The following is a 90,131-nucleotide window of genomic DNA, read 5'->3' as shown; positions in this document are numbered from 1 at the left end:
GGTGGGCAGCGCGCTACAACCTAACCTGCCGATCCTGGTTGCCAATGACGGTCGTGTGCTGCCTCAAACCTTTCAAGGCGGCATGCTGACTTCGAAAGAATTTAACAACGTGACGGTCAACGTCGGCAAGATCACTCAGGCAGCCGGTCGTGCATCCAGCAACTGGGCAGGGCTCTCAATAGCCGGTGCTACGCAAGACTCCAACAATTTTCAGTACGGTGGCGCGGACTGGAAAATCACCAAGGATTTGACCGTACAGGCATACCATTCGCAGCTTGAAGACTTTTACAAACAAACGTTCCTCGGCCTCGTTCACGTCTTCCCGATTGGCGACTCTCAAAGCTTCAAAACTGACCTTCGCTACTTCGATAGCAGCTCCAATGGCAAGAACGGGGACGCAGGCTACCGTTTCAACAACAACAGCGGTTACGCGAAAAATGCAGGCGAAGTCGACAACAAGACCTGGAGCGCCATGTTCACCTATACCCTTGGTGGTCACTCGCTGATGCTCGGCCATCAGCGCGTGAACGACGACGGTGGTTTTGTGTGGGTAAACAACGGGAACATCGTTGACAGCCGTGGGCGCAATGAGGGCGAGGGCGGCTCCAGCTTCTACCTGTTCACCGACAGCATGATCAACCCGTTCGTCCGTGCCGGAGAAAATACCACCTTCGGCCAGTACACCTATGACTTCGCTCCCGTTGGCGTGCCCGGCTTGAAAGCCAGCGTCGCGTACCTGCATGGCGATGATATTAAGGATGTCGGCAACGGTAGCGATCACTCGGAGTGGGAACGCGACATGCGCGTCGACTACGTTGTACAGAATGGCCCTCTGAAAAACTTCGGAGCGACCCTGCGTCACGGTGTCTATCGTGGTGACGATTCAGGCTCGGTACGTAATACCGACCAAACCCGTCTGATCTTCAACTACACCTACACCTTCATGTAAAACCACCTGTAATAAAAGGCTCCGTCATTCCACGTAATGCTGTTCACTTAAGCTCGGGGTTTCAGGCACACACATGCGTAGTGAGGGGGCGATGCATCAAGAGTAAAAGCGAGGCGGTATTTTGTTGATCGTGTACATATCCGTTGCTGCGGTCACGGCCACTGGCGGTTTCGCTTTTACAGCGAGTCACTTGGAAAAGCCCTTGGTTACTTGGGGCTTTTCCAAGTGACCCGCCGTAAGGGCGGAACCCTAAGTCGCCGTGACCGCAGAAACGAATATGTACACCATCAAAAACCCGGTCGGCCATCCAGCCGCCATCCATTTTCTTAAGTGAACAGCATTACGCCATTCCACGGGGCTTTTTTATGGTTCTTCACGGATTACCGGGAAAGACGCTATTGATCTTCATATAAAAGCAGGCGAGGGCAGTCGGCAACACGGTATTCCGGTCAGGAATACGCCCATAAAAATCGCGAATTTTATTTATCGCTTTGGATCTCGTAGCGTGTCTCCTCCTGCATATGGAGATGACCCCGTGAACAATTCGCGCCTGTGCCTGTACGTTGACTCTCAATTCACCAGCCCCTATGCCATGTCGGCCTTCGTGGTACTTCGCGAAAAGGCAATCGGGTTTGAAATAAGTCCGCTAGACCTCGAAGCGTCCGAACACCAGGCAGAGGATTATGCCAGCCTCTCGCTGACCCAACGGGTGCCCACACTCGTGCATGGCGACTTCGCCCTGTCTGAATCGTCGGCGATCACGGAGTACCTGGAAGACGTTTTCCCCCAGTCGCCGGTTTACCCACACGACCCGATGCAGCGTGCGAAGGCACGACAAGTACAGGCATGGCTGCGCAGTGACCTGCTGCCAATTCGCCAGGAGCGATCCACATTGGTTGTGTTTTATGGCCTCAAATCAGATCCCTTGTCGCCCGCTGCCGAGTCGGCAGCGCGCAAGCTGGTCGGTGCCGCACAAACGCTGCTTGCCGGCAGCCCCGAGTACCTGTTCGGCCAATGGTCGATTGCCGATGTGGATCTGGCCTTGATGCTCAACCGACTGATACTCAATGGTGACTCCGTGCCACCCGCGCTGGTGGAGTACGCGCAGCGCCAATGGCAGCGACCTACCGTACAGGAGTGGGTCAAACTGCAACGTCCTGCGATGTAGTCGGCACACGCATCATTGCATGGGGCATTTTGATCGTCGCCATTCGTCTGCCTGCGCAGGAGCTGTCGAGGACTGAAGTTCGACTGGGTCAACAAAGAGGCACATCCGGTTATAGGGATGGTTCTGAAAAAATACATTTACGTGTTATTTTTTGCCTCCCGACAAGAACCCTCAAAGGACGGCCGAAATGCGCCCGAATGGACAGCGCTGCGCACCATTTCTCTTCCTTGCCTGCACGGTTTTTTCCGGCACTTTCGCCGCCGCGAGTCCGCAACAACCGGATACCGACAAGCTGGTGCAGGACGCCGCCCGCTCGCTGATGCAGCAGCACGGGATTCCCGGCCTGGCCATCGCGGTGACCGCCAATGGCCAACAGAAATTCTACAATTACGGGGTGACCTCCAGGGAAACCGGTCAGAAAGTCAGCCGCGAAACCTTGTTCGAGATCGGCTCGATCAGCAAGACGTTCACCGCCACCCTGGCCACTTATGCTCAGGCCAACGACCAACTCTCGCTTACCGACCATCCCGGCAAGTACCTGCCGCAGCTGCAGGGCAGCCAGCTGGACAAGGTCACGCTGATCAACCTGGGCACCCACACGGCGGGAGGTTTTCCGTTGCAGGTCCCTGACGCGGTGCAGAACAATCAGCAGCTGATGGACTACTTCAATGCCTGGCAGCCGCAATACGCCCCTGGCACCCACCGGACCTACGCCAACCCGAGTATCGGCTTGCTGGGGATGATTGCGGCCAGGAGCATGAACCTGCCCTTCGAGGCAGCGATGCAGACCCGGCTCTTCCCGACACTCGGCATGCGCGGCAGCTACCTGAATGTGCCGGCGAGCAAGATGGCGCTCTATGCGCAGGGCTATAACAAGCAGGACGCGCCAGTCAGGCTGAACCCCGGGGTGCTTGGCGCCGAAGCTTATGGGGTGAAAACCAGCACCGAAGACCTGATTCGCTTCGTCGAGGCCAACCTGAATCTCGTCGAGACAGACGCCACCCTCAAGCGCGCGATTGCCGATACCCATATCGGTTACTTCAAAGTCGGGCCGATGATTCAGGACCTGATCTGGGAGCAGTACAGCTACCCGGTGAAGCTTGCGTCGTTACTGGAAGGCAACTCGGACAAGATGGCCTACGAGACTCAACCCGTCACCGAGTTGGTTCCGCCGCTGCCCGCGCAACAGGCGGTCTGGATCAACAAGACCGGTTCAACCAACGGGTTTGGAGCCTACGTCGCCTTCATTCCGGCGAAGCAGCTCGGTATTGTGATACTGGCCAACAAGAATTATCCCAACGAGTCGCGGGTTCGTCTGGCGCATCAGATCCTTAGTCATCTGGATTGATGTTCGTCAGCAGGGGACTGAAGGCTTTGGATAGTCGCTCAATAGCGTTGCAGCGGTGTTTTCCCCGTTACATTCATTTTTTACTGATGCCGGTTTCCCTGTTACTCGAATAATGCCTGAACGCGAGCTAAAACATCGTCAATCACTACTTCGGGAACCGACTCAACGCGCTTCGCGCCTCGGGCCTCCAGGTCAACGGTGCGAATCTGGTTGCACAGGACAACGCCCTGCGTCTCGGTGCCTGAACCGCTCAAAGGCACTGCGAAGCCTGCATACCGGGCAAAGTCGCCACCCTGCGTGATGGGGGCAATGACGGCAAGGCCGGAGGCGTTGTAGGCGGCAGGGGTCAGGATCAGCGCTGGCCGAAAATCACCTTGCTGCTCACGTCCAGCCGTGGGGTTCAAGTTCAGGCGAACAATGTCGGCACGATTGAGTTTTGGACGCTTCACGCTTCACGCCCTACAGGTTGCATTGCATTCCAGTCGGCAAGCTCTGCCGGCTCCGGTGCATCGAAATCGCATTGCGCCATCAGGTCGGCCAGATGGTAATGCGGCTTGGCTTTAACCGGTTTGAGCGTTATCGCTTCAGTAGACACGTCGAGCATAAGCACATCGCCGCTGACCAGACTCATCTGCTTGAGTACGGTGGCTGGCAGGCGAATAGCTGCACTGTTGCCCCATTGCTGAATTTTGACTTCCATAAGCACCTCTCACAATGTAGATACATTGTAGAAACTCAATTTGGATAGTGCAACTAGAATGTAGATACTAAGTATATACATTGCTGTGAGCTTGGTGCCAAGGGGGCGGACGAGCCAAAGCAACGATACATCGTGCTCAGATAGGGAGCCCTAAGTGGATGCAACGCGAGTCAGATGGCGGAATCGATTGTGCTAGAAAGAGATTTTGCGCGACGGATGACTATAGGTGGTCTCTGTCAGTATTGAGCGCGATTCCCTGCTCAATGCCGAGAGAACAAGGCTGAAAGCTCCTGATAATTTTATCAGGCGCCTTCAGCGCGCAGTGCAGTGATAGAGGCATTTCAAGTGACGCAGGAAATGTCGGTTGCCGAACCAAGGCTGCTGGACAGCAACTCAGTAAATCAGCCCGGATATACGTAGCCACTCCTTATCTGCGTAGACCTCTAGCGCCCGGCAGGCAGCTCGGATTGAATGAGGATCGCCTTGGCCAGCTCTTCGTCGCTGGCGTTGAGGCCTGGATTTTCCTGCCGAATCCGGTTCAGCACGGACTCCAGATAGACGCCGCGAATTGTGCCTTCACTGGCGATGAAGCTGGAAGCGTCATCTCGAGCAGGAATCGCGAGTTTGTCGTCCTTGAATGTTGAGTACAGCGATGCAGAAACCCCTGCGGAGGTGGCAACGTCTTTCGCATCCACGTCGGCCATGACCGAACCAAAGGGCAGACAGAGCAATAGTGAAGAGACGAGCAGTGTGCGGCGCATGACGGTGTCCTCAGAAAGCGTGAAGCCTAAAGGATGTACCCTATATTTAGGATGCCTGAGGGGAGCCAGTAGTTCCCTGTCAGCGGTACAAAGCCGGTGGGGGGTGAGAAACAGGTCTTGGCAATAGGGTGCGGTTGAACGACAAGTGCCTGGAGGATTCATGGCAACGCGCTCGCCGCACTGACGTCAACTGGAGGTGCAGCAATGAGTTATGAGCCTCGTGGGCAGAGTGAACCGTTCAAGCGTTTGTTTTTTGCCTTGCCCTGCGCCGATGCGCAACGCCGGGCCATCGCCCAATGGCGCAACGCTCTTGGACTCAGTAGCGGACGCCCGGTGCCAGCGGAGAATTTTCATTTGACCCTGATGTTTCTGGGGCCGGTCGCCGTGACGCAGATTCCGGGCATCTGCGCTGCCGCCGCAGGCGTTCGAACCTGTGGCGAGCCGTTGACTGTAGCGCTCGACCGTCTGGATGTATGGCGCCGATCCGGCGTTTTGCTACTGGTTCCAGCGCAGGAGCCACTGGAACTGCGCCAGCTGGCCTATGCCTTGCAACAAGCGTTGCTACCGCTTGGATTTGTCGACGCCCCGAGAGAATTTCGCCCGCACTTGACCTTGATGCGCGACTATCGAGCCCCTGTCCCTGAATCCAGTACTCCACCAGACTTTCACCTGAGTGCCAGACACTTCACCTTGTTCGAGTCGCATAAAGGCCGCTATCGGTCATTGGCGCAATGGCCGCTGGTTCCGTAGACGCTGGTTTTCCGGGGCGCCTCAGGCATCGCGCAACAGGTCGTGGGCGTTGAGCAGGCTGTAGACAATGTCCGGACGTTTCTCCAGACCGCGGCGAATGGCGGCCGGGATCGACTGGCGGGTTTTGCGACACAGGCCGGTCAGTTCGCTGATGTGAATACGGATGCCGCGCATGGTTCGTACTTCGTTGAAGCTTGGGGCGATTTCCAGGCGGATACCCAACTGCTCGTACATTCGCCGTTGCAGATGTTCGAGGTCGGTCAGGCTCTGAAGATTTTCCAGTCGGTCGAGCAGGCGTTTTTCCTCCTGGCGGGTCAGGCTGAGGATGCGCAGATCGGCGGCGGGTGCTTCCAGCAGCCGTTCACGCCCGCAGATGCAGGCGCCGGGTGGACAGGGTTGTCGGATCTGCAAAGTGAGCGTCATGGGCTCCAATCATAGTCAATCAGGATCGCCTTTGCCCATTGGGTTTATGTCGGCGGAGGTTCCGAATCGCGGTCATGGCAATCTCCTTCCACTCAAGGAAGCCTGACGACGGGCTGGCCGCTCTTTCTACCTGGCGCTGACTGGAAGGACCACAGGATGTGTTCGCTGATTTATTCCTAGGTATGGTGTCGATGGTTGTGATGGTGATACGGCCAGGAGCAATGTGCGGCGTCGCCCGATGAACTCGGCGCCGGGGCGGCCAGCTCTTCCAGGTGGGTGATGATGTCGTGCGGTTTGAGCACCAGTACGTCGCTGTCCAGGGTGTCCAGAATCATCTCGGCGGTGTTGCCGATCAATGCGCCGGACAGTCCGGTACGGGCCACGCTACCGATCACCGTGAGCGCAGCTTCGAGCTTGTGGGCGATGTACGGGATCAGCACATCGGCCGAGCCTTCCTCAATATGCAGGCGATCGTCGGTGATGTGGAATTCTGCCTGGAAGGTCTTGCACAGGTCGCGATAGCAATCCTGAATGCTCTCCTTGAGTTGGAGGACGGGGTTGGCTGCCGAGAGCAGGGGGTAGGGGTGGGCGCTCATCATGTGTAGAGTGCCGCCGGCCAGTTTGGCAATGTCGTAGCCGTGGCTGACGATGCCGGAATGCAGGACGCGGTGCTCCACGTCACTGTTGCCGGCATCGACGGCGGCGAGAATGTTGCCTCCGGTCCAGGGCCTGGCGGTTTTTACTATCAGCACCGGGCTGGGGCAGTATCGCAGCAGCTTCCAGTCCTCGGGGGTGAGAAGGCCCTTCAGCAGGGGATTGTCTGGCAGGTGCTGCTTGATCACCAGGCCGCAGCCCTCCGCCTGTTGGGCGGCGATGATGGTCTTGTGTGAACTGCCATGCCAGGCCTGTTGGGCACTGACGCTATAACCCTCCTGTTCCAGGCTGCCTTGAATGTCGTTCAGGTAGGAGCCGTGGTGTTTCCCCTTGTCGCAGGCCAGTAGATGCAGGTGCGACTGGGTGGCGTTGGCAATCATCTTGGCTCTGTTCAGGATCAGATCCTTTGACTGCTGTGAATCCACCACCACCAACGTGTTGCGAATGGTGTGCATGAGTGTCTTCCTGTGCATAAGTACAGTTTTCATGCGGGCGGTATGGGCACTCTTGCCTATATCCCTTCGGACGGGTTGGACGCGTTAGGGTCAACCCTCGCCCGCCTGTTAGCCGGAAGTTCACTTGCCGACATCATGCACGCGACAGCTCAAATCGAATCCTGCCCGCCCGGTCCGATGGTTGACACTTGAATCGAGCGGGTATTGATAACCACGAAACGGCTGCTGATCGCTCCTGCAACGGCGCAAGTTGACTCCCCGGCGCTGGCGCTTTTGTTGCATTACATCTACATTGAAAGGGAGAGTTGTAACGCGGCCGATACACGGGGTATCGGAATAATTGCGTCACTTCTTACTTCTTGCTTCTTGTTTAGTTACGCGCGTTAGTGTCTACCGCTTTCAATGCCTCGGCTGCCTGCACCTATCCGCTTGGGCAAATGCCGCGCCCAAGTAGATACCCCCCATCCTGGGGTATGTAGAGTTGCTCTCCGGCGAGCGTTGTTGCTCGCTCAACTCAGCGGCTTAGTATGAAGGTTATTCGGCTGGGAGTTCAGACAGTTGGTCGGCTAAGTTAGTTGATTTATAACTAAGCAAGCCCTGAGTGAACGCCCATTTGATCTTATGAAGTTGTACCCTTTGCGCTGATAGAGACACCGGCTGCAGCCAATCACTTTTGCGGATACCAAGTACACAGGCCGGCAAGCAAATTTGTGGTGAGCGTTCCCTCTCGACAAACCTCTCGTTCCACCGCTGACAGGCCTCATCTGCAGCAGTCATCTCCAACCCGGCAAAAACACGACGCATTGATCTGCACATCGGCCCGAGCCATGGCCAGGTCGAGACGGGCTTGTGCGATCGCTGCTTCGGCGTGCTTGCCCAGACGGTGCAGACACTCCACGTAGCCGTGCAGACTCCATACATTGTCCGGATGCCGGGACGCTCGACTGAGTGTGTTGTCGAGCCCCAGATCGGCCCGATAAACCTGTTCGGCTTCTTCTACCCGGCCTTGCTCCAGGAGCAACGCCCCCAGCGCATGCCGGACCGGTTGCATCCATCCCCACGGCTCGTCGTAGGGCAGGTTGTCGTCCAGTTCCAGCGCATGGCGCAGGTGGGCAAAGGCGCTGTCGTGGTTGCCCTTGCGATACTCGATTTCGCCCCGCAGCATGGCTGCGGCAATAGCCAGGATATCCGTGCAGGTGTTGTTGAAGATGTACCGCGTCTGCGGCACTCGGGCCATTGCTTCAAGCAGGCGTTGTTGCTCGGCTTCGGCGGCGGCTATCTGCGCTTGAGCGGCGTAGGCCACGCCTTTGGCGTAGTGCAGCATTGCCGTGGTCACACAGTACAGCTGAGGGTCGTCGGGCAGGGGCTCGGCAAGAATCTCCTGCCATCTGCCAAACCGTACCAGCACGTGCATCTTCATCGGCACGAAACCTTCCACCCAGTCGGCCATCGGTGGCTGAGTCACGCGCAGCAGTTCTTGCGGAATAGTCGCGATCAGTTCATTGGCGGCTTCCAGGGCAGGGCGGTACTGGCCGAGAAACGTCGCCGAATAGAGTTTGAAGTGATAGCTGTGGCTGCGGTAGAGGGTGTAGAAATTGATCGGGCCTTCGCGTTCCAGGTACTTGCGGTCGGCGAGGATCGCCTGGCTATTGCTCACTATCCCGGCATGGTAATCGCCGCAGAGCACGTCGATATGCGATGGCATATGGCGCAAGTGCCCAGCGTCCGGCACCAGGTCGCGCAGGCTATCGCAGGCCCGCAACGCGCGTTCCGGATAGGGTGACATTTCCATGGTATGGATATACATGTGCAGCACGCCGGGGTGCGGCGCATCCCCGCGCTGGTCGATCAGTCGCAGCGCCTGCTCCAGCACGGCCACCGCCTCAAGGGTATCCGCGCCCTGCGCCGCAGTGCCACTCTTGAGGTCCCATAACAGCCAGGGCGTGCGGTTGATCAGCGCTTCGGCAAACAGCGCACTGACATCAAGATCGTCGGGGAAAGCGGCGTAGACACTGCGCATGGAAGCCGAGTAGGCATCGTTCCAGGTGCAAAGCTGGTCAATGTTCTGCGCCTGTTCTGCCTGGTAACGTTGTTCCAGCGCCCGGATCAGCGCCTGCTCCACCGGTGTTGCGCCGTCGATACGCTCCAGTGCCGCTTGCGTGGCCCGGCGTGCCTCGGCCACGGCCTCTCTCAGTTCCTGCTCTGCAAATGCGTCCCAGCGCTTGTTGTAGTTCGAACCGCACGCATGGGCGATTCCCCAATAGGCCATCGCGCAACCACTGTCATGTTCGATAGCCTTGCGAAAACAACGTACGGACTCTTCATGGTTGTAGCCGTAGCACCAGAGAAAACCACGATCGAACCAGAGCTGGGCCTGCGACGAACTTGTGGTCACTGGACGGCTGTAGGTGCCCAGATCGTAATAGTCACGCATGGAGGTATCCTCTCTCCAGGAACTAGCCTGGATAGACGAGCCTGGAAAGACGCCCCTTTCGGGGTTGGCAGGGTGCAGCGGATTAATTTTAGCGGACAGATCGACAGATGCAGATTTCATTCGTTGCAGAATTTTTCAGAAGTCGTATAGCTCAGAATGACTTCTGACACGCTTCAAGATCGCTCCACATGCGCTCCCAGTAAGCTAGAGATTTATCGAATCTGAATATCATTTCCTTCTCGAGGATTTGCTGTCTTTCCAGCGAGTCCTCCCCCAAGGATTCCAGATACCTTATCTGCGCTTCGATGGCACTCTGTTGCAAGCGACAGCTATTCATGCACGCCATGATCCAGGAGGTGCCCGTGAACTGGGCGAACCTTTCATGAATCTCGAGCAGTGCCATGTTTGCTCTCCGATAAATTATCAGAGCCTAGATGAAGGTTGAGCATTTGGAGTGAAGGCCTTCGGCGGGCTGCCCGACTCAAGGCCTGATTTTTCCGTTACCACTCAGACGAAACAAGGGTTGCCGGGTGGTCAGCGCAGCTCTGTGGAGGACGGCGGCGCGTCATACTCGGTCATGATCGATCGCAGGTGCTCGATGGCTTCATGATATTTAAGATCGGCATGCTGTCTGCGCTCCTGGTACTGCATGAACACGTGCGCATCCATGTAGGGCCGATCGAGAAGATCAAGGGCGGCGCAGCTCAAGTTATGGGCTTCGCTGAAAAGCTGTTTGTTGCGTTCCAGTGCCAGGTTTAGACATGCCGTGGTTGGATAGGAAACCCTCGTTCCATTCATTGCTGCACCCTTTTCATTGACCTGTTCTTGTTTTTGCGCCTGATCCGCGCTCGGCTGTGCTTGTCGGACAGCCAGGGGACAGCGATTGAGTTCACCACCAGCGATTTCAAGAGCGTGCTCTGCAGCAAGACTCCGTCACCGGCTTTGCCAGCTGAATACGCTTACCGGTTGATCTCGTCTTTGGTGTCGAGCCATTTGCGGCGGGCTTCGATGTACTTGTTGTCCGCACGCCTTTTGAGTTCCGAGAACTCATGAAGGGACTGAGTCGTAACAGGTTGATGATTCAAGAGCGCATAGGCGGCTTCACTGAGCTGATCAGCTTCAAAGAATAGCTGACTGCTGAGATTGACGGATTCCGGCCATGTAGAGTGGGGCACATTTGCTGTTGTTTTTGTGGTCATAGCGGTCATTCCTTTCTGGCAGGACTCGAAGGTGGAAATACTCTCCTGGCATTCTTCAAGTCATGACGCCGAACGAAGTTTTTGTCCGGTGTGTGGTTATTGATCCTGGTGTTAACGGCCGATGGCGTCGGATCAGTTTGTACCAAGTTGAACGATTTTGCCTACGCTGGCGATGAGCGGTTTTTGGTACTGGCGTTCCCACTGGGATCAACAGGAGCGTATTGGCACTATTCGGACGCGAAGTAAGTATTAAAAGCCCGCACGGTATCGAACGGGCTCTTTTATGGTTCCTCACGCAATCCCGGGAACACAGAAACAACAACGCCGATTTGATTGATGCATGCCTGTTTTTTCGACTCGGCGAAAATCAGCCTCGTTCAGATTTTCTGGTCTCCGTTCATCTGCGCGCAGGGGAGCAGGGGAGTAGCGCGATAGCCTATTCGGGAGTAGCCGGCGGCAAGAACACGAGATCGAACTGCTTGGCTATTTCCAGTATGCGAGGTAGATCTTCAGGCACTTTGAGCTGATCCACGGCCGCAAAAAACTTGCCTCCTCTGGGATCAGAGACCACTCCGAGAATTTTTGCGCTGGCGCTGATATTTTTGTAGGCATGCACGGTGCCAGCCGGGATATGCACATAACCACCGGTTGCCACGGTGGTGGACTTGCCTTCTACGGTTACCTCGACCTGCCCATCCATCACATAGAACGCCTCGTCCCAGGGGTGATAGTGCGGTGGCGGCCCGCCACCTTGCACACCTTCCTGGATATGCACTTCGAAGGGTTTAGTGAGATCCCCACCGGCGAGAATAGTGATCGCCTCTCCCACTACATTGACAGACTTGGGTGTTTTATCCGCTTCGATAATATGGACCGTTCGCATGATTGCTCTCCGGTGGATGAATCCCACCCACCAGTATATTCACTTGCCGAGCGGCTGCCGTGATCTGCTCTTGGATCCACTGAAAAACGTCGTGCTTGATGACCGCCGGTAACCCCGCGGGGGTACTTGCCCACGCTTCGCTACTCTTTATTAAACGGACCGTCGGGACTATTGAGTACCTGTCAGGCGGCAACAGAGGCAGCAAGTTGAAAGGAGTATTGAATGATGAAAATGCTACTGATGGTCGAGTTTCCTCATGAGCCCTTCAACTCCTACGTCAGAGACGGCAAGGTCGGTGAGATCATTAGGCGTATCCTGGAGAGCATCAAACCGGAGGCTGCGTATTTTACCGAGCAGGATGGAATGCGCAGCGGGATCTTCCTGATCAACGTCCAGGACTCATCCGAGATCCCTGCTTTTGCGGAACCGTTTTTTCTAAACTTCGAGGCCAGCTGCAAGTTCCGTCTGGCGATGAGCCCCGAGGATCTGCAAAAGGCCGGTCTGGAGGCACTCGGGAAAAAATGGGGCTGAGGAGCGGGGGTAGAAGCTGCCGAAGGTTCGGGCCGCGTTCGGACGATCTTTTGATCTTCTGGCCGGCAAAAAGAATCGCCCCCCACTGAGCTCAGCTCCCGGGCAAAAACTGCCACCGCGACGCGGTCTCTGTCGCCATGGCTGTAAGCATTACTCCGACACAGGCGAGATCCGGCAGCTCTTGCGGTTACGGATCTCATGGTCTGAAGGCCGCTCTTTGACGAACTCAAACCGCGGTTCTCCTTCGTTGTATGTCAGTAGCCAACCCCACTCCAGTTCAGACTCATCCTGACCCGGTTTCGGCGGCGCAGCCCACCATGGCTCTTTGTTAACGATCTGGCGCATACCACCTCCCGTTAATTCGAATCCACTCAACTATAACGTGCATGCCTGGAGGCACCAGGAAATTGTCAGGTTGGCAGGGGCATTCCGGTGGGCAATCCCGCGTAGGAGCTGCCGCAGGCTGCGATCTTTTGATCTTGACGATTGTGGCGTCCGCCGAAAAGATCGCAGGCTTCGCCAGCTCGCCGACCGTGTACACCTGCAACATCGTGGGTGCACATCTCCCCCGCAGGCTGCGATCTTTTGATCTTCTCGGCACATCGAGCAATGTCATGCATAACCCATCGCTGCTTTGCGAGTACCTGTACGCTGACCTAAGCTTCAGGGCACTACCATGCAGTCTTGAGCTTGTAGTTACGCGGGTCAAACGCTCAATCACTGCTGCAGGGATATGAAAAAGGAGATGCGCATGCTCATCCGCTCACTGATCCTCGTCAGCCTGTTCGCCGCTGCCGGCCCGTTGCTGGCTGCCGACAGCGATGGGCCGCTGGCTCGGGACCGCGGGAAGTTTCGTCCGTTGGTCATTATCGCTCCCAGTACCGTGGACCCGACATTGGTCAGCCTGAAAAAATCCCTTGATGAGCCCGCCAACCGCAAGGCCTTCACCGAACGCAATATGGTGCTCTACACCGTGATCAATACCATCGGCCAGCGCGATGGCAAGGATTTGGAACCGCAGACCACCATGGCCCTGATCCGTGAGCTCAAGCTGGGCGCCAGTAGTGCCAGAACCAAGATAATCCTGGTGGGCAAGGACGGGGAGAAGAAGATCGAACGCCCCGACCTCGTCGATGCCAAGGAGCTCTTCAGCACTATCGACCAGTTACCCGCGTCGGAACAAGAGTACGTGATACCCCCTCCACCAGAGCCCGAGGTCAAGCCGGGTGCCGCCGGCAAGCCAGCCAAAGCCAAGCCGACGAAGCCGCCAAAACCGCTGGACGATTGACAGGCAGTTGCCCAGGTGTGGCCAGCGTGTCGCCGATCTGTCCACGACCTGGAACAACTGGCCTTGAAGTCAAACCTTCCCAGCGCTGCTGGCGCGCGCTATCGCCGACGATGACGCGTAGAATCGTCCGCTGAAAGCAGGTTCTTGAGGTTGCAGTGGTGGATTTACAACAGGGTTTCGTCCTGACCCGACACTGGCGCGATACGCCGGAGGGCACGCTGGTCGAGTTCTGGCTGGCGACCGACGAGGGCCCGCGGTTAATTCGCCTGCCTTATCAGCGTTCGGTGGCCTTCATTGCCGCCGAGCAGCGCGAGCAGGCCGAGTTGCAGTTGCGCGGCGAGCGCGACGTCGAACTTCGTCCATTGGACCTGTGCGACTTTCACCATCGCCCGGTGCTGGGCCTGTACTGCCAGCAACACCGCCAGTTGATGCACCTCGACAAGCAATTGCGCAATGCCGGCGTGGATGTCTACGAAGCCGATATCCGCCCGCCGGAACGCTACATGATGGAGCGCTTCATTACCGCGCCGGTGGCCTTCAGTGGCACCCCGGACAGCAGCGGCACTCTGCTCGAGGCGCAAATGAAACCGGCGCCGGACTACCGCCCCCCACTGAAACTGGTCTCCCTCGACATCGAAACCACCGCCCAGGGCGAGCTGTACTCCATCGCGCTCGAGGGTTGTGGCGAGCGTCAGGTGTATATGCTCGGGGCTCCAAATGGCGACGATGCCGGGGTGGATTTCCAGCTGGAGTACTGTGACTCCCGCACGCTGCTGCTGAAGAAGTTGAACGAGTGGTTTGCCCGCCATGATCCCGACGCGATCATTGGCTGGAATCTGGTGCAGTTCGACCTGCGGGTGTTGCACGAGCATGCCCGACGCCTGGCGGTGCCGTTGCGTTTGGGGCGCGGTGGCGAGGAGATGCAGTGGCGCGAGCACGGTTCGCGCAACAATCACTACTTCGCCGCCGCTGCCGGGCGGCTGATCATCGACGGTATCGAAGCGCTACGCTCGGCGACCTGGAGCTTTGCCTCATTCAGCCTCGAGCATGTCTCGCAGACGCTGCTCGGCGAAGGTAAATCCATCGATAACCCGTACCAGCGGATGGACGAAATCAACCGCATGTTCGCCGAGGACAAGCCGGCGCTGGCCCGCTACAACCTCAAGGACTGCGAGCTGGTGACGCGGATCTTCGCCAAGACGCAGTTGCTGACGTTCCTGCTGGAACGTGCCACGGTGACCGGTCAGCCGGCCGACCGCAGCGGCGGCTCGGTCGCGGCTTTCACCCACCTTTACATCCCGCTGATGCATCGCCAGGGTTTTGTCGCGCCGAACCTTGGTGAACGGATGCCGGAGGCCAGTCCTGGTGGCTTTGTCATGGATTCGCGGCCGGGTTTGTACGAGTCAGTGCTGGTGCTCGATTACAAGAGTCTGTATCCGTCGATCATTCGTACTTTTCTGATCGACCCGGTGGGGTTGGTGGAGGGCTTGCGTCATCCCGATGACAGCGAGTCGGTGGCGGGTTTTCGCGGAGCGCGTTTCTCGCGGACCCGACACTGTCTGCCGGCGATCGTCGCCCGGGTTTCCGAGGGCCGGGAAGTGGCCAAGCGCGAACAGAACGGGCCGCTGTCACAGGCGCTGAAAATCATCATGAACGCTTTCTACGGGGTCCTGGGTTCCAGTGGCTGTCGTTTCTTCGACCCGCGCCTGGCGTCGTCGATCACCTTGCGTGGCCACGAAATCATGCGCAAGACCCGCGAGCTGATCGAGGCCCGGGGGCATGCGGTGATCTACGGCGACACCGACTCGACCTTCGTCTGGCTGGGACGCGCCCATTCGGAGGAGGATGCAGCGGGTATCGGCAAGGCGCTGGTGCAGCACGTCAACCAGTGGTGGAAGGACTATCTGCACCGTGAGTTCGGTCTGCAAAGCGTGCTTGAGCTGCAGTTCGAAACCCACTTCCGGCGCTTCCTGATGCCGACCATTCGCGGCGCGGAGGAGGGCAGCAAGAAGCGTTACGCCGGGCTGGTCACGCGCGCCGACGGTAGCCATGAAATGGTCTACAAGGGGCTGGAAACGGTACGCAGCGACTGGTCGCCGCTGGCCCGCCAGTTCCAGCAGGCGCTCTACCTGCGCATCTTCAACCGGCAACCGTACCAAGAGTATGTGCGCGACTATGTGCGGAGCACCCTGGCCGGCGAACTCGATGAATTGCTGATCTATCGCAAGCGCCTGCGTCGCCAGCTCGGGGACTATCAACGCAATGTGCCGCCGCATGTTCGCGCGGCGCGCATCGCCGACGAATACAACGACCAGCAGGGGCGACCACGGCAGTACCAGAATGGTGGCTGGATCAGCTATGTCATCACCCTTGCAGGGCCGGAACCGCTGGAAACTCTGCGTGCGCCCATCGACTACGACCACTACGTCACGCGCCAGTTGCAGCCGGTGGCCGACGCCATCCTGCCGTTCGTCAACGACGATTTCAGCACGCTGATCGGCGGGCAGCTCGGCTTGTTCTGACTGCATCACCGGGATGATGGCCTGGTTGGTCTGTGGCGAGGGGGCTTGCTCCCGCTTGCTCCCGCAGCGGCCCTAAAACCTGCAAACCGGTTCTGTCAGGCACTCCTCATGTGCAGACTTTACGACTGCTGCGCCCGAGCGCCGGACCGAGCCGAACGCAAGCAAGCTCCCTATAGCACTGCCGGCTGCGGGTCAGCGCACCAGGGGATCCTGCGAAAGGATCCCTGCCTTTGATGCCACGGCAAGGACGGTTGCTGCCGGGACATTCACCCAGGTGTGTTCATCGACCTCGCCCATTTCGGCAAGCCAGTGCCCGACGATCTCGTAGCCGAGGGTGTAGCCGAACCAGCGTGGGTATTGTCCTGTACCGAAGAACCACGCCGAGTGATCGTAGTGGTTCGAGGCTAGGGTAGCCGCATCAAGAGCCGTGTTGCGCAAGGTTTCAAGAGGCACCGCGCGTTCCCAGGGTTCGGCCTCCGTCCCGAGTAACAACCGCACAAACTGCCCGGCCAGACCTTCGCTGACGAGCGCCTCGCCAAGGGTATGGCCATAACCGGGACCGGCCATCCGCATGCAGTGATGAACTTCATGCATCACCTGGCGCTTGAGGCTGCCGTCGTCCAGGGCATTGGCGAAATGTACATTGTCCGGGTCGATTGTCAGGGAGAACAGGCTGCTTCGATGAGCCTGCCCGAGCAGGCCCAACTCGGGTATGACCTGGCCAGCCAGGCGCTGGATCAGGATGTCCAGGCGCGGTGGCGCCATCAGCGTGGAAATGCTCTGATGAGCCGAGTCGCACGCGTGGGTTATTGGCTGACGCAATGGTTCAAGATCACCTTCCGCCTCCAGCCAGTGCAGACGCCACTCACTCATTTTCATGAGTAGCCGTTCCATTCGGGGCCAGTCGTTTCTGGAAGAAATGACGCTGGTGCCCCGGTGGGTAGTCGTCCAGCCGACCGAATTGGGTAAAGCCGATTTTCTGGTAGAAAACCGGTGCCTGGAAGTCAAAGGTATCGAGCCAGATCCCTACGCATTTCTTCTCCCGCGCCAGGTCTTCGGCCATAGCCATCAGACGTGAGCCTATACCTTGCCCGCGGACTTGCTCGGACACACCGAGCAATTCGATGAACAACCAGTTGCAGGAGATTTTGCCGTAGAGCCCTCCGTGAACATGCTCGGTTTGGTCGTCACGGACCAGCAAAGCGAATTTTTCCTGTCGGGTCTCGCCCATCCGGGCAATGTTGTACGCCATCAACGGTTCGAGGATGGCCTCGCGCTCGTCTTCGCCGGGGTTGTCCACTCTGTCGATTTTCAGGGTCATCCGTATACCTTCCGTGTCAGTCCATTGCGTTATATTTGAAACGGCCAGCATGCGATATTCGGGGCTGTCGGTGCAATGCCTGCCAAAAGATCGCAGCCTGCGCCGAACGGGTACACCCGCAATTTATCAGGTGAATGCTATATCTGCAGATACCGTCTTAGCTCTCACCTGTCTCTTGCGGATGTACATAAATCCACTGTGGGAGCGAGCTTGCTCGCGAAGGCTACCTGGCAGCCGGCCTATCTCTCACTGGTGTACATATCCATTCCTGCGGTAACGGCTACTAATGGTTTCGCTTTTACAGCGAGTCCCTTTGGCAAACGCCCCAAAGGAACCAAAGGTCTCGCCCCGGCGTACGGCACCTCGCTAAGGCTCGGTGTTCCCTCGCTCCGGTGTCCATCATGGGGCGCCGCAATGCGGCGGAGTCAGCTTCGCTGACGGCGCTACGCGCCACCCCCCTGATGAACACCTCCACTCGGCCTGCCGAAGGGGCGGGTAGATCAAGATCAAGATCAACATCAAAAGCCAAAGCCAAAGCGAGGCGGCCTGCCTGCCTGTTTTCTGCTGCACACGATTACTTCGGAGTTGCGCAGGCTGCGATTCTGACGATCTCCCGCACGCCGGACGTGTTGGGTTGACGTTACTTTTGCTTGGCTGCTCAACCATGGCCCAAGGGAGTCACTACGTTATGCCAGCGGTACGTTGAACAGCAAGAAGGCCAACAGGACCCAGATCAGCAGCGCAAGATGGGTCAGTTGCAGGCTTTCCTGGCGGATCCAGTAGCCGAACCACAAGCCTCCCAGATGCATGGCAAACAGGAATGCTGCAAAACCACTCAGCCCCAGATTGAGCCAAGACTGCGCGGTGGCGAGATCACGGGCGATGATGAGTTGGTAGGTACCGGTCAGGCAGGTGATGGCGGCAACGATCTGCAGTGCCAGCACTAACAGCAATGCCATCCGATGCAAAACGATTGAGTCTTTGGCTCGTGCTGACAAGGGTGTTTCGATCGCTGGCGGTTGCTTCAACGCAGCCATCGACATTGTGCCCCCCACCGCAGCGATGGAACCTCGGAAGGCTTGCCAGTTGTTGAGGGCGGCGATGGTCAGCCAGAGGCTCAAGCCGATGGCATGAACGGCTTGAAATAACCAGATCGAAGTGTGCCAGGTCATGTCGACATTCCTTGTTCCAGACGTGATGAGGTTTAGCCGCGAGGGCTGGGTTTATGCTCGACTGATTCGCCGGGCCAGGAATACGGTCAATACCGGCGCCAAGGCGAAGCTGGCGAACAGCCAGGTGGCGGCCGACTGCGTGCTCGCGATACCACCTGACCCGCCGAGTCCTGCCGCGTTCGCGACCAGTCCCGCCACCGCCGCCCCGACGGCCATGCCATAGAGCTGAACCGTGGTGATGGCGGCCGAGGCTATGCCGCCTTCGCCTGGCGGCGCGAGTGTCAGTACGCGGGTCAGCAGGTGTGGCCAGCAGATGCCCACACCCGCACCGACACCGGCCAGTGCCAGACCGCAGAACAGTGTGCGCACATCGGCAGACAGATCGCCGCCTGCCGGCATCAACACGGCCAGGGCCAGCAGGCTCGCCGCACAGAGCATGGGACCGGCGCGCAGCAGGCGTGCGGCGTTGGCACCGCCATGACCTGAGGAGTACAGCGAAGCCAGACTCCAGCCGCCAGCCATCGCCGCCGTCAGGTAGCCGGCAGCCAAAGGTGTGTGTCCCTGTAGTACCTGAAGGAAATAGGGTACGAAGATTTCCGGGGTGGTACCGATCAACAGCAGGGCGACACTCGCGTAGACGGCGCCCAGCGGCGTGCCCAGTGTGGTGGAGCCAACCGGAAGCAAGCGCACTGTCGCCCGTCGATCACAAAAGATCGCGCTCATGCCCAACGCCAGACCGCCAGCGACGCCGGCACATTGCCAGACCAGTGACGCCGACAGGCTACCCGCGGCAATGGCCAACACGGACGCTGCCAGCAGCGCGATCTGCAGAAAAGGAATGCTTGGCGCTTTGTCTCTGGAGGATTCTTCCTTGCCAGTGGGGCGCAATTGCACGATGACCAGCAACCCTTGCACCAGGGCCACCGGCAGCAGCGCCCAGAACGCCCAACGCCAATGTCCCGCCTGGGCAAACAACCCGCCCAGTGCGGGTCCGCACAAGGTCGCTACTCCCCACATGCCCGAGACCAGCGCCACCGCCCGTGGCCATAGTCGCGGCTCGAACACTATTCGGATCAGCGCGTAGCTCAACGCTGCCAAGGTGCCGCCGCCCAGGCCCTGCACACTGCGGCCGGCCAGCATCCATGGCATCGAAGTGGCGAGTGCGCAACCGGCCGAGCCCAGGGCGAATACGCTTAACGCCACCAGGCAGGCACCCCGTGGCCCGACAACTGCCAGCAACCAGACCGATAGCGCCGCGCCGACGATGGAGGCGACGACGAACAGTGTGGTGTTCCACGCGTACCAATCGAGCCCGCCAATGTCTTGCACCACCGACGGCAGCACTGTGGTGACGATGTGTACATTGATCGCATGCAGCGCCACACCGCCCATCAATGCCAGCGCCAGCAAGCCATTGCGGCCGCGCAGCAGGTTCCCCCAGGCGGTGGCAGTCAATGTATCCGTATGCATTCGCGTTCCCTCGACAGGTGAATGGCCAAAGCCTAATATCCAAGTATTGGCTTGGATATTAGGTGGCTGTTTTGAGTTACACAAGAGAAAGCTTGGATAATCCAGATTCGTTGCCGACGGCCGATCGTATTCTGTTCTTCATCAAGACCAGGGGCGCCGTCTCCAGTGCCGCTATCGCCCAAGCCCTCGACATGACTGCCGAGGCGGCGCGCCAGCAAGTGCAGAAGTTGCTGGCGGCAGGTTTGATCGAGGGACGCCAGCCAGCAGTGTCCGGCGTCGGCCGCCCCCATCAGAACTGGGTACTCAGCGAAACCGGTAATAGCCGCTTCCCGAATACTCATGCGCAACTGACCGTGCAGTTGATCGGCTCGGTGCGGCAGATTTTTGGGGAGGAGGGCCTGGAGCGTTTGATCGAACAACGGGAAAAGGATGCGCGGATTATTTATCGCCAGGCTTGCACCGGCGACCTCTTGCAGGAACGACTGGAGCAGTTGGCGAAGGTTCGTAGCGACGAGGGCTACATGGCGCGCATTGAGCACGACGGCAACGATTGGTTGCTGATCGAGGATCATTGCCCGATTTGCGCGGCCGCCCGAACCTGCCAGGGTTTTTGTCGCTCCGAGCTGCAGCTGTTTCAGGAGATTGTCGGGCAGGGCGCGACGGTCTCCCGGGAAGAGCATCTGCTGAGCGACTCGCGACGTTGTGTTTATCGGATAGTCAAGGGCTGATGCGGGGCGGTTTGGTGACGCGGGTGATCTGATAATTCGCGGTGGTCGAGCCCGGTGCATCGCGAGCAAACGAACATCGCCCGGCCCTTCACATTAGATTATCTTTGCATCAAATTCCGCTGCCCGGCTTGGCAGGGCGTTTGGTCGACGTCGTGGTCTTGCGCTTGGCGGGCTTGCGCTTTTTCTTCCAGGGCGCTGCGCCGCTACCTGCAGGGCTCGCCGGGCCGCTGATGGTCAGGCGCAGGCCGACACAACGGCTCACGTGTTTGCTCATCCACGCGGCCTGTCGGGTGACGAACTCCTCCAGGCTCATCTCGCCGCTTTGCACCATATCCAGCGCCTGCTCCCAAATCGCCGTGGTGCCGGGATCGGCGATGGCTCGGGGAACGGCGTCGATCAGGCTGAAGGCGGCCGGGGTTGCGGCCAAGGCCTTGCCGTTCTTGACCAGATAGCCTCGATCGAGCAAACCCTGGATGATCCCGGCGCGAGTCGCCTCGGTGCCGATCCCGGTGGTGTCCTTGAGTTTCTGTTTGAGCAGGGGATCGACTACCAGTTTGGCGACGTTCTTCATCGCCTTGATCAGATCACCTTCGGTAAAAGGTTTCGGCGGCTGGGTCCAGAGGTCTTTCAAGATCACCTCGGCAACCGCGCAATCGCGGCCCTCGGCCAGCGCCGGCAGCGTTTGCGGAGCCGGTGCTTCGCGACCTTTGGCCGGCGCCAGGGCTTCGGGCAAGGCACGCTTCCAGCCCGGCTCGACGATCAGCTTGCCCACCGCACGCAAGGCTTGGCCGGCGCAGTCGAAGTCGGCCTGGGTCCGGTCGTACTCGTGGTTTGGCAGGAACTGCGCCAGGTAACGTGCTCGAATCAAGGTGTAGACGGCGCGTTGTTTGCCTACCAGGCGCTCGAGGTCCTTGCTGGCACCAGTCGGGATAATGCCGTGGTGGGCACTGACCTTCGCGTCGTTCCAGGCCCGGGAGCGGCGTTGGGGTTCGATGTACTTGAGCAGCTCGGTCAGGGCCGGATCGGCTCGCCCCAATGCCGCCAGAATCTTCGGCGCGTCGCTGTGCTGGCTCAGCGGCAGGTAGCCGCAATCGCTGCGCGGGTAGGTGATGACCTTATGGGTTTCATACAGCGCCTGGGCAATGTCCAGGGTTTCCTGTGCGCCCAGCCCGAGCTTCTTCGAACAGACTTCCTGCAGCGTGCCCAGATCGAAGGGCAGGGGCGCGGCTTCGCGCACTCGTTCGGTACGCAGCCTGACCACCCGGGCGCTGCTGGCGTTGCGCATGGCCGTCGCAGCTGCTTGCGCCAGTGCCTGGTTCAGGCAGCGGTCCTGCTCGTCGCAGACATCTTGCGCCGCGCGCCAATGAGCGGTGAAGGTCGTGTCATCCTGCACCAGCTGTACATCGATAGCCCAGAATGCCACCGGCACGAAATCGGCGATGCTGCGGTCGCGGTCCACCACCAGTCGCAGGGTTGGGGTTTGTACCCGGCCCACGGGCAGCACACCCTGATAACCGGATTGCCGCCCGAGCAAGGTGAACAGCCGGCTCATGTTCATCCCGATCAACCAGTCGGCGCGCGAGCGTCCCAGGGCCGAATGGTAAAGGCTGAAGGTCTCGGCTCCGGGCTTGAGCAGCGTCAGTGCCTTGCGGATCGACGCGTCGTCCAGGGCTGACAGCCATAGCCGTTGAATCGGCCCGCGATAGCGACAGTGCTCCACCAACTCGCGGGCAATCATTTCACCCTCACGGTCGGCATCGGTGGCGATGACCAGCTCGTCCGCCTCGCCAAGCAAGCGTTTGACCGCTTTGAACTGGCTGGCTGTCCTGGGTTTGACCAGCATCTTCCACTTCTCGGGAACGATCGGCAGATCGGCCAGCACCCAGCGCTTGTAGCGGGCGTCATAAGCATCCGGCGGCGCGGTTTCCAGCAGGTGGCCGATGCACCAGGTCACGGTGACATCCGACCCCACCCAACACCCGTCGCCACGGCGGTTGGCACCGAGTACCGCAGCGATATCTTTGGCCTGGGAAGGTTTTTCGCACAGGAACAGCCGCATAACCACCATCATCTCTTACGGGTCTTGAAGCTGCACAGGATGCGCAGTGCCGCGCATTTGGGCAACCTTTATCTGTATGGATATACAGATAAATGTGTAGATGATCGGGTATTAGCGAAATTTTCGAGGTGCCCGGTTTTACACAGTGGCGCGATTCTGCCGCAGACGATCGGAGCCACCCTCGGCAACTCGATTCTGCTGCAAGCGATCGGAACCACCCTCGGCAACTCGATTCTGCTGCAGGCGATCGGCTCCCCCTTCAGCAACAAGATTCTGTTGCAGGCTGAAGCCTTGGGGCAATTCAGTCGTAGTGTTTACCGAAGCTGCGCTCGAAAGACCGAGGACACCGATGAGTGCCAGGCCAAGCGCCAGGGACGAGAGTTTCGAAAGGTTGGACATGGGTGACACTCCTTACGATTCATGAATTGAATGTTTGAGCAAAGAGCGCCTGAACCGGCAGCGCCATCTGGTATCCATAGTTAACCGCCTGGGTGTATCCCCCCTGTGTGCTGAAGCGCTCCCAAATCAATGTCTGCGTATCAGGCCGGGGTTCGTACACAGTCTGATACAAAGCCTCGGCAAGGCTTGAGGGGCTTTGTCGTCAGGCAGCGACGCTACCGGCTGGCTGCGCAAGGTTGCGGGTGGCGCAATCCCGACCTATGTTCCAAGCGATGCATTGTTTGCGACTGGCGCGCTTGACTGGCCGCAGGTTGCTGTCCATTCAGTGAGGATTCCCGCAGCGAGGTGCCGACATGCCGAACGACTCCCGTCCCGCCGTGCTCGAACTGATCGGCAATACGCCGCTGGTGCGCGTCAGCCGCTTCGATACCGGCCCGTGCACATTGTTTCTCAAGCTCGAATCGCAGAACCCCGGCGGTTCGATCAAGGATCGCATCGGCCTGGCGATGATCGACGCCGCCGAGCGCGATGGCCGCCTGCGACCCGGCGGCACCATAGTCGAAGCCACCGCCGGCAATACCGGTCTGGGCCTGGCCCTGGTCGGCCGTGCCAAGGGTTACCGGGTGGTGTTGGTGGTGCCGGACAAGATGTCCACCGAGAAGGTCCTGCACCTCAAGGCAATGGGCGCCGAGGTGCACATCACCCGTTCCGACGTCGGCAAGGGCCATCCCGACTACTACCAGGACGTTGCCGCGCGGCTGGCGCAGGAGATTCCCGACGCTTTCTTCGCCGATCAGTTCAACAATCCGGCCAACCCGCTGGCCCACGAGTGCAGCACCGCTCCGGAGATCTGGGCGCAGACTCAACATGATCTGGATGCCATCGTCGTCGGCGTCGGTTCGGCCGGCACGCTGACCGGGCTGACCCGCTTCTTTCGCCGTGTGCAGCCAAACCTGGTCATGGTGCTGGCCGATCCGCTCGGCTCGGTGATGGCCGAATACAGCCGCAGCGGCACCCTAGGCACGCCCGGTTCCTGGGCGGTGGAAGGCATTGGCGAAGACTTCATCCCGTCTATTGCCGACCTTTCCAGCGTGCGACAGGCCTATTCGATCAGCGACGAGGAAAGCTTCGATCATGCCCGCCAGTTGCTGCGCGCCGAAGGCATTCTCGGCGGTTCTTCGACCGGCACCTTGCTGGCGGCGGCGCTGCGCTACTGCCGCGAGCAAACCGAGCCCAAGCGAGTGGTCAGCTTCGTCTGCGACACTGGCACCCGCTACCTGTCGAAGATCTACAACGACCAATGGATGACCGATCAGGGCCTGCTGCAGCGCAAGCGCTACGACGATCTGCGTGACTTGATCGCGCGGCGCTTCGAGGATGGCCGGGTGATCAGCGTGGGCCCGGACGACACGCTGCTCACCGCCTTCCAGCGCATGCGCCTGGCTGATGTGTCGCAACTACCGGTGCTGGTGGACGGCAAGCGGCTGGTCGGCGTGATCGACGAGTCCGATATTCTGTTTGGCGTCCACGAAGACGCTTCGCACTTCAGTATGACCGTGGCCAGCGCGATGACCGACAAGGTGGAAACCCTGCCTCCCGGTGCCAGTCTGGCTGAACTGGAGGCGGAACTCGACCGTGGGCTGGTGGCGATCATCGCCGACGCCTCGGGCTTCCATGGCCTGATTACCCGCGTCGACATGCTCAATCACTTACGGAGATCCCTTACATGAGTCAACACGATGAAACCGCCGCGCCACGGGCCTTCGGTACCCGCGTGATCCATGCCGGGCAGGTGCCGGACCCTTCCACCGGGGCGCTGATGCCGCCGATTTACGCCAACTCCACCTACCTGCAACAGAGCCCCGGTGTGCATAAGGGCTTCGACTACGGACGCTCGCACAACCCGACGCGCTTTGCGTTGGAGCGTTGCGTGGCGGACCTCGAGGGCGGTACCCAGGCCTTTGCCTTCGCCTCCGGGCTGGCGGCAATCTCCACCGTGCTCGAACTGCTCGACGCTGGCACGCACATTGTCTCCGGCAATGACCTGTACGGCGGCACTTTCCGCCTGTTCGACAAGGTGCGCCAACGCAGCGCGGGGCATCGCTTCAGTTTTGTCGACCTGACTGACCTGGCGGCCTTCGAAGCGGCGCTGCAGGGCGACACGCGGATGGTCTGGGTCGAGACGCCGAGCAATCCCTTGCTGAGCCTCACCGACCTCGCCGCTGTCGCGCGCATCTGTCGCGAGCGAGGCATCATCTGTGTGGCCGACAACACCTTTGCCAGCCCGTGGATACAGCGCCCGCTGGAGCTGGGCTTCGATATCGTGCTGCACTCCACGACCAAGTACCTGAACGGCCACTCCGACGTGATCGGCGGCATCGCGGTGGTCGGGCAGAACTCCGATCTGGCCGAGCGCCTGGGCTTCCTGCAGAACGCGGTGGGTGCGATCGCCGGGCCGTTCGACGCTTTTCTCACCCTGCGCGGCGTGAAAACCCTGGCGCTGCGCATGGAACGCCACTGCAGCAACGCGCTGGAGTTGGCGCAATGGCTGGAGCGTCAGCCGCAGGTGGCGCGCGTTTATTATCCGGGACTGGCGTCGCACCCCCAGCATGAACTGGCGCAGCGGCAGATGCGCGGATTCGGCGGGATGATTTCCCTCGACCTGAACAGCGACCTGGCCGGCGCCAAGCGCTTCCTCGAGAGTGTGCGGATCTTCGCTCTGGCCGAGAGCCTGGGCGGTGTGGAAAGCCTGATCGAGCACCCGGCGATCATGACCCACGCCAGCATCCCCGCAGACACCCGCGCGGAGCTCGGCATCGGCGATGCGCTGGTGCGGTTGTCAGTGGGTGTCGAGGATGTCGAAGACCTGCGCACCGACCTGGCCCAGGCGCTGGCGCGGATTTGAATGGATAGTTGCAGGAGTTCGGGGCTTTTTGACTGGTTTGCAATCTGGAAAAGGTCGGCTATCAATAGCGCTGGTATTTCGAGCCGGCTGGGCGATCAATTGTGGCGAGGGGGCTTGCCCCCGCTCGGCTGCGCAGCAGTCGTAAAATCTGCGCATGCGGTGTGCCTGTCAGAATCGGCCTGCAGGTTTTAGGGCCGCTTCGCGCCCCAGCGGGGGCAAGCCCCCTCGCCACAGGTCCGCATTTGAAGTTTTTATTCATCCGGTCTGTTGCTCAGAGAGCCAATACATCGGTGACCGCATCGGCGAAGGCTTGCGGGGCTTCCTGGGGCAGATTGTGGCCGGCATTCGGAACCTGGCGGTGTACTCGCTTGCCGAGGAATCTGGCCGCCGTCGCCGAGCCGTCGCCCGCCGGGTAATTGCCGTCGGTTACGCCGTCCAGGGTAATGGCTGGCAGGGTAATCGGGGGCAGGGCGGCCAGGCGTTTTTCGATGTCCGCGTAGGCCGGATAACCCGCGGCCAGTCCCAGGCGATGGCGGTAGGAGTGAATCACCACGTCGACATAGTCCGGGTTGTCGAAGGACTTCGCGGTGCGTTCCAGGGTGGCGTCGTCGAAGTTCCAGCCCGGGGAGTTGCGGGTCCAGATGACTTTGGCAATGGCCCGCCGATCGGCTGTCAGGCCGAGGCGGCCACGCTCGGTCTGGAAGTAATACTGATACCAGAGCCCGGATTCGAGCTTCGCCGGAATCGGCGCGGTGGCATGGGCGATGTCCTGCACCAGGTAGCTATTGACGCTTACCAGGCCATTGCAGCGCTCAGGCCACAAGGCGGCGGCCACGCAAGCCGCGCGGCCACCCCAATCAAAACCGGCAAACACCGCAGTCTTGATTTCAAGTGCGTCCATCAACGCGATGACGTCTGCGCCGATCGCGCCTTGCTGACCGGAACGCGGGGTGGCCGGGTCAATGAAGCGCGTGCTGCCATGACCGCGAAGGTGCGGCACGATTACCCGATAACCGCGACCGGCGAGAATCGGCGCGACCTCTGCAAAGCTCTGGATGCTGTAGGGATAGCCGTGCAGCAGCAGGACAACCGGTCCGGTTTTAGGGCCGGCCTCGTAGTAACCGATGTCGAGGACTCCAGCGCGAATTTGCTTGATCGGTGCCAGCTCGGCGGCCGATCCAGTGAGTCCGGCATTGCTCGGTTGCGTAGCTGATTGTGCCTGGGCCGGGGAAAGCTGCAGCAGTTGGCTGGCAGCGAGGCTGGCAGCGCCGAGGCCGGCGATCTGCAGGAAGTGTCGGCGTTTTTTGTTGATTGCGTCAGACATGGGGAATCCTCAATCTGCGGTGGGAACAGGCTCAAAGGGAAGGGGAGCGAGGTCCTGTCCGTCGCTCCAAACCATGCACACAGTTGATCGCAGTGAGGTATCCGGCTTGTTTCAAAATGGCCGCCGTATCAAAGCGGATGTATCAACGGCCCCTGGATACACACTGGGATACATGCCTTGGGTGGCAATAGCGTCGAAGGTGCTGCTTTGAATACTTGAAAATACAAATAACCGGGGCGCCGACACATTGCAGATACATGAGTGCGATTTCATGAGCCGGTCCCCACCCCATAAAGAGAGATCCGTCATGTACCGCAAACTGCAGCATGCCGCCAAGTTCCTCAGCCAGAGCGCGCGCCTGATGGTGGGTGTCCCGGATTACGACAACTACCTCGCGCAAATGGCGCTCAACCATCCGGACGAGCCGGTGATGAGCTATTCGGCGTTTTTCCGCGAACGTCAGGAGGCGCGCTACGGCAATCGCAGCTGTACAACGCGCTGCTGCTAAAGGCTTCTCATATGGAATACGGTTTTTGAACAGGCGTAGATCCCTGTAGGAGCTGCCGATAGGCTGCGATCTTTTGATCTTGCCTGCGCCGAAAAGATCGCAGCCTGCGCAGCTCCTACACCAATCCGGTTCCTCCAGGAAACAACGGGTGTACGCAAAACCTGAGCGAGCTTGCTCGCGATGGAATCGCCTCGGTTCTGGCGTTGCCTGTGATGGCCCTATCGTCGGAACGCCGCCCGGAGCAAGCTCGCTCCTACATAGCGGTTAACCAATCGCAGCCGAGATCAATCCGGCTGGCGCTTGAGCTCAAGCTCTGCGCACAGCCCGCCGCCTTCGCGGTTGCTCAGGGTCAACGATCCGCCGATGGCCAGCGCCAGTTGCTGGGCGATGGCAAGGCCCAGGCCGGTGCCGCCGGTATTGCGGTTGCGCGAGTTTTCCACGCGATAGAAGGGCTTCAATACCTGCCCAAGCTCGTCCTCGGCGATCCCCGGTCCGCGGTCCAGTACCCGAATCGCGAGGCTTGAATTGGACTTGCTCTGGACCTCGATGTGCGCCGCTCCGGCGAATTTCAGGGCGTTGTCCACCAGGTTGACCAGCACTCGGCGCAACGCATGGGGGCGGGTATTGATGACCGCGGCATTCTTCTCGCCGAGCTCTACGTCTTTACCCATGTCCTGGTAGTCGTAGACCAGGCTGTCGAGGAACGAATCCAGGTCAATCCGGCAGCTGGCCTCGGTGGAACCATGGACGCTGCGCGCATAGGCGACGCCTTCGCGGACCAGATGTTCGATCTCGCCCAGGTCCTGCCAGAGTTTGTCTTTTTCGCTGGAGTCGTCCATGAACTCGGCTCGCAGTTTCATGCGGGTAATGGGCGTCTGCAGGTCATGGGAAATCGCCGCCAGCAGTTGCATGCGCTCCTTGAGATAGGCCGCGATGCGGTCCTGCATCGAATTGAAGGCGGCGGCGGCGTGGGCGACTTCAGTCGGGCCGTTCTCATCCAGGTGGACGCTGTGGGCATTCGGGTCGAGGGTTTCCACGGCCTGGGCCAGGCGCGTCAGCGGCCGAATGGCGACCCTGACGGCCAGCCAGGTGCACAAGAGCAGCAATGCCAGCTGCACCAGCAAGACCAGCGGCAGCCACGAGGACAAGGGCATGACCGAAGGTCTGGCATCTATAGTGAGTGGGGTGCCATCGCTGAGCTTCAAGTGAGCCTGGAAATGCGGCATCGGCCCGGGGATGCGGGTATAGCTCAGGGGATACTGTTTGCCCACGGCTTCTTCGATCGACTGCACGGCCTCATGGGCACCTTTAAGGTCGATGGGCGTACCGGGCTGGCCTTCGCCCAGCAGGTAGCGATACGTCCGGCGCTCGAATCGCGGCACCCAGTCGGCACGCTCCGCGGCCGGTAAACGGTCGAGGACTGCGACTGCAATCGAGACATCGTTTTCCAGGTTGCCCATCAACATCGCTTCTGCGCTTTGGTAACGTTCGTAGAATTGCACGCCGAAGGACAGGCCGTGAGCAACGATCAGGCCAACCAGGAAAATCAGCGACAACTGAGAGGCCAGCGTGCGCGGCCAGCGTAGCGCGAGACTCATGGCTGGGCACCGAGGATTTCCACCGGGAAGGAAAACACGTAACCCTCGCTGCGCACCGTTTTGATGTAGCTCGAATCGCGGGAGTCATCCATCAGCCGCTGGCGCAGGCGACTCACCAGCAGGTCGATGGAGCGATCGAACAGATCGGCGTCGCGGCCCTGGGTCAGGTTGAGCAGTTGATCACGGCTGAGCACCCGCTGCGGATGATCGAGGAACACTCGCAACAGACGGTATTCGGCGCCACTCAGGGCCACCTGGGTGCCGTCTTCGTCCAGCAAGTGCCGGGCGGTGGTGTCCAGGCGCCAGCGGCCGAAGCCCAGCAACCGGCCGCTCTCGGTGATCACCAGGTTGGGCGGCAGCATCCGGGTGCGCCGCAACACGGCGTTGATCCTGGCGAGCAACTCGCGGGCGGAAAACGGTTTGGTCAGGTAGTCGTCAGCGCCCATTTCGAGGCCGATGATGCGGTCGGTTTCGTCGTTGCGCGCGGTCAGCATGAGGATTGGCGTGGTCTTGTGTTTGCCGGAACGTAACTCGCGACACAACAGCAGGCCATCATCGCCCGGCATCATGATGTCCAGAACGATCAGGTCGACCGTGTTCGATTCGAGGAAGGAACGCATCTGCCGTCCATCGGCGACCACCGTGGTGCGCAGGCCGTTCTTCTTCAGGTAGTTGCCCACTAACTCGCGGATCTCGCGGTCATCGTCGACGATCAGAATGTGATTCACGTGTTCCATCGCACAACCCTCTGATATTCGGACTTTGCGCATTCTAGTGAGTCGCAACGCCCATGCCGGTGTCCTTTGTATCGCACGGTATCTAGGTCACGCTGGATACACAGGGATACAAACTCGACGTTTTTTCGGCTGGATGTATCTAACTGTATCCAGTCGCCATTTTGATACTTGCCGACTTGATGGACGGTTGTTTACGACACATTCGAGATACCTCAAGGGCATTCAATAGGCTCCATCGAGGCCATGCGAAACGCCTCAGTCCATTGTCCATTGAAGACTCGAGAAAACCACCATGAACTGGAACCCCGTCTACGCCGCCTGCCTGTTCGCTGCGCTCAACGTAGTGGCGATTTCTGCCCAGGCCGAAGCCGATCTCAAAGCTGAAAACTACTCCTATGGCACTCATCTGGATATCCAAAAGGTGCTCTCCAGCGTGGATGAGGGTGGGGCTTCCTGCGAGGTGGTGGATGCCCACCTGACTTACCTGAATTCACAGGGCCAGAAACGCGTCCTCGACTACAGAAAATTCGCTGAAGCCTGCAACCTGGGCGGCTGACCCGCTGCACAAATAACCCTCCCTTGAGTGAGGTTGCGCAGCGGCGCTGCGAGTCTCGCGATCAAATTTAGAAGGTGATCCCATGTTACTCATTGCATTCCTGGGCGGGATATTGACTGTCCTCAGCCCCTGCATTCTGCCGGTCGTGCCGTTCCTGTTCGCCCGGGCGGACCGTTCCCGTTCCTCGGTCTTCCTCACCTTGAGTGGCATGGTGTTGACCTTCGCGCTGGTATCGAGCCTTGCGGTGGTGAGCAGCGAATGGGTGATCCAGGCCAACAACACCGGTCGCCATCTGGCGCTGATCGTCATGGTGCTGTTCGCCCTGTCGCTGATCTCCGCCAGGGTCGGTGGCTGGCTGGCTCGGCCTTTCGTCTTGCTCGGCAACCGCATCGATCCTGCCAGCCGCAAAATGTCCGGGCCATTGGCATCGGTATTGGTGGGCGTTGCCACGGGGCTGCTCTGGGCGCCGTGTGCCGGGCCGATCCTCGGGGTGATCCTCAGCGGCGCGATGCTGCAAGGCGCCAACGCAGGAACCAGCCTGTTGCTGTTGGCCTATGGCATGGGCAGTGCATTGTCCCTGGGGACGCTGATCTTCGCCGGGCGCGGGCTGGTCAGCCGCTTGAAACCTTCAATTCCGGTCACCGGTTGGCTGCGCCGCGGGGCGGGTTGCGCGGTATTGTTGGCAGCGGTGGTGATCTCCACCGGCGCCGATAACAAACTGCTTGCCGGCACCTCTTCCCAGGGCTCTACCGCCGTCGAACAAGGCCTGCTGGAAAAGGTCCCCAAGGTGGTCGATTACTTCGTCAGCAAAGTCAGCGCGGCGTCATTGATGGAACTGGGAGTAAAAGGCAGCATGCCGCCGCTGGCGGGTGCGGTCGAGTGGCTCAATTCTGCACCGCTGAGCAGTGAATCATTGCGCGGAAAAGTAGTGCTGGTGGACTTCTGGACTTACGACTGCATCAACTGCCAGCACACGTTGCCTTATGTGAAGGACTGGGCGAAGAAGTACGAGAAGGATGGGCTGGTGGTCATCGGCGTTCATACACCCGAGTACCCTTACGAGAAGATCATCGATAACGTCCGCAAGCAGGTGAAACAGCTTGGCATCGGTTACCCGGTGGCTATCGACAATAACTATGCGATCTGGCGCGCATTCGATAACCAGTACTGGCCTGCTCATTACTTTATCGATGCCAAGGGCCAGGTTCGCTACAGCCACTTTGGTGAAGGCCGTTATGCCGAGCAGGAGAAGGTCATTCAGCAACTGCTGGAGGAAGCGAAGGCGGGCTGATTCTTGCGGATGTACCCCGACCCACTGTAGGAGCAGCCGGTCGACGCTCGATTGCCCGCGATGGACGTTAACGGTAACGCGTATTGTCTGAATAAACGCGCCGCCCTTGAGTCCATCGCGAGCAAGCCCGCTCCCACAGGTTCAGCGCAATCCATGTGGGGGGGCTCCCCGGAGTCCGTCACGTGATGTCCGACGCCTGGCGAAACCGTTCCGGGATGTCCTGCGCAAACGGGTAGAGAGAAAAGTAGGGCCTGGCTTCGTCGATGACCCGCTGAACTGATGGTCGCTGGGTCAACCTGTCGAAATAGGCTCGCAAGTGGCGGAAGTCGTCGGGAAACGGCTGCAGCGTGCTGGCATAGAAAAGCGCCGGGGCAGCAGCGCAATCGGCCAGGCTGAAGTCCGGGCTGGCCACCCAGGTTCTGGACGCCATCTGGCGATCGAGCATGGCGTACGCCGTCTCCAGCATGGATCGTTCTCTGGTCAAATCGCCGTTGGTTCCGCGTAGGCGATCGCCGACAATCTGTTGCATTGGCTGATGGATGTAAATGTCGAAAAAACGGTCCCATAGACGTACCTCCAACGCGGTATCCCAATCGCCTGGAATCAGCTGATGTTCACCTGGATAAAGTCGATCCAGGTACTCGATGATGACAGTCGCTTCCGGCAGGGTGCGCTGGTGAGCAGGGTCACGGATCACCGGGAATTTGCCGATCGGCCATAGTGCTTGAAGCTCCGCTCTGTCTGCAGCGTCCGCGAGATCGATGATCCTTCTTTCGAATTCGATTTGGTTTTCGTAGAGCGCGATGAGCACTTTGTGGCAGTACGACGCCAGCGGGTGGTAATAAAGAGTCAGCGACATCTTTCAGCTCCTCAAAGGAAGTGTGGGACGCACTACTTGCAAACGGGGAAAGCACAGGCTCACTCAACCGGAAATATCGGTCACCGGGATGTTCTTCTCATCACCCGCCTGCGCACTGGCACTGCCTTTCTTTTCGCGCCGATCGATTATCCAGGTGTTCACCTGGCTGGCGAACTCCGCGGGGGCTTTTCGTCCGAACTTTCTGGCGATGTCCAGAATGGTCTGTTGGGCGAGGGCTTCTTCCATGCGTTTCTGCGCCGTCAACATGGCCCCATGAACCGCGCAATAACCGTCCAGCGCCCAGGCGGGCGGAGAGCCTTCGAACACGGCGCAACGGCCGCGGATTTCCCGGCAATCGAAGATTAGCTTGCGGCCGTCGATAGCGTTGACGATATCCAGAAGACTGATTTCGTCGCAAGGCCGTGCCAGCTTGAACCCGCCGCGAACCCCTTCGGTGGCCACCACCAGTTTTGACTTGGCCAGCTTGGTGAAAATCTTCGCCAGGTAGTCCTGGGGCACGCCCTGCAGTTCCGCGAGGTCGCGCACGCTCGCCTCACGGCTCTCGCCGCCATCCCCCACCAAAAACAGCAGGCAATGGATGCCGTACTCAACGCCTGCGCTGTAAAGAGACATAAGAATCTCCGACTAGATTAGTCGCAAATTGTAGCGGCGAAAGGAGAGGGTGGCAACGAGTCTCGGCCTTTGTGTCTTTCCTCTCTGTTTTTAGAAAGGACATATATAGCGGTAAATGACCGGTATAGAGCGCTATGTGATACCTATCAAAAAATTCGATAGTAATGATCAGCAAAATCGACTTGTGACGATTAACTACGACAAATATAGTCGTAGTTGTTCGCTCAGCAACGATATGCACTCTTCAAGAACGCTGCACGCCGACTTCATGCCCTGCTACCGATGAGCGTGAATCTTTAAACGAATTCATCACTTGGTTTTCCACCTGGAGTTAAACAATGAAACAGCAAATCCTGGTAATCGGCGCGGGTTTTGGTGGCATGTGGACGGCGTTGAGCGCCACGCGTCTGTTCGACATCCATGGTCACTCCGACGTTGAAGTGACCGTACTGGCGCCGCAAGCCGAGCTGCGTGTCCGTCCGCGCTTTTACGAGCCGAATGCTCACCAACTGGCCGCGCCGATCGGCGAGTTGTTCGATGCGGTAGGCGTCAACTTCATCAAGGGCGCGGCAGAGACCATCGATGTGCAGCAAAAGCAGGTTGGCTATGTCGATGCGTCCGGCACCCGACAAGTGTGCAGCTACGACAAGCTGGTTCTGGCCACTGGCAGTCGCCTCGCACAGTCCAGCACCCCCGGTGTGACCGAGTACGCCTTCGATGTGGACCAGATCGAACAAGCAGTACGCCTGGAAAACCACCTCAAGTCCCTGGCAAACCAGCCGCAGAGCAAAGCCCGCAACACGGTAGTGGTCGCCGGTGGCGGCTTCACCGGGATTGAAACCGCAACGGAAATGCCAGCGCGTCTGCGGGCCATCCTCGGTGAGGAGGCGGACATCGAAGTGATCATTGTTGATCGCGGTGAAAAGATCGGGGCGTCCATGGGGGCCGAAATCAGCAAGTCGATCGTCGAGGCCAGCACTGAGGTGGGCGTGACATGGCGCTTGAAGTCGACGGTGGCTGGCGTCGATGAAAAGGGTGTAACCCTGGCTGACGGCCAACGCATCGAAGCCAGCACCGTGGTCTGGACCACCGGTGTGCGAGCCAGTTCGCTGACCGAACAGATCCCCGGCGAACGCGACTCCTACGGTCGTCTGCACGTGGACTCCCACCTGAAAGTCATCGGCCAGCAAGACATTTATGCCACCGGCGATGTGGCCTATGCCGCTACCGATGACATCGGCAACTACGCGTTGATGACTTGCCAGCACGCCATCGTATTGGGCCGTCATGCCGGCAACAACGTTGCCGCGCATCTGCTGGGCGTGGATCCGACGCCCTACAGCCAGCCCAAGTACGTCACCTGCCTGGACCTGGGCAGCTGGGGCGCGGTCTACACCGAGGGTTGGGATCGTCAAGTGAAGTTGACCGGGCAAGAAGGCAAGTCGCTCAAGACCCAGATCAACACCCAGTGGATCTACCCGCCGGCGGCCAACCGTGAAGCGGCGTTGGCAGCAGCCGACCCGCTGATCCCTATCGCTTGAGACGACATTGTTCGCAGCGTTATCTGAATCACGCTGCCTGCGGTAAGAAAACCGCCCAGGTCATCCTGGGCGGTTTTTTTATGCGCGTCTTACTGATCAGTGCGCACCTGAACGCCAGCGACTGTCCGCAGCCGCCTGGCCCACGCGGTCCGGGCGGTGTTCGCAACGGTCAGGCTTGGGGCGGGTTGCTCTTGAGCCAGGTTTTGAAGCGGGTCGGTCCGATGATGGGGTTACTCCCCGGTGTCAGCGATTGATCATTGATCGGCGCGCCGAAGTAAGTGGCCGTGTTGTCCGGGACGGCTTGGCGCGGATCGTTGGTGTGTTGCAGGAACATCTTCACGAACTCCACCAGTGGTTTTCGTTCGGGCCCGGCAACTTCCACGGTTTTATTGATCGGTGCTTGCACTGCAATTTTCGTCAGTGCTTCAGCGACGTCGAAGGCGGCAATCGGTTGCAAAGTGGCGGAGGTCAAATGGATCGAATTGCCTTGCTGGATGCCAGATTGAGCAATGGCGCCCATGAACTCGAAGAACTGCGTAGCGCGCAGGATGGTGTAGGGAATGCCGGAGTCCTTGATGATTTTTTCCTGAGCCATTTTCGCCCGAAAGTAACCGCTTTCGAGCATCCGCTCGGTGCCCACCACCGATAGGGCGACATGGTGCCTGACTCCGGCGGCCGCTTCGGCTGCGAGGAGGGTGCGCCCGGACGTTTCGAAGAAGTGCAGAACTTCGGCGTCCTCGAATGATGGCGAGTTCGCCACGTCGACGACCACGTCGGCGACTTGTAACGCTTGCGGCAGTCCTTCGCCGGTGAGGGTGTTGATGCCGGTACTCGGCGCCCCGGCTACGGCGTCATGCCCCAGATCTCGCAGGTTCTTGCACAGTTGGCCGCCGATCAGGCCAGTGCCACCGATAACGACGATTTTCATGTCCTGTCTCCAGATGCGTGTCCAGTGCGTGCGATCTGGCCTGTGGCGCCCGGTACTGGGTGGCAGAGCCAGCGTTGGAGGTGCTCCGGGTCCCACTGATGGGCCTGCTGTAATACACAGGATCGCCCCGGTGGCGAAGGTATCAAGCGCTCATTCGCGCTGGCCGACAGGCGGTTGGAAGCGTTCATGATGTCAGGGCGCGGTCACCCAGGCCAAGGGGCGCTGGCGGCTGAGCAACCTTTCTTGGTCTACCCTCAGTCTGGAAACCTGAGCCTGGAAACCTGAGTCTGAAAACGCATTGTTCCGCGTGACTGCCTTGTGCAAGGGAGAATCGAGATGAGCCTGGTTCGACAGTATCAACTGGATCTGAGCGCGCAACGAGCTGCGCTGGTTGGCATAGGTGATGGTAGCGCGCAACCACTCATCCCGGCTCCGGGCCTTGCGCGCCAGGCGTCGCCTTACAGGCTGGGGGTCAGGAGGGCGTTTTTGTCCGCCGGTGGCGCCCGGCCGACCCAGGTAGAACAAGAGCGGATCCTGGGAGCCAATGATCTGGTCGATGAGTTCTATTTCGATCGGGCGCTGCTGGCCGGCATGCCGATCTGCAGAATCCTGGTTCGCTCCGACGATGGCCGAACCCAAGGCTATGGAACAGGTTTCATGGTGTCGCCGCGACTGCTGCTGACTAATGAACACGTGTTTGGCAGTGCCGAAGAAGCCGCGCCCTCGTTGGCCGAGTTCAACTATCGCCTGGGTGTTGCCGGCGATCCCGAACCCTCGCACCAATTTCGTTTGCGGCCCGACCAGTATTTCTTCTGTAACGTCGAACTGGATTATGCCTTGGTGGCAGTGGAAGCCGAGTCCGTCAAGGGCGGCGCTGTATTATCGAATTTTGGTTACCACCGCTTGATGCCGACCAGCGGCAAAGCAATCGAGGGCGAATGGCTGACCATTGTCCAGCATCCTGGCGGGGCCCCACGACAATGGGCTATTCGAGAAAACCGCTGCACCAATGACAGCCTGCCCGATGTGCTCTGGTATCGAAGCGATACGGCACCTGGCTCCAGTGGGGCGGCCGTGCTCAATGACAGTTTTCAGGTGGTAGCGCTGCATCACTCTGGAGTACCGCGAAAGGATAGCGCTGGACGCTATCTCCTGCGAGACGGTCGGGCTGTCGACAGCCTTGATGGCATCGATGATTCACTGGTGGAGTGGGAGGCCAACGAAGGTATTCGCGTCAGCAGTATCTGTGCTCACATCGATCAGGCCGCGACCGAGAACCTTGGCTACCTGGCCGAGTTCAGAGCGGCTCGTGAGGGTGGCGATGTCCTGTCCACTGCTTACCAGGCTGCGCGCACCGGCCAGGAGTCAGCGCCCAAAATCACCCCGACAGCCACCGCTGGCAGCCAAGGTTCACGCATCGAGATCGGCACCCTGGTACTCGAGCTGGGTGGCCCATTTGCCAGGCTGGCAGCCAATTTAGGTCTGGGAACATCTGCGTCCCAGACACCTCCCGCCGTTCCCCTCCAGCCCCCAACCCAACTACCCACCAAAATTTTTGCGGCGGGTCTCCAGGAGGCCATGAGGGAACCGATTGTCGACAGGGATTATTCGACGCGGACCGGTTTCGATACGCAGTTCCTCGGCCTCGAAACTCCACTCCTTACCGTCAAGGACCCCGAGCAAATCGCGCCAAGTAAAACCGGCGAAACAGTCATCCCGTATGAGCACTTCAGCCTTGTTCTCCATCGACACCGCCGGCTCGCGCTGTTCACCGCCTGTAATGTCGATGGCCAAAACAGCGCCAGGCGGCCGGAGCCGGGGCACAAGTACACCCGAGATGAACTGACCGGCCTGCGCGAGGGTGACTCGGAGAAGTGGTTTCTGGACCCCCGCGTGGAAGAGCGCTTCCAGATACCCGATCGGTTCTACAGCAAAGACAACGGCGCGTTCGACAAGGGCCACATTGTTCGTCGGGAAGACGTCTGTTGGGGAAGCTCCTTCGCCCAGATCCAACGCGCCAATGGCGATACCTTTCATGTGACCAACTGCTCGCCTCAGCTCGGAAACTTCAACCGCTCCGGCAAAAAAGGCATCTGGGGACAGCTGGAAAACTTCATTGGCGCCCAGGCGGACCTGGAGCGTTTTTGCATTTTTTCCGGCCCGGTATTGTCGGGTGACGATGAAGTTTTCCCTGGCACCGAGCGAGTACAGATTCCCTCGCGTTTCTGGAAGGTCATCTGCGCCGTCAAAGATGCAAAGCTGCAGGTTTTTGCCTTCGTTCTGGAGCAGGACCTTTCCAGCTTGCCCAAGGAATTCATCCTGACGCCGGAATGGAAAGCCCGGCAGAAATCACTGCGAGAAGTCGAAGACCTGATCGGCCTGTTGAGCTTCCCGCAGGTCTACCATGATGCGGATCAGGTATAGCCTGGCTCAATGCTGGGTGTTCCCGTACAGACGTGACCGCAATGCTCAAGTGGCATCAAGCAACGCTCCGTAGTGAGGGGCATGGAGGAGGGCAGTCATTGCTCCCGCTCTGCGCTGATAAAACACGATGTGTGAATCCTAAAAACACTTTAGCGATCTTGATGAGCTATATGAAGTGAATATGCTGGGCACGAACACGCCGCAAAGGCTGTCCCGTGATGTCTTCGGACTCTCGCAAAACAATTCAACAGCGAGCCTGCCATGAACCAACCCAGAACCCTTTACCAGAAGCACATCGACTCCCATACCGTCTGCATCGCCCGGATAGTCTGGTTTATCGATGCCAGAGTGTCGGAAAAAGCTCGTGTTCCATAGGTACATCTGATAGCAGAGCATCTTTAAGCCCAGGAAAGTCGGGTGAGGTGACCCAGGGTCTCGGCGCATGCCGCACGTCATCGCCTATGACCCTCACTGAAAACGCGCGGCGACGGTTATGCCCGCCCACGCCAGCAGAGGCATGCAAGGTCAACATGTTGAAACACACCATGTCCCCCGGCGACAACGTCCATCCGAGAATGGGAAAGTCCTCGCGATGGCTTTCAATATCCGGTAGCTCGCCCAGTGTTCCCTCGGCAAACCATTTGGCCTGGCTGTCCATGAAGGACCGAGGCATCAACCAGGGGCCCTTGTGTGAGCCGGCGATGAATTCGAGGGTCGATTCCCTGGGCACGGGGTCAACTGGAATCCAGAAACTCACGGTGTCCGAACCACTGATGTTGTAGTAAGGCTGGTCCTGGTGCCAGGGTGTGCGTTGGCGCGTATTGGGCTCTTTCACCAGCAAGTGATCATGGTACAGGCGCACCTGTTGGCTGTTCAGCAGGGCGGCCGCGATGGGGGCGATGGCGGATTTGAAGATGAAGTCGCGATAGTGTGCATTCTCTTGCCAGTTACAAAAGTCCTCGAAGAACCATCCCGGGTCGGTAGGGCTGCTCGCCACTTTTGCGCGAGGGCTGGGATGGGCAAGGTTGCGCTCGATGCCTTGCGTCAGTTCGCTGATTTGCTGCGCAGTAAACGCATTACGGATGCACACTGCACCATCAGTTTGAAAGGCACGCACAGTCTCGGCGCTGACGGGGAAGGCAAGACGAGATTCACCGCGTTGTGTCATTTCGTTCATGGGGATTGCCTCATTCGCCGTAGATATCGAAGTTGAAGTACTGCTTCGCGATCTGGTCGTATTGGCCTGATTGGCGAATGCTGGCAATGGCCGTGTTCAGCTGCTCTCTGAGATCAGGCTCGTTTTTTCGGACACCGATAGCGACGCCATCGCCAATGATGCTTTTGTCGGTAATGGGCTCACCGGCGAAGGCAAGGCCCTGGCCTTGAGGCTTTTGCAGTAATCCGATGTCGGCTTGTACCGAGGCCTGGAACGAGGCATCCAGGCGTCCGGTAATGAGGTCTGAAAACACCTGGTCCTGGGTTTGGTAGGAAAGGATATCGACGCCTTGGCGGCCCCATTGCGACTTGGCATAACTTTCATGTAGCGAGCCTTGAACCACCCCAACCGACTTGCCTTTCAATGACTCTGCCGTCGGCAGCAATCCGGAGTCTTTTCTGGCAACGAGAGAAGACGGCGCGGTGTAGATTTTGTGGCTGAAATCGACCTGCTGGCGACGTGCCTCGGTGGCGCTGAATGCAGACAGGATGGCGTCGAATTTCTTCGCCTTTAACGCCGGGATCATGCCGTCGAAGGTCTGCTCGACCCAAATACACTTGACCCGCAACTCGGCACATAGGGCATTGCCCAGATCGATATCAAACCCACTCAATGAACCATCCGGCTGCTTTTGCTCGAAAGGTGGGTAGCTAGGGTCGACGCCGAATTTGATCACCGGTTCTGCCTGCGATAGCGGGGTGATGATCAGCCCGAACAGCATGGCGGTGTATTGAAGTTTGCGTAGTTGCATGATGACCTCATTTTTTATTGGTTTTCACGGTTTTCCAGGCCTTTGCTCAAGCGTTAAACGGTAAAAAAGCCTCGGTCAACCTGACCCAGTAGCCAGCGCCCCGAATCAGGATGTCGTCATTGAAGTCGTAGCGTGGGTCGTGAGCCATGCAGCTCTTTTCACCGTCTCCATTGCCGATGATCAGGTAACAGCCAGGGCATTGCTGCAGGAAGTAGGCGAAATCCTCGCTGCCATTGAAGGGCACGATGTCGTTCATCACCTCGTCCTCACCGAGCCAGTCGATGGCCACCTGACTGGCGAACCAGGTCATTTCTTCGTCATTCACTAGCAAGGGGTAGTCGGCACTGTAGTCGATGTCGGCGGTCGCGCCGAATGCCTGCGCCTGGGCATGAATGAGGTGTTTTATCTGGCTCTCCAGACGGTCCCGGACGGCGTTGTCCAGTGAGCGGACGGAAATGAGCATGTGTGCGCTGTCCGGGATCACGTTGGACGCCGTGCCTGCGTTAATGGCCCCGACGGTGATAACGCTCATTTCCTGGGGTGAAACGTTGCGCGAGACGATGGTCTGCAAGGCCATGATGATACTTGCGCAGACCACCACAGGGTCGACGCTCAGATGCGGCATCGCGCCGTGACCGCCTTTTCCGTGAATCGTGACATTAACCTGGTCGGCGGAGGCCATGAAGGGCCCGGCTCGGAACCCGAGTTTTCCGACAGGGTAGCCAGGCATGTTGTGTGCAGCGAACACCGCATCGCAGGGGAACTGTTGCAGCACGCCTTCCTGAATCATTCGTCGGGCGCCGGCCAGACCTTCTTCGGCCGGCTGGAAAATCAGGCGGACGGTGCCATCGAACGGATGACCATGGGCGAGGGCGTAGGCGGCGGCGAGGAGCATGACCGTATGCCCGTCATGGCCACACGCGTGCATCTTGCCCGGTATCCGGCTTGCATAGGGGAGCCCGGTTTTTTCCAGAATAGGCAGTGCGTCCATGTCAGCCCGTATGCCGATCACACGCGAACTGGTGCCTTTTTTCAGCGTGGCGATGACCGCTGTTTCGGCAAAACCGCGCGTCACGTCATAACCCCATTTGATCAATCGTTCGGCTACCAGCTCGCTGGTCTCGACCTCCTGATAACCGAGTTCAGGGTTGGCATGGATCTGGTGGCGCAGTTCGCGCATTTCCTGCTCAATCTCTTTTAACAGCGTGATGGACTGTGTCATTGGCAGCGTTTTTCCTTGGTGACCAGGAGGAGAAACCAATCTGTCGCAAGGGCCACATCCCACGATGGCTTGCGGCATCATGCGTTTCATCAAAGTGCCTGGGCTTTTTCTGCTACGGTCTTTTGGTGAGGCTCGAAGCCCTGGCGGTGTTGGTCCGAGATTAGAGAGCCAAGGCAGCAGCTGACAGGCAATCGAAAGTGAACAAGGCAACCCAGGGTTAACACCGGCGGACACTATGAAGTTCTATCAACTCAATGCACTGGTGGCGGTGGCCGATGCGGGCAGTATCCGCGGCGCTGCAAAAAGGCTCGACACTTCGCCGGCAGCGGTCACCAAGGCCATCCAGAAGCTGGAGGCAGACACCGCCACACAATTGCTGATCCGTAATACCTCAGGGATTGTGCTTACCGAACTCGGCAAGAAGCTGTTGATTCAGGCACGTCTGCTGGTGGCACAGATGGTCAGTGCCCGTCAGGTGTTGGCTGATTGCAACGGGGAACTGGTGGGGCGCTTGTCGGTCGCCGTGACACCCTGGTTGGCGATGACGCTCATGCCCAAGGCCATCGTGCGTTTTCGCCAGCTGTTTCCAAAGGTGCAACTTGAGTTGTATGAGGGGCTTTCATCGGTCGCGTGTCCGCTGCTGCGGGACGCGAGCGTCGATCTGTTTATCGGACGGCTTGATACCCGGTTTTCGAGCACCGACCTGAGCTATCTGCCGCTGTTCACGGCCGATTGTGCGGTGGTGGCCCGTCAGCAACACCCGTTGTCGGACAGCAGAACCATGGAGAATCTGGCGTCGGCTGACTGGATACTGGCCTCGCAGCAAGACGGAACGATTTCGACGCAGGGGCATGTGCATTTCGCCCATTCGCTCTCGATCATCTTGAGCTTGCTGCGTGAAACCGACATGTTGAGCATCTTTCCCTGGCCGCTGGTGGAGATATGCGCTCAGCGCGAAGGCTTGTGCGCCTTGCCACTGCGCGAGCCGGTCGGCAGTGCCTCGGTGGGCGCTATCAGCCGAAGCGGGCAGCCCCTGCGGCCGGCGGCCGAGCGCTTTCTGGAGTGTCTGATCGAAACCATTCACCTGGAGATGGGGCATGCGCACTCTCCTTATCGGCGCATGTTGCAGACCGTCGATTTACTGGTCTGAGGACTGCAGCGTCACCCATCAACAATGACACGGTACCGGGGCGCTTCTTGCCCGGCAGGTCCAGGCATAGATGCTGGCGTAACTGGCTGCGCTGTATTACTCGCCATCTCTGACAGGCAAGACCTGCGGCGGGTTGGCCACCCTGCTCCGGTCGAGGAAAATGGCTCGCAGCCAATGGGTCATAGGCAATTCCACCAGGCGGTAAATGCCGATTGCCACCAGGCAGCACAGGCAAATGCTTACGGGGGTCATCACATAGGCGAGGGTGCCCGGTGCGTCGAACACATGGAATACCTTATTGAAGACCTTCAACACATACGGGTGAAACAAGTAAAGGGAGTAACTGGCATCGCCGATCAACACAAGCAACCCGGGCAAGCGGACCCCCGACAACCCATGCACCAGTGCCAGGAAGATCACCGCTGCCGGTATACCCCAGGCCAGCCCCCGTCCCAGGGACTCCACCAGGCTACCGGCAAGCGGCATGTAAACCAGGGCAGCGAGGCCGATCATTATCAGAACTGCGCGCGCACCCTTGCGGGGGCCGGCCGCGCGCCATGCAGCCGTGCGTGCGTACACGGCGTAGCAGCCCATGCCCAGGACGAACTCGGCGAGAATCTGCTGGGTGTAGTACTTGGCCCACAGCGCGTCGAACGTCACCAGGTGGCCCAACAGTACTAGAGCCAGAAGCAGGCTCGAGCAAATCAGCAGGCGATGACGGTGGCTGATGGCCATGGAGATGGCGAACAGGGCATAGAAGAACATTTCGAAGTTCAGGGTCCAGCCCAGGTACAGCAAGGGCTGGACGTATTCACCTTTCTGGTAGGGAATGAAGAACAGCGATTTGAGCATGCCAGTCACATCCGCCGTGGTGTTGTCCAGCAGGCTCGGCAGCAACAGGGCGACGCCGAAAACACCAAAGGTACCGAGCCAGTACAGCGGAACGACACGGATAACTCGTTTGGTAAAAAAGTGGCTGCCTGATTGAGCGGTGACCAAGGCCATGATGAAGCCGCTGATCACAAAAAAGATATCCACGCCCCAGTCGCCATTGCGAAACAATGGAATATGAAAAAAAACCACGGCGAGCGCTGCAATAGCGCGCAGCATTTGAACACTGTCCAGCTTGTCGGCTGGAGTCTGGGGCACGGGATTCATGGCGATATCCTTATCAGTCTGGCTCGGAAGGTGGCAACGCTAGGATGCGTTGAACGTGCAGGTAAATGTGTAAGGCAAGCGCAGCCACAGTCCGGCCAGGCCAGCATTTAGTCAGCATCAGGTCTCAACACGGGACTTCTGTGCGGGGGTTTGTTGCCAAGCGCTCGACCAAGGGCTTGCCCGGTCATTTCGACATACCGGTAGGTGAACATCGACACCAGGACTACCGATCCCACTACCAGCAAAGCGATGATGTTGTTGAACAGCGCATTACCGGTGTCCAGGTAGCGAGTCCCGTCGACCATCGGTGCGATGTCAACGCCGAGGACCTTTTCCGCCACCATGAATGCCGACACTAAGCAAAACAGAATGGCGGCGTGGGTCAGGTAGATGGAATAAGACAACTTGCCAAGAAAACCGAAGACCCGTCCCGCCAACAACCGTGACACCGCCCCGCCGTCGAAGGCGAATATCACAACGATGACACCGAACAACGGGCTGGCCACCAACGACTTGGCTGCAAAATCGCTGACCACGAATACCAGCGCCGCTGCAACCGCCACCACTTCAAGCACTGTCAGCAACCAGGTCTTGGCCCGGCTGGGATGGGGTAGCTTCAGGTACACGGCATAGGCCAGGCAGCCGGTGAAAAAGTAGGCGATGCCCCGTAGCGACTCGATGGTGAAGAAGGTATTGCCTGCATACATCAGCGCCAGGGCCACGAAGACCATCGTCGCCCACACCCATGTCCTGACGCCGAAGGCAATGCTCAGGATCACGGCGAAGATCATATAGGTGTAGTACTCGATACTGATGCTCCAGGACGGATAGTTGAACGACAGTGGATTAGTCAAGTGCGTCCAGGATTGCAACAGTAGCGCATTAGGCAGAATTCCAGCCGGGTCAAACTTTCCAGAAAATGGCGCATTGTTGAACGCCATACCTTGTTGGGCAGCCATATACCTGCCGCACTCTAATAATATAAAGACGCCCAACATGAAGAGGTGCAGCGGCAACAAGCGGAAGGTCCGTGTTATGAAGAATCTGCGAAAATCAAATTGCACAGCGCTGCCATAGGCATGCGTCAAGACAAAGCCACTCAGTACAAAAAAGAACGATACAAATACTTCGGCATGGCGAAATAACAACCATTCGGTAAAGCTGCCGCTAACGCGTAAGTGATAGAGCATCACTGAAACGGCCATCAGCCCCCTGAAACTGTCCAGCGAATAAAACCGCTTCCCTGCGTGCATATCCAGGCTCCCTTACTTGCATAGGCGGTACATCTTGGATTCACCTGCGATTACCCTACCGCTGGGTCGGCGATGGTCTCGCTCGGCTTCACCCAGGTAACGTGCCACCCGCTCCCGGAATGATTGCAAGCCCTTCACCCTTGCACTGAAGGGCCTGGCGCAAGATCTAAACGATTAGATGACGCATAACAAACCGCTGAGCCGGTGTGACGTTAGCATCACTCTTCAAAAGAGCAAGTCGGTTTATTCGTGCAATGACGAATGCACTATTGACGCAGTTATGGCGTCAAAAAAACTGCTAACACGCGGGGCATCAATAGTTTTTCACAACTGCATCAACCCGCATCAAAAGCACATAAATCTTTAATACCGTTCATCGTCGATCCGCGCTATTTTTCTCACGCTCGTTACATCGTGACTACTATGTAGAGCGAATGATGGCAGAACGCCAAGCTTCTGGGTTTTGGGACAGACGTAGTGGAAAGCACCGTATGAAATGCATCGTCATGGTATTGACGCTCGCCCTCAGCAGCCTGGCCCAGTCCGCGCCCATGCGCTGGGGCGATGTTCGCGACGGCAGCCTCTATCTGCAGCCGGCTCGCGATGACACGTTGCGCGTCAGTTGGATACCGGCCTGGCAAACCGACGCCAATGAAGAACGTATCTACCTGCTGGACGGCCAGGGGCAACTGCGAGGCGAGCGCTTTATCCCCGCCAGCGAAGGTCGCGGCAAGCAAAACTGGGCATTGCCCGCCAGCGCTGCCAGTTACCGCGTGGAAGTCCCGGGCTACAGCTTCAGGCGCTATCGCTTCGAGCACGACGACAAGACCGTCGCCCTGTTCGCGCCGACAAAAGTGCATTTCAGCGCCGAGACCGCATCCGATGTCGAGCTCTATTTCAAGGTCCGCGCCGGTGAACACGCGATCCTGGCAGGCAAGTATTTCGGTGGTGTCAGGGCGTTGCAGGCCGAGCGTTTAGGCGATGGCAGCAGAGTCGAGCTGAGACTCAAGCCCTACCAGGACTACCCGCAGTTCGACCAGATTGCTTTACCTGTTAGCGCTACGGATCAAGACTGGCGCCTGCGCCTGCAAGGTAGCGGCAAGGCGGCTTTCTGGCTGGACGGCACCGCCAACCTGTTCGCCCAGCGCCCCCAGCACCTACAGCCGCTGCGTCAAGACAACGGCCGTACCGAACTCAACCTGCATCCCGAGGTGCTTGGCCCCACGCCGCGCCTGGGCGTCGCTCTGCCCTACGTGCTTCCGCCGCCGGCAAGCCATGCCGCACTCGACGCGCTCAAGCCCCGTGCGGGTGGCTTTTACAGCGCCGTCGACATCATGGCCGCTCAGCCCCACTACGAAGATGCCTTCAGGCGTTTTTATCTGGAACGCGGTGGCATCGATATGAATATCACCTTGCTGGCTGGCAGTCGGCGTAAGGCCGACCTGGAGGCCAACAGTCAGAGCATCGCCGGCCTGGACGCCTGGCTGGCGACAACCGTGGCCTTGGGTCGCGGTACTCACTACCTGTCGTTTGCCGATGAGCCCAACTACAACTACCCCGACTATGGGACCTACAAGCACTTCTTCGACGCCATGTATCGCCAGGTGCGCGACTACCCGGGGGCGCGCGAAGCGGGGGTGCGTATCGCCATGCCCGCCAGCTCGCGCTTCGTCAATGGGCCGTTTACGCCAGAAGGCGCCCAGCACCGTGGCATCGATTGGGCCCGGCGCATGCTCGATGAATCGGCACCGCAAATCGACGCCTTGGCCTGGCACGAGTGGATGATTCGCGACCTGCTGGCCACTCGGGTGTACCGTGACTCTGTGCGTCGGGCTGCGGAGGTCGTCGGTCTGCAAACCGATGGCCGGCCACGTAAGGCGCTGTTGCTGGACCAGACCAATATCTCCAGTGGTTCAAGCGTGAGCCCCTACGAACAGGAGACGCACTTCGCATCGCTCTGGTGGGCCTCGGTTGCTATCAATTCAGCCCAGGATGGTTTGCTCGACATGCTCAATTGGTTTCAGGCCGCTGACGACCCAAACCACCTCAAAGGCATGATCCGCCTGCCAGGGCCTGATCGCTTCGAGCTGAAGCCGGTAGGCTTGGCGCAACAATTCATCCAATTGCACTGGCTCGACCAGGTCCAGCGTATGGACAACAGCGCGTTCGAGGTCGATGCCCTGGCGATGGCCCGCGGCAACGAACGCAGCGTGCTGGGCGTAAACAAGGGCGACCGCCTGCAACAGATCAGCCTGCAGGGCGCAGGCACTGCCTGCCCGTCCCTCACCCTTTTCGGCCCTGACAGCCGTAGCCGCGATGCCACTGTCGAGTGCCAGGGTGGACGCATTCGTTTTGAAGTACCGGGTGAAAGTATTTTCGCCTTGACGTGGAGAGCGTCGTGACAGCGCTTTGCTTTTACTGCTGATTTGCCACGACTGCTCATCAAGGAGATGTCCAGGTTGTCTCAATCGTCATGGCTTATGCGCCGATCGGTGAGGCCGGGGAGAGCGGCTTGTCATCGTTGAACGCTAACCACAAGCAACACTTACTGCCTTCGCGGCACGTTGGAGTTCCTGTTTAACATCGACAGGTATCCGCTGTTTCATCAGTCGCTGTTCGAGGAATATCTGATCGCCTCGAGTGTCGACCTCAGCGTCAATAGCACCAGCCTGTGCCTCTATGGCGGCAGCGTGAGCCTCTATTACAGCGTTAACCTCCGCTTCATTAGTAGCGGCGTCGAGCGCATTGATCAGAGCGGCCACTTTGGCTTCCTCATCCTCGGCGTACGCCTCTAAAGACAACCCGGCAGCCAACGCCCGGGCTCGAATTTCCACGCCTTTGAGGGACTGCTTGGCTTCTCCACACAGAGCGTCCTGTTTCTGATTCTCGGCGGCTCCCCACTGGATTAATACATACGTCATCGCGCTGACAATCGCCACGGTGATGCCACCCATCAGGATGAGCTTCATGGCTGCACCCTCGACCGTCGGGGGAGTGAGTTTTCGGTGGGCATCGCGTCGACTCTATTTGAAGATATTAAAGCGTAGCACCCGGAATCGGCTGGCTCCGTTCAACATCAGGACATCGCGACGATCAGCGTGGTTTTCTCTGGAGACAGCCTACTGCTTGAAGAATGGAGTTCGGGGCCGATTATTGCGGCCCGATCAGAAGCGCTCATCCAATATCGCAGGCAAGGTGAGTTCCTTGACGAAGCTTGCCGAAGACAGACTCAAGGCCATGCGTACGACGTGTACGACGTCATGCACGGGGATCAGATGGCCTTCGCCTCTCTGCTCGGCAAGCGCTCGCGACGTGCTCAGAGCATCCTCGGTATTCAGATAGCCGAGGTTCAGGCAGGTCACCCCCAGGCGCTGATCCCGGTATCCCTCGCGCAGAGCGTCGGCGATACCACGCAGGGCGAACTTGGAGGCACTGAAGGCTACTTCCGGCCGTCCACTGCGTGGCAAGCCTGAAGTCGATCCGGTCAGGATGATCCTTGGGTTAGCGCTTTTCAGCAGCACGGGAAGCAATCGTTTAATCAGCAAAATGGTCGAGGTGATGTTGCAGTTGACGATGGCCTGCAGTTGGTCGTCGTGGTCAGCCAGAAAGTCGTATACCGGATCAAAGGCAAACTCTTCCCATATTCCCAGGTTGTAGATCAGCGTATCAAGCCCGCCCTCTACCACAGCCTGTTCGATGATCTGCGCAGCCTTTGCGGGTTCAGCAAGGTTGGCTTCTACCCACCGCACATGAACACCGGCCTTTTGTATCAGGTTTCCGGGGTGGGTGCGGGAGACACCAATCAGCGTGTCCCCGGCCTCACCCAGTCCCTCGATCAAGGCTCTGCCCAAACCTTTGCTTGCGCCTACCACCATGGTTTTCATCGATTGTCTCCTTGACGTGCATGCTGACCAAGGCGGGCATGCAAGCAGATGATTCACGGCTTGGCAATCAATCGGCTGTTTCCAGATGTTAACTGGGGGTCGCTGATGATCGTTGATCGGCCATTCGACTGCGTCCATGAAAAACCTGGAAATTCAACGTTTGCGCTTTTGCGCAAGTCAGCTTTCGTCTTTGGTAATTGTTGCCGCGCAGCCAGTCCCCTACCTTCGATTCACGTTAACGCCCGGAAAACACCGGGTGTTGCTCAAGAGCTCTGTCCTACAAGAAGCGTTTTCGCTACCTGCCAATAAAAAACGAGCCTGGGAAAAATCATGAAAGTCTACGAACTATTGGGTTACGACCGGCACGGTACGATCAGCGAGATCGACACCGCGCTCAATAAAGGAAAGCTCAACACCAAGGACATCAGTTTTTCTGCGTTGGGGTTCAATGCACCGGCTTGGGTAGCGGCTTCGTCGATGTCGATTCTCTATTCGATTTCCGGCCATCAGGCGCCCCTGGCCATCTTGATTGCGTTCTTTTTCCCCATGCTGGTGCTGGCCGTGTGCATGGTTTCGCTTACGCGCCAGGCACCGTCGGCGGGGGGCATCTTCACCTTTTGCTCGCGTTTCCTGCATCCGGATATCGGCTGCATCCTGGGCTGGACCTATGCCGTTGCCTGCATCGCGGTAACGCCCATGTGTGCGTTGATCGGCACTGAGTACATCCAGGCGCTGATACCTTCGCTCGGTGGCGAGCTCAACGCGAAAATCATCGGCACCTTGTTGATCGTGACCTTCTTTGCGGTGTCGGTGCGCGGGGTTGGGGTGACCGCGAAGCTCGCCAGCACCTTTCTGATCTTCGAAATTGCCGTGGTGGCAGGGCTGGGTTTCATGGGGTTGATCGATCCCCAGGTCGAGAACCTGTCGTTTACCGAGATGTATTCCCTGCAAGGCGCCGGTGGTCTTGCCGCGATTGGCCCGGGCGTGCTGTTTGGCGTGTGGATGCTGGCGAACTTCGATTCAGCCATCAACTATATAGAAGAGGCGCGCGTGCCGGTTCGTACCGTGCAGCGTTCGCTGTTGATTGTTCTGACGTCGGCATTCGTCATTTACAGCCTGGCCGCCATCGGCTGGCAATACGCGGTTCCAGTGGAGCAGCTGGCGGCAATCGTGGAAAACGGCAATGGCGGGCCTATCGCCGCTGTCGCGAATGTCTACCTGCCACCGGCCATGGCCTGGCTGGCGCTGTTCGTGGTGATTACCTCGGCTTGCGCCGGCCTGCAGATTTCCTCCAACTCATCGGCGCGCACGCTGTATCGGATGAGTGAAGAGGGGCATCTCCCGGCCGCCTTCCGCGCCGTCAACCGCTTCAAGGCGCCCTGGTTCACCCTGGGCCTGGTGTCACTCGCCGGTATCGCCTTGCTCTGGTGGAAACCCCTGGACAAGATCGTTTGGTATTACGACGTGGTCACTATCACCCTGGTGATGTCCTACATCTCGGCGCTGGCGGCGTTCATGGTCATGACCTGGAAGCAACACAAGGCGCTCACCGCAACACTGCTGTCGATCCCGGCATTGCTGGCGCTCTGCGTGCTCGCCTACATCGGTTACACCGCAGGCGCCAATCCGGTCTCCCCGGAGGATCTCTACACCGCCTGGTACCTCGGTGGGCTGTCGCTGGTCAGCGGCGCGCTGATCGTACTCGCGGGTAAACGCCGCCGTAGTGGTGTCGGCGCGATGCCGACGAAGGCCTGAATGCTGGCCTGAAATCCCTTCTTATCATCAGTTCATCTGCTAATAGCCAGGAGTAAATCTTGATGGCCAATGATTTCCCGCAACCTCTGGATGCCGCCGTCATACCCCGTTTTGCAGGCATACCGAGCTTTATGCGTCTGCCCATTTTCACCGATCCGGCGCAGGTGCAAATTGCCTTGCTAGGCGTGCCCTGGGACGGCGGCACGACCAACCGCGCAGGCGCCCGGCATGGTCCGCGGGAGGTGCGCAACCAGTCGAGCATGATGCGCAAGGTTCACCACGTCAGCCATATCGCGCCTTATGACCTGGTGCGGGTTGGCGACTTGGGCGACGCACCGGTCAACCCGATTGATCTGCTCGACTCGCTCAAGCGCATCGAAGGCTTCTATCGGCAGATCCATGAAGTGGGTACGGTGCCTTTGTCGGTCGGTGGCGATCATCTGGTGACACTGCCGATCTTTCGCGCCATCGCCCGGGACCGGCCCATCGGCATGGTCCATTTCGATGCCCACTCCGACACGAATGACCGTTACTTCGGCGACAACCCCTACACCCATGGCACGCCCTTTCGCCGTGCGATCGAGGAGGGGCTGCTGGACCCTAAGCGCACGGTACAGATTGGTATTCGCGGTTCGATCTATTCGGCGGACGACGAAGACTTCGCCAAGGACTGCGGTATCCGCGTGATCCATATGGAGGAGTTCGCCGACATCGGCGTCGCGGCGACCATTGCCGAGGCACGTCGTATCGTGGGCGACGAGCCGACCTATGTCACCTTCGATGTCGATGTCCTGGACCCGGCGTTTGCCCCGGGGACTGGCACGCCCGAGATCGGCGGCATCACCACGCTGCAGGCGCAGCAACTGATCCGGGGCCTGCAGGGCCTGAACCTGGTCGGCGCCGATGTGGTTGAGGTTTCGCCGCCTTTTGATGTGGGCGGGGCCACGGCGCTGGTGGGCGCCACCATGATGTTCGAGTTGTTGTGCATCCTCGCCGATTCGATCAAGCGCCGCTCGTAGAAGGAGTTCAATTGATGACTGCCTGGCCTGAGAACAAACGCTTTGCCGTTACCTTGAGTTTTGACCTGGATGCCGAAAGCGCCTGGGAGCCATCAAGCCTCTCCGGGCGCCGGCTCTCCCTGCTGTCGATGGGGGCCTACGGCCGCCGTGTCGGAGTGCCGCGCCTATTGGAGTTGCTGGCCCGCTACGGTATTCGGGCGCAATTCTATATTCCCGCCCGGGTGGCCGAGATCGACCCCGAGGTGGTACGCAGCATTGCCGCTGCCGGGCACGGGATTGGCTGCCACGGTTACTTCCATGAGCGTGTCGATGAGCAGACGCCCGAGCAGAACCTGCAGATTCTCAAAGACTCCAAGGCGCTGCTCGAAGCCACCATCGATCGTCCGGTCACCGACTACCGTGCGCCGCTGTGGGAGCTGACCCCGGATGTCGTTGAATCGCTCCTCGCCCTGGGCTTTCACAGTGACAGCAGCCTGATGGGCGATGACCGGCCATACCGTGTCGGTAGCGCCGAGCAGAGCCTGCTGGAGTTGCCCGTCAGTTGGTTGTTGGACGATTGGGAGCAGTTCGCCTATTCGGCAGAGCCTGCGGTGGGCAGTGTTATCGAAGACCCGGAAAAGGTCTATCGACTCTGGTTGGCGGAGTTGGAAGGAATGCGCCACTACGGTAGCCATTTCATCCTGACCATGCACCCGCAATTGATTGGCCGCGCCTCACGCATCGCCATGCTTGAGCGGCTGATCCAACAGATTCAACGCTATGACGATGTCTGGATCTGCACGCCTGAAGAGGTCTACTCACGCTGGCAGGCGGGCGATCTGACACTGCCGCTGCATCCTTATTGAGGACGGGTCATGAATATACTGGTAACCGGGGCCAACGGATTTCTTGGCCAGGAAGTGGTGCGTCAGCTCTTGGCCCAAGGCAACGAGGTGGTGGGTTACGATCGCAGCCAGGTGTGCGCCATCGAGCATGCTGCTTATCGTTACGTACAGGGTGATCTTGCCGATCTGGCGAGTTTGCTGGAGAGCTGCCGGGGCCGTCCGGTCGACGCGATCGTTCATACCGCGGCGATCTCGCACCCGGTCGACTCACGGCGTATTCCCCTGCAGACGGTGTTGACCAATGCACTGGGCACCACCCATGTGTTTGAGTGCGCCCGGCTCAGTGGTATCCCTCGGGTGGTCAACCTCAGTTCCGAATGCGCCTATGGACCCAACCGGGAACTGGAGGTGATCGATGAGCGCGCGCCTCTTGAACCGACCACGCCGTATGGCTGCACCAAGGTGTTCACCGAAAAGCTCGGCCAGGTTTACAGCGACCTATACCAGGTCAGCGTGGTTTCCCTGCGTCCGGGCTGGATCTATGGGCCTGGCCAGTTCATGCAGTGCTACCTCAAGAGCCTGCTCAGAAGCGCGATCGACAATGAGCCGTGGCATGAGGAAGAGGGCGGCGATTACCGCTTTCAGTACGTGCACGTCGTGGACGTCGCCCATGCTTGTCTGCTGGCTGCCACCGTTCAGGAAGAGCGGTTGCACCAGCGGGTGTTCAATGTGACGGCCGGCGAGCAGGACAGCTATCGGGCGGTCGCGGCTCGGGTGCGCAAGGTCTATCCGCATGCCCGGTTAAGCATCGGTCCCGGTACGTTGAACGTGCTGGATGAAAATGCGCGCTTCGACATTTGCGCGGCAAGCGAACAACTGGGGTACCAACCCCGATTTGATCTGCACGAAGGCATTGCCATGTATGCGCAGTGGCTGGAACAGCATCCTTACTGATTGTCTGAAGACTGAGGTCATTCATGAAAACCTATATGGTAACCGGTGCTGCCCAGGGTATCGGCCGCGCCGTCGCGCGCGCGCTCGGTGAGCGCGGCAGTCTTGCGGTGCTCAACGACCTGCAGCAAAGCGCAGCGCTGCTAGCCTTGGCCGATGAGCTGAAGGCGCGGGGCGTGGAGGTGCGTCTTGCGCTGGGCGATGTGTCCGACCCCGCGACCGCAGAGTGCGCATTTGCCGGGCTGGAACGCCTGGATGTGCTGGTCAACAACGCGGGGTTCTTGCAGGAGACGCCGCTGACCGAGCTCAGTTTCGAGGCCTGGGATCGGATGATCCGTGTTCATCTCTATGGCGCGTTTCTGTTCTGTAAGCCGGCGGCGGTCCTGATGACAGGGCAGGGCAGTGGCGCCATCGTCAATATAGCCTCTGACCTCGGGCAGCTTGGATGCGCTAATCTTTGCCATTACTCGGCTGCCAAAGGCGGGATCATTGCACTGACCAAGTCATTGGCGCGAGAGTTGGCGGCCCATGGCGTACGGGTGAACGGGGTGGCCCCCGGCGGCACATTGACGCCGATGGTCGAACGCCTGGGTGAGTCTTATATTCGCCAGGAAGCGTTACGTTACCCGATGCTGCGGTTGGGAACTGCAGAAGAAATAGCCGCGGCGGTGGCGTTCCTCGCCTCGGCGCAGGCCAGTTTCATGACCGGGCAGATACTCGGCGTCAATGGCGGCGGCGTGATGAACGGCTGATTGCGGCCGGGGGCGGCAAAAACAATGAGGTGGCTGCATGCTGGTGAATTTGACGGATGTGGATCTGCGCATGCTGCGGATTTTCTGCTCGATCGTGGATGCCGGAGGCTTCACTGCCGCACAGGTTCCGTTGAACACCAGTTTGTCGCGGCTCAGCGTGCTAGTGCGCGACCTGGAGGTCAGGCTCGGTTACTCGTTGTGCAAGCGCGGGAAAAGCGGCTTCCAGCTGACCGAAGAAGGCGAGGAAACTTACGCGGCGGCCCAAGAGCTGTTCTCCAATATCGGCCATTTCCGCCAGCGCACGGCGGTGCTCAGCGGACGCCACCGGGAGTTGTTGCACATCGGCACGGTCGACAGCCTGATCACCCTTGAACACAGCCCCGTACCTGCGGCCATTGCCCAACTACGCGCTGCGCAGCCCGGCGTCCATATCGACTTGCATGTCATGCGCCCCGATGAGCTGGAGCAGGCCGTGCTCGAAGAGCGCATCCAGGCCGCCATCGGCGCGTTCCACCATCGTTTGTCCGGGCTCCACTATCAGGCACTGTTCGAAGAAGAGCAGCACCTGTATTGCGGCAGTGGTCATCCGTTTTTCCTGCGCTCGGATCAGGACCTGAGCTTTGAAGAGTTAAGCGCGGCCGACTATGTCGACAGAGGCTATGTGGCAGAGAACAAACGACCGTGCGAGCTCAGGTTCGCCAGCGCGGTCAGTGCCTTCTCCATGGAAGCCATTGCGTTGCTGATATTTTCCGACACCTACATCGGTTACCTGCCCACCCACTACGCGGCGAGCTGGGTCGAGCGCGGCAGGCTTCGATCGATCATGCCGCAGCGGTTGGCTTATCGTTCCGCCTTTCATTGCATCACCCGTCAGGGGCTGGAGCAAAAGAGCACCATGGCCGGGTTTCTCGATGCACTGACAGCCCATGCGGGGCTGCATTTATCCTAGAACCCGAGCACCTCGCTCCAGGTTCCACGTCCCTGCAATCCTTGCCACTTCCACCCTCGAACCTGGTCGTTCTGGCCTCCTGCGACGAATGGTCCGGCGCTTTCTTGTCCCTCTAGACTGAAGGTTTCAAGCACAAAAGCATCAACCAGATGCCCCTCTCGGCGGCGTGTAGAGGCTCGTTCGCTGCTCTTGTGTGAGCGACCGGTTGACAGCAAATAACCTCAAGGGCAAACTGTCCACAGTCTTCAGTCCACAGGTAGATCTGAAGCGACTCGAAGCATCAGATGCGCGAGGTACAAATATAAAAAAACATCCTGAAATAAGAGAAGTGCACTTACCGTGATTAATATAACTATCCGCGTCACATTGCGGCCCACACGGTAATAACCGCATAAAAAGTATTTTAAGAACTGCCCCCGAAAACGTTAGATTAATAATAAAGCGGAGCGCCTTATGCGTGAGGATAATATTGTAGGTGTCGACATTGGCGGTACGTTTACCGACTTCGTGTCATACGATGCCACCACTGGCAAGATTGAAAACTGGAAGAATCTGACCACTCCAGCCAATCCTATCGATGGTGTTTTGGAAGGCCTGTCCAAAATCGAGTCGATGGCAACGGTTAACAAGGTTCGTCTGGGCACCACCATTGCTACGAACGCACTGTTGACGCGAAAAGGCGCGAAGGTTGCCTACGTCACAACTAACGGCTTCAAAGATGTGCCGTTCATCCAGCGTGGCGACCGCCGCAGCCACTACGACATCACTTGGATCAAGACCAAGGCATTCGTTAGTCGAGCCGATTGCTATGAAGTTGCCGAGCGTATCAGCGCCCAGGGTGAAGTAGTGCTTGCGCTGGATGAGGCCTCAGTTCGCAAAGTGGCTCAGGCCATTCGTAACGATGGCACCATCGAAGCAATCGCCGTATGCACCTTGTTCTCTTACGTCAATCCAAAGCATGAAGACCGTATCGCGCAGATCCTGGCTGAAGAACTGCCTGACATCCCGATTTCGTCTTCGTTTCACGTACTTCCGAAGTGGAAGGAATACGACCGGGCATCCACAACTATTGCTGATGCTTTTCTCAAGCCAATCGTTCAAGAGAGCTTCGCACGCATCAAGGTTTGCCTCGATGATCTGGGTATCGGCGATAAAGTCGGTGTCATCAAGTCCAATGGTGGCGAATCCAGCATCTGGGGCGCAGCTGCTACTCCCGTGCAGATGGCCTTGTCCGGACCAACGGGTGCCGTAGTCGCCACCCGTACAGTAGCTGAACTCACCGGGATCAAAAACCTGGTTGTTTTCGACATGGGTGGCACGTCAACCGACTGTGCAACCGTAGTCAACGGCCAGGAAAACATCACCACCGACTTTGAAATCGAGTGGGGTATTCCGATTCAGGTTCCGATGATCGACGTACACACCATCGGTGCCGGTGGCGGCTCCTTGGCGTGGATTGACAAAGGTGGCCTGTTGCGAATGGGGCCGCAGTCTGCGACATCCGTTCCGGGTCCTGCCTGCTATGGCCGTGGTGGCCTTGAAGCAACCGTTACCGATGCGAACGTTGTCCTGGGTCGCATCAACCCGGATTTCTTCCTGGGCGGTCGGATGAAACTCGACGCTAGCGCCGCCCATCGTGCGGTTGCTCGTATTGCAGACAAACTCCACATGGCCGTTGATGAAGCCGCCATGGCTATGCTCCAGATTGCCAACAACAACATGCTGGGTGCACTGCGTACTGTGCTGTTGCAGCGCGGTCTGGACCCTCGCGACTTCACCCTGCTGTCATCAGGTGGAGCCGGTCCGGTTCACATCTGCGACCTGCTGGAGATCAGCGGCATCCCTCAAGGATTAGTACCGAACTATCCCGGCCAGTTCTCGGCATTCGGTTTCATCATGACCAATGCTCGTGTCGACAAGCAGCGGACGATTCAACAGGTCTCCACGCGGTTCGACGCCTTCGCGGTCGATGAAGCGATGACTGGCCTGGTGAGGAGTGCGGTCAGTGAACTGACCGAACAGGGTTACGTTGACAACATTCAGGTTCAACGCTCCATCGAAGCGCGTTACCTCGGTCAGAATCACGGACTGGAACTGCCGGTTAACGTGGCATCGATTGATCCCGAGTCTGCCGACCAGCTGTGGCAGAAATTCCATGAAATTCACAAGGCCCGGTTCGGCTTCTCCACGCCTGGCGAAACCATTGAGCTTGTGACCATCAAAGCTGTGGCAATCGCTTCTTGCGAGAAACCGAACATCCCGACGCTGGCGCTTGCCGAAAAGCCTGCCAAGGCTAGTTCAAGTCGCAAGGTTCGCTTTGAGGGAGGCTGGATCGATACGCCTGTGTACAACCGCGAAGAGTTGCTCCAGAACCATGTGATTACAGGGCCGGCGATCATCGAAGAAAGCGCCTCAGTCACGATCCTGCGACCCAACCAGCAAATTCGCGTTAACGAATACGGCTACATGCTCGTAACTGCAAAATCCGTGGAGGGCAAGTAATGGATATGGTAGCGATGAGTGTTCTCGACTCGACGATGGTCTCTATCTGTCGAGAAATGGGAATTACCCTCCAGAAGACCTCTTACTCCACGATCTTCAACGAAGCGCTGGACTTTACCTGCGGTCTGGCTGACAAGCAGGGCAATCTGATTGCGGTCGCCGATTTTTGCCCCGCCATGATCGGTGGGATCCCGCTCCTGGTGAAATCGTGCTTGAAGGAAATCGACGTAGTGTCCCTCAAAGAAGGTGACATCATCCTCCACAACGACCCCTACCGTGGTGGCCTCCACACGCCTGAACATACCTTCTTCAAGCCGATCTTCTTCCATGGCGAGCTACAAGGCTGGGCTATTGCCATTGGTCATATCGCTGAAGTCGGTGGCATGGCACCGGGCGGTTTCCCTGGCGAGGCCACGGAAATCTTCCATGAAGGTGTGCGTGTTCCTCCGGTGAAGATCAAATCCGCCGGTGTCGACAACAACGATATCTGGAAGCTGTTGCTGGCCAACGTTCGTACGCCTCGGACCAACTACGGCGATCTACGCGCCTTGATTGCAGCTGTAGATCTGGGCGAACGCCAGATGCTCGATGTTCTTGAGAAGTACGGCGTTAGCGAAGTGCAGCAAATCATAGGTGACCTGCTCGATTACGCCGAACGCCGCATGAAAGCCGAAATCGAAGCCATTCCTGATGGCATCTACTCCTTCGAAGATTCTGTTGAAAGTGACGGTGTAACCCCGAACAAGACCTACCGCATCGCTGTGGAAGTTCACGTGCGTGGCGACCAAATCATCATCGACTACACAGGCTCTTCGCCACAGGCACGTGGTCCGATCAATGCAACACTGGGGGTATCGACGTCAGCTGCCTATAACGCTGTACTGCATATGACGGACCCTTCGATACCGCGCAATAGTGGCTGTTTCCGTCCGATCAAAGTTCTTTCGCCTCCTGGCACTATCGTAAACGTGGATTTTCCGGCGCCTTCGGTCGGAGGAAATACCGAGACACACCCACGCATTACCGGGGCGATTCTGGGTGCAATGGCAACCGCGGTTCCCAACCGAGTCATGGCTGCCGAGGGCGCGACACATTGCAACTTCGTATTCGGCGGCGTGGATGCAGCCAGTGGCGAATACTTCGCCTGTTATGACCTGGAAACCGTGGGCTGGGGTGGGCGCGCTTTCGCGGATGGGAACGACGCTGTTGACTCGATCAACGGCAACTGTCGTACCACTCCAGTCGAGGTATTCGAAACCCGCTTCCCATGGCGTGTCGAGCGTCTCGCTTTAGATACGGACTCGGGCGGTGCCGGCGAATTCCGGGGTGGTTTGGGTTACACCAAACAAATGCTTTGCCTGAATGAAACTATCACCGTTTCGCAAATGACCGACCGGCATTTCACCAAACCCTGGGGCCTGGACGGCGGTCTGGAAGGCGGCTGTGGTGCCACCCTTGTCCAGAAAAAAGGTTCGGACAAGTGGGAAACGATGTGCGAAGCGTACGGCAAGATTTCTACGAGCCGTTATTCGAACGTCGACATCCTTGAGGGTGATCGGGTCAAGTTGACCACACCGGGAGGCGGCGGCTTCGGCAGTCCAAAAAAACGAGTACCGGAGTCAGTCGAACGTGATCTGCGCGATGGCTATATATCACTCGAATCTGCAAAGTCGAATTACCAATACACGGGGAACTGAAGATGAAATTCTCTGAAAATGGGCTCTATATCGAGCGTTACGTAAAGTGCTCTAACTGCGGCGTCCTGATCTATGAACAGGATGCCCCTACGAAAGTGAAAGTCGACGGTAAAGAATTCTGCTCCGACTGGTGTGTTAAATGGAGCGCTGAGCGTCAACAGCGGCGTGCTTCGAAGTAAAAATACTCGGCGGGGCTGTAATGGCCCCCGTCCGACGGAACGGATAGGAAAAGAGATGGAAAAGGCGAAGTTTAAAAGTATTGATCAAATGAAGCCCGAAGATTGGAAGCTGATTTCCGCTTTCGAAACTGACGAACATAAGCATATGCCTGAGCTGGTGATCAAACACTTGCAACTATTGGGGCAGGGTGAGCAGCCATACCAGATTGACAGGCTTCAGCATTCGCTACAGACGGCTACTCGGGCGACGCGTGATGGCGCCGATGATGAGATGGTTCTAGCGGCGCTGATCCATGATATTGGCGATACGCTCGCACTGTACAATCATGCTGAATTGGCGGGTGCGCTTATTAAGCCCTATGTGTCCGAAAAAACACATTGGATTGTGCTTAATCACGACGTGTTCCAAGGGTTTTATTACTGGGAGAACCTGGGGTGGGACAAAAACACTCGCGAGAAATTTCGTGGGCATCCTTGGTTTGATGAGTGTGACAAATTCTGTCGTGAATGGGATTGTCCTTCGTTCGACCCAGACTACGATACCTTGAGTCTTGAAAGCTTCATTCCCTTGATAGAAAGGATTTTCTCTCGAAAGCCGTATTCTCATCAATAAGCATACCTAAAAGCTTCAGGGTTCCCCAAGAAGCATTTAATTAGTTTTTTCTGCCCATAAAACGTGTTCTAAGCACCTCCTTCTATAACTGGAGATATAAAAAATGGCGGGCCCAATTAAAAGTAACGGCAACGCAGGGCAACCTGCAACCGTGGTGGGATTTGACGAGCGTATCAATAAAGTATCACTGTCCATGGCGTGGTGGGCAGTGTGTAGCGCAATGTTCTACATCATTGTAGGCGGCGCGCTCGCGTTAGAATTCGGAACGTTCAATGCAATTACGGGGATGCTCCTTTCGGTCATCTCCTATGGCATCATCACCTCCCAAATGGCCCGCCATGCCATCAAGACAGGTCATTCAGTGACCTCCTTTTCGGTAGAACTTTTCGGCTCAAAAGGGGCCGTGCTCGCTGCGATCATCCTCGGAGCTACAGCAATCTATTACGCGGTGTTCGAAGGGTCTGTCATCGCGCTGGCGATTAACCATCTCTTCCCCTCGATCAATCACACCGTCGCGGCTCTGATCGTCGTGGCCTATAGCGTCCCACTGGTATTGGGGAAAATCCAGGTCTGGCTCGACAAACTGAATGGTGTGCTTTTGCCGGTCTATGTCATAGGCCTCATAGCAGCCGTTTGCATCTCTATTTCCGAATATGGCTATTCAACCAATTGGATGACGTTTGGGCCCTCTAACCCATCCCCTTACGGTTGGTGGAATTGCTTTGTTTATTATATGGGCGTCTGGGTTCTTATGCTCTTTGCCTATGAGTATGCGAAGTTTGGCAAGGCCGCCGATGTTGAATTCCACAGCAAATGGAACTTCGGATTTCTATTTTACTTTGTCACCATTGTCGTCAATGGCGCGTGTGGTATTTATCTGGTCAGCTCTGTCCCCAGCATCGAGAAGATCAGTGAAATTTCTGTAGTGCTGGCGATACTGAGCTTGCTTGGCTTCTGGGGGCTGCTCTTCGTATGGGCAACACAGACCCGTATCAATTCAGCTAACTACTTCGTCGCTACCGGTAATTTGAAAACCATAGGTCAGTTCTTTGGCATTCGCTGGAGCTGGGGTTGGTGGGCAGTAGTCGTGGGTGTATTGGTGTTTTGCCTCATGCTCGCCGATGTCTTCAAATACCTGTTGGAAGCTCTTGCCTATCAGGGGATTATCGTTGTCGCCTGGGTGGGTGTCGCGATGTCGAGAATTATCGAGGTGCGAAAACTTGACGATGGCGGCGTGTCGAGTGCCCCCTGCAAATCGGTGAACTATTCTGGATTGGCTGCGTGGTTGGTTGCCTCGGTCGTGGGTGTGATCCTTATGAATTGCACGGGTCTGCTAGCCACATTCTCAGCGCCCGCCACCGCCATTGTCGCCTATGCAGTAATGCGTCTGAACTCTAAAGTTCGAGTGGTGAATAGACCCAGTATTAGCAAAGTAAATTAATTATGTTTGCGTAGGCTGCTTATATTTAAGGGCCTGCGCAACAACGACTACTTGAATTGACAGGGGCGGGATAAAAGCGCAAACTAACTGTCCACAGTCGACAGTGCGCAATCGGTAAAACGATTCAGTTCGACCACGATAGTGACTTACATCGAAGACACAGCGGGTTAACTTCAGATGAATCAGTTCTCCTCAGATTCAAACGTCCCTACGAGCGAACCAGGCTTGTTCCCAGCACCCATTGTCGACAGTAAGAGTCTGTCGGAGCAGGTGACCGAGTACCTGTACAAGCTGCTGGTCAGCGGCCAATTGAAGGCGGGACAGCGCGTTAATGAGGCCGAACTGGCACGAACGTTGAAGATAAGCCGTAACCCGATCCGGGAGGCGATCCGCAAGCTGGAGGAGCGAGGCTTGCTCATCTCCAGCCCACGGCGAGGCACATTCGTCCGTTCGTTTTCGGAGTCGGACATCCAGGATATTTTCTCATTCCGGATGGCGTTGGAGGAGTTTGCGGTTCGTCAGGCATTTCGATATCTCACCGATGAGGACATTGAGAGCCTGGCTGACATCGTCCGCCAGATGGAGGCAGCTGCAAAGACAGGGCGTGAAATGGAGCTTGTCGAACGCGACATCGCTTTCCATCAGCGAATTTGTGAACTATCGAGAAACACACAGACCGTTCGGGCTTTTTCCAATCTCTACGCAGAAATACAGATTTCGATCAGTTTAGTTGAACATCGATTTGAAAGTCTTGAGGATGCGGCAATAGACCATTGGCCAATTGTTGAGGCATTTCGCACTAAAGACGAGCAAAAGGTCATTGAAGCTCTCAGGGTTCACATAGGCGATTCCTGGAAAAAAATTAAGGAAGCCTACAACTACTAAGTTAAGTTGTAGCCCCTCTTGGCGATTTCAAATGACGTCGCGGAGTTTTTTTTCGTTTAAAATTCGGTGTTTTTATTTTTATTTGCGTCCTGTTTGTTTGCTTAGGTGGAGCCTTATGTCCAATATCGCAAGTCCCCATGCTTTCGTTTCCACTACTGAATGGAGTGTTCGCTGCGAACTGGCAGCCTTTTATCGACTGCTCGCTCATTTTCGAATGACTGACCTGATCGACACCCATATTTCGGTGCGGGTTCCAAGTGCTAAAGATCTGTTTTTCATTAATCGCTATGGCGTACTGTTTCACGAGATGAAAGCATCTGATCTGGTCAAGATCGATATTAACGGCGACCTCGTGGATGAATGCCACAATGCAGGGCCGATTAACAAGGCCGGATTCAATATCCACTCAGCCATTCACGGCGCTCGCCATGACGCTGTTTGCATCGTGCATACTCATACGTCGGCAGGTATGGCAGTATCTGCTCAAGAGGAAGGCCTGCTGCCGATTACACAGCACGCTTTAAAGTTCTATGACTGCCTCAGTTATCATGATTATGAAGGTATCGCTCTTAATCCTGCCGAATGCCCGCGACTTGTGGCGGATCTCGGTTCGAACATGGCAATGATCCTGCGAAACCATGGGTTGTTGGCTGTCGGAGGCTCCGTTGCCGAGGCCTTCAACCAGATCTATTTCCTGGAGCGAGCCTGTCAAGCTCAGGTCGCTGCGTTGGCTGGCGGGCAACCTCTGCGTTACCCCTCAAAACACATATGTGAACTCACAGCCAAGCAGTCAGCAGATGAGATTCGAGACAATCTTCATCTCTTGGCTTGGGAATCCGCTTTGCGGCTCATCGATGATCAGAAGTCTGAATATTGCTCCTGAATAAATTCTGCGTCAGCGCAATGCTTCAGGGATGTTGCAGAGGAGTGGCCAGTCTAAGCCGCGAGATCAGTATCGCCGTCTATGATTTTGCGAGCTCACCGCGCACGTCGAGGGCATTTGATTAGTTACAATGGGTTCGATTCTTGAGCCTGGTCGGGAGCTTTGCATGAAAGTTGGCGTGATTTCCGATACTCATGGTTTGCTCCGCGCCGAAGCCCGCGCTGCCCTGGAGGGTTGTGAACGGATCATCCACGCGGGCGACATTGGCAATTCCGACATTCTTTATCAACTGGCGTCTATCGCCCCACTGCACGTAGTGCGCGGGAACAATGACCAGGACGCACCGTGGGCAGAAAATATCCCCGACTTGCTACGTTTCGACCTCAACGGATGGCCAACTCTGCTGGTGCATGACATCGCCGATGTCCCGGTCGTGCTTGATGCAGGCATAAAGCTGGTGATCACCGGCCATTCGCACAAGCCATGCATAGAATGGCGCGGCGAACAGCTCTATCTCAATCCTGGCAGTGCGGGACGGCGGCGCTTCAAGCTGCCGGTGACGCTGGCTCTGCTCGAAGTGCTGGCGACCTCAATTGAGCCTCGTCTGGTCTCGCTACTGGAATGACCTTCCCTGGATTTATTGGGCAAAACACTTCCAAACCTTTGGGTTTGCGCCCGGCGTTTGAAGGCGCGTGCGGCGTTACCCGACGCGCCAATCCGTCATTTACTGGCGTCCAGCACGACGCGGTAACGCGCTTTGCCACTGCGCAGGTGATCGATGGCTTCGTTGACCCGGCTCATGGGAAAGTGCTCGACCTGCGGCAGGATTTGATGACGTGCGCAGAATTCCAGCATGGTCGCCGTGGTACCGGGCGAGCCCACCGGCGAGGAGGACAAGCTCTTTTGTTGGGGAAGCAGGTCGAACACGTGCACTGGAATAGCGCCGGGCACTAGGCCAACAAAATGCAGGCGCCCCCTGCCGCGCAGGGTTGCGAGCATGGCCTTCCAGTCGAGGTCGGCGTTGGCCGTGACCAGGAGAAAATCCAGGGTGCCGGCAATGGATTTCAGCGCGTTACTGTCGGTCGAGGCGACTACGTTGTGCGCGCCCAGGCGTCGGGCTTCGTCCTGCTTGCTCAACGACGAGGTAAAGGCCGTGACTTCGCAGCCCCACGCGTTAAGGAAGCGTAGTGCCAGATGACCGAGGCCACCGATTCCCACCACACCGACCCGGTCAGTAGGCTTGACGTCGAATTCCACAAGCGGGTTGAACACCGTCGAGCCGGCGCAGAACAGTGGCCCGGCCATGGCCGGGTCGAGTCCGTTTGGTATTGGAAGGGCCCAGGCCCAGTGCGAACGCAGGCGGTCGGCGAAGCCGCCGTGGCTACCGATGATGGTGGGTTGGACTGTGCCGCATAGGTGATGGGAGCCTCCGATACACGAGGAGCAATGCATGCAACTGCCCTTGTACCAACCAATACCCACCCGTTGTCCGACTTCGAGACCGCGTACCTGCGCGCCCACTCGCACGATACTGCCGACCACCTCGTGGCCGGGGATAAAGGGGTAGTGACTAATGCCCCATTCGTTATCGATCAGCGACTGGTCGGAGTGGCAGACGCCGCAATACTCCACGGCGACTTCCACCTCCTCGTCCCCCAATGGACCGGGATCGTAGCTATAGCGCTCCAGTGGAGCGCCGGCCGCCGTTGCGGCCCAGCCGGTGAAGGAAGTGAGTTCGGTGCTATTGCTCATTGGATACCTCCTGATCAGGAGACAGGGTTCTGGCACCTCAGGTGCCGCGGCGGAGCCAAGAAAGTGTAGCGTATCGCTGGCCGTTGTCTCGGTTGCCGATACCTTGGAGACAACACATCAATCGTTAAGCGAGCCACGGGCTCGCGCTATCTTATGCGCCGTTGCCGGCGCTCAACTCATGGCGCGAAGCCGCTCTGACATCGCGCTCTATGACTCGTTAATCGAAAGCTACCGTTCTACCCGCGTAATCTTCAAGCACAAGCACGATTGTCCGCTCCGTCACTCATACCATGCCACTTGAACGAATCAATGAGGCCTTTGATCTAATACATGAAGGCAAATCGATCCGCACCATTATCAAATACTCATCCGCACCCTGGAGCTGAGGCTCCAGATTCAGACTCCCTGATGATGGAGGTTTATCATGAGCAACTTGAAACTTCATCCTTCGTTGGATAGCGGAATAGAGCCAAGCGCTGCGAACTTCTCTGGCGGTACCCTGCAATGCCTGTGTCCGACTGATAAGGTTGAAATCAGGATTGACGCCCAGACCCTGCACAATCACGCCTGTGGCTGCAGCAAATGCTGGAAGCCCGCAGGTGCGAAATTCGCGGTTGTTGCAGTGGTTCCCCGCGATAAAGTCAGCGTCACTGCGAACGCTGAGAAGCTGGTTATCGTCGACGAGCGCGCGGCTATTCAACGACATGCCTGCAAAGAGTGCCATGCCCATATGTATGGCCGCATCGAAAACAAAGACCATGCGTTCTATGGCCTGGATTTCGTGCATACCGAGCTATCTCCGCAAAAAGGGTGGGCCGCACCAGGCTTTGCAGCCTTCGTTTCGTCGATCATCGAAACCGGCACCCCGCCGGAGGACATGAAGGAAATTCGCGAAAAACTGCGCGCGCTCGGTTTGGAACCTTATGATTGCTTGTCGCCAGAGCTGATGGACGCATTGGCTACGCAAGTGGCGAAGTTGAAGGGTGTTCTCGCATCCCGTTAAACCCCATTTGTGCTCGGGGTGTCGATGAGCACCTTGTCGACGTGCCGCAGATTGGGCGGACGCTTACGTTTCGCGATGGCAGCTGCCAAGGCTAGCGTGCAGCGCTCCGGGTACCGGCGAACGCGCTCGTGCCAAGCCAGCGCCACAGGTTTTGCGCATCCTGCACTGCGCCGTCGACACGCAGCTCTCGCGACTGAAGCACCTCCTGCGGCGTGCGGTCGCCCGTCCACACCTCGGTCAACGCGCGCACGCTGGAGTCCACGACGAGCGTCAGTTCGCGGCCGGGGTCGTCGCGGCACAGGTCTGCCACACCCTGTTCAACCACGAGCCACCACTCTTGCTCGCCGGGCCGCGCGTCGCGGAACTTGAACTGGACGACCACTGGTCGGGACGGGAACGTCTCAATGCGCACGAACCGGCGCACGTCCCACATCAGCAAGCCTGCATCGAGTTCGTCATCGCGAAGGCGACTGCCGATCCAGCGCGCGCCCCAATGGCCCAGCGCCATTATGATGGGGCGCAACTCCTCGCCCGCGTCGGTCAGGCTGTACTCCCAGACTTTGCCGACGGCTGTGCGATGCACGACACCGATATCTTCCAGATGGCGCAGCCGCTGTGCCAGCAGACCGGTGGACATCCGGGGCACGCCGCGGTGCAGTTCATTGAAGCGCTTACTGCCGCACAACAACTCGCGCACGACCAAAGGTGTCCAGCGCTCGCACAGTGCTTCAGCACCGCGCGCGACCGTGCAGAACTGACCGTAGCTGTCTTCCATCGTCTGGGCTCCGCAATCACAACACTTCAGATTCTGAACTAGCACCGTTACTTCGTCACGCGCACGCTGAAGCCTCCGAAAGCCCACCGCCAAAGGAGAACGCCATGACAAAAGTAGCCATCATTCAGCGCCCGCCAGTACTGCTCGATCGTAGCGCGACGCTCGCCCGGGCCGTGCAATCGGTCGCCGAGGCAGCGGCGGCGGGAGCCTCGCTGATCGTTTTGCCCGAATCGTACATTCCCGGTTACCCATCGTGGATCTGGCGGCTGGCGGCGGGAAAGGACGGAGCTGTAATGGGCCAGTTGCACACGCGGCTGCTGGCCAACGCCGTCGATATCACCAACGGTGACCTGAGCCCATTGTGCGAGGCCGCCAGGGTTCACGCCGTGACGATCGTGTGCGGCATCAATGAATGCGACCGGTGCAATGGAGGCGGCACGCTCTATAACAGCGTAGTCGTTATCGGCGGGAATGGCGCCGTGCTCAACCGACACCGCAAGCTGATGCCAACCAATCCCGAGCGCATGGTGCATGGCTTCGGTGATGCCTCCGGTTTGCGTACGGTCGATACACCGGTCGGTCGCGTGGGTGCGCTCATCTGCTGGGAAAACTACATGCCGCTGGCGCGCTATTCACTGTATGCCCAAGGGGTGGAAATCTACGTCGCCCCCACGTACGACACGGGCGATGGCTGGATCAGCACGATGCGTCACATTGCTCTCGAGGGCCGCTGTTGGGTGCTCGGCAGTGGCACCGTGCTGCGCGGCAGCGACATCCCCGACGACTTCCCGGCTCGTAAGCAACTGTTTGCCGATCCGGACGAATGGATCAACGACGGCGACTCGGTGGTGGTCAATCCTCAAGGGCGGCTCGTGGCCGGTCCGTTACACCGAGAGGCAGGCATTTTGTATGCGGACATCGACGTCGCACTCGTGGCGCCAGCGCGGCGGGCGCTCGACGTCACCGGGCACTACGCGCGCCCTGACATCTTCGAACTGCAGGTGCGGCGCACGCCGGCGACAGCGGTGCGCTACATCGACGGGTCAAGGTAGGTAACGTGCAGGCGATCCGCGCCATGTCCGGCGGTATCGCCTGACCATTGATCAAGGAGCCATTCCATGAGCATTGAACGGTCTTACAAGGGCAGTTGTTTTTGCGGCGCAGTCGAGTTCACCGTCAGCGGCGAGCCGGCCGCGATGGGCTATTGCCATTGCGAGTCGTGTCGGCACTGGTCGGCAGGGCCGGTCAATGCCTTCACGCTGTGGAAACCCGAGGCGCTGCAAGTGACTCGGGGTGCTGACAACATCGGCACCTACAACAAGACACCGCAGAGTTACCGCAAGTGGTGCAAGACGTGCGGCGGGCACCTCTTCACCGAACACCCGGGGATGGGGCTCATCGACGTGTATGCCGCGGTCATCCCGGAGCTCGCGTACTCGCCAGGCGTTCACGTCCACTATCAGGAGAGCGTGCTGCGCATCAAGGATGGATTGCCCAAGCTGAAGGATGTCCCCAAGGAATTAGGGGGATCGGGCATCAGCGTGGACGAATAGCACTAGCGAGGCTTTTGGCCCAGCGTGGGAGGAAAGTGCCACAGCACTCAGCACTCAGCACTCAGCACTCATCACTCAGAAGCGAGCGCGACGTCCCCCCGTCCCTGTTGGGTGTCAGCGGCCGTCTGGCGACCCACTTTGAACCATGCGGCGTACAACGCCGGGACGAAGAAGATCGTCAGTAGCGTCGCCACGGTAAGGCCGCCCATGATCGCAATTGCCATCGGCCCCCAGAACACGCTGCGCGTCAGGGGGATCATTGCAAGTACGGTGGCCAGCGCCGTCAGCATCACCGGTCGGGCTCGGTGAATGGCGGCATCCAGCACAGCATTCCATGGGTCGCGCCCTTCAGCGATCTCGGTTTGCACCTGGTCGATCAGGATCACCGAGTTGCGCATGATCATGCCGCCCAGTGCGATGATGCCCAGGATTGCGACGAAGCCCAGCGGCGACTGGAACACCAGCAGTGCCGGCACCACACCGATCAGGCCCAGCGGTGCGGTCAGCACCACCATCCACATGCGAGAGAAGCTCTGCAGTTGCAGCATAAGCAGCAGCAGGATGCTGATCAGCATCAGCGGGGCCACCGCCAGCAGCGCCTTGTTGGCCGTGGCACTTTCCTCCACCGCGCCGCCCACGTCGATGCGGTAGCCCGACGGCAGCTTCCCTTCGATATCCTTAAGCAACGGCTCGATCTCCTGCGTCACCGACACACCTTGCTCGCCATCCTTCACGTCGGCACGCACCGTGATCGCCATATCGCGGTTGCGGCGCCACAGCACCGGCTCTTCCAGCTCAGAGCGCACCTGTGCGACTTGCGACAGTGGCACCACCGTGCCCTGGCGCGTGTAGAGGTTGATGTCTTTCAGTGTGTCGAGGCTCAAGCGCTCCTCAGGCACGGCACGGGCCACGATGTCGATCAAGTCCTCGCGCTCACGCAGCTGCGACAGGGTTGCGCCGTTCATCACGGTCTGGGTCGCCAGCGATACGTCGGCTGGCGTGAGGCCAAGCGCGTTCGCCTTGTCCTGATCAAGCTCGACCTTCAGCGTGCGCACCGGGTCGTTCCAGTCGAGCTGGAGGTCGCGCACCTTCGGGTTGGACGCAACCACCTTCTCCACCTCGCGTGCGATCTGGCGCACCACCTGGGTATCGGGGCCTACGACGCGGAACTGCACCGGGTAGCCGACAGGCGGCCCCAACTCGAGCCGGGTCACGCGCACCCACGCCTGCGGGAACTGTTGGTCGGCCGAGGTCACCAGCCGTGCACGTACCCGCTCGCGTGCATCCAGGTCCCTGGTCATCACAACGAACTGGGCAAATCCCGGATTCGGCAGCTCGGGGTTGAGCGAGAGATAGAAGCGCGGTGCGCCGGCGCCGGTGTAGGCGGTATAGAAACGCACGTCCTCGTCCTTCGCCAGGATCTCCTCCATGTGCTTGACCTGCTCGGTCGTCGCGGCGAACGAGGAACCTTCCTTGACGCGCAGGTCAATGACCAGTTCAGGACGCGAACTGTTGGGGAAGAATTGCTGCGGCACTAGCTTGATACAGGCCAGAGCAAGCGCCAGGGCGCCAAACGTCGCACCGATGACCACCCAGCGCCGCTCGATGGCAGCGTCGATCAGGCGGCGCAGGCTGCGGTAGAACTTCGTGTCGTACAGATCACCATGCTGGTGCTTGCCCAAGTCGTTGGGCAGCATCTTGACCGCCAGGTACGGCGTGAAGATGCCGGAGCAGATCCACGAGAACAATACCGCGGCGCCGACGATCCAGAAAATGCCACCCGCGTACTCGCCGGTGGTGGACTGCGAGAGACCGATCGGCAGGAAGCCCACGACGGTGATCAGCGCGCCGGTCAGGCGCGGCATCGCGGTGGACGAGTAGGAGAAGGCGGCGGCCTTTACGCGGTCCATACCGGTTTCCATCTTCGCCACCATCATCTCGATGGCGATGATGGCGTCATCCACCAGCAGTCCCAACGCGATAATCAGCGAGCCGAGCGAGATACGCTCGAGGTTCCAGCCCATCGCCAGCATCACCAGCGCCACGCCGCCCAGCACCAGCGGCACCGTGGTCGCGACCACGAGACCGGCGCGCCAGCCCAGGCTAGCCAGGCTCACCGCGATCACGATGATCAGCGCCTCGGCCAGCGCGCGCCCGAAGTCCAGGATTGCGTCCTTCACCGTGGTTGGCTGGTCGGCCACGAGCTCCAGCTCCACGCCATGGGGAAGTTCCGACTGGATCCTGGCGACTGCGGTGTCCATCGCCTTGCCCAGGTCCACGATGTTGCCGTCGCTGGTCATCGTGATGCCGAGCATCAGCACGGGCTGGCCGTTGTGGCGCACCGTGTAGGTCGGCGGATCCTCGAAGCCACGTTTGACGGTCGCAATGTCGCCGAGTTTGATCTGCCGGCCGCCTGCGGCAATGGGCACGTTGCGGATGGCGTCTTCGCTGGCGAACGGGCCACTCACGCGTACCATGACGCGGTCGCCGCGGGTATCGATCTGGCCCGCGGGCAACATGGCGTTCTGGCTCTTGAGGCTTTCGGCGATGGCCAGCGGTGTAATGCCCAGCGCTGCCAGGCGCTCGTGCGAGAACTCGACGTAGACACGCTTGGCCTGCTTGCCGACGACATCGATCTTTTTGACCATCGGTACCTTCAGCATGCGGCGCTTGATGTCCTCGGCCGCGTCCGACAGGTCGGCATGGCCGATGCCGTCGCCCTTGACCGCGTACATCAGGCCATACACGTCGCCGTATTCGTCGTTTACGATCGGGCCGATCACGCCGTCAGGCAGCTCGAGGCTCAGGTCGTTGAGTTTCTTGCGCGCCTGGTACCAGGCCTCGCTCTGGTCGGCCTTGGAGGTGCCGCCGCGCACGGTGAGCGTCATGCCCGCGTAGCCTTGCCGCGCGTAGGTGACCACCTTTTCGAAGTGGTCGATCTGCTCGAATTTCTTCTCCATGCGGTTGAGGACCTGGTCCTGCAACTGCTGGGCGGTGGCTCCCGGCCAGATGACAATGGCGGTCATCGAGGGCACGGAGAAACTCGGGTCCTCGAGTTGACCGAGCCTGGTGAAGCTGAAGGTGCCGGCCACCGCGACGAGGATGAGCATGAACAGGACGATGGCGCGATGGCGCAGCGCCCAGTCGGTGAGGTTGAAGTTGTTCATCGGGCGGCCTGCTGCGGGGTGTTCGCGTCAACAATCGCCGCGCCGGGAAGCGCGACCTTCAGTCCGGACGCCATCTTCTGCACCCCGGCGGTGACGACCAGTACACCGGCCTGCGGCCCGGAGACGAGCACCTCGTCATTGCGGTAGCCCCACACCGCCACACGCTCCAGTTCGACGATGCCTACCGGATCCTTGCCCGCGGGCGTGACCACCCACAGCGCCGGCTGGCCGCCGTTTTGCGTCAGGGCCGTAGCCGGCACCGCCGCCACCGAGACACTTGTCATCACGCGCTCGGCCATTACCGTGGCGGTGGCGCCCAGCGGCAGTGCCTTCACCGGCTTGAGCCGCGCGCGATAGGTGCGGGTCTGCGCCGCGGCCTGCGGCGACAGCTCGCGCAGCGTGACATCGAAGGTTTCGTTTGGCGCACTGGCCAGCGAGGCTTTGAAACGCGCCTCTTTGAAGGCGGACAGCTGATCCTCGGGCACATCGATGACGATCTCGGATTCACCTGGATTCGCGACCGAGACAACCGATTGGCCTTGCGCCACGACCTGCCCGGCCTCAACGCGCACAGCCGTGACGACGCCGCTACGCGAGGCGCGCAGCACGGTGTACTTGAGCTGGTTGCGCGCGAGCTCGAGCTTGCGCGCCTCGGCCTTGGCGGTCGCCTGCGCGGTCTGGGCATTGGTATGCGCGCGCTCGTCTTCGGCCGCACTGACCGAGCCGTCAGCCTTCAGCGCAGTCAGGCGCTGGCGGTCCGAGTCGGCCTGGCGCGTCTGCTCGACGGCAACCGTCCACTGTTGTAGCGATGCGTCCTCAGCGAGGCGGTAGTCGCTGTCATCCAGCACAGCCAGGATGTCGCCTTCGCGCACAAACTGGCCTACATCGACCTTGCGCTGGGCTACCTTGCCGCCCACGCGGAAGGCATGGTCGACTTCATGCCGCGACTGTACGGTGCCCACGTAGCGACTGATGTCGCGGGCATTGTCGTAGCTGATTTCAGCGGTGCGTACCGGTCGTGGCGTCTGCATGGTCGGCTGGTCCGGACTACACGCGGACAGCATGACGGCTACGGCCAGGGCGCCGGCCGCAGTAAGGGAGGTTTTCAAGGCGGTTCCTCTTTGAAAAACGGCAGTTTCTTAGGAAAGTGGTGGCCGGTCGGCTTCGGTGGTTGCGGTGGGAGTGGCGGGTTGTTCGAACACCTGCCAGCCTCCGCCCAGTGCTTTGTAGAGCTGCACGCTATCGAGCAGCAGCCGGGTGTTGCTGTCGTTGGCGCTCAGGCGCACCGACAAGCGCGCCCGTTGCGCGTCCAGCAGCGGCAACAGATCGATCTGCCCTCTATCGTAGAGCGACTGCGCGCGGCTCAGCGCCGCCTCCGCAGACTCAGTGGCCGACTGCAACCACTTGGCGCGCTGACGCTCTTGCGTCTGCGTGACGAGGGCGTTCTCCACGTCCTCGAGCGCGCGCACAATGCCGTCCTCGGCGCGCAATAGCGCCTCACGCTGGCCGCTCTCGGCGACCTCGTTGATCGCGCGTGTGCGCCCGGCGTTGAAGATCGGCATGGTGAGCAGGGCGGCCACGTTGGTGAAGTTGGCGGCGCCCAGATCGAGACCGTTCAGCTCAAGACCCTGGCGGCCGTAGGATGCACCGAGGAACAGCCGCGGGAACCACTCAGCCGCGGCTTGTTTACGGCGCGCATTGGCGGCATCGAGCTGCGCCATCAGCGCCAGTACATCAGGCCGGCGCTGTAGCAGGGTGGCGGGCTGCCCCTGCCGGGCCTCGGGCGCTACCACGTTGCCATGGGAGGGCTGGATGCTCGCGGCGTTAAAGGCCTGGTCACCGATCAATACGGCGATGCGGTGTCGCGCCACAGCAGCCAGGGTTTCCAATGAGGGGATCTGCGCGCGCGCCGATGCGGCATCGGTCTGCGCGCGCTCGACGTCGAAGGAGGTCGCCAGCCCTGCACGGTGGCGCGCATTAACCAGGCGCAGTGTCTCGTCCTGCGCCGTCGAGATCGCGCGTAATGTTTCGGCCTGGCGCAGTGCACCGACCAGCGTGAAGTAGTTGCTGGCGACGTCGCTCATCACCAGCAGGCGCACGCCGCGCACGCCGTCCTCCGCGGCCAGTGCCTCGGCCTCGGCCGCTGCCGCGCCAGCGCGCAGGCGTCCGCTCAGGTCAAGTTCCCACGAGACGTCCAGGCCTGCGCCCACGGTTTTGGTATCTGGATAACCCTGCTTCTTGGCAGTGTCGTAGCCGCTGCTACGGTCGGAGCCGAAGGCGGACATTCCGACACTCGGAAAGAGCCAGGAACGACTGACCGTTTCACCGGCGCGAGCGGTGCGCACGCGCTCGGCGGCGATCTTGATATCACGGTTCTCGCGCATTGCGCGGCGCACCAGATCCGTCAACTCCGGGTCGTTGAAAGTCTCCCACCACGCGGCTTCGGGTTCCATCTCGGAGGCCGTGCTTGCGGCGAACTTGGCCGCCAGGGGCACCGCCGGCTTGGCGACCTCCGTGGAGCAACCGGTCAAGACCACGGCGAAAGACGCGGCGAGCGCCGCACCAACGACAACGCCGAGCAGGCGTTCGGCATGTTGCAGGGGCGTCCGCCCGGCGTGGCGGGTCAGCGGATGGGGGGTTGGAAGTCGCGGCATCGGATTGGACTCGTGTAGATTCGAGGTTGCATCAGCGTAGGGCCCGGTGTGCGCGAAGTCGTCAGCGAAACGTCGCCGTTCGGTCGCCATATCGAGGGCTCATTGATGTTGGAGGCGTCACTCGCCGTCGGCATCTGCCGCGTGCTCGGCGGCCGCCGCCGTGAGGTCCGAGTCAATCGACTCCAGTAACTCTTCGGCGGACGAAAACTCGCGCTGACGCCCGGTGACCAGGTTTTCAAGGCGGCCCGCGAGGGCGCCGGGCGTGGCATCGTTACGCAGCTTCACTACGTACGAGCGACGGCTCGGGTACTTGGATTCAGGGTTCAGGCTCATCGCAGACCAGGGGATCAAGAAAGTTCGACGACAGCGTAGGCCGGCCCCCTGGGTCGAGTCGTAAGCGAAAGGTCAGACTTCGGTCGGGACAGCGTCGCTCCCACAGTTGATCTACCGCGAACACAGAATTTGAGTACGGCCGCGGTTTGGTGTGGGAGCGGGCTTGCTCGCGATGAGGGCAGCACATTCAACGTTGCTGTGACTGACAGACCGCCATCGTCGGAACGCCGCCCGGAGCAAGCTCGCTCCCACAAGTTTGCGCCCTTAACTCTTCAAACCGACCTTGCAGCTTGAAGCAGTGAGCGCGCACGTTTCACTAGCTCGGTTCCATTGGCTTCGGGCAACTGGTCAACCAGCGTCGCCAATGCCTGGTGGTCCTCGGCCGCGGCGTCATGGTGCTCGCACAGCTCGACCAGCGCGAGCAGTTCCAGCCACGGTGCTTGCTGGGCGCGGGCCTCCTCAACCGCACGCCGTACCGCGGTATTGCCGGCATCGAGCCGGCCTTGCATCCGCGCAATCGCTGCCTCCAGCAGCAACAGTTGCGGCAGGTACACACGCTCGCCCAGTTCCTCCCCGACCCGTAGTGCTTCCTCTAGCTCGACTCGCGCGGCGTCGCAATCACCTGCCAGCAGCAGCGCCTCGGCGGCGTAGCCGAGCACCTCGCTGGCACCGGAACGCATGCCGAGCCCGGTGTGTTCTTCGTAGGCCTCGCGGATGCGACGGTAGCCATCGCGCGGCGCGCCGTTGCGCGCGTCGGCCCAGCCGCGCCACCAGCGGCAAGCCGTGCGTCCCAGTGCGAGCGAATACTCGTCGACCAGCGCCTGCATGTCGTCAGCCAGCGCTGCCACACGCACAGGGTTTCCCATCCGTACCTCGATCAACACCTCCTGCCAGGTGGCGACCAGCCAGGTCATAGGCTGGCGAAGCGCCTGCGCGCGGGTCCGCGCCCGCTGCATGTGGGCTCGGCCTTGCTCAACCAGGCCAGAACGCACGAGTTCTATGGCCAGCATGCCGTGCAGCATGACCTGAGGATCGGCCGCAAAGATCTCGTTGGCCCCGATGTCCAGCGGCTCGGCGATCGCGAGGGCGCGCTCTAGCCAACTGCGGGTCGTCTGCGTGCGACCCTGGAGGTGATGCACCTCGCCCTGCACGATGCACGCCGCCAGCATGAGCGCTGGATCGTTCGCCTCGGATGAGAGGGCTTCGGCGCGTTCCGCCACCTCCAGCGCCAGCGCGTAGTCGCCGCGCAGACCGAGCAGATAACCGAATCCGTGCAGCAGGCGACCGCGCATTGGATGCTCGGGTACATCCGCCAGCAGCGTGTACGCGCGTTCGAACGCGTTCCTGGCTTCGCTGCCGACACCGAACGTGTGGAAAGCCGACACCCCCTGCAGCGTGGCCAGGGTAATTTCGAGCGCATCGCGCTCCGTCCCTTCTGGTGCCTGCGTCAGCAGGACCAACGCGCGCTCAGTGAGGCCGATGCACAAGGCCGGGCTGAAGTGCAGCAGCGCGGCTTCTGCGGCCTCGGCGTAGTAGCGCAGCGCGATCATCGGCTGCCGAGCCCGGTCGAAGTGCATTGCCAGCTCCGAGGCAGCAACCGGCACACCGGCCGTGCGCTCGCGTTCGAGGGCAGCGCCAACCTGGCGATGAAGGTGAGTGCGCAATGAGCGCGGCGTGCGGTCGTACAGTACCTGGCGGAAGAGCGCATGCCGGAACGAGTAGGGTAGCTCCAGCGTTTCGTCAAGTTCGGCGGCCCGCGACCGCGTGAGCCACACCTGCTCGCGCACCAGTTCCTCGCAGGTGTCGGCCACAGAAGCGAGGTCGCGCTCGAGGGCCAGCGAAACCGTCTCGACCCGGAATTCGACTCCGCATACCGCTGCCGCCGAGAGCAGTGCACGCTGCTCGGGCCCGAGCTTGGTGATGTAGTGATCAATGATGGCCGCGAGGTTCTCGGGAACCGCCATTCCCGCCAGTCGGGCCTCGATGGTGGCGTCGTCGTCCGTTGGATCCATCACTTCACTGACGACTGACGACACGAACAGCGGCACACCATCGGTGCGCTCGTGCAGGGCACGCACGAAGGTTTCATCGCGCGCCAGAGAGTCCGAACGCAGCGCGACATAGTCAGCGACCTCGGTTTCCGAGAACGGATCGAGCACCACTTCCTCGCACAGACGTTGCAGGCGCAGTTCGTGGCGCAACGAGTTGAGCGGATGATCGAGCGCTACCACCTCGGCGAGGCGGAAGCTCGACAGCCACATCAGCCGCGCGCGGCCACGTCGCCGCGCCACATAGTCGATGAGCTGGACCGTCGCCCGATCGCTCCAGTGCAGGTCTTCGGTCACCAGTAACAGCGGTCGCTGTTCCGTGTAGCGGTCCAGCAGTTCGCCCATTTCCCGGAGCATGCGGTCCGGACCGACGCTGGCAAGCTCGCGCCGCAATGCGTCTCGCTCTTGCGTAGTGCTCAGCCACGGCAGTTGCAGCAGCCAGGTCGGCGCCACGGCGCGCAGCAGAGCCGGCAGGGTGGGGTCGCTGCGACACAGATCGGCCAACGCCTCCAGCACCGGCAGGTACGGCTCGCCGGTGCCGTAGTGCTCCACGCAATGGCCGCGTGCGCAGGCGATGCCGCCAAGGCTGGCGATGAAATGTTCGATCAACGTGGTCTTGCCAATCCCCGGTTCTCCGGCGAGCCAGACCACGGCACGCTGGCCCCCGTAAGCCCGCTCCCACGCCCGTTGCAGCCTTGAGACCTCGTCGGTGCGACCAATGAATGGCGGCGACGGATGCGCACCGGCCGCTGGCACCGTCGCGGGTGCCGGCGGCATCGAAGGAGCAGGGGAGGGCGCGGCGATGAAGCGATAGCCGCGTCGCGACACAGTCTCGATGAAGCGGGGCTGCCTGGGGTCGTCGCCCAGCACCTTGCGCAGATCGCTGATGGCCGTCTTCAGCACCGAATCGCTGACGAACCGATGTCCCCACACTGCGTCAAGCAAAGCCTCCTTGGTCACCAGCGATCCCGGTTGGCGTGCAAGTACGCACAGTAGGGTGAAGGGCGTTGGCGCCAATGCCACGGCTTCTCCGTTACGTAGCAGGCAGGCGTTGGCCTCGTCGAGCTCGAAATCGACGAAGCGGAGCTGGACTGGGTTCGGATGGGGCTGCGGACGCGCCACGTTTGATTCCTGAAGACTAAAACATAGTTTCTAGTACTGGGCCATTACTCCAATGACAACGCTGATCGGCTCAGAAGCCAAGCCTCACCGGTCGGAAACTGACGCAAACCAGCCCCGTCACACCCTCGGCACGGCGCGCGTGGCCTCATCCCGGTGCGTTAATGATCTCAAAAATTAATGACAGAAACTTCAATATTGAATAATGTCTCATTTTTGAATACCTTCACATTGCCTGACGATGAGACCACCACGTCTCACGACTTCAATCACAACAAGGGCTCGAGATGAACAACAACAAGAAAGTTTCCGAATTGCCTGCCTCCGCCGTCGACGTGCTGGTCGTCGGTAACGGTCCGGTAGGTGCGACAATCGCGGCGCTGCTCGGCCGCTATGGGATAACGACGCTGGTACTGGACAAGGCTCATGAGGTCCTGCTGATGCCCCGCGCCATTGCTCTGGACAACGAGGCGCTGCGCATTCTGCAACTCGCCGGATTGTCGGAAGACGCTTTCGAGAAGATCGCTATCCCTGAAGTGAGGATGCACTCTCCGGTTCTCGGGCAATTCGGTCGAGCCAATACCGCAGGGTGTATCGACGGCCATCCCAAGCTTGTGACTTTCTATCAACCCGACCTCGAACGAGCGATGCGCAGCCAGGTTTCCAGGCTGAAGTCAGTGACCAGTCTTGGTGGCTTCGAACTTGAGAGCGTGGTCGAGGAATCGGACTGTGTCGTCGCCTCCGTACGTGATCAAGATGGCCACTTGCATTGCGTTCGCGCGCAGTACCTGGTAGGTGCGGATGGCGCAAGCTCCAAGGTCAGAGCACTGATCGGCCAGGAATTCGAAGGACAAACCTATGCAGAAGATTGGCTGATTGTCGATGTCATGAACCGGCATAAGTCAGCGATTGATCACGTTGAGTTTATCTGTGATCCACGGCGCCCAACGCCGCACATGCCCGCACCCGGCGGAAGGGAGCGTTGGGAGTTCATGCTACAACCAGGTGAATCTCGGGAAGAGCTGGAAAGCCCGGAAAGTATCGCCCGGCTGATCGCGCCATGGATCAATCCGCAGGAGCTGGAAATCGAGCGCAAGGCGGTGTATCGATTCCACGCGCGCTGCTGCAATAAATTCAGTAAGGGGCGCATCTTTCTCGCAGGAGATGCAGCCCACATTACCCCTCCCTTTGTCGGGCAAGGTCTCGTTGCAGGCCTTCGAGATGGCGCCAACCTGGCCTGGAAACTGGCCTGGGTCCTTCGCGGCCATGCATCGCCTTCAGTGCTCGATACCTATGACGTAGAGCGTCGCCCCCATGCCCAGGCGATGATCAATCTGGCGAAACTCATGGGCCGCCTGGTGATGCCCAGAAACAAGGTCGCAGCTTTCTTCGTCCACGGCCTGATGCGCATACTGGCGTTGACTCCCGCTACCAGAAGGTACTTCGAACAGCTGGACATCAAGCCGAAGAACATCTTCGAACACGGCCTGTTCGTGCAACATCGTCGTGGCGATAAGCTGGTTCGTGGCAGTCTGTTTCCCCAAGCCTGGGTTCGCACCATGCAAAAGCAGATCAAATTGAGCGACGATGCGCTTGGAGACAACCTGACCTTGATTGGATTCGGTGTTGACCCGTTGTCACTGCTGACCCGCGCTCAGGTCGTTTACTGGGAAAAAATGGGAGGCCACTTCCTGGAGATCAGAACGCGCGGCACGCGCTCCGATGGCAGTTGCGACTTCATCGAAGACCTGAACCATGACATCCTGCCGCTGGCTGCTAAAGGAACGCTGGTCGCGGTACGCCCCGACCGCATCATCATGCACCACGTCCCTGGCGCAGAGGCAGGCAGTCTCCTTCGAGACTGCATGGGCCTGTTGGGTAGCGCCGATTCCACTGCCGACAGCGTTTCCATTACCATTAACGAGCCCCCTCGATTACGAGCCTGAAAATGCATTCCCCCACTTTTCCTTCAGAAGCCACTGCGCAAGAGCCTCTCACTCGAGGCCACAAGAAGCGTGAACGCACCCGTCGCGGCCTGGTGGACGCGGCATTGCGTCTTATCGCACGTAAGGAGGTGGGGGAGATTGCACTGCTCGAGGTAGCCGAAGAGGCGGCGGTATCCAACGGCACCATCTACAACTACTTTCGAACGCGCGATGAAGTACTCGAGGCGGTTGGCATCGCCATGGCCGCCGAGTTCTCCGATGCCATCTCTGCTCTGAGCTCAGGCGTGCACTGCGGCGCACAGCGGCTTTCGATTGGCGTGCGCATGTTCGTATGCCGGGCTGCCGACGACCATCAGTGGGCCAATGCGCTGCTGCGCATCATCCATTTCGATCAGGCCATGCGCTCCCGATTGGCTGCCCATGTGCTTGGCGATCTGCGTGAAGGTCTGCGTGCGGGCACTTTCGCTTACGAGGACGAAGGGGTCGCCCTGGACTTGGTCGTATCCTGCACAACCGGAGCGATGCGCTCGGTTGTCGAGGGGCGTGCGGTGGCGGAGCATGATCTGCTGGTCGCCGAAATGATTCTCAAGGCTCTGGGCGTAACACCTGCCAGAGCCAAGAGAATCGCCGGCAAGCCGCTACCCGTCTAATCCTGATGTCATCCTCGACCGGCTAAGCCCTAATGCCGTTCAGTAAAGGAAATATAGGTCCCTATTGTAGGAGCGAGCAAGCTCGGCTCCTACAAAAAGCTGCGTTCGCTTAACTGAACGGCATTGGGCTAGGCCTGGCCAATCCATTGCCGATAGTTCTTCGCCTGGCGACGAGCCTTCAGCTGATTGCCGATCAATGCCATGAATGGCGACGTCCTGGGTTTTGTCCGTTTCCCTTGGCTCAACAAGCCAAGCTGCTTCTTGATCACCGACGCCACTGCCAGCGATGCCAGCGCCTTGTTCTTCCAGCGGACGACGATGGGCTCCACTACGGTGTCCTGACCAGCCATCCACTGGTTTGGCAGCGCCGGCTCGATTGCCAACGCAGTGGCAAGCCCCACCATCGACACCGAGCCGCTCACCACTCGCTCCGCCACCTCCTTTCTACGCACGCCGCCGGTGACCATCAGCGGCATGCGCGCTATTTCTGCTATTTTCTGCGCGATCTCGAGGAAATAGGCTTCTCGAGCCAAGCGGCTGCCATCGCGGGTCTGCCCCTGCATCGCCGGGCTTTCGTAGCTGCCACCTGACAGCTCGACCAGGTCGACCGCCTTGGCGTTAAGCATTTCCACCACACGAGCCGCATCCTCGGCATCGAAACCGCCTCGCTGAAAATCCGCGGAATTGAGCTTCACCGCGACGCAAAAGGTTGGTGCCACTCGCAGACGTATTGCGTCGATGGTTTGCAGGAGAATTTGCGCACGATTTTCCAGGCTGCCACCCCAGCGGTCGCTACGCCGGTTGGTCAAGGGCGAAAGGAATTGACTGAACAGGTAACCATGCGCGGCATGAACCTCCACGCCGGTGAATCCGGCACGCTCGGCCAGCGCTGCAGCATGGGCATAGCGCTCGATCAGCTCTTCGATCTCCTGCTCATTCAAAGCCCTGGGCGGCACAAAAGCCTTTGATAGTCCGGGAATGTCGACGGCAACCGCGGAGGGGCCCCGTGCCGATTGCCCCATTGAAGCCAATAATTGCCGTCCAGGATGATTGATTTGCATCCAGGCCTGGGCTCCACGACTGCGGCAAGCATCGGCCCATAGCCTGAATTTGCCCAGGTTCCGATCGTCCTCAAGCACCACGCCAGCCGGTCCGGTCAAGGCGTGGCGATCAACCATGACATTGCCAGTGATGATCAGACCGGCCCCACCGTCCGCCCAACGTCGATAGAGCCTGGTCAGCGCTTCCCCCGGAGCGTGATCCTCATTGGCAAGGTTCTCCTCCATGGCAGCCTTGGCGATACGGTTTGGAATCACCGTGCCGTTAGGCAATCGAAGCGGTTCGAAGAGCTTTGAGCCGGTCATGTTCTGTCCTTCAGGAATGAAAAAACGGCCAGCCATCGCTCAGGTTTGTTGAAGTCCTGGTTCACATCGATGGGTGGGTTTGATGGCCTGCCGAGAGGACGAGCCAAAGAACGTGGAGCTGAACACGCGTGTTCAGATAAGTCAATGCGTGGACATTTGAAGCCCTTCATCTGGCTTGCCATGTCGCTCAGAATTCCCCCAAAGTTACGAGACATATAACGATTTTTATGGTGAGGCGCGTACTTGATTCAAAAAACGTCGTTGACGTCTAATGAACACGCGTGTTCAATAAGGCCATAAGGTAATCCTGGAGAGAGAACCGTGGAATCCCTAAATCCAACACAGCGCCGCATTCATCAAGCCGCCTTTCGCCTGTTCGCTGAAAGAGGCTCCTCGCAGGTGAACATCCTCGACCTCGCGCAAGAGGCAGGAGTGGCGCGCGGAACGGTCTATAGCAACATCGAAAGCATGGAAAGCCTGTTCGAGGCGGTCGCCAGCCATCTCGCGAGGGAGATGCATGAACGCGTCAACAAGAGCTTCAATTCCCTCTCCGATCCGGCTCAGCGCCTTGCCAATGGCATTCGATTCTTCATTCGTCGAGCTCACGAGGACTCCCAGTGGGGGGCATTCATACATAAATTCGCCATGAGCAATTCTTCGTTGCGCGAAATGTTTAGCAGCCAAGCGACTACAGATCTTCTGAGCGGACTTTCCAGTGGGCGCTACACGTTTGCGCAGGAGCAATTGCTCTCAGTACTGACGCTGATATCGAGCAGCGTCCTCGGCTCGATTTTCCTGGTGCTGGAAGGGCACAGAACGTGGCGCGAAGCGGGCTCTGACACCGCCGAGCTGGTGCTGCGGGCATTGGGTGTGCCGCCAGAGGAGGCGCGTGCGTTGGCGACCATAGAGTTGCCGGCACTTCCGTCTCTCGACTGAGCACCTAACTGACTCAACTAGACAACACCCCTGGTTTTCAGGGGTGCGGGACACCTTTGTCCTAAAAAACCGGAAAACAGGAACAATGAACAACAAAAACGAATTGCACCGGTTGGCGACACCACAACCCGCCCGGCATCCGCAGCCGACGGTGAAAGCCCAGGCTCTGACTCACCTGATCTTTCAACGGCCGGACTTGAACGAGGCGGCGCGTTTCCTGACCGACTTCGGCCTGACGGTAAGTCGGCAGGACGCCGATACGCTCTATCTACGGGCCACCGAAGCCACTTCATACTGTTACCGTGTCCATCGTGCAGAACATGCACGTTTTGTCGGGTTCGGACTGGCAGTCCAGTCTCGCAAGGATCTGCAAAAGCTGACTCGAATCCCAGGCGCGTCACCGGTAGAGAAATCGGATCATCCTGGTGGTGGGTATTACGTCAGACTGACCGATCCTTCCGGCTTCATTGTGGAAGCTGTTTGCGACCAGACTCCCGGTAAAACGCTGCTGCACAGAGCGCCTCTTCCCTGGAATCTGGCGCAGGAGCAACCGCGAATCAACGCCACGCAGCGCCCGCCGATTGCTCCGCCTGAAGTACTCAAACTGGGCCACATCGTCATCGAAGTGGCCGACTACCAGGCGACCTGTGCCTGGTATACGCAGCATTTCGGGTTTATTCCCAGCGATGTGCAAGTACTCCCCGATGGCACACCTATCGTCGCCTTCATGCGCCTGGACCTTGGTGACATTCCCGCGGATCACCATACGCTCGCGATAGCGCAAGGGTTCATGGCTGCCTATAGCCATAGCGCCTATGAAGTGGTCGATGCAGACGCGGTGGGCATGGGGCAGCGCGTTCTGCGCGAGCGCGGGTGGGAGCACTCATGGGGAATCGGCCGACACATTCTGGGCAGTCAGATTTTCGATTACTGGCAAGACCCTTGGGGCGATAAGCACGAGCATTACTGCGACGGGGATATCTTCACGGCCGTACGGCCTATGGGCATTCATCCGGTGAGCCCCGAGGCAATGGCCCAGTGGGGACAGCTCATGCCCAAGAGTTTTACAAAACCCAGGATGAGTGTGACCAATCTGCGTGCGCTGATCCGTAACCTGCGACGCAGCCCGGACCTGACCATTCGCAAGTTGATAACACTCATGCGGATGTTCGGGTAGAGCTGCCGCCATGTCGAGCAATTCAACCAGGTATGGCCGGCGAGATGTGCTCAAAGCCGGTGCTTTGATCGTCGGCGGCTCGCTGGTCTACAGCGTTGCCGGCCCCCCCTCAGAACAACACCACAGTTCTCGCGCCGCCGAGCACGGGACCAACACTGCTCCAGGAGTACCTTCAATGTCTGCTGTACACGTAGTCCGCTTTGAATTTCAGAATGGTATCCACTGGGGCGTGCTACGCCAGGGCCGTATCACGGTTGTCCCCGGTACTTTTGAAACCACCGGTGAGTTCATTCGCCAGAACAGTATCGACGACCTCGCTCAACTGACAGGTACGGAGCTTGCGGAGGGCGAAGTGAAACTGCTGTCGCCGGTGACCCGTAACCAGCAGTTCGTCTGCCAGGGCGCCAATTACCGTCAGCACATGATCGAGTCGGGCATGGACCCGGATGCGAAGAAATTCAACATGATCTTCACCAAGGCGACGAGTTGCCTGGTGGCAGCTGACAGTGACCTGATCAAGCCGCGCACCGTGCGCTTCCTTGACTACGAGATCGAACTGGGGCTTGTGATGAAGCGCTCGATCACCGGCGCTATTGCTGTCACCGACGCCAATTTGCATGAGTTCATTGCAGGCGTCGTCATTGTCAATGACTACTCGGCTCGTGACATTCAGATTCCGCAGATGCAGTTCTACAAGGGCAAGAGCTTCCGCACTTTTGGCCCGGTCGGCCCCTACCTCTGCCTTCTGGATGCCAAGGATATGCATTACCTGAAAGCACTGCAGCTGCGCCTGACAGTCAACAGCCAGGTGCGACAGAGCGACAGCACGGCCAACCTGGTTTACGGCCCCGCTGAAACCCTTACCGAGCTCTCTGCCTTGCAGGATCTCGCCGCTGGAGACCTGATCGCCACCGGCACTCCTGCCGGCTGTGCTCTAACGATACCTTCGCCTGCCAAACAGCGCATTGCAGCCCTGATGCCAGAAGCCACCAAGTGGAAACTTTTCCTCAAGGCGCAGGAGAACCGCACGCAGTATCTCAAACCAGGTGATGTAGTCGAGGCGCGCATTCGCAGCGCCGATGGTGTGATCGACCTCGGCGTGCAACGCAACCGAGTCGTGGGGGAAGCCTTATGGCCGCGCAGACCCTGAATGATATCGAACGTCTCGAACGAGTCCCCTTGTCGGAGCGTGGCCTGACTTGCAGCACTTATGAAGCGCTGCGACAGGCGTCCGAGCGCACCCCCCAGGCACCGGCGCTAAGCTTCTTCGCCGATGCTGCCGATTTCAAACGCACCTACGAGTGGAACTACTCCCAGCTCTTCGCGGATATCACCCGCGCGGCGAATGCCTTCCATGACCTGGGCATAAAACCGGGTGAGGTGCTTGCCTTCATCCTGCCCAATCTGCCGGAAACCCATTTCACTATATGGGGCGGGGAGGCGGCGGGCATCGTCATGGCGATCAATCCTCTGCTTGAGGCCAAGCAGATCGCTGGCTTGCTGAATGCCGCGAAGGCATCCGTGGTGGTGACGCTCGCGCCGACTGCGGGCAGCGATCTGTGGCCCAAACTGGCTTCGCAGCTGGATCAGTTACCCGGGATCAGGTCTGTCGTTTGGGTCAGCATGGAGTCCTATGTCGCCGAACCTGTGCGTGGGGCCCGGAAAGCCATGGCACTGAAGGAACGAGACTTACACTGCGGTATCGCGATCCACGATTGGCAATCGCTGATGAATACTCAGCCGCACACACACCTCAAGAGCGGTCGGCAAATCCGCCAGGATGAGTGCTCCTCCTACATCTGTACGGGCGGCACCACCGGACTCCCCAAGATCGCCGCGCGTACCCATGGCTCTGAAGTATTCAATGCATGGGCCGCGGCCGCTCACTTGCAGCAACGCAGTGGTGGCCAGGTTATGTTTTGTGGCCTGCCGCTGTTTCATGTCAATGGCCAGCTGGTGACTGGACTGATGCCTTGGACTCAAGGCGACCATGTGATCCTCGGGACGCCTCATGGGTATCGTGGCGAGGGGGTGATCCCACGATTCTGGGAGATGGTCGAGCACTTCGGCATCAACCTCTTTTCCGGCGTGCCGACTGTCTATGCTGCACTTCTGCAAAATGAATGGCAGGGTCGCGACCTGTCCAGTCTTCGCTTTGCAATGTGTGGCGCCGCACCCATGCCGGCTGAGCTTTTCCGAGAGTTCGAGCGCCGGACCGGGGTAAAGATCCTTGAAGGTTACGGTCTTACCGAGGGCGCCTGCGTCTCCTCGATCAATCCGCCCCATGGCGAGCGCCGTATCGGTTCCATCGGGCTACGGATCGCTTACCAGAACATGCGCGCGGTCTTGCTCAATGATTCCGGAGAGTACCTGCGCGACGCCGACGTGGATGAGATCGGCCTCATCACGATCAGTGGTCCGAACCTCTTCGATGGCTATCTGGAGGAGCGTCATAACCAGGGCCTCTGGATCGATATCGACGGTCAGCGCTGGTTGAATACGGGCGATTTGGGTCGCCAGGATGCGCAGGGTTACTTCTGGCTGACCGGACGCAAGAAGGAATTGATCATCCGCGGTGGCCACAACATCGATCCCAAGCAAATCGAGGAGGCTCTGCAGGCGCATCCCGCCGTCGCCTTGGCCGCTGCAATCGGCAGCCCCGATGCCTACTCGGGCGAAGTGCCGGTCGCCTACGTTCAACTGCGCCCCGGGCAAGCCTGCAACGCCGAAGAACTTGAGGCGTTTGCTCATCTCAACATCAGCGAGCGGGCAGCAGTTCCCAAGCGCATTGAAATCCTCGAAGCGTTGCCACTGACTGCCGTGGGCAAGATATTCAAGCCCGCTTTGCAGCAGCGGGAGATTGCCAGAGCAGTCCAGCAGGATGTGGAGCGCCTGGGGCTTTCGGATATTGCTGTTGAGGTCGTGCAGGACAATCGCCGTGGGCATGTCGCCTGCATCAGGGCCGGAACTGACCAGGAAATACTGGCTCCGCTCTTGGGGCGCTATAGCTTTCAAATCGAGTGGCTTGATTGAGTCCCTGATTCGCATCTGTAAGTTAAGCAATCAATCCCTGGCACTGTTCAGCCAGGGCCTTTAACACAACTTCGATCAACTCCAGCCGGCACTGAGAGGTGCACAGGACGGCGAAGCCTTGCCTGCGTGCAATCAACAAAAACAATAAACAAGAGGTGGAAAATGAAACTGAATAGCCGTGTGATCCCGTGTCTCTCTGTTCAGCGAACGTGTGCTGCCTGGATTAAGTTCACCAGTGCCATGGCACTACTCAGCGCTTCTACAATGGCAGGCGCCAATGGCATTGCCCTTAACGAACAAAGTGCCAGCAGTGCGGGAACTGCTTATGCGGGAAGGTCGTCCTCCGCGCTGGACGCCAGCACCATCTTTGGAAATCCTGCAGGCTTGACCAAGTTGAAGCGTAGTGAAATTTCCGGTGGCGCCGCGGTGGTCTCGGTGAGTGACGACATCAGTGATGCGCAGAGCAGTGCCCCAGGAACGAATGAGGGGGACTCGGTACCTTTGGGGGTGGTGCCCTTCGTCTATATGTCGACTCCGCTTGACGATCGTTTTTCGATGGGTCTGGGCCTCTATGCGCCGAGTGGTTTGATCAATGATTACGAGAGCAGTTTTCAAGGCCGCTACCATGGTTCCTATAGCACGACCAAGGAAATAACCTTGCAGCCCACCATTGCCTGGCGGATCAATGATTACGTGTCCATTGGTGGCGGACCGACCCTAAACCGTTTCAATGCAAAGCTTCAGAATTACCTGTCCACCGGCGCCCTGAACAACGGTGAGGACACACTGGTTACCATCAAAGGCGATGACACGGCGATTGGCTACAACGTCGGCATCTTGGTTGACTTTACTGAGGCAACCAGTTGGGGGATTAACTATCACTCGAAGGTGGACTATACACTCGAAGGGCATACTGAGGTTTCCGGCTCCCCGAGCGTTATCCCGCTGGACGGAAAGTATGACAGCAAGATAGACCTCACGATGCCCGAGTCCGTGGACACATCTATCACCCATCGTTTCAATAGTCGCTGGACAGGATACCTGGGGACCACCTGGAAACGTTGGAGCCGGATCCAGAAGGTCGAGGCAGTCAACAGCGGTCTTTCCCCCATGGGCCAGGCGGCTGGCCTGGGAAGTGTGATCGAAGAAATGAACTGGCGCGACACTTGGTCCACCGCCGTTGGCGCCTCCTACCAATTGAACCAACAATGGCTGCTGCGCGCAGGCTACGCCTATGATCCGTCGCCCATCAGGAATGCCGATCGCAGCGTGCGCATTCCAGTCGGGAATCGCCAGGCCGTGACCTTGGGCGGCGCTTACTCACCGAACTCCGATCTGACGATAGACTTTGCTTATGGTTATCTCTGGGATTCCAAAGTTTCCGTAAAACAGGAGAACAACTCCGGTCTTCAACCTGCATACAGTGCCAACTATGACAATAGTGCGAATGGAGTGTCAGTACAGGCAACCTATCGGTACTAATCGACAGGACTCCCTTTTAAGAGAGCTCATTTTCGAAAGCCGTCCTGAAGGTTCACTTTTAATCGAAGGCAACTATCCCAACGGGGCCGTGACGCAGTTTCGCCTGTCAGTCAGCACTCACTGCAGCGAACACTTTCGCGGTAGTGGGTGGGACCTTCTGGGCTTCGGCAATAGAAGGGCAATCGGGGTGACCCCTTGGATGCGCAGACATGCCAGTGCAGGCCGACGTACCGATGCGCATATATAGCTCCTCGATAACTAGAAGTTGGGGTCTGCATGAACAGGGTGATTTTAGAGCAGGCTGAGCTGGTAGGGCTGACGCAGATTAAGGTCGTCGATCAACCTGGTTGATGCCAGGTGCAGCGACCTGCAACGCGCGCCTCGGCAGATTTGAAGGGCTGCTTCTGGCCGAAAATTGCCGGTCATGAACGTCTGTTTCCGACAACAGCTATTTGCTTTAAGGCCACAAGCCTCTTAAGCCGCTGGCAGCACCCATGCCAACGGTATTGTTTGGATCATCATGTTCGTCAGTCCTAAAAGCTGCCCCCTCAATATGGTAGACCTTCGGTTCTTCCGAAAAATATTCCTCTAAGCCCATCATGAACAGCTGATGGTCTTCACTCGCTTCAAAGCCCGGCGTGTGATCTTCGAGTGATTGCCATCTCACTATCAGGTTGAACAGCTCGGGGCTTTCGATCCCTTGCGCGAGCAGGTGGCCGCCGTAACCTTTCGCGCGGCTGAGCAAAGGAGCGACCTCGGCAAATGCACGTCGGAACATTTCAATGCGTTCTTTGTGAACGGGGAGCAGAGCGATCTCATAGATCATGGCGTTCCTCTAAATTGACTTGAACGATTAAAAGTACGCACTTACGAGATGAGCGATGGCTCGACTGCAATTGCGATTTTTCCTTGAATACCGTTGTTGAGACTTTCCAGCCGGGCATGGGCGAGGGGAATGTCGGCAAGCGAATAGACGGCGCCAACGTGTGGCCGCAGCTGACCGCGCGCTATCAATGCGCTCAACTCATCAAGCTTGCCGCGGTTTTGCCTGGTGAAAACGAAGTGATAACTCGCGTTCTTGCCCCAGGCCTGAACGACGTTTTGTGGCTGTGCAATGTCCACGATCGTGACGACGCGGCCAAGTTGTGCGAGCACGTCGGGGCTGCGTGACAATGTGTTGCCGCCGATGGTGTCGAACACAACATCAACGCCGCGGCCACCCGTTCCCCAAATGACGGCGTCAACATAATCTTCTTTTTCGTAGTCGATGATCACATCGGCCCCCAAGCTGCATGCGAACTCAACGTTTGCTTCGCGCACGGTTGTGAACACCCTTGCTCCCATAGCTTTCGCCAGCTGGATCGCGACATGACCGACGCCTCCCGCGCCGCCGTGTACAAGAATGCTTTCCCCGACCCTGAGCGCCGCACGCACGACCAGTGCTTCCCACGCCGTCCCGCCAACCAAGGTCAGGCTTGCCGCCTCAAGATGGCTCAGCGAGGGAGGCTTCTTCCCGACAATGCTTTCGGCCGCGACG

The 90,131-nt window shown here is 59.0% G+C and carries 80 protein-coding genes and 1 pseudogene; 41 read left to right on the top strand and 40 right to left on the bottom strand.

All coding sequences use genetic code 11. The features are described from left to right. From F8N85_RS25950 to ampC, 3 genes are all read left to right on the top strand, one after another. A partial coding sequence (locus F8N85_RS25950; RefSeq protein WP_150806364.1) for an OprD family outer membrane porin occupies positions 1–949 on the top strand: 949 nt, incomplete at its 5' end. Between the two features lie 535 nt (positions 950–1,484). Then, positions 1,485–2,117, top strand: coding sequence for a glutathione transferase (gene yfcF, locus F8N85_RS25940; RefSeq protein ID WP_150806362.1), 633 nt, complete (start codon positions 1,485–1,487; stop codon positions 2,115–2,117). A gap of 187 nt (positions 2,118–2,304) precedes the next feature. Continuing rightward, entirely contained in the window at positions 2,305–3,465 is a 1,161-nt protein-coding gene (ampC, locus tag F8N85_RS25935) for a class C beta-lactamase (RefSeq protein ID WP_150806361.1), read from the top strand. Between the two features lie 101 nt (positions 3,466–3,566). On the opposite strand, the gene F8N85_RS25930 is transcribed toward ampC, so the two are convergent. The 3 genes from F8N85_RS25930 to F8N85_RS25920 form a co-directional block, all read right to left on the bottom strand. Continuing rightward, positions 3,567–3,914, bottom strand: a complete 348-nt coding sequence (locus tag F8N85_RS25930) for a type II toxin-antitoxin system ChpB family toxin (RefSeq protein WP_150806360.1) — start codon at positions 3,912–3,914, stop codon at positions 3,567–3,569. After that, positions 3,911–4,165, bottom strand: coding sequence for an AbrB/MazE/SpoVT family DNA-binding domain-containing protein (locus F8N85_RS25925; RefSeq protein WP_150806359.1), 255 nt, complete (start codon positions 4,163–4,165; stop codon positions 3,911–3,913). Before F8N85_RS25925 ends, F8N85_RS25930 begins: the two co-directional genes overlap by 4 nt. Positions 4,166–4,608: 443 nt before the next feature. Continuing rightward, positions 4,609–4,926: a DUF2388 domain-containing protein gene (locus tag F8N85_RS25920; protein ID WP_150806358.1), complete on the bottom strand. Its 318-nt coding sequence runs from the start codon at positions 4,924–4,926 to the stop codon at positions 4,609–4,611. A 204-nt stretch (positions 4,927–5,130) separates the two neighbouring features. Between F8N85_RS25920 and thpR the strand changes: the two genes are divergently transcribed. Further along, the gene (gene thpR / locus F8N85_RS25915) at positions 5,131–5,676 is read left to right on the top strand and encodes an RNA 2',3'-cyclic phosphodiesterase (protein WP_150806357.1); all 546 of its coding nucleotides are present in this window, start codon (positions 5,131–5,133) and stop codon (positions 5,674–5,676) included. A 21-nt stretch (positions 5,677–5,697) separates the two neighbouring features. Here the strand turns inward: thpR and F8N85_RS25910 are convergent, their stop codons facing one another. The 7 genes from F8N85_RS25910 to F8N85_RS25880 all read right to left on the bottom strand — a co-directional run bounded on the left by F8N85_RS25910 (position 5,698) and on the right by F8N85_RS25880 (position 11,724). Further along, positions 5,698–6,099 carry a hypothetical protein gene (locus F8N85_RS25910; protein ID WP_191636264.1) on the bottom strand — a complete coding sequence of 134 codons (402 nt, stop codon included), beginning with the start codon at positions 6,097–6,099 and terminating at the stop codon, positions 5,698–5,700. Positions 6,100–6,275: 176 nt separating this feature from the next. Continuing rightward, a complete protein-coding gene (locus F8N85_RS25905; RefSeq protein WP_150806356.1) occupies positions 6,276–7,208 on the bottom strand; it encodes a universal stress protein in 933 nt (310 codons plus the stop codon). 760 nt (positions 7,209–7,968) lie between these two features. Then, positions 7,969–9,642, bottom strand: a complete 1,674-nt coding sequence (locus F8N85_RS25900) for a tetratricopeptide repeat protein (protein ID WP_150806355.1) — start codon at positions 9,640–9,642, stop codon at positions 7,969–7,971. 151 nt (positions 9,643–9,793) lie between these two features. After that, a complete protein-coding gene (locus F8N85_RS25895; RefSeq protein ID WP_150806354.1) occupies positions 9,794–10,045 on the bottom strand; it encodes a hypothetical protein in 252 nt (83 codons plus the stop codon). Positions 10,046–10,176: 131 nt separating this feature from the next. Further along, positions 10,177–10,440, bottom strand: a complete 264-nt coding sequence (locus F8N85_RS25890; protein WP_150806353.1) for a hypothetical protein — start codon at positions 10,438–10,440, stop codon at positions 10,177–10,179. Between the two features lie 161 nt (positions 10,441–10,601). Then, on the bottom strand, positions 10,602–10,841 hold the full coding sequence (locus F8N85_RS25885; protein WP_224795749.1) for a hypothetical protein: 240 nt from the start codon (positions 10,839–10,841) through the stop codon (positions 10,602–10,604). A gap of 436 nt (positions 10,842–11,277) precedes the next feature. Beyond that, positions 11,278–11,724, bottom strand: a complete 447-nt coding sequence (locus tag F8N85_RS25880) for a cupin domain-containing protein (protein WP_150806351.1) — start codon at positions 11,722–11,724, stop codon at positions 11,278–11,280. A 225-nt stretch (positions 11,725–11,949) separates the two neighbouring features. Here F8N85_RS25880 and F8N85_RS25875 point away from each other — a divergent pair, with 225 nt between their 5' ends. Beyond that, on the top strand, positions 11,950–12,255 hold the full coding sequence (locus tag F8N85_RS25875) for a panthothenate synthetase (RefSeq protein WP_150806350.1): 306 nt from the start codon (positions 11,950–11,952) through the stop codon (positions 12,253–12,255). Between the two features lie 150 nt (positions 12,256–12,405). Here F8N85_RS25875 and F8N85_RS35170 read toward each other — a convergent pair whose 3' ends face one another. Further along, a complete protein-coding gene (locus F8N85_RS35170; protein ID WP_150806349.1) occupies positions 12,406–12,600 on the bottom strand; it encodes a hypothetical protein in 195 nt (64 codons plus the stop codon). Positions 12,601–13,006: 406 nt separating this feature from the next. Between F8N85_RS35170 and F8N85_RS25865 the strand changes: the two genes are divergently transcribed. Continuing rightward, a complete protein-coding gene (locus tag F8N85_RS25865) occupies positions 13,007–13,543 on the top strand; it encodes a DUF4174 domain-containing protein (protein WP_150806348.1) in 537 nt (178 codons plus the stop codon). Positions 13,544–13,701: 158 nt separating this feature from the next. Then, complete coding sequence (locus tag F8N85_RS25860) at positions 13,702–16,065, top strand: DNA polymerase II (protein WP_150806347.1); 2,364 nt, start codon at positions 13,702–13,704, stop codon at positions 16,063–16,065. A gap of 192 nt (positions 16,066–16,257) precedes the next feature. On the opposite strand, the gene F8N85_RS25855 is transcribed toward F8N85_RS25860, so the two are convergent. The 4 genes from F8N85_RS25855 to F8N85_RS25840 form a co-directional block, all read right to left on the bottom strand. Next, a complete protein-coding gene (locus F8N85_RS25855; protein WP_224795748.1) occupies positions 16,258–16,944 on the bottom strand; it encodes a DUF2268 domain-containing putative Zn-dependent protease in 687 nt (228 codons plus the stop codon). Then, the gene (locus tag F8N85_RS25850; RefSeq protein ID WP_150806346.1) at positions 16,931–17,386 is read right to left on the bottom strand and encodes a GNAT family N-acetyltransferase; all 456 of its coding nucleotides are present in this window, start codon (positions 17,384–17,386) and stop codon (positions 16,931–16,933) included. Before F8N85_RS25850 ends, F8N85_RS25855 begins: the two co-directional genes overlap by 14 nt. Positions 17,387–18,072: 686 nt before the next feature. After that, positions 18,073–18,558 (bottom strand): DUF2165 family protein, encoded by a 486-nt coding sequence (locus tag F8N85_RS25845; protein ID WP_150806345.1) that lies wholly within the window; start codon positions 18,556–18,558, stop codon positions 18,073–18,075. 51 nt (positions 18,559–18,609) lie between these two features. Further along, a complete protein-coding gene (locus tag F8N85_RS25840) occupies positions 18,610–20,028 on the bottom strand; it encodes an MFS transporter (RefSeq protein WP_150806344.1) in 1,419 nt (472 codons plus the stop codon). Between the two features lie 92 nt (positions 20,029–20,120). Here F8N85_RS25840 and F8N85_RS25835 point away from each other — a divergent pair, with 92 nt between their 5' ends. Next, the gene (locus F8N85_RS25835; protein WP_224795747.1) at positions 20,121–20,756 is read left to right on the top strand and encodes a helix-turn-helix transcriptional regulator; all 636 of its coding nucleotides are present in this window, start codon (positions 20,121–20,123) and stop codon (positions 20,754–20,756) included. Positions 20,757–20,865: 109 nt separating this feature from the next. On the opposite strand, the gene F8N85_RS25830 is transcribed toward F8N85_RS25835, so the two are convergent. Together F8N85_RS25830 and F8N85_RS25825 are read right to left on the bottom strand one after the other, a co-directional pair. Further along, complete coding sequence (locus F8N85_RS25830) at positions 20,866–22,815, bottom strand: DNA topoisomerase III (RefSeq protein ID WP_150806368.1); 1,950 nt, start codon at positions 22,813–22,815, stop codon at positions 20,866–20,868. Positions 22,816–22,953: 138 nt separating this feature from the next. Next, a complete protein-coding gene (locus F8N85_RS25825) occupies positions 22,954–23,214 on the bottom strand; it encodes a phage infection protein (protein ID WP_150806342.1) in 261 nt (86 codons plus the stop codon). Between the two features lie 353 nt (positions 23,215–23,567). On the opposite strand from F8N85_RS25825, the gene F8N85_RS25820 reads away from it, so the two are divergent. Both F8N85_RS25820 and F8N85_RS25815 read left to right on the top strand, forming a co-directional pair. After that, entirely contained in the window at positions 23,568–24,944 is a 1,377-nt protein-coding gene (locus tag F8N85_RS25820; RefSeq protein ID WP_150806341.1) for a pyridoxal-phosphate dependent enzyme, read from the top strand. Next, entirely contained in the window at positions 24,941–26,119 is a 1,179-nt protein-coding gene (locus F8N85_RS25815; RefSeq protein ID WP_150806340.1) for a cystathionine gamma-synthase, read from the top strand. Before F8N85_RS25820 ends, F8N85_RS25815 begins: the two co-directional genes overlap by 4 nt. A gap of 271 nt (positions 26,120–26,390) precedes the next feature. On the opposite strand, the gene F8N85_RS25810 is transcribed toward F8N85_RS25815, so the two are convergent. Continuing rightward, complete coding sequence (locus F8N85_RS25810) at positions 26,391–27,443, bottom strand: alpha/beta fold hydrolase (RefSeq protein ID WP_150806339.1); 1,053 nt, start codon at positions 27,441–27,443, stop codon at positions 26,391–26,393. A 307-nt stretch (positions 27,444–27,750) separates the two neighbouring features. Between F8N85_RS25810 and F8N85_RS25805 the strand changes: the two genes are divergently transcribed. After that, positions 27,751–27,951 carry a YbdD/YjiX family protein gene (locus F8N85_RS25805; protein ID WP_150806338.1) on the top strand — a complete coding sequence of 67 codons (201 nt, stop codon included), beginning with the start codon at positions 27,751–27,753 and terminating at the stop codon, positions 27,949–27,951. Between the two features lie 284 nt (positions 27,952–28,235). On the opposite strand, the gene F8N85_RS25800 is transcribed toward F8N85_RS25805, so the two are convergent. Both F8N85_RS25800 and F8N85_RS25795 read right to left on the bottom strand, forming a co-directional pair. After that, positions 28,236–29,549: a sensor histidine kinase gene (locus F8N85_RS25800; RefSeq protein ID WP_150806337.1), complete on the bottom strand. Its 1,314-nt coding sequence runs from the start codon at positions 29,547–29,549 to the stop codon at positions 28,236–28,238. Further along, positions 29,546–30,286 (bottom strand): response regulator, encoded by a 741-nt coding sequence (locus F8N85_RS25795; protein WP_150806336.1) that lies wholly within the window; start codon positions 30,284–30,286, stop codon positions 29,546–29,548. Before F8N85_RS25795 ends, F8N85_RS25800 begins: the two co-directional genes overlap by 4 nt. A gap of 292 nt (positions 30,287–30,578) precedes the next feature. On the opposite strand from F8N85_RS25795, the gene F8N85_RS25790 reads away from it, so the two are divergent. Both F8N85_RS25790 and F8N85_RS25785 read left to right on the top strand, forming a co-directional pair. Beyond that, the gene (locus F8N85_RS25790; RefSeq protein ID WP_150806335.1) at positions 30,579–30,842 is read left to right on the top strand and encodes a DUF2790 domain-containing protein; all 264 of its coding nucleotides are present in this window, start codon (positions 30,579–30,581) and stop codon (positions 30,840–30,842) included. Between the two features lie 82 nt (positions 30,843–30,924). Continuing rightward, the gene (locus tag F8N85_RS25785; protein WP_150806334.1) at positions 30,925–32,133 is read left to right on the top strand and encodes a cytochrome c biogenesis protein DipZ; all 1,209 of its coding nucleotides are present in this window, start codon (positions 30,925–30,927) and stop codon (positions 32,131–32,133) included. A 178-nt stretch (positions 32,134–32,311) separates the two neighbouring features. On the opposite strand, the gene F8N85_RS25780 is transcribed toward F8N85_RS25785, so the two are convergent. Continuing rightward, positions 32,312–32,992: a glutathione S-transferase family protein gene (locus tag F8N85_RS25780; protein WP_150806333.1), complete on the bottom strand. Its 681-nt coding sequence runs from the start codon at positions 32,990–32,992 to the stop codon at positions 32,312–32,314. Between the two features lie 63 nt (positions 32,993–33,055). Next, the gene (locus tag F8N85_RS25775; RefSeq protein WP_150806332.1) at positions 33,056–33,625 is read right to left on the bottom strand and encodes an RrF2 family transcriptional regulator; all 570 of its coding nucleotides are present in this window, start codon (positions 33,623–33,625) and stop codon (positions 33,056–33,058) included. 338 nt (positions 33,626–33,963) lie between these two features. Between F8N85_RS25775 and F8N85_RS25770 the strand changes: the two genes are divergently transcribed. Then, on the top strand, positions 33,964–35,166 hold the full coding sequence (locus F8N85_RS25770) for an NAD(P)/FAD-dependent oxidoreductase (protein ID WP_150806331.1): 1,203 nt from the start codon (positions 33,964–33,966) through the stop codon (positions 35,164–35,166). A 169-nt stretch (positions 35,167–35,335) separates the two neighbouring features. Here F8N85_RS25770 and F8N85_RS25765 read toward each other — a convergent pair whose 3' ends face one another. Further along, positions 35,336–36,094 carry an SDR family oxidoreductase gene (locus F8N85_RS25765; RefSeq protein ID WP_150806330.1) on the bottom strand — a complete coding sequence of 253 codons (759 nt, stop codon included), beginning with the start codon at positions 36,092–36,094 and terminating at the stop codon, positions 35,336–35,338. Positions 36,095–36,430: 336 nt separating this feature from the next. On the opposite strand from F8N85_RS25765, the gene F8N85_RS25760 reads away from it, so the two are divergent. After that, positions 36,431–38,518 carry a DNA/RNA non-specific endonuclease gene (locus tag F8N85_RS25760; protein WP_150806329.1) on the top strand — a complete coding sequence of 696 codons (2,088 nt, stop codon included), beginning with the start codon at positions 36,431–36,433 and terminating at the stop codon, positions 38,516–38,518. A gap of 334 nt (positions 38,519–38,852) precedes the next feature. Here F8N85_RS25760 and F8N85_RS25755 read toward each other — a convergent pair whose 3' ends face one another. Genes F8N85_RS25755 through F8N85_RS25745 form a run of 3 tightly spaced genes read right to left on the bottom strand, consistent with a single transcriptional unit; the run spans position 38,853 to position 41,707 of the window. Next, positions 38,853–39,695: a phytanoyl-CoA dioxygenase family protein gene (locus F8N85_RS25755; RefSeq protein WP_150806328.1), complete on the bottom strand. Its 843-nt coding sequence runs from the start codon at positions 39,693–39,695 to the stop codon at positions 38,853–38,855. A 10-nt stretch (positions 39,696–39,705) separates the two neighbouring features. Then, complete coding sequence (locus tag F8N85_RS25750) at positions 39,706–40,485, bottom strand: ABC transporter substrate-binding protein (protein ID WP_150806327.1); 780 nt, start codon at positions 40,483–40,485, stop codon at positions 39,706–39,708. 46 nt (positions 40,486–40,531) lie between these two features. Continuing rightward, positions 40,532–41,707, bottom strand: coding sequence for a M20 aminoacylase family protein (locus F8N85_RS25745; protein ID WP_150806326.1), 1,176 nt, complete (start codon positions 41,705–41,707; stop codon positions 40,532–40,534). A 235-nt stretch (positions 41,708–41,942) separates the two neighbouring features. On the opposite strand from F8N85_RS25745, the gene F8N85_RS25740 reads away from it, so the two are divergent. Continuing rightward, on the top strand, positions 41,943–42,857 hold the full coding sequence (locus F8N85_RS25740) for a LysR family transcriptional regulator (protein WP_150806325.1): 915 nt from the start codon (positions 41,943–41,945) through the stop codon (positions 42,855–42,857). Positions 42,858–42,953: 96 nt separating this feature from the next. Here F8N85_RS25740 and F8N85_RS25735 read toward each other — a convergent pair whose 3' ends face one another. Further along, on the bottom strand, positions 42,954–44,015 hold the full coding sequence (locus F8N85_RS25735; RefSeq protein WP_150806324.1) for an acyltransferase family protein: 1,062 nt from the start codon (positions 44,013–44,015) through the stop codon (positions 42,954–42,956). Positions 44,016–44,122: 107 nt separating this feature from the next. Then, positions 44,123–45,268, bottom strand: coding sequence for an acyltransferase family protein (locus F8N85_RS25730; protein ID WP_150806323.1), 1,146 nt, complete (start codon positions 45,266–45,268; stop codon positions 44,123–44,125). Positions 45,269–45,759: 491 nt separating this feature from the next. Between F8N85_RS25730 and F8N85_RS25725 the strand changes: the two genes are divergently transcribed. Next, complete coding sequence (locus tag F8N85_RS25725; RefSeq protein WP_150806322.1) at positions 45,760–47,670, top strand: hypothetical protein; 1,911 nt, start codon at positions 45,760–45,762, stop codon at positions 47,668–47,670. A gap of 126 nt (positions 47,671–47,796) precedes the next feature. Here F8N85_RS25725 and F8N85_RS25720 read toward each other — a convergent pair whose 3' ends face one another. Both F8N85_RS25720 and F8N85_RS25715 read right to left on the bottom strand, forming a co-directional pair. After that, positions 47,797–48,237: a hypothetical protein gene (locus F8N85_RS25720; RefSeq protein WP_150806321.1), complete on the bottom strand. Its 441-nt coding sequence runs from the start codon at positions 48,235–48,237 to the stop codon at positions 47,797–47,799. Positions 48,238–48,432: 195 nt separating this feature from the next. Further along, positions 48,433–49,152: an SDR family oxidoreductase gene (locus tag F8N85_RS25715; RefSeq protein WP_150806320.1), complete on the bottom strand. Its 720-nt coding sequence runs from the start codon at positions 49,150–49,152 to the stop codon at positions 48,433–48,435. Positions 49,153–49,482: 330 nt separating this feature from the next. Here F8N85_RS25715 and F8N85_RS25710 point away from each other — a divergent pair, with 330 nt between their 5' ends. The 13 genes from F8N85_RS25710 (at position 49,483) to F8N85_RS25650 (ending at position 64,227) form a co-directional block, all read left to right on the top strand. Next, positions 49,483–50,907 (top strand): APC family permease, encoded by a 1,425-nt coding sequence (locus F8N85_RS25710; protein WP_150806319.1) that lies wholly within the window; start codon positions 49,483–49,485, stop codon positions 50,905–50,907. Between the two features lie 62 nt (positions 50,908–50,969). Further along, a complete protein-coding gene (gene speB / locus F8N85_RS25705) occupies positions 50,970–51,926 on the top strand; it encodes an agmatinase (RefSeq protein WP_150806318.1) in 957 nt (318 codons plus the stop codon). A gap of 14 nt (positions 51,927–51,940) precedes the next feature. Then, a complete protein-coding gene (locus tag F8N85_RS25700) occupies positions 51,941–52,771 on the top strand; it encodes a polysaccharide deacetylase family protein (RefSeq protein ID WP_150806317.1) in 831 nt (276 codons plus the stop codon). A gap of 9 nt (positions 52,772–52,780) precedes the next feature. Then, the gene (locus F8N85_RS25695) at positions 52,781–53,704 is read left to right on the top strand and encodes an NAD-dependent epimerase/dehydratase family protein (protein WP_150806316.1); all 924 of its coding nucleotides are present in this window, start codon (positions 52,781–52,783) and stop codon (positions 53,702–53,704) included. 23 nt (positions 53,705–53,727) lie between these two features. Then, complete coding sequence (locus F8N85_RS25690) at positions 53,728–54,453, top strand: SDR family NAD(P)-dependent oxidoreductase (RefSeq protein ID WP_150806315.1); 726 nt, start codon at positions 53,728–53,730, stop codon at positions 54,451–54,453. A 37-nt stretch (positions 54,454–54,490) separates the two neighbouring features. After that, positions 54,491–55,402 carry a LysR family transcriptional regulator gene (locus tag F8N85_RS25685; RefSeq protein ID WP_150806314.1) on the top strand — a complete coding sequence of 304 codons (912 nt, stop codon included), beginning with the start codon at positions 54,491–54,493 and terminating at the stop codon, positions 55,400–55,402. Between the two features lie 453 nt (positions 55,403–55,855). After that, positions 55,856–57,904, top strand: coding sequence for a hydantoinase/oxoprolinase family protein (locus F8N85_RS25680; protein ID WP_150806313.1), 2,049 nt, complete (start codon positions 55,856–55,858; stop codon positions 57,902–57,904). Further along, entirely contained in the window at positions 57,904–59,601 is a 1,698-nt protein-coding gene (locus F8N85_RS25675; protein WP_150806312.1) for a hydantoinase B/oxoprolinase family protein, read from the top strand. The genes F8N85_RS25680 and F8N85_RS25675 overlap by 1 nt, the downstream gene beginning before the upstream one ends. A gap of 234 nt (positions 59,602–59,835) precedes the next feature. After that, positions 59,836–60,393: an HD domain-containing protein gene (locus F8N85_RS25670; protein ID WP_150806311.1), complete on the top strand. Its 558-nt coding sequence runs from the start codon at positions 59,836–59,838 to the stop codon at positions 60,391–60,393. A 103-nt stretch (positions 60,394–60,496) separates the two neighbouring features. Next, positions 60,497–61,834: a purine-cytosine permease family protein gene (locus tag F8N85_RS25665; protein WP_224795746.1), complete on the top strand. Its 1,338-nt coding sequence runs from the start codon at positions 60,497–60,499 to the stop codon at positions 61,832–61,834. Between the two features lie 177 nt (positions 61,835–62,011). Continuing rightward, positions 62,012–62,719, top strand: coding sequence for a GntR family transcriptional regulator (locus F8N85_RS25660; protein WP_150806310.1), 708 nt, complete (start codon positions 62,012–62,014; stop codon positions 62,717–62,719). A 115-nt stretch (positions 62,720–62,834) separates the two neighbouring features. Further along, positions 62,835–63,602 (top strand): class II aldolase/adducin family protein, encoded by a 768-nt coding sequence (locus tag F8N85_RS25655; protein ID WP_150806309.1) that lies wholly within the window; start codon positions 62,835–62,837, stop codon positions 63,600–63,602. 166 nt (positions 63,603–63,768) lie between these two features. Beyond that, positions 63,769–64,227 carry a metallophosphoesterase family protein gene (locus F8N85_RS25650; RefSeq protein ID WP_150806308.1) on the top strand — a complete coding sequence of 153 codons (459 nt, stop codon included), beginning with the start codon at positions 63,769–63,771 and terminating at the stop codon, positions 64,225–64,227. Between the two features lie 95 nt (positions 64,228–64,322). Here the strand turns inward: F8N85_RS25650 and ahr are convergent, their stop codons facing one another. Further along, positions 64,323–65,354 (bottom strand): NADPH-dependent aldehyde reductase Ahr, encoded by a 1,032-nt coding sequence (ahr, locus tag F8N85_RS25645; RefSeq protein ID WP_150806307.1) that lies wholly within the window; start codon positions 65,352–65,354, stop codon positions 64,323–64,325. 278 nt (positions 65,355–65,632) lie between these two features. Between ahr and F8N85_RS35160 the strand changes: the two are divergent. Next, positions 65,633–65,740 (top strand): annotated as a pseudogene (locus F8N85_RS35160) (hypothetical protein); the annotation flags it as partial. Between the two features lie 38 nt (positions 65,741–65,778). Next, positions 65,779–66,357, top strand: coding sequence for an S-(hydroxymethyl)glutathione synthase (gene gfa, locus F8N85_RS25635; protein WP_150806305.1), 579 nt, complete (start codon positions 65,779–65,781; stop codon positions 66,355–66,357). 91 nt (positions 66,358–66,448) lie between these two features. Here gfa and F8N85_RS25630 read toward each other — a convergent pair whose 3' ends face one another. Continuing rightward, on the bottom strand, positions 66,449–67,132 hold the full coding sequence (locus tag F8N85_RS25630) for a winged helix-turn-helix transcriptional regulator (RefSeq protein ID WP_150806304.1): 684 nt from the start codon (positions 67,130–67,132) through the stop codon (positions 66,449–66,451). 104 nt (positions 67,133–67,236) lie between these two features. Here F8N85_RS25630 and F8N85_RS25625 point away from each other — a divergent pair, with 104 nt between their 5' ends. Beyond that, positions 67,237–68,184: a carbon-nitrogen hydrolase family protein gene (locus tag F8N85_RS25625; RefSeq protein ID WP_150806303.1), complete on the top strand. Its 948-nt coding sequence runs from the start codon at positions 67,237–67,239 to the stop codon at positions 68,182–68,184. Positions 68,185–68,250: 66 nt separating this feature from the next. Further along, positions 68,251–68,685: a GFA family protein gene (locus F8N85_RS25620; protein ID WP_150806302.1), complete on the top strand. Its 435-nt coding sequence runs from the start codon at positions 68,251–68,253 to the stop codon at positions 68,683–68,685. A gap of 71 nt (positions 68,686–68,756) precedes the next feature. On the opposite strand, the gene F8N85_RS25615 is transcribed toward F8N85_RS25620, so the two are convergent. From F8N85_RS25615 to F8N85_RS25595, 5 genes are all read right to left on the bottom strand, one after another. Continuing rightward, the gene (locus F8N85_RS25615; RefSeq protein WP_150806301.1) at positions 68,757–71,852 is read right to left on the bottom strand and encodes an efflux RND transporter permease subunit; all 3,096 of its coding nucleotides are present in this window, start codon (positions 71,850–71,852) and stop codon (positions 68,757–68,759) included. Then, complete coding sequence (locus tag F8N85_RS25610) at positions 71,849–72,961, bottom strand: efflux RND transporter periplasmic adaptor subunit (RefSeq protein ID WP_150806300.1); 1,113 nt, start codon at positions 72,959–72,961, stop codon at positions 71,849–71,851. The genes F8N85_RS25615 and F8N85_RS25610 overlap by 4 nt, the downstream gene beginning before the upstream one ends. Positions 72,962–72,991: 30 nt before the next feature. Further along, a complete protein-coding gene (locus F8N85_RS25605) occupies positions 72,992–74,506 on the bottom strand; it encodes an efflux transporter outer membrane subunit (protein WP_150806366.1) in 1,515 nt (504 codons plus the stop codon). Between the two features lie 117 nt (positions 74,507–74,623). Next, positions 74,624–74,839 (bottom strand): hypothetical protein, encoded by a 216-nt coding sequence (locus F8N85_RS25600; protein WP_150806365.1) that lies wholly within the window; start codon positions 74,837–74,839, stop codon positions 74,624–74,626. A gap of 272 nt (positions 74,840–75,111) precedes the next feature. Then, complete coding sequence (locus tag F8N85_RS25595; protein ID WP_150806299.1) at positions 75,112–78,009, bottom strand: AAA family ATPase; 2,898 nt, start codon at positions 78,007–78,009, stop codon at positions 75,112–75,114. Positions 78,010–78,293: 284 nt separating this feature from the next. Here F8N85_RS25595 and F8N85_RS25590 point away from each other — a divergent pair, with 284 nt between their 5' ends. After that, complete coding sequence (locus F8N85_RS25590) at positions 78,294–79,952, top strand: bifunctional 3-(3-hydroxy-phenyl)propionate/3-hydroxycinnamic acid hydroxylase (protein ID WP_150806298.1); 1,659 nt, start codon at positions 78,294–78,296, stop codon at positions 79,950–79,952. A gap of 2 nt (positions 79,953–79,954) precedes the next feature. Continuing rightward, positions 79,955–80,602, top strand: coding sequence for a TetR/AcrR family transcriptional regulator (locus F8N85_RS25585; protein ID WP_150806297.1), 648 nt, complete (start codon positions 79,955–79,957; stop codon positions 80,600–80,602). Between the two features lie 128 nt (positions 80,603–80,730). Here the strand turns inward: F8N85_RS25585 and F8N85_RS25580 are convergent, their stop codons facing one another. Beyond that, positions 80,731–81,966, bottom strand: a complete 1,236-nt coding sequence (locus tag F8N85_RS25580; protein WP_150806296.1) for an NADH:flavin oxidoreductase/NADH oxidase family protein — start codon at positions 81,964–81,966, stop codon at positions 80,731–80,733. A 321-nt stretch (positions 81,967–82,287) separates the two neighbouring features. Between F8N85_RS25580 and F8N85_RS25575 the strand changes: the two genes are divergently transcribed. The 5 genes from F8N85_RS25575 to F8N85_RS25555 all read left to right on the top strand — a co-directional run bounded on the left by F8N85_RS25575 (position 82,288) and on the right by F8N85_RS25555 (position 88,594). Beyond that, positions 82,288–82,902, top strand: coding sequence for a TetR/AcrR family transcriptional regulator (locus tag F8N85_RS25575; protein WP_150806295.1), 615 nt, complete (start codon positions 82,288–82,290; stop codon positions 82,900–82,902). An 85-nt stretch (positions 82,903–82,987) separates the two neighbouring features. Further along, positions 82,988–84,079, top strand: coding sequence for a VOC family protein (locus F8N85_RS25570; RefSeq protein WP_150806294.1), 1,092 nt, complete (start codon positions 82,988–82,990; stop codon positions 84,077–84,079). Positions 84,080–84,254: 175 nt separating this feature from the next. Continuing rightward, positions 84,255–85,229 carry a fumarylacetoacetate hydrolase family protein gene (locus F8N85_RS25565; RefSeq protein ID WP_150806293.1) on the top strand — a complete coding sequence of 325 codons (975 nt, stop codon included), beginning with the start codon at positions 84,255–84,257 and terminating at the stop codon, positions 85,227–85,229. After that, a complete protein-coding gene (locus tag F8N85_RS25560) occupies positions 85,211–87,112 on the top strand; it encodes an acyl-CoA synthetase (RefSeq protein WP_150806292.1) in 1,902 nt (633 codons plus the stop codon). The genes F8N85_RS25565 and F8N85_RS25560 overlap by 19 nt, the downstream gene beginning before the upstream one ends. Positions 87,113–87,274: 162 nt before the next feature. Then, positions 87,275–88,594, top strand: a complete 1,320-nt coding sequence (locus F8N85_RS25555) for an outer membrane protein transport protein (RefSeq protein ID WP_150806291.1) — start codon at positions 87,275–87,277, stop codon at positions 88,592–88,594. Positions 88,595–89,051: 457 nt separating this feature from the next. Here F8N85_RS25555 and F8N85_RS25550 read toward each other — a convergent pair whose 3' ends face one another. Together F8N85_RS25550 and F8N85_RS25545 are read right to left on the bottom strand one after the other, a co-directional pair. Beyond that, entirely contained in the window at positions 89,052–89,420 is a 369-nt protein-coding gene (locus F8N85_RS25550; protein WP_150806290.1) for an antibiotic biosynthesis monooxygenase family protein, read from the bottom strand. Between the two features lie 41 nt (positions 89,421–89,461). After that, the coding region (locus F8N85_RS25545) for a zinc-binding dehydrogenase (RefSeq protein ID WP_150806289.1) at positions 89,462–90,131 on the bottom strand (670 nt) is incomplete at its 5' end.

This window comes from Pseudomonas fluorescens (assembly GCF_902497875.1).
GTDB classification, from domain to species: Bacteria; Pseudomonadota; Gammaproteobacteria; order Pseudomonadales; family Pseudomonadaceae; genus Aquipseudomonas; species Aquipseudomonas fluorescens_BR.
The sequence above is the reverse complement of the archived record's forward strand: the minus strand, read 5'-3'. Positions and strand labels throughout refer to the sequence as shown.

Bases quoted from the DNA above. Each gene is read 5' to 3' on its own strand.
- F8N85_RS25820 (WP_150806341.1), top strand. From the start codon at position 23,568: ATGCCGAACGACTCCCGTCCCGCCGTGCTCGAACTGATCGGCAATACG.
- F8N85_RS25805 (WP_150806338.1), top strand. From the start codon at position 27,751: ATGTACCGCAAACTGCAGCATGCCGCCAAGTTCCTCAGCCAGAGCGCG.
- F8N85_RS25825 (WP_150806342.1), bottom strand. From the start codon at position 23,214: ATGTCCAACCTTTCGAAACTCTCGTCCCTGGCGCTTGGCCTGGCACTC.
- F8N85_RS25850 (WP_150806346.1), bottom strand. From the start codon at position 17,386: ATGACCCTGAAAATCGACAGAGTGGACAACCCCGGCGAAGACGAGCGC.
- F8N85_RS25685 (WP_150806314.1), top strand. From the start codon at position 54,491: ATGCTGGTGAATTTGACGGATGTGGATCTGCGCATGCTGCGGATTTTC.
- F8N85_RS25655 (WP_150806309.1), top strand. From the start codon at position 62,835: ATGTCCAATATCGCAAGTCCCCATGCTTTCGTTTCCACTACTGAATGG.
- F8N85_RS25775 (WP_150806332.1), bottom strand. From the start codon at position 33,625: ATGTCTCTTTACAGCGCAGGCGTTGAGTACGGCATCCATTGCCTGCTG.
- F8N85_RS25710 (WP_150806319.1), top strand. From the start codon at position 49,483: ATGAAAGTCTACGAACTATTGGGTTACGACCGGCACGGTACGATCAGC.
- F8N85_RS25585 (WP_150806297.1), top strand. From the start codon at position 79,955: ATGCATTCCCCCACTTTTCCTTCAGAAGCCACTGCGCAAGAGCCTCTC.
- F8N85_RS25745 (WP_150806326.1), bottom strand. From the start codon at position 41,707: ATGACACAGTCCATCACGCTGTTAAAAGAGATTGAGCAGGAAATGCGC.
- F8N85_RS25770 (WP_150806331.1), top strand. From the start codon at position 33,964: ATGAAACAGCAAATCCTGGTAATCGGCGCGGGTTTTGGTGGCATGTGG.
- F8N85_RS25560 (WP_150806292.1), top strand. From the start codon at position 85,211: ATGGCCGCGCAGACCCTGAATGATATCGAACGTCTCGAACGAGTCCCC.
- F8N85_RS25600 (WP_150806365.1), bottom strand. From the start codon at position 74,839: ATGAGCCTGAACCCTGAATCCAAGTACCCGAGCCGTCGCTCGTACGTA.
- F8N85_RS25830 (WP_150806368.1), bottom strand. From the start codon at position 22,815: ATGCGGCTGTTCCTGTGCGAAAAACCTTCCCAGGCCAAAGATATCGCT.
- F8N85_RS25590 (WP_150806298.1), top strand. From the start codon at position 78,294: ATGAACAACAACAAGAAAGTTTCCGAATTGCCTGCCTCCGCCGTCGAC.
- F8N85_RS25795 (WP_150806336.1), bottom strand. From the start codon at position 30,286: ATGGAACACGTGAATCACATTCTGATCGTCGACGATGACCGCGAGATC.
- F8N85_RS35170 (WP_150806349.1), bottom strand. From the start codon at position 12,600: ATGCGCCAGATCGTTAACAAAGAGCCATGGTGGGCTGCGCCGCCGAAA.
- F8N85_RS25875 (WP_150806350.1), top strand. From the start codon at position 11,950: ATGAAAATGCTACTGATGGTCGAGTTTCCTCATGAGCCCTTCAACTCC.
- F8N85_RS25750 (WP_150806327.1), bottom strand. From the start codon at position 40,485: ATGCAACTACGCAAACTTCAATACACCGCCATGCTGTTCGGGCTGATC.
- F8N85_RS25785 (WP_150806334.1), top strand. From the start codon at position 30,925: ATGTTACTCATTGCATTCCTGGGCGGGATATTGACTGTCCTCAGCCCC.
- F8N85_RS25890 (WP_150806353.1), bottom strand. From the start codon at position 10,440: ATGAATGGAACGAGGGTTTCCTATCCAACCACGGCATGTCTAAACCTG.
- F8N85_RS25605 (WP_150806366.1), bottom strand. From the start codon at position 74,506: ATGCCGCGACTTCCAACCCCCCATCCGCTGACCCGCCACGCCGGGCGG.
- F8N85_RS25815 (WP_150806340.1), top strand. From the start codon at position 24,941: ATGAGTCAACACGATGAAACCGCCGCGCCACGGGCCTTCGGTACCCGC.
- F8N85_RS25900 (WP_150806355.1), bottom strand. From the start codon at position 9,642: ATGCGTGACTATTACGATCTGGGCACCTACAGCCGTCCAGTGACCACA.
- F8N85_RS25810 (WP_150806339.1), bottom strand. From the start codon at position 27,443: ATGTCTGACGCAATCAACAAAAAACGCCGACACTTCCTGCAGATCGCC.
- thpR (WP_150806357.1), top strand. From the start codon at position 5,131: ATGAGTTATGAGCCTCGTGGGCAGAGTGAACCGTTCAAGCGTTTGTTT.
- F8N85_RS25665 (WP_224795746.1), top strand. From the start codon at position 60,497: ATGGCGGGCCCAATTAAAAGTAACGGCAACGCAGGGCAACCTGCAACC.
- F8N85_RS25620 (WP_150806302.1), top strand. From the start codon at position 68,251: ATGAGCATTGAACGGTCTTACAAGGGCAGTTGTTTTTGCGGCGCAGTC.
- F8N85_RS25670 (WP_150806311.1), top strand. From the start codon at position 59,836: ATGGAAAAGGCGAAGTTTAAAAGTATTGATCAAATGAAGCCCGAAGAT.
- F8N85_RS25570 (WP_150806294.1), top strand. From the start codon at position 82,988: ATGAACAACAAAAACGAATTGCACCGGTTGGCGACACCACAACCCGCC.
- F8N85_RS25880 (WP_150806351.1), bottom strand. From the start codon at position 11,724: ATGCGAACGGTCCATATTATCGAAGCGGATAAAACACCCAAGTCTGTC.
- ahr (WP_150806307.1), bottom strand. From the start codon at position 65,354: ATGAGCAATAGCACCGAACTCACTTCCTTCACCGGCTGGGCCGCAACG.
- F8N85_RS25885 (WP_224795749.1), bottom strand. From the start codon at position 10,841: ATGACCACAAAAACAACAGCAAATGTGCCCCACTCTACATGGCCGGAA.
- F8N85_RS25905 (WP_150806356.1), bottom strand. From the start codon at position 7,208: ATGCACACCATTCGCAACACGTTGGTGGTGGTGGATTCACAGCAGTCA.
- F8N85_RS25680 (WP_150806313.1), top strand. From the start codon at position 55,856: ATGCGTGAGGATAATATTGTAGGTGTCGACATTGGCGGTACGTTTACC.
- F8N85_RS25615 (WP_150806301.1), bottom strand. From the start codon at position 71,852: ATGAACAACTTCAACCTCACCGACTGGGCGCTGCGCCATCGCGCCATC.
- F8N85_RS25730 (WP_150806323.1), bottom strand. From the start codon at position 45,268: ATGCACGCAGGGAAGCGGTTTTATTCGCTGGACAGTTTCAGGGGGCTG.
- ampC (WP_150806361.1), top strand. From the start codon at position 2,305: ATGCGCCCGAATGGACAGCGCTGCGCACCATTTCTCTTCCTTGCCTGC.
- F8N85_RS25790 (WP_150806335.1), top strand. From the start codon at position 30,579: ATGAACTGGAACCCCGTCTACGCCGCCTGCCTGTTCGCTGCGCTCAAC.
- F8N85_RS25735 (WP_150806324.1), bottom strand. From the start codon at position 44,015: ATGAATCCCGTGCCCCAGACTCCAGCCGACAAGCTGGACAGTGTTCAA.
- F8N85_RS25625 (WP_150806303.1), top strand. From the start codon at position 67,237: ATGACAAAAGTAGCCATCATTCAGCGCCCGCCAGTACTGCTCGATCGT.
- F8N85_RS25725 (WP_150806322.1), top strand. From the start codon at position 45,760: ATGAAATGCATCGTCATGGTATTGACGCTCGCCCTCAGCAGCCTGGCC.
- F8N85_RS25550 (WP_150806290.1), bottom strand. From the start codon at position 89,420: ATGATCTATGAGATCGCTCTGCTCCCCGTTCACAAAGAACGCATTGAA.
- F8N85_RS25565 (WP_150806293.1), top strand. From the start codon at position 84,255: ATGTCTGCTGTACACGTAGTCCGCTTTGAATTTCAGAATGGTATCCAC.
- speB (WP_150806318.1), top strand. From the start codon at position 50,970: ATGGCCAATGATTTCCCGCAACCTCTGGATGCCGCCGTCATACCCCGT.
- F8N85_RS25760 (WP_150806329.1), top strand. From the start codon at position 36,431: ATGAGCCTGGTTCGACAGTATCAACTGGATCTGAGCGCGCAACGAGCT.
- F8N85_RS25675 (WP_150806312.1), top strand. From the start codon at position 57,904: ATGGATATGGTAGCGATGAGTGTTCTCGACTCGACGATGGTCTCTATC.
- gfa (WP_150806305.1), top strand. From the start codon at position 65,779: ATGAGCAACTTGAAACTTCATCCTTCGTTGGATAGCGGAATAGAGCCA.
- F8N85_RS25780 (WP_150806333.1), bottom strand. From the start codon at position 32,992: ATGTCGCTGACTCTTTATTACCACCCGCTGGCGTCGTACTGCCACAAA.
- F8N85_RS25845 (WP_150806345.1), bottom strand. From the start codon at position 18,558: ATGACCTGGCACACTTCGATCTGGTTATTTCAAGCCGTTCATGCCATC.
- F8N85_RS25800 (WP_150806337.1), bottom strand. From the start codon at position 29,549: ATGAGTCTCGCGCTACGCTGGCCGCGCACGCTGGCCTCTCAGTTGTCG.
- F8N85_RS25755 (WP_150806328.1), bottom strand. From the start codon at position 39,695: ATGAACGAAATGACACAACGCGGTGAATCTCGTCTTGCCTTCCCCGTC.
- F8N85_RS25740 (WP_150806325.1), top strand. From the start codon at position 41,943: ATGAAGTTCTATCAACTCAATGCACTGGTGGCGGTGGCCGATGCGGGC.
- F8N85_RS25555 (WP_150806291.1), top strand. From the start codon at position 87,275: ATGAAACTGAATAGCCGTGTGATCCCGTGTCTCTCTGTTCAGCGAACG.
- F8N85_RS25715 (WP_150806320.1), bottom strand. From the start codon at position 49,152: ATGAAAACCATGGTGGTAGGCGCAAGCAAAGGTTTGGGCAGAGCCTTG.
- F8N85_RS25855 (WP_224795748.1), bottom strand. From the start codon at position 16,944: ATGAAAATGAGTGAGTGGCGTCTGCACTGGCTGGAGGCGGAAGGTGAT.
- F8N85_RS25630 (WP_150806304.1), bottom strand. From the start codon at position 67,132: ATGGAAGACAGCTACGGTCAGTTCTGCACGGTCGCGCGCGGTGCTGAA.
- F8N85_RS25895 (WP_150806354.1), bottom strand. From the start codon at position 10,045: ATGGCACTGCTCGAGATTCATGAAAGGTTCGCCCAGTTCACGGGCACC.
- F8N85_RS25650 (WP_150806308.1), top strand. From the start codon at position 63,769: ATGAAAGTTGGCGTGATTTCCGATACTCATGGTTTGCTCCGCGCCGAA.
- F8N85_RS25925 (WP_150806359.1), bottom strand. From the start codon at position 4,165: ATGGAAGTCAAAATTCAGCAATGGGGCAACAGTGCAGCTATTCGCCTG.
- F8N85_RS25910 (WP_191636264.1), bottom strand. From the start codon at position 6,099: ATGACGCTCACTTTGCAGATCCGACAACCCTGTCCACCCGGCGCCTGC.
- F8N85_RS25920 (WP_150806358.1), bottom strand. From the start codon at position 4,926: ATGCGCCGCACACTGCTCGTCTCTTCACTATTGCTCTGTCTGCCCTTT.
- F8N85_RS25660 (WP_150806310.1), top strand. From the start codon at position 62,012: ATGAATCAGTTCTCCTCAGATTCAAACGTCCCTACGAGCGAACCAGGC.
- F8N85_RS25865 (WP_150806348.1), top strand. From the start codon at position 13,007: ATGCTCATCCGCTCACTGATCCTCGTCAGCCTGTTCGCCGCTGCCGGC.
- F8N85_RS25720 (WP_150806321.1), bottom strand. From the start codon at position 48,237: ATGAAGCTCATCCTGATGGGTGGCATCACCGTGGCGATTGTCAGCGCG.
- F8N85_RS25700 (WP_150806317.1), top strand. From the start codon at position 51,941: ATGACTGCCTGGCCTGAGAACAAACGCTTTGCCGTTACCTTGAGTTTT.
- F8N85_RS25765 (WP_150806330.1), bottom strand. From the start codon at position 36,094: ATGAAAATCGTCGTTATCGGTGGCACTGGCCTGATCGGCGGCCAACTG.
- F8N85_RS25840 (WP_150806344.1), bottom strand. From the start codon at position 20,028: ATGCATACGGATACATTGACTGCCACCGCCTGGGGGAACCTGCTGCGC.
- F8N85_RS25690 (WP_150806315.1), top strand. From the start codon at position 53,728: ATGAAAACCTATATGGTAACCGGTGCTGCCCAGGGTATCGGCCGCGCC.
- F8N85_RS25695 (WP_150806316.1), top strand. From the start codon at position 52,781: ATGAATATACTGGTAACCGGGGCCAACGGATTTCTTGGCCAGGAAGTG.
- F8N85_RS25580 (WP_150806296.1), bottom strand. From the start codon at position 81,966: ATGACCGGCTCAAAGCTCTTCGAACCGCTTCGATTGCCTAACGGCACG.